The following is a 115343-nucleotide window of genomic DNA, read 5'->3' as shown; positions in this document are numbered from 1 at the left end:
ATAATAAATCAGATGTATTCTTTTTTTATTAGAGCCACACGAAAGGATTCGTGCGGCAGCGTGGGGCTAGCTAAATCGAAAATTTGGTTGTTTTTATCTGAAAATTAAATAACTAAAAAAAGAAATATTAAATTTATACTTTTAATTATGTAAATATTTTTTGTCATGAATATAAAATACTTATTGATTATTGGACTATATATTTTTTTTCTCCTGTGAGTTACAGTCAAAATTCCATTGCCCCCGAAGGAAATCTGTTATCTTTTTTGTATGATTTCAAACCCTTTGTTGTTCCGGAAATGAAAAAATTAGACACCTATAATGTTTCTAAACAAGCTGCCAATATTTCAAAAATAGAAGGAGCATTAAAAGAAAATAAGCCTATCAAAGTGATCTATAATGACGGAACGGTGTTTGAAGGGACCTTGTATAAAAATTATAAAGATTATATACTTAATGAAGGTAATTTGGTGTTTGCTAATGGCGATTCTTATAAAGGAAGTTTTGGTAGTGTTTATTCTGAGCCTTATACTCAGGGAGTATATAGATTTAAAGATGCTACTTTAGTAACTATTACTACCGAAAAGAAAGAGGCCCCAATTTATTCTTTAACAACTAGAGATTATAAAATGACTGATGGGGCTAGTTTTATGATAGATAATTATTACATGCGTAATATTTATACCAATGCCAAAGGATACAAATTTAGTTATTACTTGAATAAAGAAAAAAAGCTAAATTCTCACGCCTATTTTAATTATCCTAACGGGATTTTACTATATGGAAAATATAATAATGGAGTTCCTGATGGTATTTGGTCAATTTCCAAAAACTCAAATGGAATAAATACATTATGTTTTAAAAATGGACAAGTTACAGGATGTATTAGCAATAAATTTCCTGAAGAAAGTGATCTCTATTATTTTTATTACGAAAACAAATTACTAAATACCAAAGCAACTTATGCAGGTGCATATTATTATTGTGTGAATGGTGATTGTTTAAATGGTACAGGCGAATTGTTTTATTCATCTACAAATGAGAATAAACCTCTTTTTCTGTTTACTAAAGCTACTTTTAATAATAAAAATTCTGTTAGTGAAGCTCATTCGGTTTTTTATAATGGACAATTAGAAGTTATTAAATATTTAAAAGGTCCTCTTGTAGATTATGAATTTCATGGGAAATGTCATGAAGTGTATGCTGATGGTTCACCTTGTTTTGTTGGTGAAATGAATATGGGAAATCGAGCAAAGGGCTATTATTTTTATGAAAATTATGGTACGTTTGAAGGTGATTTCAAAGATCATTATCCTAGTTTTGGTAAAATTACTCTTCCAGGGTTGGGGTATTATGAAGGTAATTGCAATAGTGAAGGTATGAAAGGCACAGGAAAATTTTATTTTGCAGATGGAAGCACAGTGAAAAGTGATAATTTTCAAAAATATTCCGCCGCCGCTGCTACTTATACTCTAAAAAATGGTCAGTCAGAAGTAGGGATATATCATTTTGACAAAAACACCTTTGAGTATGTTGATTATCTTGGTCAAATGAAAGCCTATATCAAATCATTAGAGCAAGCTAATAAACCACAAATAGCCACTACTACAACAACACGATCATCAGGACAATGTGGCACTTGTCATGGGAGTGGAGCTGTTGTAATAACTTGTTCTATGTGTAAAGGGAATGGTAAATCTGAAACTTGGGTAAAGGTTAACGATTATGGTCGCTACAGCGGAAAAGGAACCTGTATTTATTGCAGAGGAATAGGTACAATGAGTTTAAGTAATTCTTGTAGAAGTTGTAACGGTAGCGGGAAAAATTAGATTTGTTTTTTTACGGTGTTTATTTAAAAACTATATTTTTTTATCGTTGTACTTTGCAGTATTTCCAAACATTTCGGATGCTACAAAGTTGCTTATCGTTGCGGACACAGAATGCTCCCGAAATGTCGGGACTGCGCTAACGTTTGTGTGTATGTTCGAGCCATCAGGGACGCGTGTTGTGCTTATTTATTATTCAATTTTGGTGGATTCTTCAATGCTTTTTTTACAACTTCATCAATAGAATCAACCGTTATTTCTTTTTTCTTGCAGTAGTCACTTTCAAGCCAATCCTCAATTAATTTTGATCCTTTACTTGCGTTACACGACATACAACAAAGAGCTATATTATCAGTCCCATTAAGTCTAATATCATTTACAATATGCTCCCAAGATGGTTTGTTTTTCCGTGAGTTATTTTCAGTCGTGAATACTATTCTGCAATAAACACATTTAGTATCTCGTTTTTTTACAAATTCTTCAATATGCTTTGGTATTCCCCAACGATTTGCCATAAAGTTCCAAATTAATTATTGTCTTCGAAGAAATCATTGTCCAATTCTTTAACTTCGTATACTGCTTTTACTTGAATACCTACATTATATTGATGCATAAGGTCTACTAATTTCAAACCATCAATCAGAATTATTGTGTGATGAGCATCATGAGCTTTTTTCGTTGCACCTGTATCAAACGATGATGTCGTGACGAAAACACCTTTTTGGGTGTCTCCACTCATTGCACCAATAAAATTCCGAATATCCTTCTCTCTGACTTTATTTTCTCCATATCGTTTGGCTTGAATGTAAATTTTGTCCAGTCCAAGTTTATCCTCATTGATTATCCCATCAATTCCACCATCTCCTGTTTTTGCTGTTTCAACAAAATCACCGTACCCCATTTTTTTGAGAAGAATAAGAATTACTTTCTCAAAATAGAATGGATCAATGTCCTTTAGTTTTTCTAATAATTCATCTTTTACCTGAATGTCAATTTGGTCAAAACCTTCGTCAATCAGGTCTTGGGGTGAGGCGTTCTCAATATTTGAAGGAGTCGATTCTTTTTTAGAGTTTTCTTGATTATAGAATTCAAGGTAATTATCAGAATTTTCAACTTGTTTTAAAGTCAAGTCTGATTTAGCATGAGTTTTCCCTTTATCTGTTATTTTTACAAATCCCCTCTTTGGAAATTCAATATATCCACCCTTTTTCAAGTAAGATTTCCCCCAAGCAATTCGGTTAATTATTAAAAGGTCTCCACTTTTTGTTTTTTCTTCCAATTGCTCTTTTGAAAGATCAGTGTAGAATTTATCAATTACTTTTTGATATAATTCTCTTGCTTGAAGAGTTTCTCCATTTTCTAACACTTTCAAAATCGGGATGAAAGTCTCATGAAATTTTGGTATTTCCATATTTTATATTGTTTCGTCGGAGTTCGTTTAAATTAAGCAGAACTCACATATATGTATGTTAAAATCATATAAAGCCACCCAATTATAGATAGATATTTATGATTACTGTTATACTTTATATTTATCAAATATATAAACAATTCACTACAAAAATCAATAATACTTAATATTAGTTGCGAAATTTTCGTACTAAGTGAAGTATGAATTAAGAGAGTTTCATTTTTAAAAATGAATTTGTCGGGAGTAGGCTTTGCGTGAGGGATGGAAGTGGCATCCTTTGTGGCTTTTCTTTAAAGCCACAAAGATATAACGGACAGCCCGACCTCGTTGCATAACGAAAGTTGCTTTTTTGTACTAAGGTTGTGCAACGAGGGCACGCCCAAGATGTTTTTATGTTAAGGGTGTTTTGTGTTGTTTTGACAAAAGAGACCAACAAGTGAAACAATCACGTAAACATAGCTGTTAGTGAGATTACTTCGTCCCGAAGTGTCGGGACTCGTAATGACAAAACGGGCTGTATTATCAGGGGTGAACACCCAAAAATTATAAAAAATACGCCAAAACGATTCCCAGTACAATCATGGAAACTTTGGCAACATTGAATTTGTGTCCTTCGCTGCTTTCGAAAATAATAGTCGAAGAAATATGGAATAAAATCCCGATTACGATAGCGGTAATTTGGTTATGGTAATGGCTCAGCGTAGTGAGATAATCGGAGGCAAAAGTGCCCAGCGGTGTCATCAAGGCAAAAGTAAGCATGAAGGCAAAAATAGCCTGCTTGTTCAAATGTGAATTGATGAAAAAAGTGGTCAAAATAATGGCAATAGGTAGGTGGTGAATGGCGATTCCTAGTGCTAGGTTGTCATGGTTGTGCCCCACAGGAAATCCTTCCAAGAAAGCGTGAATACAAAGACTGATGAACAGCAACCATGGAATATGGGACATATTGTGATGGCCGTGAACGTGACCATGTTCGGCACCTTTGGAGAAAAATTCCAGAATAATCTGGAATAAAATTCCCAGCATGATGAAAATCCCAATGTTGTTGTCGTGACTTTCTACCCCGTCATGTAGATGACTTTCGTAGATTTCGGGTAGTAGGTGCATCACGGTAAGCGAAAGCAAAAACGAACCACTAAATGCTAATAGCAGTTTGAGGTTGCTTTTGTTTTTAGGTTTTAAAACCAAAGCAATGATATACCCAAGGAGTACAGAAAGTAAAGGTAAAAGGTAGTTCATCTTTATTTGTGGAATCGATTATTCGTTTATTGGCCTCAAAAATAGTTTAAAACTTTGCTTTTTGTAGCATTTTGCTTTTAGCTTCTAAAAAACATTTACAGCAAATTCGCAAATTATTTAAATTCTATTTTTGTGTTTTAATTTGTGAATTTGCGGTTCAAATTTTTTTTTAAGGTTTTTACTTTGCAGATTTCAGTCTGCTAAACTGAAACAAAGGATTTTCAATCCTTTGTGGTTTATTGGTTGAATTGTAAAACAGTTCAACGGCTAAACAGCTAACTATTTAAATATCATAATTAATCGTTCGCTTTCGGTTTTATGGTATTTTTTTAATTTATAATCGCCAAAGATATCCAAAAGGTAAATTCCGGCTTCGTCCATCAAGGCTTCGAAGTCCTGTAATGTTAGTGCTTTTACTTTTTCGGTAAAATGGTATTTTTTGCCTTGGTCTTCAAAGTCAATTTCTTTGAAAATATGACCGTCGGCAACATAGCGTTTCAGGTGAAAGTCGATTCCATCTACGGTTTTTACCTCTTCAGGAACCAGCATTTCAATAACCTGATGTACGTTCATGAAATCAATTACAGCAAAACCATAGTCGGTCAAGCTGTTTTTGATGGCTTTTAAAGTGGTTAAATTGTCGTCGTCATTTTCAAAATAGCCAAAACTGGTAAACAAATTGAAAATGGCATCGTATTTTTCTTCAAAAGGCTCGCGCATGTCGTGTACCTTGAAGTGCAGGGTTTCGTTGGCACTTTTGCTGGCTTCGGCGATACTGTTTTCAGATAAATCGGCTCCAATGACGTCAAATCCCAATTGGTTCAAATAAATCGAATGACGTCCTTTGCCACAGCATAAATCCAAAACTTTGGCATTTTCAGGAAGATTTAAGTAATGCGTTAAATTGTCCATGAAATGTTGGGCATCACGGTCGTCGCGTTCTTTGTAAAGGATATGGTAATAAGGAGTGTCAAACCACGAACTAAACCAAGCTTCGCCAGCTTGCTCCTGATTGGGTTGTGTTGGATTTTGTACTTCAGACATTTATGCTGTTCAATTAATTCTATCCCGCAAATTTAGTGTATTTTTGCGGAAATATACTATTTCAGCTTGTTTGGAATTTAGAATTTAGAAAATTGGAATTTAAAAAGAATGGAAGAAAATTATAAGATGATAGCCAAAACCTTTTTTGGTTTTGAAGAAATATTAGCTACTGAATTACGAAACTTAGGCGCTCAAAATGTAGAACAGGGAGTACGAATGGTGAGTTTTAAAGGTGACAAAGGTTTTATGTACAAGGCGAATTTGGCATTGCGTACCGCTTTAAAAATCCTAAAACCCATTTATTCTTTTAGAGCGAATAACGAAAAAGCGCTTTACAAAGGTATTTCGGGAGTGAACTGGTCAAAGTTTATTAGTGCCAATCAGACTTTTGTAATAGACACAACTGTACACTCGGAATATTTTAATCACTCGGAGTTTGTTTCTCAAAAATGTAAGGATGCGATTGTGGATCAGTTTAGAGAAAGAACAGGGCAACGTCCTAGTATTGATAAGGTACATCCAGATTTACGCATTAACATTCATATTGATAAAGATCAGGTTTCGGTAGCCTTAGATACTTCGGGCAAACCTTTGAACCAACGTGGTTACAGAACGTCTACGAATATTGCTCCTATTAACGAGGTTTTGGCAGCGGGAATTTTGTTGTTGTCGGGTTGGGATGGACAGTCTGATTTCTTGGATCCAATGTGTGGTTCTGGAACCTTCCTTGCCGAAGCGGCTATGATTGCTTGTAATATTCCGGCAAACATTAACCGTAAAGAATTTGCTTTCGAAAAATGGAAAGACTGGGATAATGAGTTGTTTGACAAAATCACCGATAGTTTGTTGGGCAAAGTTCGTGAGTTTCATTACACCATTAAAGGGTATGACAAAGCGCCTTCGGCAGTGTTGAAAGCGAAGGAAAATGTTCGAAATGCCAATCTGGATGAATATGTAACCATCTCAGAAAATAATTTCTTTGACAGCGAAAAAAACACCGAAGGAAAATTGCATATCGTGTTTAATCCGCCTTATGATGAGCGTTTGGATATCCATATGGAAAAATTCTATAAAAATATTGGGGATACCTTGAAACAAAGCTATCCAGGAACCAATGCTTGGTTTATTACCGGAAATCTCGATGCGTTGAAATTTGTGGGTTTAAGACCTTCTCGTAAAATTAAATTATTCAACGCCGGACTGGAAGCACGTTTGGTGAAATACGAAATGTACGAAGGTAGTAAGCGAACGAAATTTCAGGAGAGAAGTTAGAAGTTAGGAGTTAGAAGTTAGAGGTTAGGAGTTATGAGTCATGAATGTAACTTTAAACTAAAAACAATAAACCATAAACAACAAACAAAAAAGTCATGTCAAAATTACAACTAAGAGCATTTTTATACCAACTTGGTACTTTTGCGAGTTTATTTATATTATCCCGTTATTTAATTCATCAATATGCTGGGCTTACTGGTTTTTGGGAGCCTTTTGCCGCTTTTGTGATTGCAACTTTTGTTGGGCCTAAGTTTCAGGCTGTAAAAACGAAAGACGGGGAGAAATTGTTTATGAAATGGGTTTTTTCTAAAAATGTTAAAGAAATAGGGTAGGTTTTGATTAACCGCAAAGTTTTTTAAGTTTACCGCAAAGTGAAGAAAGTTTTAATAGAACCGCAGAGTCACTGATTGATTTCAGTGGATTTGCGGTTTTGTTTTTTAACCGCAAAGAGGCAAAGTTTTTCGCAAAGAACATAAAGGATTTAAAGATAAATCTGTGTAAATCTGTGAAATCTGTGGTTTTGTTTTTAACCGCAAAGAGCACTAAGTTTTCGCAAAGAACACGAAGTTTAGTGAAATAAAATTTGTGTTAATTTGTGTAATTTGTGGTGGAATAATTTAACCGCCAATTCGCAAATTTATATAGCTTGCGAATTAGCGGTTTTGTTATTGTGGGTTGTTAGTTCGAGCGAAGTCGAGAACAATTATATAGCCTCTCGACTTCGCTCGATGTGACAGTCGGTTTATTTTTTCTTTTCTGCTTTTTTGGTATCAGCAGGTTTTACGACTTTTTTGAACATTGGAACAAAATATGTTACTGTATAGTTGAATCCTACTCCAAAATCACCATTGTACGTACGGTTGAATCCCGGAATGTATAAGTTTTCAAAATTGCTTGGTTGCTTGTTGCTCACCAATCGGTTTAATCGAAGACTGAAGCCTACAAACACATTGTTGAATACTTTGGCTTTCATTCCGGCAACCACTTCAATCCAACTTGCCGTTAAACCGTTGTATTTTTGCCCAGATGTCAATGGCGGAATTTCACCAAAATACTGATTGGTATTGTAGATTTTGTAACTGTTCAATTGTTGGCTAAAAGAACTAAAACCATAACGTAAACCAATAGAAATGATATTTTCCATATCTAGCCAGTTTTCGTAGCCATTATAATCAAAACCTACTTTGATGTAGGAACCCTTAGTGGTGAAGTTTAATCGGGCGTCATCGGTGGTTTTATTTTCGTTACCAACTTCGGCAGCGATGTAATGTTTTTTGTCGTAACGATAATCTCCTACTAGTTCAATTCCTTTATAATCTTTGTCATAAAAACTTTTGCTTAGTTTGAATAAATCGACACCTAAACGAACACCATAACGGTCTTTTTTTATAGGAATTGCAATGGAATCCTTTTTGGGAGTTGTACTCGTTTTAGAGCTAACAGCCGCTTTTTGAGTGATGATTCCTTTACTTAAACTGTCTTTTGGTACTACTTTAGTTTCTTGTGCTTGTGCAAAAAACAAAGATAAAATCAGGAAGCTACTAAAAATATATTTCAAGGTGTGTTTCATTTTCATTAGCTATAATAGGGTTACTTACATAAACCACATTTATCCATTTTTGATCAGGTGTTGCAGCATCCGAATGTACGAAAGGCGTAGTTGAGTCCAAAGTATAATTTGTTTTATAACCACAAGCACGTGATACATAAATATTTTGGGTTCTGTAATTGAATTTGATAATATCTTCGTTGGCAGGCGCTACAATACTGGTACTTCCATAATTTAAAATGAATCGAAAAGTAGTCGATTCGGCATTTACCTTCAGCGGAATAGAAACCGTACTTCCGTTAATTAAAGTATTTCCACTAAAGCTTACTGCTTCATCCATTCCTTCACTAAAAATACTAAGGTTTGTTACATTCTTAGTTACCGAGGCGTTATTAGCATCATAAAATGTAATTACTAATCGGGGAGTCGTAATAGTATTCCCATCACAAATATCGTCTTTCTCGCAACTGGAGAAGGAGAAAGCAAAGCTGAGTACTAATAAGAGCAGTATCGTTTTTTTCATTTTTATAGTTGTTAGTGACTAGTCCTTAGTCCTTAGTCCTTAGTTTTTACTAACTGCTAAGGACTAAGTACTAATGACTACTTTCTTTCCAATAACACCACATTTTCCACGTGATGAGTTTGCGGGAACATATCTACAGGACGCACTTTAGTTACCTTGTATTTCTCATCCATTAAAGCCAAATCACGGGCTTGTGTAGCCGAATTACAACTCACATAAACTACTTTTTCTGGAGCGATTTTCAAGATTTGTTCAATCACATCTTTATGCATTCCGTCACGAGGAGGGTCGGTGATAATCACATCCGGTTGACCGTGTTGGGCAATAAAAGCATCGTTAAACACGACTTTCATGTCACCAACAAAGAACTCGCAATTGTCAATATTATTGCGTTCTGCATTGGCTTTAGCGTCTTTAATAGCATCCGGAACACTTTCTACCCCAATTACTTTTTTTGCTTTTTTTGAAACGAATTGCGCAATAGTTCCCGTTCCGGTATATAAATCGTAAACCGTTTCATTTCCGGTTAATCCGGCAAATTCTCTCGTGATTTTGTACAATTCATACGCCTGATCCGAATTGGTTTGGTAAAAAGACTTAGCGTTGATGCTAAATTTCAAACCTTCCATTTCCTCTAGAATATAATTACGACCTTTGTATAATTGAACATCCTGATCGTAAATAGTATCATTCGCCTTATTATTCACCACAAATTGCAACGAAGTAATTTGCGGGAATGTAGCATACAAATGATCTAATAATAATTCTCTATTGGCTTTATCGTCTTCGAAAAACTGAATCAAAAGCATGATTTCGCCAGTCGAAGCCGTACGCAACATCAAAGTACGCAATAAACCGGAATGTTCTCTTGGATTAAAGAAAGTCAATCCGTTTGCATTAGCAAAATCACGCACTTCATTTCTAATCGCATTCGAAGGATCTTCTTGTAAATGACATTTTTTGATGTCCAGAATTTTGTCCCACATTTTAGGGATGTGGAAACCTAGGGCGTTTCTGTTTCCTAAATCCTCATCGCTTCCTATTTCAGCTTCGGTTAACCAACGGCTGTTGGAGAACGAAAACTCCATTTTATTTCTGTAGAAAAATTGTTTCTCCGAACCTAAAATGGGTTCAAATTCAGGAAGTTCGATTTTACCAATGCGTTGCAAGTGGTTTTTAACCTCATTGTGTTTGTAAAACAACTGTTGGTTGTAGTTCATATTTTGCCATTTGCAACCACCACAAACCCCAAAATGCTCACAAATAGGATCCACACGATGCTCTGAAAACTCGTGGAATTTCACCGCTTTTCCTTCATAATACGCCTTGCGTTTTTTGAAAGTTTGCACATCAACCACATCACCCGGAACCACATTCGGGATAAATATTACTTTACCATCGGGAGCCTTTGCTACCGAAACGCCTTTTGCACCTGCATCAAGGACTTTTATCTGATGAAAGACAACTTTGTCTGTATTTTTTCTACCCATGGCGCAAAAATAAGTTTTTGTCCGCTTTTATAAATTCAATTTGGGAAATATTTTTGAAAAGGGCTGTTTTTTGTAGTGATTTCATTTTTGTGTCATTTGTTCAATCGTCGGTTCGAGTGCTTTTAATTTCAAATGCGACAGCTTTTGGGATTAAAGTGTATCGAGAACTTTCGGAAGTAGTAGAGGTTCTCGATACTTCAAACTAATTTTCTGTCGTAAATTAGTTTTCAACTCGAACTGACGGGTGCAGACTTGTTTTTTATCTGTGCCTAATCCCGCTTTTCGCTACAAATCCTCGCGTTGCCTGCAGGAACGCTAAACCATTAAAGGAGCTCGCTTCGGTCGCTCTTTACTGGCAAGCGTTCTTTTTGCCGGCAACACTGCGGGTTTTTCGCTGCAATCGGGGGCAGGGGAGTTGTGGAAATATTTAGGTTTTTGGGTAAAAGAAACCTCGTTTAGTTGACGCGGTTAGTTAATGCCTTTTAAGTAGCGCGTTTTGATAGCGTTTTGATAGCGCGGAATTGTATTCCGTGCACACTCCAACAGGATAAAATACTATTTAAAATTGAACTGTTTGGTTTTGTAGTTGCTCAACTCAACTTTGCGGGCACGGATTGCAAATCCGCGCTATCGTTGTTTTCGCTATAAACGAAGTTCACTGAACTCCTTTGAAAAATGTAATCCAGTGAAGTAATCGGGGGCAGGGGAGAAAATTTCCCACCCCGCCCGCTGTGGCGGGCACCCCTACGGAGGAGGGGAAGTCGCGTAATTTTCCCTCCTTTGGAGGGGTGCCCAACGGGCGGGGTGGTTTTTTGTTATTATCGTGGGCAGGGGAGATTTAGTATTGAGTCGCGTTGCAAACGCTACGAATTGTTTTCACTTGAAAGTAGGTACTCGATGCGATCGGGCACCAGTTGTGGGAATTTAATTGAAACTTACAATAGTTCAAACCGCTTTTAGCGGGTCGTTGTTTTTTGTTCGTCATTAACATACTCTAAAATGTCACCGGGTTGGCATTCTAATACATTACAAATTGTCTCCAAAGTGCTAAATCTAATTGCCTTTGCTTTTCCTGTCTTTAATATGGAAAGGTTCGATAAAGTCAATCCAACTTTATCAGAAAGTTCATTAAGTGACATTTTTCGTTTAGCCATTACAACGTCTAAATTTACTACAATTGCCATAGCCTAAACAGTTAAATCGTTTTCGTTTTGAATATCCACTCCTTTTTTGAAAATAGTCGCAATAATATAGATTATAGCTCCCATTAAAATAAATGCTTGACTGTCTGCCCAAAATTGGTTTAAGTTGTCGGTAACAAAACCGTGATGCATTAAATTTTTAACTAACTGTCTGGCAATATAACTTAACAGTCCAATTGAAAGAGTGTAATAACTAATTTGTAAAAATTGTCTCGCAACAAAAGTGCTGAACGGTTTTGACAAATCCATTGTGTGCATTAGTCTGATAACTGTGTAAAATAGGCAGGCTTTTAAAATTGAAATGGTTAGAATAAAGCTATAGACACCGAAAAAAGTTAATCTACTGTCTTTATACATTTCAGTTAAGTCCAACTTTTGATAAAGATTTTGGACAAATTCAGGCTTATACAGACTGAAAAAGAAATTTACTATTAAGCCTCCTGCTTCAATGCACAAGCCGACAAAAATAAGCCAGGCCACAATATATAAGCCCCAAAATACGAAGTTGTTTGTTTTCGACATCATTGTTTAAATTAAAGTTGATGTGCCAAAGATAATAAAATATTATTGAAAAACAATAAAAATAGAGTTTTATTCAAAAATTATTTATCGAATTAAAAAGTGCTTTGTAATAGTTTGCTGATTATTTACGTTTTGTCGTCACTTGAGATAAGTCTGAATAGGTGAGTTTTGTTTTGGGGTAATTTGTCAGAGTTGCGATGTCTTTTTACAATGACCGCTAACTCAAAAATAAGCGAAACAAACCTTCGCATATAAACCCAAAATCAGCTAGATTGGCAAAACGTTATTTTGTTTTATGTATTTTCAAATATATAAAATAATCCTACAAAAAGATTGAGGTGCTAATTTTTTATTTGTTTTCAAAATGAAAACTTTACTATTACTTTAAATTTTCCCTCTCCAAATAAAAAAGCAATATAGTTAATGGTGAAGTCTTGTAAATACGAAATTGAATGCAATAAATTTATTTTATTTAGTTCTTTTCATGTTAATAGGATTCTGTCTGCAATCAAAGACATCAATAATTTCAATGCGTTTTTCGGCTTTGTTAATCCAATAAATGATTTTGAAGTTTTTATAGACCAAATATCTGAATTCGTTTGATCTGTCAATAAGCAATTCCTCAATCTGACCTATAGTTGGCTGTTTTTTTAGTTTTAAAGTTTCTTTCGCTATTGCTATAGTGATGTTTTTAGCGACTTTTAAACTCCCATTTTCTTTGTAGTATTTGAAAATTTCCTTGAGTTGTGTTTTTGAGAAATCAGTCCAGTAAATTTTTAGCTCCATTTCTCTATTTCAGAAATTAAGTCATTTACTTCAGTTATTTTTTTGTTTTTAGCATCATCTAATGATTGGTCTATGCGCTGATTCAGTTTTTCTATGCTTATGGTATGAAAAGTATCTTTTTTTTCTTTTCTCAAAATACTTTCTAAATGGGAAATAGTTTCCTCGCTTTGTACTTTAAGGAATTCCTGGATAAATGATAATTTTCTGGCTTCTAAATTCATGGCAAAATAACTTTAACTCAAAAGTACAAAATCTATTTATATGAGGAATTAATTTTTTATGAAATTATATTTTTTAATGTGGTCAAGTTGTTGTTTTTAAGGTTTTCAGAGGTCTAAGTTGATGATTTTTTTCTCAAAAAAAACCTCGTTTCACTAATAAAGTAAAACGAGGTTTTGTATTTCAAAAAGATTGAATCTTTTAATTTTTCAATCTTTAAATCTTTTAATAAAAATTACAAATCCGATCTTAAAATAGCACCGTTACTAGCGTTAGTAACTAATGAACGGTATTGGCCTAACCATCTTGAAGTCAATTCTTTTTTAAGAGGAACAAATTCAGCTCTTCTCTTAGCGATTTCTTCGTCAGTTAAGTTAACTGATAAGATGTATTGGTCAACATCAATGTGGATTTCGTCTCCGTCTTTCAATAAACCAATCATTCCTCCTTCGGCAGCTTCCGGAGATACGTGACCGATAGATGCACCTCTGGTTGCACCACTAAAACGACCATCGGTAATTAATGCTACTTTGCTACCTAATCCCATTCCCATGATTAAGGAAGTTGGTGCTAGCATTTCCTGCATTCCAGGACCTCCTTTTGGACCTTCGTAACGGATAACCACAACGTCACCCGCTTTTACTTTTCCACCTAAAATTCCTTCGATAGCTTCCGGCTGACCGTCAAAACAAACTGCTTTTCCGGTGAAAACACGGTCTCCCGTAATACCTGCTGTTTTGATTACGGCACCTTGCTCGGCTAAATTTCCATATAAAACAGCCAATCCACCTACCGCAGAATACGGATTGTCAATGGTGTGGATAATATTAGTGTCTTTTATATAAGCTGTCTTTGATTTTTTCTAAAATCGTTTCACCAGTAATGGTTAAGTTGTCTAATAGGATATCATCACCTCTTTTAGTCATTTCTTTCATAACTGCATTTACACCACCGGCAGTATTGATGTCTTCCATATGAACGGTTGACAAACTTGGAGAAATTTTAGCAATGTGAGAAACTTTTTTAGAAATAGTGTTGATGTCTTCTAAGTTGAAATTTACGTTCGCTTCTTTGGCGATAGCTAACATGTGTAAAACCGTATTCGAACTTCCACCCATAGCCATATCTACTGCAAATGCATTTCGAACGGCTTTTTCGTTAAGGATGTTTTTCAACTTGAATTTTTCGGTTTGCGCAGCGTCTTTTGCAATTTCGCAAATTCTTCTTGCCGCCTGACGGTACAATTCCTCACGCTCTTTGGTTAAGGCCAAGATAGTTCCGTTTCCTGGAAGCGCAATTCCCATAGCTTCCATCAAAGTGTTCATAGAGTTGGCTGTAAACATTCCCGAACAACTTCCTCCTGAAGGACAAGCATTACACTCGATATCTTTTAATTCCTCATCGGTAATTTCGCCTAATTCGTGTTTTCCAACTGCCTCAAAAGCTGTTGCTAAATCGATAGGCACTCCGTCTTTAGTATGTCCTTTTTTCATTGGTCCACCACTTACAAAAATAGTAGGAACATCAACACGCAAAGCTCCCATAATCATTCCCGGAACAATTTTGTCACAGTTAGGAATCGCAATCATAGCATCCAATTTGTGTGCATTCATTACCGATTCGATAGAGTTAGCAATGATTTCTCTTGAAGGTAAAGAAAAAAGCATTCCGTCGTGACCCATGGCGATACCATCATCTACTCCGATAGTGTTGAATTCAAAAGGCACACATCCATTCGCTTTAATTTCTTCTTTGATAATTCTTGACACACGGTCTAAGAAGAAATGTCCAGGGATAATCTCGATATAAGAGTTGGCAACTCCAATGAATGGTTTGTCAAAATCCTCGTCTACTAATCCTGTTGCTCTGAATAATGATCTGTGTGGTGTTCTTTGATGTCCTTTTTTTACTTCATCACTTCTCATAAATATGCTTTTTTATATACTTTTTTAAAAGTTGTATGTTTATATAATTTTTTTCTGGGGGCAAAGATAAGTAATCTTTTAAGTTAAATCTTTGCCGAAAATAGAAAAGCATTGATAATATTTCTTTAAAATCGCTTATTTGGAAAAGTTTTGACCAATTTAAAAGTGGTATTAATATCTTTGTTTTAAGATTAATAAAAATGAATAGTTCTTTAAAACTCAAAAAAGCAGTAATTCAGTTGGTAATTGTTTTTTGTCTAATATTTTCTAGTTGTGATAACAGCATAAAAAATGGTAAGCAGTATTTTTATCGTGCTATTAATGATAAAGATACTGCACTGCTTCGTTTTACTAAACTAGAGAATAATAGTTTTTTTGGCCAGTATGAAATTCGATACGAAGGAGTCAGAAAAGATTCGGGTGAGGTAAGAGGTATTATTGTTGGCGATACTATTAAAGGCAGTTTTTATTATTCTCCATATGGTGGAGGTGTTTTAAAAAGATATCCCATCGCTTTGTTGAAACGGAAAAATAAATTATTATTAGGTAAAGGAGTGATTTCAGTATATATGGGGATTCCTTCCTTTTTAAAAGGGGATACTATTGATTATTCTAAACCAGAGTTTGTATTTGAGGAAGTTAAGAAATAAAGACTATTCTTGTAAAAAGTTGGAATGCTTTCGTTATTTGTTTAAAGTGAAAGTTGTTTCGATTTAAATTCTAATATAGCATACAAAAATCAGTGTTTTTCATCGATATAAGTGGTTAAAATATGCTGATTTAAAAGCATATAGAGTATATTTGTAGACTTTGATATTTTACCCCAAGAAATATAAAGAAAGCTTTATGAAACAACTCTACACGATTATTTTATTTTGGATTTTATTTAGTTCGATTACCGAAATAAATGCCGGAAATAAAATTCCGTTTTTTAATCCAAATCATAATGTTGAATATAAAAAATCGGCTTTTTTAGCTACGCCTACTGCTACTATTACCGGAACAACTACGGTTTGTCAGGGAAGTACAAGTCCGGTGATTACTTTTACCGGAAGTGGAGGGACGGCACCCTATACTTTTACTTATACATTGAATGGCGGAGCAGCACAAACAATTTCAACATCAGCAGTTAGTAGTTCGGTTACTCTTTCTGTTCCCACCTCGAGTGCTGGAGTTTTTGTTTATAATTTAGAAAGTGTACATGATGCTGCAGATCCTACCTCTGAAATTGTACAAACAGGTTCAGCAACGGTTACTGTTGGGTCGCCTATTACTGCTGATTTTACATTTACCAATAATGGTGCATGCTCAGGAACAACGGTTCAATTTGATCCCTCTGTTTCAGGAACAGGGAATATAACTTATTCCTGGGATTTTGGTGATGGAACGGCAGTGTCTAATTTGCAATTTCCAACGCATCAGTTTACAGCTTTAGGATGTGGAACCCAAACCTTTAACGTAGTTTTGACAGTTTCTTTAAATGGTTGTACTGCAACTAAGTCCAAAACGATTACCGTAAAACAAAAGCCAGATATTAGTTTTAATGATGCAAATAATCCTTTTGCAGTAGATCTTTTTAATAATTGTGCCAATGCAGCTACTAATCCTGTTTTTTCAATAAAGGTGGGAAATACTTCTGCTTCAACTTGTATTAGTTCTTATTCTATAGATTGGGGTGATGGAAGTGCAGTTTTATCAAATGCGACTTTTCCCGCTTCCCATACTTATAATTTAGTCGGAGCTTATAATATGGTTATTACAGCTATGGGGACAAATGGTTGTAGTAATTCCGTAATTTATGTTATTAAAAATGTAACCAATCCTTCGGGGGGAATTGTGAGTCCTGGAAGTACTGTTAATTTATGTGCTCCAACAGCGCCATTAAATTTTACAATTTCAAACTGGGGAGCCAATTCATTAGGAACGGTTTATGATATTGATTATGGTGATGGTTCAGCAATTGTACGTCTTACTCAAACAGATTTACAGAGTTCTATTTATTTTAATGCATCCAATCCTTCGGCATCACTTAATTTTCCTATTCCACATTCCTATACAATAACCAATTGTCCTAAAGCAGAATTTATCGCTGTTTTGACTGTTTCAAACGCTTGTGGAAAAACAAAGAGTTCTGTTTCTAATATAACCGTTTATTCCAAGCCGGTAGCTAATTTCACTGCTCCTCCTAAAGCGTGTTTAAATGCAAATGTCACTTTTACAAATACTTCAACAACAGGTTATGGTCAAAGTTGTACCCAGAACGTAATTTATGCATGGGATTTTGGAGATGGAACAACTTCTTCAGCCATTAATCCAACGCATAGTTATACAGCAGCAGGAAATTATACAGTAACTTTAGTGGCTCAGGGATATTGTGGTACTTCAACTCCTGTAACTAAAACCATTTGTGTTGAAGGAGCATTAACACCATCATTTACTCTTAGTAATTCTTCAGGTTGTACGCCTTTGGCAATTACAACAACGAATACAACGGATGAAACAAATGCTTGTTTGTCTCCAACTTATCTTTGGACAGTTACTTATGCAGCAGCTAATTGTGGTACAACAGCAACAATTGCCAGTCAGAGTACTAAAAATGCTTCGTATAATTTTACTGTTCCGGGTATTTATACCATCAAACTAACAGCTACTAATTCTTGTGGAAGCGTTAATACAACCCAAACAGTTGAAGTTAAAAAGCCACCAACAGCTACTATTGCTGCCATTCCGAACAGTTGTGGGACAGCAACAATCAATCCAACAGCAACAATTACTAGTTGTGCACCAGCTTCAAGTACGCTGACCTATGCATGGAGTTTTCCGGGAGGAACGCCAGCAACAGCCAATACCGCAATCCCTGGTACGATTACTTATAGTACAACGGGGACTTATACGGTTTCATTAGTTGTCACTAACGAATGTGGTGCTTCAGCTACTGCTACCCAAACTTTTTCGGTGAATAAAACCCCAACAATCACTAATACCAATTTAAGTCAGACGATTTGTTCGGGGACTTCTTCTTCGGATATTAATTTGACCGCAGATGATCCTTCAACTACTTTTAGTTGGACAGTAAGTGCAACAGCAGGTATTTCGGGTTATGCACCGGCAGGTTCAGGGACTGTCATTCCTTCAAAAGTGATAAGCACCACTAATGCAGCTACCGGAACGGTAACCTATGTGGTAACTCCTAAAATTGGTAGTTGTTCGGGGACATCGGTTAATTTTGTAATTAATGTTAATCCAGCGCCTGTATTTACGACGCAACCCGTTTCAAGTACCGTTTGTCAAGGGGGAACAGCTAGCCAGTTGGCAGTTGCTGTAAATGCTAGTAGCGGAACGCCATCGTATCAATGGTATTCTAATACTTCTAATTCTACAGTAGGAGGGACATTAATTTCTGGTGAAACCAATAAAACATATAATCCTCCAACCACTACAATTGGAACGGTTTATTATTATAATGTAGTGACCTTATCTTCCGGAGGATGTTCTAATTTGACTTCGAATATAGCGTCGGTAGCGGTGACTGCACAACCGACCATTTCACAGCCGTTAGCAACTCAAACGATATGTACCGGTTCAACAATTGCTTCTGCATTATCGGTGACTCCTTCGGGAGGAACAGGAACAGCTACGTATCAATGGTATTCGAATACAACTAATTCTAATTCAGGCGGTACAATAATTTCAGGGGCGATAAATAATAATTACACTCCTCCTGTTTATACCATTGCAGGTGATTACTATTACTATGTTGTTGTGAATTCTGGTGGTAGTGGTTGTGGTTCGGTAACCAGTAATGTGGCTCAAGTAACTGTTTTAACTCCACCTACAATAACAACACAACCAATGGCCAGTCAGGTTTTGTGTCAGGGTGAAACTGCAACAGCATTAAATGTTGCAGGTTCAGGAGGTAATGGTGCTTTTTCTTATCAATGGTATCAGAATAATGTTAATAATACAACATCGGGTACAGCTATTGGCGGTGCCACAAGTGCCACATATATGCCATTAACAACTACTGCGGGTACGTTATATTATTATTGTGTGTTGACGCAAACAGGAGCAGGATGTTCTGTAAAAAGTGCTGTGGCATCAGTACAGGTAAGTGTTTCACCAACGATTTCTGTTCAACCTACACCTAGTACAGTTTGTTTGGGTGGTACTCCTACAACTTTGTCTTTTACGATAAGTAATGGAGTTGGAATACCTACTTATCAATGGTATTCTAATACTTCTAATTCGAATACCGGAGGAACTCTTTTAACAGGAAGTAATAGTTCAACCTATGCTCCGTCAGCAGCAGCTACAGGAACAACCTATTATTATTGTGTAATTACTTTTCCTTCTTTGGCAGGTGCTTGTGGTGTTGTTACTACCAATGCAACAGCGGTTGTAGTAAATCCTAAACCGAGTATTGCTGCTGAAAGTGCCATTATTTGTAGTTCTAATACATTTGTAGTTACTCCTGCAGCTTCCGGTTCTAATATTATTCCAACAGGTACTACTTATACCTGGACAACCCCTTCGATTAGTCCTGCAGGGACAATCACAGGGGCCAGTGCTCAATCAACTCCACAAACAAATATTAGCCAAACATTAATAAATACCTCTATAAATCCTGCTGTAGTAACCTATACTGTTACTCCAACATCAGGGACTTGTGTTGGAAATACTTTTACCGTTTCGGTTACGGTAAATCCGGCTATTAATGCCAATGTAGTGATTAATGATAATAAATGTTTTGGGACCAATACCGCTTCTATTTCGACTAATATTACAGGAGGAATTCCTTTTTCGTCAGGTGCTCCGTATACAATTTCCTGGACAGGTCCTAATGGTTTTAGTTCGTCAGCAACTTCAATTTCAAACTTGCAACCTGGGAGCTATAATTTAAGCATAACCGATAATGGAAATTGTCCGTTTTCAAAAAGTTATACCATTACAGAACCTAATGATATTGTTATTGCATTAGTTACTAAAAAAGATATCAGTTGTTTAGGCAGTGCGAATGGTAGCGTTGATATTAGTGTAACAGGAGGAACAGGAAATTATACTTATGCTTGGACGAAAAACGGCGCTCCATTTGCCAATACTCAGGATATTTCCAATTTAGGCCCGGGTAATTATGTTGTTTCGGTTAGCGATGCCAATAATTGTGGTCCTAAAACCGCTTCTTATACTATTATTGAACCACCGCTTTTAGTGGTTAGTTTAAATGATAAAAAGGATGTCGTTTGTTATGGTGATGCGACAGGAAGTATTACGGTTGATGTTAGCGGAGGTGTAGCTGCTGGTTCGGGTTATAATTTTGCATGGACAGGACCTAATGGTTTTACGAGTTCAACTCAAAATTTAACCAATATAGTTGCCGGAACTTATGATTTAATAGTGACCGACAGTCAGGCCTGTTCGAAAAATCTATCGGTGACCATCACACAATCTGCTGAAATAAAAGTTACTTATAGTACCACTCCCATTTTATGTTATGGGGCTAATAATGCTTCGATTACAGCTACTATTTCAGGCGGAATTCCGCCTTATCAATATACCTGGAATAATTTGGCTACGACCTTAAATCAAACAAATTTATCTGCGGGTGATTATACCATTTTGGTGACTGATAATGCAGGATGTAAAAAGTCCCAAACTATTACTATTCCTGATGCGCCCATTTTTACGGTTAATCCGGTAAAAAAAGACATCAGCTGTTTTGGCGCTCATGACGGAAGTATAGCTTTGAATTTAGTAGGAGGAAAAGCACCGATTACTTTAGTCTGGAGTGACGGCAGTACTTCGGGATTAACCAGAAATAATTTAGGATCAGGTACTTATACTGCAACCATTTCAGATGGAACGCCTTGCCAAATTGTTCGAACATTTGTCATTCAGGAACCGCAGCCTTTAGTACTTTCGGCCAATGTTAGCCACGCATTGGATTGTGATAACGCGAATAGTGGAGCTATTAATCTTTTAGTTTCAGGAGGGACGGCTCCGTTTACTTATTCATGGTCAAATGGTGTATCAACCGAAGATTTAAACAATGTGCCAGCCGGAAATTATTTGGTAACTGTAACCGATGCAAGAGGTTGTGTAAAAACAGCTCAGTATTCGATAAACCGACCGCCGCCGATTGTTATTGGTGTTACTACAAAAACGGATGTGAATTGTGATACCAAAGAGGTAAAACAAAACTTTACAGCTCAGGTTTCAGGAGGCCTTCCTCCATACCAATTAAGCTGGTCTAGTGGTGCTGTAAGCGGAGCCAATAATGAAATGATGAGTACCAACCAAAACGGAACTATTGTATTAAATGTTACGGATGCTTTAGGCTGTAAAGCTAATTATAGTTTTAATGTAGCTATTCCGAAATTAGGAAGTCCTTCGTTTACGACTAATTCTTATGGTTTTACTACTTATGGTTTTTATTCTATCGAAGACCCAGTCCAATTTACCAATACAGCAACAGATGGTTTTATTGCTATTTCATGGGATTTTGGTGACGGTTCTTTGTCAGATGAAATTAATCCTGTCCATATTTTTAAAAAAGAAGGAAGCTATATTATCAATCAAAGAGTGACGTATCCTTTGGGATGTGCTTATAATTATACGCTAAAACTGGAAATTAAAAAAGGATATAATTTAATGTATCCTAATGCTTTTACGCCTAATAAAGATGGTGTAAACGATTATTTTTTACCAGCTTTTAAAGGTTTATCCAATATAATATTTGATGTGTATGATACCTGGGGAGGATTGATTTATTCTGAAACAGGTGAAACGATTAAAGGCTGGGATGGAATGATAAAAAATCAGGAGGCTGAAAATGGAAATTATTATTTCAAAGTGACAGCCAAAACATTTTACGGAGCAATTATAAAAGACCAGGGTGCATTTGTACTTATAAAATAATGAGAATGAAATTTAAAATACTATTTACAATTTGTACTTGTTTCTTTTTTACCGTAGTAAAAGCACAAGATCCCATTTTTACGCAATATTTCATTGTTCCTCAAACCTTAAATCCAGCTTATTCCGGTTTTTTGGAAACCACTTCAGCGGGTATTATTCATCGCTCCCAATGGCCTGATTTGAATTTAAAAGTTGATACAGACTATGCATTTTTAAATAGATGGAATGATAATCTTAATAGTGGAATTGGAGGAAGTGTGTTGAGTCACAGAGAGAATTTTACGCATTATAATTTTACCCAATTGAATCTGAATTATGCCTATAAAGTTGCTTTAAATGACAGATGGGCCGTTAGACCTGCAATTGAAGTTGGTTTTGGAACTAAATCTTTTGGGTTTAATAATTTAGTCTTAGGAGATCAAATTAATATTGATTCTGGTACCATTAATAATCAGACAAATGATCCGTCCAATTTTCACGATAAATTCAGTTTTTTTGATTTCTCTGCCGGATTGTTATTTAGCAGTGATGAAGCTTGGATTGGTTTGTCATTAAAGCACATTAATAAACCCAATATTTCATTGGTAGATGAAAAAAATCTTCCTCTGAATATGTTCTTTTCGGCAAGTGTGGGTTATGAATTTTTGGTGGCCGATTATTTGGATGTGGTTAGTTTTCCTTATGAAACAAAGTTTATGGTGTCAGCCAATTATATGAATCAGGGTCAATTTAATCGATTGGATTTAGGCTCTTCCATTATGTTCAGAACGCTTTTTTTAGGAGTATCTACTGCTATGAATCCTTTGGCAAAAGCTCAGGATAGTCATTTGGTGACCTCAGTTAATTTTTACGGAGGTTTGCAATATGAAAATTTCAAATTTGGTCTTTCGCATGATTTTACAACTTCCAAAATGGGAAGGACAGGAGGAATTTATGAATTGTCCTTAACCTATCAGTTTGATTTTAGTGTCAAATGTTTTGGATGCCCTAATTATGAAGGCAGGTAATAACAGTAATTTTGAAGGTAAAATTAAACCCAACATGGAATATGTTGGGTTTTGTTTTTTTTACCAAAGATGATGCACCTCTTTTTTGATGTACTGCTCATAAATAGCATTCATTGCTGCAATTTTTTCAGGAGTTAAAGCTGGTAAATCCAAAGTGGAAAGATTGGATAAAACATGACTTTCAGTTGATGCACCCGGAATGATACAACTCACTTCAGGGAAACTTAAAATCCATTGTAAGGCAATCGGAGCCAGGTTTTGTACCTCAGGGAATAATTTTTTAAGTTCGTTCACAGCAATCAAACCTAATTCGTAATTAACTCCTGAGAAGGTTTCTCCTTTGTCAAAAGCCGCGCCTTCACGATTGAAAAAACGATGGTCTTTGCTGTCAAAAATAGATTTTTCAGAAAATTTTCCAGTTAGTAGACCGCTCGCTAAAGGAACACGGACAATGATACCAACATCTTTTTTTTGTGCTTCTTTGAAGAATAATTCAGATGGACGTTGTCTAAACAGGTTGAAAATAATTTGAACTGAAGTTACATTAGGAAATTCGATAGCCTTAAGTCCTTCTTCTACTTTTTCGACACTAACACCTAAATTTAAAATTTTACCTTCTTGTTTTAATTTGTCAAAAAGTTCAAAAATTTCCGGACGATAATATACTTCTGTAGGCGGACAGTGCAATTGGATTAAATCAAGTGTTTCCAATCCTAATCTTTGTAAACTGTCTTCCACATATTTTTGCAAAACTTTTGGCTGGTAGCCTTCATTGACATGCGGATTGATGTGGCGACCACATTTGGTAGCTACATAAATGCGTTCTGAACGAGAACGAACCAATCTTCCAACCGCTTTTTCGCTCAATCCATTTTCGTAAACATCGGCAGTGTCAATAAAATTGATTCCTTTGTCGATGGCAGTGTTTAAGAGTTCATCGGCAGATTGATCATTAAAGAGAGAACCCCATTTTCCACCTACTTGCCAGGTTCCCAAAGCAATTTCAGATATTTCAAAATTTGTTTTTCCTAGTTTACGATAGTTCATTTTATTGTTATTATTGATTGTTTAAAGTTAGTTGTATGGCTTTTTGAATTAGCAGACTCATTATTTCATAACCTCTCGTGTTGGGATGAACGCGGTCTTCGGATAATTCCGATTTCAAGCCTTTTTCATCATCCACCATTGCCGAATAATAATCTACATAAGTAATTTGTTTAGTGGTTGCATAGTGTTCTAAAGCTTCATTTAGTTCGATAATACGTTCGGCTGGTTTTTCTTTTGGATTCCAATAGAAGAAATTGGCAGGTAATACCGAACAAAGAATCACTTGTATTTGGTGAAATTGAGCTAATTCAATCATTGAAAAAATATTGTGAGTAATCATTTCGATGGTTGCGAATCCTGTGTTTCCGGCAATATCATTGCCTCCAGCTAATATCACTACTATTGAAGGTTTTAAGTCAATTACATCGGCTCTGAAACGAAGTAACATTTGTGGTGTGGTTTGTCCGCTGATTCCCCGATTGATGAAATTCTTATTTTCTGAAAAAAGAGCATGTTCTTTACTCCAAAATTCCGTTATAGAATCACCTAAAAATACTACCCGGTTTTCACTGGATTCCGAAGGCGGAAGTTTTGCATTTTCTTGTCGGTATTTTGCTAAATAAGGCCAGTCCAGCATTGATGCGCTCTCACTCATTAAACTATTTTTGATTTTATGAATCATAAAAACAAAGCTAACAAAATTATTTTGAAGTTATTTTAAAGTAATTGTTAGTGATAAAATGTTTTTTATAAGAAAAATGTTATTTTTAATACGTTTGAATTCGCTATTAAATTTAATTGTTTATGCAGTTTTATCAAAAATTATCGTCTATTGGATTCTTTAGAAATAGTTATGTGTTTAAGTTTCTTTTTGTTGCTTTTATCGGAATCCATATTCCATTGATAGGGATTTTGTTTTTTGTACTTTTTGCTAAAACAAATTTTACTACCACAAGCTTACTTGTTTTTTCATTAGTGATGACTCTGATTGCTACAGCAGTTACTTTATTGGTTTTGAAAAAATTAATTCAGCCAATTGAATTAGCCTCCAAAGCGTTGAATGAGTATAAATTAAAAAGAATTATTACAGATTTACCAATTCATTTTTAGGATGAGGCGGGTTTATTGCTGTCAAATATTCATAATTCTATTTTAGAAAGCGAAACTTTTATGAATGAGAAGCAAAACCTGATTTATTTGCTTTCTCATGATTTAAAAACTTTTGCTGGAAATCCCAAATCGTTGGCAACGATGATTTTAGAAACCAATCCATCAAATGAAGTAAAAGAATTAGCTGAAATGATTTGTGAATCAACAACAGAGCAATTTCAATATATTGAAAATTTTATTAAAATGTTGAAAGAACAGGATGAAATGTTGCAAACAGCTTGTGAAGTCAAAACAATTGATTTAGAAAAAATTATTCATGCTGTAGAAAGTCAGACAATACAATGTGCGCTTGCAAAGAAAATTAAATTTGTTGAGCAATTTGATTTAAAATCTGCCGATTTAATAATTAATCCGGAATTATTAACCCGGGTGATTTATAATTTGCTTAGTAATGCTGTAAAGTTTTCTTTTTTAGATTCTGAAATTAAAATTCATACTTATAGCGATGAAAAGTGTGTTTTCATAAAAGTAATTGATCAAGGTATTGGATTTGATAGTGATGATAGTCAAAAAATATTTGACAAATTCACAAAAATGAGCAGATTGGGTACTTTTAAAGAAGCTTCTACAGGAATTGGAATGTATTTGTGTAAGCAAATTATTGAAAGAAATAATGGTTTGCTAATAGCAAGTAGTGAAGGGAAAAATAAAGGAGCAATTTTTACGATTGTTTTCAAAAAACCTTAGATATTTAATTAAAAACACAGTTCTATGTAGTTTGTAGTCTTTTTTGTGCTTTCATCGGAAATGTAGTTTAAATAAAATTGGAGTATATAATTTCGTAATTATATAAGTAAAATCGTGGTAAATAATACCGTTTGTTATTGGTGTTTTTTACCGTTTTTGTTTGTATTACGTTCCTTAATTCCATTTTCATTATAACTAACTTGCGTATGAAAACAATTTTACTCCCAAAACGTACCCTAGTATTTGTTTTTTTTATTGCCTCTTTGCTTTTTAGCAATATTTCTTTTGGTCAAACAGTACTGCTTGACCAGGCTGATTTGGATTATGCACCAGGTGAAACTGTGTATATCACAGGATTTGGTTGGCATCCAGGGGAAACGGTAGCACTGCAAGTAGATAATCTCACTGATCCTAATGTAGATTGTGGTCCTGTCACCCCACAGCCCCACGAATTATGGACTGTTGTTGCTGATGAAAATGGTAATTTTACCGCTTCATGGTATGTAAATGATTGTGAATTAGGTGCTGATTTATTATTAGGTGCCTTAGGTGAAACTTCTGGTTTCACATATGAAGTGTTTTTTACGGATGCTAATCTTTCTTTTAATGCGAATGGTTTACCTAATGGAACTAATGTAACAGTAAATTATAGGGTTTATAGCACTGGTTCGCCTGGGGGTAGTTTTACAGCTATAAATTTTACAACCCCAAATAATTCAACACCAGCTATTGCAGTTAATAATAGTCAGACTGTTGAATATACTTTTAATGATGTTGTAATCTCAGGTACTATATATAAAGCTTTAGGAGGAACTGCTGTTGGTGCTAATAATGGCACTGGAGGTCAGCTAATCACGGCTAATTATACTATAGCATGTACGACTCCTGCAGCTCCTGTTGTCACTAGTCCTGTAACTTACTGTCAGGGAGCAACTGCAACCGCTTTGACAGCAACAGGTAGTAATTTATTATGGTATACGACTGAGACAGGAGGGATAGGGAGTACAACACCACCAACACCTTCTACTACTTCTATAGGAACTACTAGTTATTATGTTAGTCAATCAACAGAATGTGAAAGCACAAGAGCCAAAATTGATGTTGTAATTAATGGAGTAACTGCAGGAATTATTGGAAAAGGAGCGGTGCAACCTGGACCAGGTTGTGGAACATTGGATCCAGGAATAACAAGTAATACATCAGCGGCCAGTGGTTCAGGAACACTAAGTTATCTTTGGCAACAAAGTACAGATGGTGGATCAAATTGGTCAACAATTCCCTCTGCAACTTCAAGTCAATACAATCCTTCTGCTTTGACAATGACAACTTCTTTCAAAAGAATTGTCACTTCAAATCTGAATGGAATTAATTGTACTGCTGAATCTAATATATTAGTGTATGAAGTAAATCCTTTACCAGTTGTAAGTGCTGTTTTACCTGGCGGAACTACTAATGTTTGTATTGGAAATACTTTGCAGTTATCAAATGCTACTCAAGGAGGTGTATGGAATAGTCAAAATACCGCAATTGCAACTGTTGATAGTAGTGGTTTAGTTAGCGGTATAACTTCAGGTGATGTAACTATTAGCTATACTGTTACTGATCCAAATTCGGGTTGTTTTAAAACAGTAAATAAAACAGTTCATGTTCTTGCATTGCCAGTAGCACCAATCGCTATAGATTATTCTGGAGTTTATGATGGAGTAGCTCATACAGGTTCAGCTACAGTAAATTCTGGTGAAGTTATTTATTGGTATACCACAGCCACCGGAACTACAACTTGTTCGGCGCCAAGTGGAACAAATGTAGGGACTTATTCAGCTTATGCTGAATCTCGCAATATGTCAACAGGATGTATTAGTCCGATTAGGACTCTTGTTACAGTCAGTATTACCCCAAAATCAGCTACGATAGTTGCCGATGGAAAAACAAAAATCTATGGAGAGGTTAATCCGTTATTGACAGCCCAAATTTCAGGAACAGTAAACGGCGATGCATTGGATTATAGTTTGGCTACTACTGCAACACAATTTTCGGGAGTAGGTAGTTATCCAATAGCCATTACATTAGGAAGCAATCCAAATTACAGCATTACGCCAACAGACTCAGAATTGACTATTACGCCAAAATCAGCTACAATAGTTGCCGATGGAAAAACAAAAATCTATGGAGAGGTTAATCCGTTATTGACAGCCCAAATTTCAGGAACAGTAAACGGCGATGCATTGGATTATAGTTTGGCTACCACAGCAACACAATTTTCGGGAGTAGGTAGTTATCCAATAGCCATTACATTAGGAAGCAATCCAAATTACAGCATCACACCAACAGATTCAGAATTGACTATTACGCCAAAATCAGCTACAATAGTTGCCGATGGAAAAACAAAAATCTATGGAGAGGTTAATCCGTTATTGACAGCCCAAATTTCAGGAACAGTAAACGGCGATGCATTGGATTATAGTTTGGCTACCACAGCAACACAATTTTCGGGAGTAGGTAGTTATCCAATAGCCATTACATTAGGAAGCAATCCAAATTACAGCATTACGCCAACAGACTCAGAATTGACTATTACGCCAAAATCAGCTACAATAGTTGCCGATGGAAAAACAAAAATCTATGGAGAGGTTAATCCGTTATTGACAGCCCAAATTTCAGGAACAGTAAACGGCGATGCATTGGATTATAGTTTGGCTACCACAGCAACACAATTTTCGGGAGTAGGTAGTTATCCAATAGCCATTACATTAGGAAGCAATCCAAATTACAGCATCACACCAACAGATTCAGAATTGACTATTACGCCAAAATCAGCTACAATAGTTGCCGATGGAAAATCAAAAATCTATGGAGAGGTTAATCCGTTATTGACAGCCCAAATTTCAGGAACAGTAAACGGCGATGCATTGGATTATAGTTTGGCTACTACTGCAACACAATTTTCGGGAGTAGGTAGTTATCCAATAGCCATTACATTAGGAAGCAATCCAAATTACAGCATTACGCCAACAGACTCAGAATTGACTATTACGCCAAAATCAGCTACGATAGTTGCCGATGGAAAAACAAAAATCTATGGAGAGGTTAATCCGTTATTGACAGCCCAAATTTCAGGAACAGTAAACGGCGATGCATTGGATTATAGTTTGGCTACCACAGCAACACAATTTTCGGGAGTAGTTAGTTATCCAATAGCCATTACATTAGGAAGCAATCCAAATTATAGCATCACGCCAACAGACTCAGAATTGACTATTACGCCAAAATCAGCTACCGTAAGTCCAGTTGCTTCAAGTAAATATTGTGGGCAAAGCGACCCAGCTAGTTTTACTGGTACAACATCAGGATTTTTAGTTTCTGATAACATAATAGTAAGTTATAGCAGAATTAGTGGCGAAACAGCAGGAATATATACTATATCGGCCTCGCTTAGTTCATCACCTTCGACAGTAATTAATAATTACAATATCACATACAATACAGCTGATTTTACAATTATTGGAATTAATAGTGTTGATGCATCAGCGAGTAGTACTCCAGTTGCTTTAGGATCAGTTGCTACATTGTCGGCAAAAATTGTTCCTGCTGTTTCTGGTGTTACAGTATATTTTAGTCTTAATTCAGGTTTAGGAAACGATCAAATAGTTACTGCAATAACAGATGCTAATGGTATGGCTTCTACCCAAGTTTCAAATTTGGAAGTGAACTTATATAAAGTTATTGCAACAGCAGGTTCAAGTTGTGCTGTTTCAACTGAAGCGTATATGCCAGTATATGATCCAAATGGTAGTTTTGTAACTGGAGGAGGATGGATTAATTCTCCAGCAGGAGCATATACAGCAAATTTATCTTTAGTTGGTAAAGCTAATTTTGGATTTAATGCAAAATATAAAAAAAGGGAATAATCAGGTTGATGGAAATACAGAGTTTCAATTTAAGGCAGGAGATTTGAATTTAAAATCAACTTTGCATGAATCAGGATCTTTAGTGATTTCAGGTAAAAAAGCGACATATAGAGGAGATGGTACTATTAATGGAGTACCAGGGTATAAATTTACATTGGTAGCAATTGATGGAAACTATAATAGTGGCACTGCACCAGATCAATTTAGAATTAAAATTTGGGGACCTAATGGGGTTGTGTATGACAATGGCCTAGGAGCAGATGAAAATTCAGAGGTTTCAACTGTTTTAGCAGGCGGTTCCATTGTAATTCATGAAGTGAAGAAAAAAGGTAGCGCGAAAGATGTAACTACTGAAAAAACGCATTCTACAATGTTTTCAGATGCGGCACAAGACCCAATCCTATTCAATGTAGTAGCTTATCCTAATCCATCGATTAATTATTTTACGCTTTCAGTTGAAACAGGAAGTACTGAAAATGTTCAGGTACTATTATATGATAGTACCGGTAGATTATTGAAAGTAATAGACAAAAAAGTTGGTGAAACAATTCAATTTGGAGAAGATTTACCAAGAGGAACATACATTGCTAAAATTACTCAGGGAGTTGAAAGTAAAACGATTAATGTGATGAAACGATAATAAGATGTTTCTATAAATGGAAAACCAGCACAGTTTTTAATTGAGCTGGTTTTTTTATGCATAAAAAAAAGCACTAAGAATAGTGCTTTCACTTATTTTGAGAGCTTTGAATTAATCAAATAAATCAGAAGATAAATAACGGTCTCCTCTATCACAAATAATAGCTACAATCACACCTGATTCGAGTTCTTCGGCAATTTTTACAGCTACGGCCACAGCACCACCGCTACTCATTCCGGCAAAAATACCTTCTTCTAAAGCCAGACGCTTTGTCATTTCACGAGCTTCTTTTTCACTTACGTCAACAGTACGGTCTACTTTTGAAGGATTGAAAATTTTTGGCAAATATTCTTCCGGCCATTTTCTGATTCCGGGAATCTGAGAGCCTTCGGATGGCTGAGCACCTATAATTTGAATCTTCGGATTTTGTTCTTTTAAGTACGTTGAAGTACCTATAATAGTTCCAGTAGTTCCCATTGCCGAAACAAAATGAGTTACCTTTCCATTAGTGTCTCTCCAAATTTCAGGTCCTGTAGTATTATAATGGGCTTTCCAGTTGTCGTTATTAGCAAATTGATTCAGCATGATGTAACCGCCTTCAGCCACTTTTTTATCTGCGTAATCTCTGGAACCTATGATTCCTTCAGCGGCAGGAGTAAGGATTACTGTAGCACCATAAGCACGCATGGTTTGTGTACGTTCTTTAGTAGAGTCTTCTGGAAGGATTAATTCGATTTCGATTCCCAGTAATTGCGCAATCATCGCTAATGCAATTCCAGTGTTTCCACTGGTAGCTTCGATTAATTTGTCTCCTTTTTTGATTTCACCACGGTCTAATGCGCCTTTAATCATATAATAGGCAGCACGGTCTTTGACACTACCACCGGGATTGTTTCCTTCTAGTTTTAAAAGCAGTTTTACGTTTTTATTTTTTACTAAATTGACTGTTTCTACAAGAGGAGTATTTCCTATTAAGTCAACTAATTTTTGAGGTTTCATATTATTTAATTTCTTTTACTTTTATTTCAGTCGTTGTGGTGTTCATGACAATTGATTTTGCAGGAACCGACTTGGTTACCCAGGCATTTCCTCCTACAATACTGTCTTTGCCTATAACGGTTTCGCCTCCAAGGATAGTTGCATTGGCATAAATACAAACATTTTTTTCAACAGTTGGATGCCTTTTGGCGTTTTTCATTTCTTTACTCACACTTAAAGCACCCAGTGTAACTCCCTGATAAATTTTGACGTGTTTCTCAATTACTGCCGTTTCTCCAATTACAATACCTGTTGCGTGATCAATGAAAAATGGCGAATCAATTTGCGCTCCTGCGTGAATATCAGTTCCTGTAATACGATGGGCATATTCGCTCATTAAACGAGAAAAAAGCAATAAGTCTTGAAGGTATAATTCGTGACTAATACGGTAAATAGCAATTGCATAGAAACCAGGATAGGCTAAATAAACTTCCTCAATACTATTTGAAGCAGGATCGTTTTCTAAAATATATGCAGCATCTTGATTTAAATTTTTTAGTACCGATGGGAGTTTGCTAACAAATTGATTCCAGGTTTCATCACACAAAGAATTTGGTTTTTTGCAAGCCAGAGCAGCAATCTCTTTGAATTGTTTTTCTAATACGTCAATACTTTCGTCCAATGGAGCATTAGCGTCAAATAAGGTGTAGAATATTTTTTCAGTAAATGCTTCTACTTTAGTTTTGATACCGTAATTGATTGAGGTGTGGCTTTTTAGCTCATCTATATTTTTTATAATTAAATCCTTTGTCATGACTTTTGGATTGTGTTGTTAGTAGAGCGAATTCTACTTGAATTTTGTTATTTAATTTAAAACAAATATATTGAACTATTTTGAATAAAAAGGCAAGAACAAGGATGCTTTCACAGGATAGTGTTGTTTTTTACAAAATGAATTCGAACAGTTTTAAAATAGATTTTCTCTATTTGAATTATTCTTTATTTACACTTCAATTTTAAATTTATTACTTTTGAAAACTGATTCAAATAAAAATGAAAAAAATAATTTTCCCTATCATGTTTATTGCCATTGTTGTTGCTTTTTATGAGCAAACTGCTGCAGATAAAAATGTGTATGTGACTGTAATCGCAATGGCCGTTTTTATGTTTGGGATGATGCGATTAAGTGCAAAAACGCCAAGTAAAAATCCAGAAAAAGAAGAAGAAGATGTTGACTAAAGGAGATAAAGTTTCGGTACTAGATGACGCCATAAATGGGGTAGTTTTGTCGGTTCAAGCGCAAGAAATAACTATTGAAACCGAAGAGGGTTTTGTAATGAAATTTACGATGAATGAATTGGTTAAAACCAGTGGTTCAGAAAATTTAATGGACAGTATCAAAGGAGTAAATGCTGAAGCGATAAAAAAAGAAAAAGCCATTCCTAAACCAAGAAGTTTTGTCAAAGAGAAAAAAGACAAACGCGAGGTAGGAGTCCCAGAATTTGATTTACATATCGAGAAATTGGTCAAGAACAAGAACGGAATGTCTAATTATGATATTTTGACCTTACAAGCCGAAACGGCGCAACGACACATTGAATTTGCAATTAAAAATCGTATTCCCAAGATTGTTTTGATTCACGGAGTAGGTGAAGGGGTATTGAAAGCTGAGTTGGATTTCCTATTAGGAAGATATGATAATATTGATTTTCACGAGGCAAACTACCAAAAGTATGGTCAGGGAGCAATGGAGGTTTATATTAGGCAGAGTAAAAAATAATAATACTATTTCTTAGAAAGTTAAAAGGCTCATTTGAATTTCAAACGAGCCTTTTTTTATGATATAAAACTAAATTTTAATTAGAGGTAAAAACATCTCCTAGAATGTAATTTTTACCGAGATTAAAATTCAAAATTCCTTTTTGAAGAGATACATTTTTAAGTACAATTGTATGTTTGTATGTGTTTGGACCATTGGTTGTTGTACTAACTTCAATAATTCCGCTAACACCACTTACCCCAGCAATACCATCCCATTGCTGACTCAATGTTGGCGTATTTGGAGTTGTTGTTTGACAAAAATAATCACTATTCAATACGCCACCCGTAAATAACTTATAAGTCAAGCTGTTTGTACTTGTTCCAATTAATCCTGTTCTAGGACTATTTATTGGAGTAGTTTCGTTTAAGATTAAATTAGGGTCAATGTTTAATACCAATGCTTCACTGTTGTTGTTATTGTAAATTTCATTGGATGAAGTACATTTTTCTAATGTTTGATCAAAATTTAAAGACAAGGCAGTTATATTCGTTTTATAATCACCAAACGGGAAAGTTTCATAGACCTGAGTGCCATTTGCTTTTGAAAAAGTCACATTTTTAAGTGTGATATTATGATTGTATCCATTAATTTTTGTGGCACCAGTAGTTTCATTCGTTGTTTTTGCAGCAGTAGTTACAATTTGAATTTTACCACTTACAGCAGTCCATTGGTCTGTAATAACAGGAGTCGCTGGAGCGATAGATTCACAGATGTTGTCTGTAGCTACTGTTCCATTATAAAAACGATAGATTACTCTATTTGATGTGGTACTTATATCTAGTTCAATGGTATCATTAGCAGCAGTAAGTTCGGTAACAATACTGGTATTAGGAATTTCCATTATTAGAGCTTCCTTATCTTTTAGTTTATAGAGTAATGTATTGGTACTACTTGTATTGGAACAGCTTTGTGTCGCAACTTCATCGAAGCTTATTTCTTCCTGAGTTAGATTACCATCATCACAGGAATTAAAAAGTGTTAGTAAAACGAATAAACTTAGGGCTTTTTTCATTGTAAAAATTTTGACAAAAATAGGCAAAAAATGACAATTCTGAATCGGCTTTTGATAATTGATATTTTATAACTTTGCTGCAATGAAAAAAATATACCTCGATAACGCCTCGACAACTGCAATACGACCTGAAGTCATTCAAGAAATGACTAAAGTGCTAACAGAAGATTATGGTAATCCATCATCTACACATAGTTTTGGTCGAAATGCAAAAAATATTTTGGAACTTTCCCGAAAATCAATTGCCAAGCAACTGAATGTCAATGCGCAGGAAATCGTTTTTACTTCTGGAGGAACGGAGGCAAACAATTGGATTTTGCGTTCAGCAGTAAAAGATTTAGGTGTAAAACGAATCATAAGCAGTAAGATAGAACATCATGCTGTTTTGTTAGCCATCACCGCTTTGCAAAGAGAATTTGGCATTCGGGTAGATTACGTTAATGTATTAACAGATGGAAGCATCGATTTAACGCATTTGTCCACTTTACTAGCCGATGATGTCAAAACGTTGGTAAGCTTAATGCATGTAAATAACGAAATAGGGACGGTTTTAGATCTGGAAAGAGTTGGTTTAATTTGTAAACAATACAATGCTTTATTTCATTCGGATACAGTGCAGTCGATGGGAAAAATGCAATTGGATTTACAGACGATTCCAGTTGATTTTGTTTTGGCGAGTGCGCATAAATTCCACGGACCGAAAGGCGTAGGTTTTGCATATGTTCGAAAAAATTCGGCTTTGCAACCTTTATTTTATGGAGGCGAACAGGAAAAAGGTTTGCGTGCCGGAACCGAAGCCGTACATCAAATTGCTGGAATGGCAAAGGCTTTAGAGCTTTCGTATGCGCATTTAGAAGCAGAAAGTGGACAGATTACAGCCGTAAAGCAATATTTAATTCAACAATTAGAAATTACTTTTCCGGGTGTACTGTTTAATGGAACAGCAGCTAATTTCTATAATATTTTGAATGTGTTGTTGCCTTTTTCAGAAGAAAAAACCGCGATGATTTTATTTCATCTGGATATGCGTGGTATTGCTGTTTCCCGCGGTAGTGCCTGCCAAAGCGGAAGTATCAGACCTTCACACGTATTGGCCGAAATACTTTCGGAAGATTTGGTTCGAAAGCCCAGTTTACGTATTTCTCTGAGTCATTATAATACAAAAGATGATATTGAAGGCTTCATAGAAGCTTTGAAAACGGTATGAAATGTTAATCCGTCTTGATAATTATTGAGACGGTTTTTTTTATTTCATTAGTTAGTTTTTGGTCTGTAAAATAGTTTTTAAAGAAGAAATTTTTATCCGAAAAATAATGTTATTGTTTGCTTAGTTGTTTGTAAATTAGTGTTTTCCAAATTTTATTTTGATTAAAGAAAATAAATTTCTTAATAGTTAGATATTTGGAATAAACAGATAATACAAACTGATGTCAAATTCAAATTTTTAACTAATGGAAAATCATTCAGGTCAACCATCCCCAGGAAGTATCATGCAAATTGGTACCAGATTTTGGGCATCCAAAATTCTTTTGAGCGCCGTTAAATTCGAGTTATTTACTTTGCTCGCAGAACACAATTAAATGTCCGCCAATTAGATTAAAGCGGAATTAAATTTTAAATGTACGGACCGACATGTTTTTGATTTTCTGGATGCCTTAACCACCTTTGGGTTTTTAAATAGAGAAGGTTTTTGGGATACTGCCAAATATTCCAATAGTTTGGATACCAACGTATTTTTAGATAAAAAGAAAGCCACTTACATAGGCGGAATTCTTGAAATGTTAAATAATCGCTTGTATGGATTTTGGGGAAATTTAGAAACAGGATTATTGACAGGACATCCGCAAAACGAAGCCAAACAAGGTGATAATTTATTTGAAAAAATCTATGAAGATCCTAATCGACTAAAAGAATTCATCCATGCCATGAGCGGTGTTCAAATGGGGAATTTCATGACTTTGGCTCAGCAATTTGATTTTTCTAAGGCGAAAAAAGTAGTAGATATTGGAGGTTCAGGTGCGCTTCTATCCTCAATGATTGCAAAACATCATCCACACATAAGCTGTATCAGTTGGGATTTACCGGCTGTAGCTCCCATTGCTGACGAAATTATTCAATAATTTCAATTACAGGACAGGGTACAAACTGCTGGAGGTGATTTTTTCAAAGACAATTTTCCGAAAGCCGATATCATTACGATGGGAAATATTCTGCACGATTGGGATGAAGAAACCAAAATGATGCTGATTCAAAAAGCTTATGACGCTTTACCTGAAGGTGTTGATTTTATTGCGATAGAAGGAATTATTGACCCGGAAAGGAATAAAAATGCATTTGGACTAATGATGAGCCTGAATATGCTGATTGAAACTGGAACTGGCTTCGATTATACTTTTGCTGATTTTAATAAATGGACAAAAGCTGTTGGTTTTAATAATACTGAAATTCTTCCACTTACCGGACCCAGTAGTGCAGTTATCGCTTATAAATGAAACCGAAAGGTTAGCTTTTTTTGAATCCGTTAATGAGGAGCTTTTAAAATTAACCACAATCCTGTCATTGCGAGGAACGAAGCAATCTCATCTAGAATTAAAATCTGCTATCAAGACTCAACTCAACTTGATGAGATTGCTTCGCCAATTCGCTATCGCTTGTGTCCTCCTTCGTCGGATTGACAAACTACACGGATAAAGCTTAAAGTAAAAATTAATTAAGTTATTTTTTTTACAATCAAAGTTCTCAATCTTGTCATTCCTACGAAGGAGGAATCTCATTTAATTATTTGTTTATTTAGAGTTATTAGTACTAACGAACTATTATTCTTTTTCTGATAAATGTTTATTTGAAATATTAGGTTCTGCAAAGCTTATTATCTCCGCTTTTTCGAGTTCTTTAAGCTTTTTAAATATTGGTAAGTAATTTAATTCGTAAAGGACTTCCATAACAAAATAATTACTTCCGGTTCCTTCACTTTCACAGCCAATATTTTTAAATTCATTTCTTAAATTTTCGATATCAGTTTTTTCGTCTAATAAAATAATTTGGATAGTTGAATTTCCGGAATACTCAACAACTCTTCTAAACGTAATTCTTTCTTCATCTTTATCATATTCTGCGAAAACAATATCACCACAAGAAAATTCAGGACCGTAAAATGGAATATTGTCAATTTTGTAAAGTCCTTTTTCCTGTTCAATTATTTCTGCCCAAAGAGTTTCAACAACGATTTCTTCAAGAACATCACTATAATATCGGACTAATAATTTTTCGCTTTTTTCTTCCATTTTGGAACATGTTTTTAGATGAAAATCCAGAAAGGTTTCTTTTAAGTTTATATTAAGATATATAATTATCAGTCAGATAAAAGTATATTCCACTTACAATTGTGACAAATAAACCAGCAAATAAATAGCTAATTTTCTTTTTCTTTTCATCTGAGTTCTTGTATTTGAAAACACCAAAAAGTAACGGTAATAACACTAAAATTGCCAACATAGCATTTAGTGTCATTATTGCCTTATTGGAGCTTGCTCCGGCTCCAGAACCAAAATATAAAAACCAGAAAAGGATAAGGCCAAAAAGTCCACCAACCATTAGTATAGATTGAATTATTATTAGCTTAAAAAATAGTCGAATGTTCATGTTTATTAGTTTATAATTCTCTCATAAATAGAAGGATCGTGTTTTTTGATTTTGATTTTGACATATTTAGAAGCTGGCATATTGCTTTCTTTTACCACATTATTTACAGAAACTAAAACATTGGTTTCTGGGAAATAGGTAACGGTATTTTTTTCAGGGATAGGGTAGGACACAATGATAAATAAAGGCGCAATACGCTCGATTCCATCGTCATAATTAAATAAATCGACTTTGTGGCCGTTTTTGAATCCTGCTTTTTCAATGTCTTTTGGGTTCATGAAAACCACACGGCGTTCGTTTTTAATTCCTCTGTAGCGGTCATCGAGTCCGTAAATAGTAGTGTTAAATTGATCGTGGGTGCGGGTGGTAGCCATCATGTATTCATCGGCTTCCAGTTTGTTTTCGGGAACAGTTGTGAGGGTAAAAGGAGCACGGTCGCCAAATTGCTTTGTAATGAATTTTCCATCTCTGGCAGCATTAGGTAAATAAAATCCTCCTTTTTGACGCACTCTCACATTGTAGTTTTCAAATCCCGGAATGCATTGTTCAATAGCATAGCGCACCGCATCATAACTATTGGCGTATTTTTGCCAGTCCACAACTGATTTATCGCCCAAGGTTGCCATCGCCATACGGCAAACAATCTGTGTTTCATTGATAAGATGTTCCGAAACGGGTTTCAAAATCCCCTTTGAATCCTGAACCACTCCCATAGAATTTTCGGTAGTAACGATTTGGAGTTCGCCATTAACAATATCCATATCACTTCGGGATAAGGTTGGGAGTATCAGTGATTCTTTTCCATGAATTAAATGCGTACGGTTCAGTTTTGTAGAAACATTTACTGTCAACTTCAATTTTTTCATCGCATTAGCTGTAAAAGTCGTATCCGGTGTAGCCGATAGAAAATTACCTCCCATACAAAATAGCACTTTGGCTTTTTCTTCATGCATGGCTTTGATGGCGTGAACTACATCGTAACCTTTTTCTCTTGGTGGATTAAAACCAAAATAATTTTGCAAACGATCCAGTTGTTCCTTAGTGGGTTTTTCGTCAATTAGCATGGTACGGTTTCCCTGTACGTTACTGTGACCACGTACCGGACAAACACCAGCACCGGGTTTTCCAATACTTCCTTTTAGAAGTAAAATATTGAGAATTTCCCGAATCATATCTACGCCATTGGGTTGTTGAGTCAATCCCATTCCCCAGCAAACAATGATACGGTTTTTAAAGGCCATCATCTCTGCGGCTTGTTGAATAGCTTCTTTCGCAACCCCTGATTGTGCGGCTAGTTCGTCAAAATTATAGTTGGCAAATTGTTTTATGTAGGTTTCGTAACCCGTAGTTTTTTCTTTAATGAAATCATGGTTGAATACCTTACCCGGGTTTTTTTTTCGGTTTCCAATAGCAAAATTTCTATTGCTTTAAGCAAAGCCATATCACCATTGATTTTTACAGGAAGGTATAAATCGGCAAGTTTTATAGGACTGCCAATAACGCCTTTTACTTCTTGCGGATTTTTGAATCCCATCAAACCAGCTTCAGGCAACGGATTGATTGCAATGATTTTGGCACCGTTTTTTTTACCTTTTTCTAATGCACTCAGCATTCGGGGCGCATTCGTACCAGGATTTTGTCCGATAATGATAATCAAATCGGTGTCATAAAAATCATCCAGTTTTACGGTTCCTTTTCCGATTCCGATTGTTGGACGTAAAGCGGCTCCTGAAGTTTCGTGACACATATTAGAGCAATCGGGCATGTTGTTGGTTCCAAATTCCTTTGCAAAAAGTTGGTATAAAAATGAAGCTTCGTTACTGGTTCTTCCCGAAGTATAAAAAACAGCTTCGTTAGGTGAATCCAATTCGTTTAGTGTTTTTCCAATTTTTTCAAAAGCAGCATCCCAAGAAATCGGCTCGTAATGCGTTCCGTTTTTGGGTAAATACATCGGTTCGGTCAATCGGCCTTTTTTGCCAATTTCATAATCGCTGAGTTGTGAAAGAGCATAAACCGAATTTTCTTTGAAAAAATCAGCGGTAATTTTTTTGGTAGTGGCTTCTTCGGCTAAGGCTTTGACGCCGTTTTCGCAATATTCGCCAAGAGGTGAGCGGTCGTCATCTGGATCGGGCCAAGCACAACTCGGACAATCAAAACCTCCTGCCTGATTCATTTTGAACAAAGCTTTAGTACCTCTGACAAGCGTTTTTTCTTCAATCAAATCGCTAAATGCCGCTTTTACACCCGACATACCGGCTGCCCAATCTTTTATTTTAGTTTGCTTTAAATCTAAAGTCTGATAGGGATTTTCAGCATTCGGTTCTTTTGGATTTTTATCTTCTGTCATGATAGTCGCTTTAATTTGGAATCAGAGTCTGCTCTTTTTCTGTTAATAAGGTAATTGTTGTTGCAGAATGGTAGATGTTGAATCGATTTTCGTTGAGAAAACCAATTAAGGTCATGCCAAATTCTTGAGCTAATTCTACTGCTAAACTCGAAGGTGCGCCGATAGCAACCACAATGGAAATGCCTGCCATAGCGGCTTTTTGCACCAGTTCGAAACTAATTCTTCCGCTTAATAATAAAATATGTTGGTGTAAAGGCAGTAGCCCTTTTGCGAAAGCTTGACCAATTAATTTGTCCAAGGCGTTGTGTCGTCCTACATCTTCTTGTAAAAGTAATAATTCACCTTCCTTCGAAAATAATCCCGAAGCGTGAATACCACCCGTGTTAGCAAAATCACTTTGGGCAGCTCTCAGTTTTTGTGGCAACTGGTATAAAACCGAAGCCGAAATATCAAATTTAGGTTTGTTAGAACTCTTAAATGGACTCACCGTTTTTATGGATTCGATGGAACTTTTTCCGCAAACCCCACAACTCGAAGTGGTGTAGAAATTTCGGTCGGATTGTAATAAATGTGGCGTAAAACCATCGTTTAAAACCACTTGGATGCTATTCTTTTTTTGTAAAGCACAGTTTTTTTCTAAATGATTCACTTCCTGAATGGCTTCGTAGGAAGAGATAATGCCTTCAGTAAATAAAAAGCCAAGGGCGAGTTCCACATCATTTCCCGGAGTGCGCATGGTCACCGAAATAGTTTGATTGTAAACTTCGTTGTCCTGAATATATTTCAAACGAATTTCGAGTGGTTCTTCTATCGAAAGGATATCTTCCAAAACAGTTATTTCGGAGCCAAATACCTTTTGAACCATTTTATTGGTGATGGAGATGGTTTCCAAATCTTGTATTTCCATGCCAATTTCGTATTTAAGATTAAAAATAGGAGGGAATGCTCCTTTTGGGAGTTAACTTTTAAAAATATAAAAAATTAATCAGATGGTCTATAAAAAGGAAATTTTTTACTGTTAAAAATGATTTTATTGAGTCATTTTAGCTAATTCTTTTTCTAATCGGTCGAAGTTTTCTTCGTTTTTATCTACAACAAAAGGCTTTAATTTTTGACATTCTTCAACGGTATGGAAAAGCATTTTAAAAACCAATAGGGTTTGTTCAGGAGTGATTTCTTCAAATGTTGCCAAAATTTGAAAAATAGGTTTCGAATGGCGTTTCCAAGCAATTAGGATAGGGACTTCAATTTTTATAAATTCACATTCATTGGCATAATTTCCCTTGTCAGGACCATGCATGATAAAACTCCATTTGCCACCTACTCTAAAATCAAATTCATTGAATGTGTTGGTGAAACCTGCCGGTCCCCACCAATTTCTGAGATGTTCCGATTCTGACCAAGCCCGAAAAAGAAGTGTTCTTGGAAAATTAAAAATTCGGGAATTGACAATTTCAGAATCGGCTGTTGTTGCTATAATTTCATCTGCCATAGCTGTCTTTTTTGATGTGAATGAAAAGAATATAGATAAGAATGCTAAAGTTCTGAAATTAAATTGAGAGAATAGGTTTTCAATCATTTCTTTTTCTCCAGCACTTTTTCGAAAGCTTTTCGGGCGCTACCTCTAAAATAGACTTCGCCACAATAGTGATACCCCAGTTTTTCGAAAATGCGTAGCATAGCAAAATTGTCAAAATTAGTATCGGCTTTGATGCTGTAGATGTGATTGCTCAAGGCAAATGCTTCTATGAAATTCAGGATGATTTTAGACAAACCTTTACCAAGATATTCTTCGGCAATCGCCACACGATGGAACACTACAAAGTCTTCATTGCTTAACCATTGACCAATAATATTAGCGTATTCCGGTTCATCATTAATTAGAACAGCGGTATAACCTATAATTTGCTCCTCATAAGTCAATACAAATCCGGCCTCTTTTTCAATGTCCTTTTGAATTACTTCAGGGTTAGGGTAACCATCCTGCCATTGGTTGCTGCCATCTTCTTTTCGGCGTTGAATGGCCTTTTGTAAAATAGTCCAGATTTGAGGAATTTCAGTAAGTTTAGCTTTTCTAAATTGGTAATTCATTTTTTGTGGTTTTAGCCACGAATTCACGAATGTTTTTTTTATATTGATGAATTCGGAGCTTTATTTTACGAAGAAAAAGGGCTTCTTTTATTTTTATACTTGTATTACCCCTAAATTGAATGGTTTTTCAATAGGAGCATGGTTAGCTGCTTCGATTCCCATTGAAATCCAGTTTCGGGTTTCCAGTGGATCAATAATGGCATCGGTCCATAGTCGGGAAGCGGCGTAATAAGGCGAAACTTGTTCGTCGTATCTTGCTTTTATTTTGGCAAACAATTCGGCTTCTTTGACTTCATCTACTGCTTCACCTTTGGCTTTTAGCGAGGAAGCTTCAATTTGTGCTAATACTTTAGCTGCCTGAGTTCCGCCCATTACTGCTAATTCGGCACTTGGCCAGGCTACAATTAGTCTAGGGTCATAGGCTTTTCCGCACATGGCATAGTTTCCGGCTCCATAGGAATTACCTATTACCACAGTGAATTTAGGTACAACGGAGTTACTTACTGCGTTCACCATTTTGGCACCGTCTTTAATGATTCCACCCTGTTCTGATTTGGAACCCACCATGAATCCAGTAACATCCTGAAGAAACACCAAAGGAATTTTTTTCTGATTGCAATTGGCTATAAAACGGGTAGCTTTATCGGCACTATCAGAGTAAATTACACCACCAAATTGCAATTCGCCTTTTTTGGTTTTAATTACCTTACGTTGGTTGGCTACAATTCCCACCGCCCAACCGTCAATACGGGCATAGGCTGTAATGATAGTTTGTCCGTAGCCTTCTTTGTATTCTTCCATTTCTGAATTGTCTACCAAACGAAGAATGATTTCCTTCATGTCGTATTGTTCGCTACGTGCTTTGGGTAGAATTCCGTAAATTTCTTTAGATTCTAGTGCCGGTTTCACGGCTTTTATTCGGTTGTAGCCTGCTTTTTCGTAATCGCCTATTTTGTCAACAATATTTTTGATTTTGTCTAAGGCGTCTTTATCGTCTTTGGCTTTGTAGTCGGTCACACCGGAGATTTCACAATGTGTAGTTGCGCCACCCAGTGTTTCATTATCAATGTTTTCACCAATGGCGGCTTTAACCAGATAACTTCCTGCCAAAAATATGCTGGCGGTTTTGTCAACAATAATCGCTTCATCGCTCATAATTGGTAAATAAGCGCCACCAGCCACACAGCTCCCCATAATAGCCGAGATTTGAGTGATTCCCATACTACTCATGATAGCATTGTTTCTAAAAATGCGACCAAAATGTTCTTTATCAGGGAAAATTTCATCCTGCATTGGTAAATACACTCCAGCACTGTCTACCAAGTAAATAATTGGAATTTTATTTTCCATAGCAATTTCCTGTGCACGAAGGTTTTTCTTCGCCGTAATAGGAAACCAAGCACCTGCTTTTACTGTGGCATCATTGGCCACAACAATACATTGTTTGCCTTTGATGTACCCCATTTTTACGATAACTCCTCCAGAAGGACATCCGCCATGTGCTGCGTACATTCCGTCTCCAACAAACGCCCCAATTTCAATGCTTTCAGCATTCGCATCTAACAAATAGTCAATACGTTCACGTGCTGTCATTTTACCTTCGGCGTGCAATTTTTGAATTCGTTTTTCACCTCCACCTAATTTAATTTTGGAGAATTTTTGTTTTAAATCAGAAAGTAAAAGTTTATTGTGGTCTTCGTTTTTATTGAAGTTGATATCCATATTGAAATTGTGTTTGGGAAAATTTAAAGCTAAAATACAAAACCATTAATCCATTTTTACAGGAAAAAGAAATATTTTTTATTTGGATCACAGATAAAACAGATTTAGCTGATTTACACCGATGAAAGATATTAAACTTTGAAAACACTTTTTTTTATGTAAGATTTTTTGAGTTAGAAGTAGAAAAAAATAACCGCAAACTCTCAAGGTTTTAATTTGAAAATTTGCGGAAAAAATAAAAAAATTAATATTATTTCTTGGAATCGTTTACAAGTCGTTTTAAAATAGCCCATTGTTTTAAGGCATCGCGAGCTTCAACTGCAGGATAACCTAACATTGTTTTTCCAGCAGGGATATCGCAAGTAACACCGGATCCGGCACCAATTACTGCTCTATCACCAATCGTGGTATGGTCTTTTATCGAAGCACTTCCGCCAATGATAACACCATTTCCTAAAGTTACAGATCCTGCAAGACCACTGTTTCCAGCCATGATGCAAAATTTCCCCAGTTTACTGTTGTGACCTATTTGCACTAAATTATCAATTTTGCAGCCATCACCCACAATTGTAGAGCTGAATTTTCCTCTGTCGATACAGCTATTGGCGCCAATTTCGACATGGTTGCCAATAATTACATTACCTATTTGTGGAATTTTTACCAAACCTCTTTCCGGACAAGGTCTAAAACCAAAACCATCAGCTCCGATAGTAGCATTAGGATGAATAATACAATGGTTGCCTATGTGGCAACGTTCTCGAACTACGGTACCCGACCATATTATGGTATTTTTACCGATGGTGCATTCGTCAAGAATGGTTGTGTTTGGGTATATAATACTATTTTCACCAATAGTTACTTTTGGTCCTATGTAACATCCTGCGCCAATTTTAGTTCCATTTCCAATAACGGCAGAACCATCGATTACTGCTGTTGGGTGGATGTCTACGTGAAATTCTGGCATTGGTGGTGCAAAAAGTTCTAATACTTGAGACATTGCTAGGTCGGCATTTTTTACTTTGATAAAAGCTCTGTTTTCACCTGGCTCAATTGCGATGTCCTCATTAACAACCGCTACACAAGCCTTAGATGTATCCCAAAGTTTTTCATATTTTTTGTTGCCTATAAAAGAAATTTGCGAATCATTGGCTATTTCGAGCTGTTCAGCTGCGATAATTTTTTGCGAAGTGCTGCCAATAATTACGCCTTGTAAGACTTCGTTTATTTCTTCAATAGAGTAGGATTTCATACTGTTTATGGTTCTTTAGTTGTAATAGATGCACCAAATAAAGGGATTCTAATTTAAGAAACCTAATCATTTGATTGTTCATGAGAATAATTTATCTTTTTTTTATGATTTTTATTAAGAAATTATCAAATGTCTCCTCATTTTGATAGGTGTTAATTTAAAAAGCCACCTTAATTTTTATCTTAAGATGGCTTGTTGTTTTATTATTTAATACATTATCTGTTTCTGTGTCCGTAGTGGTTTCCTCTGCGATCGTCGTCTCTGTCATCGTCTCTGTCGCGATATCCTCTGAAATTATCGGCATATCTATCATTGTATCTTCTATCATTGTAGTAACGTCCTTCTACATATTTTTTTTTGTAGTAACGATTATCATATCTTTCATTATGGTAGTTATAGTAGGTATAAGGTCTGCTACCATGGTAACCATTTAATGCAATTCGACGTGCATGAACTAAATCGTAGTTTCTGTAATGTGCTGGTAAATATCTTGAACGGCACCAATTACCATTATTTAGGTAAACATATAAAGAGGCGTTTACATCAAAATAGGCTTGAACATCAGGTAAATAATAAAAATCTACATTTACATGGTTCTGTGGTACCCATGCTGGTCTTACAACAACTGCAGGTGCTCCTACATTTACATTAATTGAAACTTGCGCTTGAGAAGTAGAAGCTGCTGCGAATAAAATGATTCCTGTTGCGATTAATTTAAAAGTTCTCATGATTTCTATATTTTAAGTTATTTTGGGGTTTTAATTGTTTTAAATTTTATTTCTATTTAAGTGTTTACAAGTAGTATGCCAATTATTTTTTATTAACATTATTTTAACTTTTAAGAAAAATGGTTTTTAAATATTAAAGAAATGCCCTTAGCTTTTTTTGTTTTTTTTAAAATATGTAAAAAGGGATTAAATACTTGTTTAGTCTATATTTGCTATAGATTAATAATTTACCATTACTTTTTTTGAGACACTTCCTTACCGTTTTATACAGTTCTTTATTTTTACATTAATCTTGTTTAAATGTTTCTCAATTTATGTGCCAGTTTTATTTTTTTAACATTATATTAACTTTTTAAAAATGGTAAAAAAAGAAACGCTCAAGGCGTTTCTTTTATTATAATCAGATTTAAAATTAGCGATTTTTATGTCCGTGATCGGAATTATGTTTATCCCAATTTCCTTTGTGGTGTTTGTGATTACCATTGTGATGGTGATATCCGATATTTTTTTGTGGTTTCCCTTTATACCCTTTGTAATATTTAGCTTTGTGATTCTTAAAATATACATAAGGGGTTCTACCATGATAGTCGTTTAAAACTACTTTGTATCCGCGATATAAATCATAATTACGGTATCTTACAGGTAAGTTTCTTGAGTGTATCCATCTTCCGTTTCCAAAATAAATAAATTGTGAAAGACGAATATCATAATAGCACTCAATATCTGGTAAATAATAATAATCAATATTTGAATATCCAACTGGTCCCCATGCTGGTGGTGCACCAATATTTACATTAACAGAAACTTGTGCTTGAGAAGTTGTAGCAAATAATATAAAGGCTGCGATAAATAATTTTATAGTTTTCATAATTTCTATTTTTTAATATTAGACTTTTAAACTTACTGAATGATAGCCAATAACTGTGCCAAAAAAGCTTATTCTAGTTGGGGTATATTACAAAAAAAGCTGTTTTACCTGAGTAAAACAGCTGATGTTTAATATGTTATGTTTTTCTTTTTTAAAGTAATAAAATTAGTAACAGAACAATAATAATAATGGCTCCTACCGAAAGATATACGCCTTGACCAGATTTTGTTAAATTCTTTTTAATCGTTTTTACTTCGGTACGTAATTCTTTTTTTCAGCAGACGACAAATTAGATTTGTCCATTTCTTTAATTTCGTTTAATCTATTGAGCATGTTTTGTACTTCTGCAGGAATCTCTTTTGGATTTGCTGTTGCATTTTTTTCTGCTGAATAGGAATTCATAGGTAGTATACTTAATGATACAATCAAGGCAACCAAGTAAAAATTTAGCTTTTTCATAATAGGTGTTATTAAATTAAAAATTCAGTTATTTATATAAATGTACTGATTTATAATGTATTGCGTGCTGATTGTATCTATTATTATGCGGAATTTACTTAATCAGTAAATTCTTTTTCTTCAAAATTGTTTTGAATTATTGATATCCCTTTTTGGAATAAAAGGTTATTGGGGTAAATTACTTGTTCTCCGTCAGTAGTCTTAAGTATAATATAAAATGCTGAAATGTCATCTATTTCACCAATAACAGGGAAATCTTTATCGTGAATTTTTATAGTATCACCTATTTTGAAAGGGAAATTAAAAAACAAGATTACCCCCGATGTAATATTACTTAAAATTGACCATTGTGCAACCATAGCCACGCCCACAACTGTAGCGATTGACGATACAGCTAGTACAATGTCTTTTGCTCTTACTCCCCAAATGATAATAAAAGCGATGCAGGCTAAAATATTAATAAGGAGATGAATGTATTTAATGACCAAATTTGTTCGATGTTCGATTCTATCTGAAGTTTTAGCAAATCGACGAACTATTTTGGTCGAAATAATTCTTAAAATGGCTACTACAACTATAACAACTCCACTGATTATGATTTCATTAGAATGTTCTTCAAAAAACTTCATATCTTTTATTTTAGATTATTCAAATATTGATACACTTTATCTACAGGTAATCCTATTACATTGGCATAAGAACCCTCTATTTTTGCCACACCAATAAATCCAATCCATTCTTGGATACCATAGGCTCCTGCTTTATCAAAGGGTTGGTAATTTTCAATGTAATATTCAATGGCATCATCACTTAATTCATTAAAAGTAACTTTGGTAATTTCGTAAATCACATCCGTTTTGGTATTGGTTTTAAAACAAACAGAGGTAATTACTTCATGTGTTGCATTTGACAATGATTTTAAAATAGCAAAGGCATCTTGCTTGTCTTTTGGCTTTCCTAATGCTTTTTCATTATGCCAAACCAAAGTGTCACTAGTTACCAATACTTCATTATCTTTTAAATCGCCTTCAAATGCAGCTGCTTTTAATGCTGCCAAATAATTGGTAATCGCTTCTCTTTTGAGTTCAGCAGGATATATTTCTTCGATTTCTTTTAATCGAATTTCAAAATCCAAATCTAAATCCTTGAAAAATTGTTGTCTTCGAGGAGAACCCGAAGCTAAGATGATTTGGTATTTTTTGAGTTTATTACGAAGCATTGTATTGTATGTTTAAAGAAATAATTAGAATAGATAAAATTCCAAAAAATAAAATCCATTTTAAAATCGTACTTAAAAGGGTAAAATCGGATTTAGATGTGGAGCTCCATATTTTGATGCTAAAATAAATAAGCGGACCTAAAACAAAAAGTAGACTATAAATCGCGGCAACAACTAAATGATTTGGAATGAGATAATTATTAGCATAAAATAGTAAAGCAATAATTGGGGCAAAGTTCAGTACAAAAAGAAATTTTGTAGTTTTTTGAACACCTAAAACGACAGCTAATGTTTGCATTCCTTGTTTGTAATCGCCTTCAAAATCTTCTAAATCTTTTACTATTTCTCTAATTAAATTAATCATAAAGGCAAATATAGCGTAGTCTAAAAGAATAGAAAATAAGCTACCCATTGCTTTTTGATTAGAATAATCTGTTGCAGGGAAAATGTCAAAGATTCCAATTATTACTACACTTGAGGCTAATAATAAGGCTACAACAATGTTCCCAATTAGTAGCATCTGTTTTAAACTGCTAGCATAAATGTACAATGTAGCCGCTATAAATACAAAGATGGCAGCAAAATTGGGACGCATAATTACATTTGCCAAATAAAACCCTATAACAACGCCAGTAACGTTCAAAAAAGCATATATGTTGTATGCTGTAGTTTCAGAAATACTTTTGCCTACGATAACTTTATTAGGTTTGTTTTCTAGGTCGGTTTCTTGATCAAAAATATCATTAATCACATAACCTGCTCCTGCAATTAAAACTGTGCTTAGCACTAATAAAGCATACTGCCAATGGGCTAATGCCAAATCTGTCTTTTGTAATTTTAAAAATCCATACCTGAAAACCAATTGCATTAAAGCAAGCATCAAAAGGTTTTTGTAACGGATGAGGTTGAGGAAGTTCATTTTGAAGTTAGAAGTTAGAAGTTAGAAGTTAGGAGTTAGGAGTTAGGAGTTAGAAGATTATTGTTTAGTAATTCTGAAATCTAAATTCTGCTCTCTGCCTTCTGACATCTAATCATGTTTTCCATTAAAATTGGTCATCCATTTTCCTTGGACTTTCATTACTTGTTCAATAACATCACGAACAGCTCCTTTTCCGCCATTTTTATGTGAAATGTATTTTGATATCCCTTTGATTTCTGGAGCAGCATCTTGAGGGCAGCTTGCTAAACCTACAATTTGCATCACATGATAATCTGGGATATCATCTCCCATGTAAAGTACTTGCTCTGGTTGAATTTGATTAATATCAATATATTGATCAAAGGTTTCTACCTTGTCTGGTGTTCCTAAGTAAATATCTTTAATTCCTAGATTGCGTAAACGCACTCGAACTCCTTCGTTGCTGCCTCCTGAAATGATGCAAACATTGTATCCACTTTCTACAGCTGCTTTAAGCGCATAGCCATCACGTATATTCATTGTTCGTAGCATTTCGCCATCGTTGTTTACAAATACAGATCCGTCAGTTAGTACTCCATCGACATCAAAAATAAATGTTGTAATGTCGTTCATTAATTCTTTATAACTTTTTGCCATTATCTTGTATGGATTGTGTTAGGATTTTATAAATATTTAATTGATTTTCATTTTCTAAAAAAGCTTCATGCGCTTCGATTGTTTTTTGGTCATTACGTATCGCAGGTCCTGTTTGGGCTTGATTAGGTGTAAGATTTTCTAATTTTGAAATGGTTTCCTTTATTAAAGGTTTTAGAATTTCAAATGGAATTTGATTTTCCTCACAAATTGTTTTACCAATAGCGTATAGATGATTTGTGAAGTTATTTACAAAAACGGCTGCAACATGCAAGGCTTTTCTTTGTTCAGAATTGATAGCAAAGACAGCATTCGAAATCATTTTAGCGACTCTTTCTAATACTTTATAATCAGTACTATTTTCACTTTCAATGCAAATAGGAATTTCTTTAAAGTTGACAGCTTTTCCTTTAGTAAATGTTTGTAATGGATAAAAAACGCCTTTTCGATTATGGTTGCATAATATGTTAAAAGGCATGCTTCCAGAAGTGTGAACAACCAAGCGATTCTTAAACGGAAGTTTTTCGGAAACAGTAGCAATGGCGTCATCAGAAACCGAAATGAAGTATAAGTCAGCTTCTACTAATGTATTAAAATCGTCGGTTATTTTTTCTAATGGAAGTAAATGTACAAGATTTTCTTTTTTTCTTGCAAATACCTGAATCAGCTCAATTTCATTCACTGATTTCTCAAGATTTTGAAATGTAGTTATTAGGTGTTGCGCTACATTTCCAGAGCCAATTATACATATTTTAATCATAAGCGTAAAATTAGCAAAAAAAAAATTGAAAAGTTTTAGAATATTTTTTTGAATTGCTGTCCAAAAGAAAATTAATTGGAAAAATAATTTTGGAATTGTTTGTTTGGTTTTTTCTAATTGTTGTTAAGAAATACGCAAGTCGATTAATAGTTTTGAATGAAGAAATAATGATTTGTCTTGGTAGAATCTAATGGTTTGTAAATTAAATTGTTATTGTTTAAGTAAAGAATTAGTAGCTGATTTTTTGTCAAGCTTTAAGATGATTTATAAAGTTGTATTTTTTTAATAAGTTAGTAGAAAATGAATTAATTAGAGTAATGAATTATTATTTGTTTTTGTTGAAAATTGTAGATATATTTAGTTTTTTATGTTGTTTTTTTGAATATTTTTTAATTCTATCAGGGTTATATAGTTTTATTTTAAATTTTTTTTAACATAAAATGATTATTTTTGCGAATACTTTTGGAAAATGAATCAAAGTGGATTGTAAATTTTCAACAACATTAGACAACTTATTATATGAAAAAACTATTAATTGTATCTTTTTTATTTACTCTTTTACAGCCAATTGAGGCAGTATCACAATCTTTAAATTATTCGGATCCATTGCCGGTAGATCAATCCATTAAAAAAGGAGTGTTGCCTAATGGAATGACTTATTATATCAAGAGTACAGCGGTAGTAAAAGGTGCAGCTAGTTACTATATTATTCAAAATGTAGGTTCTATTTTAGAAAATGAAGATCAGCAAGGTTTGGCTCACTTTTTAGAGCACATGGCATTTAATGGGACTCAACATTTTCCTGGAAAAGGGATTTTAAACACCTTGCAAAAACATGGAGCTGTTTTTGGAAAAGATATAAACGCTTATACTAGTTTTGACGAAACAGTATACAATTTGAATGATATTCTTACTAAAGATGGATTAGTTGATACGTGTTTGCAAGTATTATTTGATTGGTCACATTATTTGTTATTAACAGATGAAGAAATTGATGCAGAGAGAGGTGTTATTAAAGAAGAATGGAGAACTAGACAAAACGGCTATGCACGTTTGTCTAAAATTTCATTCCCAATTTATTTTAATCACTCTAAATATGCAGATCGATTACCAATAGGTTTAATGTCAGTAGTTGAAAATTTTAAATACAAAGCACTTAGAGATTTTTATCATGATTGGTATCGTACTGATTTACAAGCGATAGCTATTATTGGAGATTTTAATGCTGCTGAAATTGAAAAACAAATTATTGATAAATTTTCTAAGATTCCAGCAGTTACAAATCCTATAAAAAGATATATAGTTGACATTCCAGAAAATAAAGATATGTTGTTTAGTTTCGGGATGGATCCTGAAGTAAAATCAACTTCTATTAATTTTGGTATTCGTCATAAAAATTCTTTAGAACCACAAACGGTGGGCGATTTAAAACGTTCTCTTTTAGAGAATATGGCAATGGGGATGCTTTCTTCTAGACTTAGCGAAAAAGCACAAAAACCAGAAGCTTTATTCTTAGGTGCAGATGTAAGTTATAGTAATTTTACTAGAACAACAAAAACCTTTAGTTTAGAAATTAGCCCTAAACCCAATAAGCAAGCAGAGGCATTAAACGAGGTGTTTACCGAAATCTATAGAGCGGTTAAATTTGGTTATACCCAGTCTGAAATAAACAGAATGATTGAGATGTTTAAATCTTCTTACGAAAATCAAATTGCGAAGAATGACGATGCCAGTCATAAAAGTATCGAAAATAGTATACAGGATAATTACTTAGAAAATAGAACAATTACTGATATTGTTAAGGAATATGAGATTGTAAAAGAAATTCTCAAGGATATTAAAGCCGATGAAATTCATAATACATTAAAAAGACTGTACACTAAAAACAATAGATATTTAAGTGTGGTAGGAGTAGAGGGTCAAGACAATTTAACAGAAGAAAAAGCTAACAATATTATTAACAATGTTGAAAATAATTCTTCTTTAGAACCATATACAGAAGCATTTGATGGAAAAACCTTAGTGTCTGATTTGGATATTAAAACAGGAACTATCAGTAAGATTGAAAATGATAAAAAAGTAGGAGCTACCACTTTTGTTTTAAGCAATGGCATAAAAGTACATTACAAATTTGCCGACAAGAAAAAGAATGTCGTATCCCTAAATGCGATGAGTTATGGAGGTACTTCACTTTTAAATAATGAAGATTTACCATCGGCTTCGGTAATGACTAATTTAATTCAGATGTCAGGATTAGGTAATTACAATGCAACTGATTTGTCAAAAGTTTTAGCGGGTAAAATGGCTAACCTAAAATTAAATTTAGGAGAGTTTAGTGAATCGCTTTCAGGAGGTTCAAGCACTAAAGATGTCGAGACTATGTTGCAAATGGTTCATCTTAACTTTGTAAAACCACGTTTTGATGCTGATGCTTATAAAGTACTTGTTAATAACTTAAATGATAATTTGATTAAAAGAAGTGCTGATATTGGTGAAAAAATGAGAGATAGTTTGATTCTTTCTATTTACGGAAAAAACAATCCTAAGAAACGTATTTTTGATAAAGCGTTTGTAGATACTATTTCATTTGACAAAATCCAAAAAGTTTACAATAATAGATTTGCCGATGCATCTGATTTTGAGTTTTTTATTGTAGGAGATGTTAAAGAGTCGGATTTAAAAGTTCTTTTGGAGAAGTATATAGCTAGTATTCCAACAAAAAATACAAAAGAAACGTTCAAGAAAAATTATGCACAATGGGTTTCAGATAACATAAATAGAGATATTTACATTGCAATGGAGGATCCAAAAGCTTCAGTTAATATTTTTTATAAAAATTATCTACCTTACACCATCAAAAATGAAATTTTCACGGATGTTTTAGGGGATATGTTACAACTTAGAGTTACGGAAACAGTTAGAGAAGCAGAAGGTGGAGCTTATAGTCCTAGAGCTTATGCTAGTTTTGTTAGAGAACCAGATGCAATGGGTTATGTAAGTTTTTCATTTGACTGTAATCCTGACATGGCAGATAAATTAGTGCTTATCGTAAAAGAAGAATTGCAAAAAATAGCTAATGGCACAATTAATGCGAGTGATTTAAATAAAACAAGAGTAAACTTTATCAAAGAACGCGAGCAAGAGAAAAATAACAATAGTTATGATATGCAATTGTTGACAAGATATTTTAGATACAATCAAAATATCGACGATCCAAAAAATTTCGTAGACATCGTAAATAGTATGACTGATAAAGATATTCAAGAAATGGCTAAGAAGATTCTTAGCGGAAATAAAACCTATCAAATAGTATTTAAACCTAAAATCAATAATCTAAATTAATTACAAACATGAAAAGAGTTATATTATTTTTCGCTCTTATGATTGCTTTTATTGGGCAATCTCAAGTATTGAAACCAGTTAAATGGACAACATCAGTCAATAAAATATCAGCAACAGAATACGAATTAGTAGCTACTGCGACAATAAAACCAGGATGGCATTTATATTCTCAAACGATTCCAGAGAATGGACCAAAACCTACGAAATTTGTTTTTGCGGGTAATCCAAATTATCTTAAAAAAGGGATTACATCAGAAGATAAAGGACATACAGTACAAGATCCTATTTTTGAAATGCAAATTAAATATTTCGAAAATAAAGCTGCTTTTAAACAACGTATCAAATTAAAAGGTAAAGCACCATTTAAAGTTAAAGCTACTGTAGAATATATGGTTTGTGACGATTCAAGATGTTTGCCTCCTACTGAAGAAGATTTAGAATTCAGTATAAAATAAAATAGTAGATGAAAAAAATCCTTTTTGCATTAGTTGCATTCGTTTATACATTTATTGGAAATTCACAAAATTCAGAACCTGTAAAATGGAAAACCACTGTTGAAAAAGTTTCTGCTACCGAATATGATTTAGTAACTAAGGCTACAATTGAATCAGGTTGGCATATTTATTCTCAGGAAGTTCCTGAAGGAGGACCTACAGCTACCAGTTTTACCTATGATGATAGTGCAGGTAATTTTAAAATTGTAGGGAATACTGTAGAAGAAGGTGGAAATACTAGTAAAGATCCCTTTTTTAAATTATCGCTAAAATCTTTTGAAAAAGAGGCTGTTTTTAAACAGAGAATAGAAACGCAAGGCGATGTAAAATCGATTATCACTTACTTAGAATATGTAGCCAGTAATGGAACGGAAAGTTTAGATCCAAAAGAAGCTGAATTGTCATATGACCTTACTAAAGCAACTTCAGCGGATCAAGCTGTAGCTTCAGAAGTTGCGAAAACAACAGATGTTAATGATGCTAAAACAGCTGATGATTCAACGCCAAAGGGAATTTGGTCTATCTTTTTCATTGCTTTCTTATCTGGTTTTGCTGCTTTGTTAACACCATGTGTGTTCCCAATGATACCTATGACGGTAAGTTTCTTTACGAAACAAAGTAAGAACAAAGCAATAGGTATTAGAAATGCTATTATTTACGGTATCTGTATCATATTTATTTATGTTTTATTAGGTACAGCCGTAACTAGTATTTTTGGTGCAGATGCATTAAATGCTTTAGCTACTAATGTTTGGTTTAATATTATTTTCTTTATCCTATTAGTGGTGTTTGCAGTGTCATTTTTGGGTGCTTTTGAAATTATGTTGCCTAATTCATGGGCTAATAAAGTAGATTCTCAAGCAGATAGAGGAGGTATGATTGGTATCTTTTTTATGGCTTTGGCTTTAGCAATTGTATCTTTTTCATGCACAGGACCTATTGTAGGAACTTTGTTAGTTGAAGCCGCTTCTAAAGGAGGAATTGCCCCGATTATTGGAATGTTTGGTTTTTCATTAGCCATTGCATTGCCTTTTGCACTTTTTGCTGCTTTTCCAGGATGGTTAAATTCGTTACCTAAATCAGGAGGATGGTTAAATACAGTAAAAGTGGTTTTAGGATTTTTAGAATTAGCTTTAGCTTTCAAATTCCTTTCACAAGCTGATTTAGTATTGCAGTCACATTTATTAGAAAGAGAAGTTTTCCTAGCAATTTGGATTGCTGTTTTTGGAGCATTGGCGTTTTATCTTTTTGGGAAAATACAATTGCCACATGATTCTCCATTAACCCATATCTCTGTTGGTAGATTAAGTTTGGGATTAGTTGTTTTATCATTTACAATCTATATGATACCAGGACTTTGGGGAGCACCTTTAAATTTAATTAGTGCTTTTCCACCACCGCAGGAGTATAGCGAATCACCATATGGAGTAGGTTATTCTAAAGCGGGAGGAGGGACAGCAGCAGTTGCCGAAATTCCTGAAGGAGCACATTTATTGGCACCTCACGACATTTTAGCTTTTGATGACTATGATAAAGGTTTGGCTTATGCCAAAAAAGTGGGCAAACCAGTAATGTTAGATTTTACAGGTTGGGCTTGCGTAAATTGTAGAAAAATGGAACAAAATGTTTGGCCTGAACCAGAAATTATAGAAATCCTTAAAAATAAGGTGGTATTGATTTCCTTGTATGTTGATGACAAACGTCCATTAGAAGCAAATGAAATCGCGGAGTCAAAATTACAACCGGGTAAACAATTAAAATACATTGGACAAAAATGGAGTGAATTACAAACTTTAAAATACAAGGCTAATTCGCAACCGTTTTATGTTTTAATGGATCATCAAGAAAATACATTGATTGAACCAGTAGGTTATACTCCAGATGTAGCAACATATCATACTTGGTTGCAAGATGGTATTGCAAAATTTAAAAAATAAATTCCATTAGTTTTTTGTTTTATTTAAAACCACTTTGATTGTATCATCAAAGTGGTTTTTATTAATTCTTTGATTTTAAGAGTAAATTAAATGATATTCAAAAAAATACTTTTAGTTCAAAAACAAAAGCGACGCAATTGGAAGCTTATTTTGAACCCTTCAGGAACAATGTAGTAGGTCTTAATCAGTATTTTGATTCTCCATACGGTAAGAAAAAAATAATCTATGCCGACTGGATCGCAAGTGGAAGATTGTATCGACCTATCGAAGAGAAGTTATTAAATGAAATAGGACCTTATGTAGCCAATACACATACCGAAACTTCTATTACTGGGAGTGTAATGACTCATGCCTATCATGATGCAAGAGAAATTATTAAAAAACATGTTAATGCTTCTAAGGACGATGTTTTAATTACAGAGGGTTCAGGAATGACTGGGGCCATTAATAAATTTTAACGTATACATGGGATTAAGTTGAATGAAAATCTAAAAGAACATACTAAGGTTCCAGAAGAAAAACGCCCTATTGTATTTGTATCCCACATGGAGCATCATTCGAACCAAACTTCCTGGTTAGAAACAATTGCTAAAGTAGTGGTAATTCCATCTAATCCAGAAGGTTTGCCTAGCTTAGAAGCGCTACAAAATTTACTTGAGGAATACCAATAGGTACCTATTAAAATTGCCGCTGTAACGGGTTGTTCAAATGTAACGGGTATTAGAACTAATTACCACCAAATTGCTAAAATCATGCATCAAAACAATGGTTTGTGCTTTGTTGATTTTGCATGTTCTGCTCCGTATGTGAAAATTAATATGCATCCTGAAAATGAAGACGAATATTTAGATGCAATTACCTTTTCCCCTCACAAATTTTTAGGTGGGCCAGGTACTTCAGGAGTATTAATTTTCAACAAAAAGTTATACAAAAACTTAGTTCCTGATAATCCAGTAGGAGGAACTGTGAGTTATACAAATCCTTGGGGCGATCACGATTATATTGATGATATTGAAACTCGTGAGGATGGAGGTACTCCAGGGTTTTTACAAGCAATCAAAATTGCACTTTCTATTGAATTAAAAGAGAAAATGGGTGTGCAAAATATCTTAGATAGAGAGCATGAATTGACGGATATTATTTTTAAGAAATTAGCTACTATTGCTAATTTAAAAATTTTAGCTCCAAATCATACCGATAGATTAGGGGTAATTTCTTTACATATAGAAGACGCACATTATAATTTAGTAGTGAAATTACTGAACGACTGTTTTGGAATTCAAACTAGAGGAGGTTGTTCATGTGCGGGTACCTATGGTCATTATCTTTTAAATGTGGATCAAACTACTTCTAAATCTATTGAATTAAAAATATTAGAAGGATGCCTAATTGAAAGACCAGGATGGATATGTATGTCTATTCACCCAATTATGACTAATGAAGAAATTGAATTTATTTGTGACTCTATAAAAGAAGTGGCTAACAACTTTAAAAAATGGGCAGCCGATTATACCTATAATCCTTCTAAAAACGAATATGTTCACATCAGTAATAAATTAGTAGAAAGCGAAATTGCTCAGAATTGGTTTAAGATTTAATTCTTTCTTTAACGCTACAATTTAGTGCAACAAAAAATCCTTCATATAGAAGGATTTTTTTGTTGTAGTACCAAAACTAAATAGCATTTTAGTTATTTCTTCTTGTAATATTTTTTGTATTTTGGATAAGTAACGGCACCAATTAATGCAATTGTTCCCATGGAATAATAAATCCAGTTTAATGAATGCGCTTCTCCACTAGCATAAGAATGCAAACCTACTAAATGGAAGTTTACTCCGTAATAGGTAAATAAAATAGAAATAAAAGCAAACATACTCATCAAATTGAAAACCCATTTCCCTCTAAGAGAAGGTACAAAACGGGCGTGAATTACAAAAGCATACACCATAATACTGATTAAAGCCCAAGTTTCTTTTGGGTCCCAACCCCAATAACGTCCCCAGCTCTCATTAGCCCATTGTCCACCCAAGAAGTTCCCAATGGTTAACATAATCAATCCAATAGTTAAAGCCATTTCGTTGATATAGGTGATTTCTTGAATGTTCAAATCCATTTTGATTTTATTCTTTTCGTTAGTAAAAAAGATCAATAACAACGAAACAAAACCAAGTATAAATCCTAATGCAAACGGGCCATAACTCGCTACAATCACGGCTACGTGAATCATTAACCAATAGGAGTTCAATACTGGCTGTAGATTAGCAATTTCGGGGTCAATCCAGTTCATATAAGCTGCCATCAAAATCATCGCTGTAACGAAGGCTGATGAAGCCACGGTTAATTTAGATTTTATGTCGAAAGCCAAACCAAAGAACATCGTGGCCCAGGAAACATAAACAATCGACTCATAAGCATTACTCCAAGGAGCGTGACCCGAAATGTACCAGCGCGCAATAAGTCCAGCCGTATGTAAGGCAAATAATAATCCGATGATGATGTGCATTCCGTTTACCAAATAATTCAATACTTTGCCCTCTTTGAATATTTTTAAAATGGTAAACAATAACATTAAGATGGCTGCTGTTAAATACCAATAGGGTAATTTTTGGAAAACATCATATTTATTATATAAAATTTCCATGTCTACCTTTTGGTCTGTTGGCATTACTTTAGAGCCAAATTTCTTTTGGAAACCGTGAATGCTTTCTAATAGTTCATCGGCATTTTTATAATCACCAGAGGTAGCAGCATTCGTCAATGAACCAAAATATAAGGGGAGTACACTTTTAGTATAAGTAGAATCCATGCCTTTTAAACCTGATTTTTCTACTTCGTTCAGTGAAATCCATTTGTTGTTTGGATCGTTCGGAATTGGGAAAATCTTCAAAATAGATCCACTTAATGCCGATTCCATCAAATTCACTTTTTTATCCGTTTCAACGAAATCTTTTTCAAATTGATTTGGATTAGCAGCCTGATATGCGGCTTCTAAATAAGGTGATAATTTATAATTTCCTTCTCCGTCAAAAAAGGCAATAAAAGGCGCATATTTGGCTTTAGAATCAATCCCAATGATTTTACGGATACTGTCATTTCCGCTTTTAATATAAATCAAGGGAACCTCAATCCAAAGTTGGGCATATTGTGACATCGATAAGAATACTTGGTCCGAATTCAAACCTTTGTATTCGTTAGCATGGCTTACTTTTCGTAACAATTCTGACGAGAAAGTATTAATAGGTTTCATTCTTCCACCCGCATCTTGAATAATCAATCTACCAAAACTAGCTGCATGTTTTTCGGAAACTTTGTATTTAGTAATCAAAGAATCTAATTGCTTTTCGGTAGGAGCTACTCTTGCGGGCATTTTTCCCGTTTTTGTAGATTCTGTAGTATGCGTGTGATTATGATTATGCGCTTGTTCTGTAGGTTCATGATTGTGGTCGTGACCTTCATGGTCATGGTCGTGTTTCTGCGTTTGTGCAAAACCATTTAAGCTTAACAATAAAAGTAAAAAGGGAATCAATTTTTCTTTTTTCTCTTTTACTACGTCTAATTTGCGTTTTAAATCAGCAAAACGGGAATGTTTGGTAAACATGATAGCCATTAGCGAAAAGAATAAAATAAAATAACCAGCGTACGTAATGTAAGTTCCCCAAAAATCGTGGTTTACGGAAAGAACGGTTCCTTTTTCATCAGGATCAAAAGAAGATTGGAAAAAACGATAGCCTTTATGGTCTAAAACATGGTTCATATAAATACGGGCGTCAAATGGCTTTTCAGCCGAATCCTGAACCGTTACCTGACTTTCAAAAGAAGAATAACTTTTTTCTGTTCCAGGGTATTTTTGAGCAATGAAATCATTCAATTTGATTTTGAAAGGCAAAATGTACGCTTTACTTCCGAAAAATAGCGAATATTCGATGTTGCCAATTTTCACTGTTTTAGGTTCGCCTGTTTTTCCTTTTGAACCTAGTAGTGTTACTTCTTTTTGCTGTCCTTCGGCATTTACGGTAACTACCAGCGCATCTTCGTGGTTTTTAGCTTTAAAATCATTATTCGATTCATAATCAATTACTCCTCTAGTGGCAGGATCAGGAAAAACAATTCGAATATCGCCAATGCTGTATAACGAACGCATCATCAAAGGTTGTATTTTGTCTTTGCTTACACTTCCTTGTAGCTTATCAGCCATGCGCATAAAGTTTCCTTCAAATGGAGTTTGAATAGTATAGTCTTTTCCATCAAAATTAATATTGATAGCACCATCTGTAGGCTTATTTAAAGCAAAAAGTACATTGTGAATGTTTTGTACTTCGCCTTCTTTTAAGAAATGCTCTTCACGCCCACCAGAACCGGCTTCGACTAATTTCATGTACAAAGTACCATTAGCATCAGGCTTAATATATTCCTTAGCGCCCATGATGAAATTTTTGTAATTCACTTCAAAAGGGGTATCGGCAAATTGTCCAGAAACCGAAAAATTATTATTGGTTACAGGCGAAAGTAGAATTGGTTTTTCATAAACACGACGTTTCATTTTGCCCTTGTATTCACCATCTACAAAAATGGTTAGAAAGGTCTTATCCGAATAAAATTGACTTTCTGTAGCGCCTTCGCGAATAGGCATCACCCCTTCAAAACTGATGTAACGCGTGATGAAAGCTCCTAAAAGAATCAAAATAAAAGCCAAATGGAGTAGAAGAGTAGCCCATTTTTCTTTTTTTAGTAATTGGTAACGCTTAATATTCCCTATGAAGTTAATCATAAAAAACACCATAATTCCCTCGAACCACCAAGTGTTATATACCCAAATACGGGCGGTATCGGTGTTGTATTTACTTTCGATGAAAGTTCCGGTTGCCATTGCGATTGCAAATGCCAGAAATAGAAAAGCCATTAAGCGGGTAGAAAATAAAAAAGCGACTATTTTTTTATCCATTTGTAAAGGGATTACATTTTTAAAAAGTGCCACAAAAGTACTCAAAAATGTTCAGTTCTTAAGAGACTCAGTTGTTAATTTAATCCAAAATTAAGGAATGGAAAAATGTTTTATGAATTGTTTTTTTGTCTTTTTTATTTATGATTTTTCGATAAAAAAATATTTAGAAAAAAAGTAATATAATTTGCTCTGAATTTTAAATTAACAATTTCTTGGATCTGATATGCTCGAAGTATAACGGAGAGAAAAAGGTGAGAGCAGGAGGGAAGTTGTTATGGAAACGAAGAAGTAATGCTCCAGAAAAACAATTTACTCCACAATAATTCCGTGCTTATAAAGCAGACCTTTTAATCCTTCGAGAGCGAATTTTGCTTTTTTCAATTGCGTTTTGGTAGGGTCGATGGTGTAGTTGTAGCTGCTGCTAAAATCGACTTTGTTGGCAATGGCTTTTTCAAATTCGGAGCGGTACAAATCGCAGTTGTAGAATTGGGCTCCAGTTAAGTTGGTAGCCATAAAATCGACCGCAATTAGGCTGGAATTATTAAAAGTAATGCCTTTGAGTTTTAAGGCGTAAAATTTATAAAAATCTAATACGCAGTGATTAAAGTGCATTTCGAAAATGAGTTTGTCACTCATAGCAAAATTGACTTCCTTGATTTGGCAATGGTTAAAATGTACGGTTCTAAAAGCCGTATGATTGATTTTTGCATTGTCAAAAATACAGTTGTTGAACTCGCAATGAATAAAAATAACGCCTATAAAATTGCATTCAGAAAAATTGCAATTTGTAAACGTACAGGATTCAAATTCTTTTAGGTTGAGACTTTCCTGACCGTAGAGGATGTTGTTGTAATGTTGGTCGAAGAAATACTCGGGCATTTTTTTAAGTTAGAGGTTAGAGGTTAGAAGTTATGAATTGTGTGTTGTGAGTTATGGGTGAGACGTTAGAAAAAAAGAGAAGAGAAAATAGAAAACAGAAGGCAGATTTCTGAAATCTTCAATCTGCCTTCTGCTTTCTAAAATCTGCTTTCTGATCACTGATCACTAAAAACTACTCTTCTTCCTTCTGTCCCATCATCATCAGATAGGCTTTTAGGAATTCGTCAATTTCGCCATTCATCACGCTGTCGACATTGCTGGTTTCATAACCGGTGCGAACGTCTTTGACTAATTTATAAGGTTGCATCACGTAATTTCGGATTTGAGAACCCCATTCGATTTTCATTTTTCCGGCTTCGATATCGGCACGTTGCGCTTGTTTCTTTTTCAATTCGATTTCGTACAACTGCGAACGAAGCATTTGCATCGCACGTTGTCTGTTGTCCTGTTGCGAACGGGTTTCCGAACACTGAATCTGGATTCCTGTTGGTTTGTGGTACAATTGTACTTTGGTCTCTACCTTATTTACGTTTTGTCCTCCGGCACCACTGGAACGGGAAGTAGTAATTTCGATATCAGCAGGGTTAATGTCAATTTCGATACTATCATCCACCAAAGGATAAACATAAACGGAAGCAAAAGAAGTGTGTCGTTTGGCATTACTATCAAAAGGAGAAATACGCACCAAACGATGTACCCCATTTTCGCCTTTTAGGTAACCAAAAGAGTAATCGCCTTCAAATTCCAGAGTCACGGTTTTAATTCCTGCCACATCACCTTCCTGATAATTCAGTTCTTTGATTTTGAAACCGTATTTTTCGCCCCACATCATGTACATACGCATTAACATCGAAGCCCAGTCGCAACTTTCGGTTCCTCCAGCTCCGGCTGTAATTTGTAAAACAGCACTTAAACTGTCTCCTTCATCCGAAAGCATGTTTTTGAATTCGATGCTTTCAATATGTTTTTCGGTAAGCGCGTATTGTTCGTCAAGTTCTTCAGCGGAAAGTTCGCCTTCTTTGTAAAATTCGTAAGCTAGCTGTAATTCGTCGTTAAGAGCAACGGCTTTGTCGTAGTCTTCAATCCATTTTTTTTGTTTCGAAGGTTCTTTACAATAAGTTCGGCTTCCTTAGCGTTGTTCCAAAAATCTGGAGCAAAGGTTTTCTCTTCTTCGTTAGCAATTTCGATAAGTTTAGCATCAACGTCAAAGATACCTCCTCAACGCACCAAGGCGTTCTACAATACCTTTAATTTGTTCGGTAGTTGTCATAAATTATGTAATTTTGTGGCACAAAAATAGTAAAAAATAAGTAGGACTGAAGCCAATTAAGTCTTTATAAAAAATATAATAATGCAAATAAATTTAGTAAGTGATACTGTAACAAAACCGTCCTACGAAATGTTACAATATATGTTCAATGCCGATGTGGGTGACGATGTGTACAAGGAAGATCCCACAGTAAATGAACTTGAAGACCGGGTAGCCGCTATTTTTGGAATGGAAGCCGGCTTGTTTTTTCCATCAGGAACGATGGCGAATCAAACGGCTATTAAATTACATACCCAACCTAGTGATCAGTTGATTGCGGATAAATTTGCTCATATTTTTCATTTTGAAGCAGGAGGTGTTTCCTTTAATAGTGGCGTTTCTTGTCGATTGATAGAAGGTAAGAGAGGAATGATTACTGCGGAGCAAGTTTCAGCGGAAATTAATGATCCGGATTTTTTTCATAGCCCAAAAACTTCATTGGTTTGTTTGGAGAATACAACCAATTTAGGAGGAGGAGCTTGTTATGAAATGGAAGAATTGGAAAAGATAAAGGAGGTTTGCGATGAGCATGGCTTAAAATTACATCTAGATGGAGCACGCATTTGGAATGCTTTGGTTGCTAAGAGACAAAATCCAAAAGATTTCGGAAAATTATTTGATACCATTTCGGTTTGTTTTTCAAAAGGATTAGGTGCTCCAGTTGGTTCCGTTTTATTAGGGGATAAAGAAACGATTAAGCGCGCATTGCGAATCAGAAAGGTTTTAGGCGGAGCTATGCGACAATCTGGTTATTTAGCAGCTGGAGCATTGTACGCCTTAGAAAATAACATCAAATTATTAACAGAGGATCACAGACGCGCCAAAGAATTAGCCAATGTATTGAAGAAAAAAGAATGGGTTGCGGCTGTTGAGCCAGTGGAAACGAATATCTTGATTTTTTCCTTGATTCCAGAATATAGTGATTCCGTTTTTATCGAAAAATTGAAACAGAAAAACATCTCTATTAATGCTATCGGAAATCGAAAGTTACGTATGGTAACACACTTGGATTATCGAGAAGTAATGCATACCTACGTATTAGAGACTTTGGCGAAAATGTAGATTGAAGTTAGAGGTTAGAGGTTAGAGGTTAGAGGTTAGAATGAGGAAGTATGCACTTCTAATTTCTAACCTCTAATTTCTTATTTAAACAAATTGTCCATCCCCGGAATCATTGGCATATCCATTTTGGCAACAGCATCTAGTTCGGCTTCATTCACTTTGGTTGCTTTTTCAATGGCTTTGTTCAAGACTAAAATCATATAGTCTTCTAGTTGCTCTTTATCTTCTAATAATTCATCAGCAATTGAGATCGATTTAATTGTTCTGTTAGCTGTGATTGTTACTTTTAATAGTCCGTCAGTACTTTGTTCGTCAACAAGAACGGTATCTAAACGTTTTTTAGTTGCTTCAATTTTGTTTTGGGTTTCTTTTAATTTACCCATCATTCCCATTAAATCCATTTTTGTTTTTTTTAAAATTAGTCTACGAAATTAGTATTTTTACAAAGATAACAATGTTAAAATTGATGAAAAAGAGGTTCGTATTACTTACTGTTTCGCCTACTTTTGCATCAGCTATTATATAAATGTTGAGAATTACTAAATGATAGAAAAATTACAACCGCCTGTTGCTAAAATCATACCTACCGAATTAGAGAAATTTGGAGATCTTAGAATCGATAATTATTTTTGGTTAAATGACCGCGAAAATCCTGAAGTCATTGAATACCTTAACCAAGAAAATGAGTATTATCAAAAAATGACTGCTCATACAAAGGATTTCCAAGCTAAATTATTTGAAGAAATGAAAGCCAGAATCAAGGAACAGGACGAATCAGTTCCTTATTTGTACAATGGCTATTATTATATTACCCGCTATGAAACGGGAAAAAAATTATCCTATTTATTCCCGAAAAAAGGAAGTCTTACAGCAGCCGAAGAAATTCTTTTTGACTGTAATGTTTTGGCCGAAGGACAATCTTACTTCAAGTTAGGAGCTATGAGTATTAGTCCGGATAATAAGTTGGCTCTTTTTAGTACAGATGTTATTGGGAGAAGAATTTATACGATTCAGGTCAAGAATTTAGAAACCAATGAGATTTTAGCAGATAAAATTGAAAAAGTTACCGGTTCGGCTGTTTGGGCTAACGACAATAAAACTATTTTTTACTCGAAACAAGATGAGGTTACTTTGCGTTCCGATTCTATTTTTAAACATAAATTAGGAACGAAACAAGAAGAGGATGTCTTAGTTTATTTTGAAAAAGACGACACTTTTAGCGTAGATATTGCCAAATCAAAATCGCGTAAATATCTGGCTATCGAATCAGGAAGTACATTGACTACTGAATATCGTATTTTGAATGCAGATAATCCGGATGGGAAATTCAAGATTTTTCAAAAACGAAAAAGAGGTGTAGAATATAGCATCAATCATTATAAAGACAGTTTTTATATAGTAACGAATAAAGATAAGGCTGAAAATTTCAAATTAATGAAAACCCCTGAGGAGGCTACTTCTGTAGAAAATTGGGTAGAAATTATTGGACATCGTGAAGATGTTTTGCTAGAAGATATTGAAATTTTTTCCAATTATTTGGTACTTGAAGAAAGAACAGGAGGCTTAAATAAAATCCGAATAATGTCTTGGGATGGTAAGGAAGAGTATTATTTGCCTTTTGGCAGTGAAACCTATACGGCTTATACTTCTACAAACGTTGATTTTGATACGGAAATTTTGCGTTACAGTTACCAGTCAATGGCAACGCCTTCTTCGATTATTGATTTTAATATGCGTACCAAAGAAAAGGAGGTTAAAAAAGAACAAGAAGTTTTAGGTGGTACTTTTGATAAAAATAATTACATAGAAGAACGTGTTTGGGCTACTGCCAAAGACGGTACTAAAGTGCCTATTTCGATGGTTTACCGCAAAGAAATAGAGAAAAACGGAAATAATCCACTGTTGCTATATGCTTATGGATCTTATGGACATTCAATGGATGCTTATTTTTCTTCTACACGCTTGTCATTGTTAGATAGAGGTTTTATTTATGCAATAGCGCATATTCGTGGTGGAGAAGATTTGGGAAGACAATGGTATGAAGATGGAAAATTACTTCATAAAAAAAATACATTTACGGATTTTATTGATTGTTCCAAGTATTTGATTGAATGTAACTATACTTCGCCAGCTCATTTATATGCCGAAGGAGGTTCGGCAGGTGGATTACTGATGGGGGTAATTATCAACGAAGCACCAGAGATGTACAATGGAGTCATCGCTCAAGTGCCATTTGTAGATGTTATGACTACAATGCTTGACGAAAGTATACCATTGACAACTGGAGAATACGACGAATGGGGAAATCCAAATGTTAAAAAATATTATCAGTACATGAGATCGTATTCGCCTTACGATAATATAAAAAAACAAGCTTATCCAAATATGTATGTTTCAACTGGCTTGCATGATTCACAAGTACAGTATTGGGAACCAGCAAAATGGGTTGCTAAGCTAAGAACATTTAAAAATGACGATACTGTTTTGTTCTTGGATACGAACATGGATGCAGGTCATGGAGGGGCTTCAGGAAGGTTTGAAGCACTCAAAGAATTAGCAAAAGAATTTAGTTTTTTACTAGATTTGGAAAAAATTGAAAACTAATTAGTTTTTTTGTTAAATTTGCTGCGTATCCAGGTTAAATAAAACTTAATCTTGATTAACTATTTTTTTATGAAAGAAGAAATAAATGCTTATAATAATGTTTTAGAACTGATAGGTAATACACCTCTTATCAAGATAAACAAAGTCACCGAACATTTAGAAGGTAATTTCTATGCTAAGGTAGAAGCTTTTAATCCGGGACATTCCTCTAAAGATAGGATCGCTTTATACATTATTGAAGAAGCAGAAAAAAAAGGTATTTTATCTCCTGGGGACACCATTATCGAAACAACTTCTGGTAATACTGGATTTAGTTTGGCCATGGTGAGTATTATCAAAGGGTATAATTGCATTTTAGCCGTAAGTTCTAAATCATCTAAAGATAAAATAGACATGCTTCGAAGCATGGGCGCTAAAGTATATGTTTGTCCTGCTCACGTTTCGGCAGATGATGAGCGTTCTTACTACAGTGTTGCTAAAAGATTACACGAAGAAACAAAAGGATCTGTTTATATTAATCAATATTTTAATGAGTTAAATATTGATGCACATTACAACTCTACTGGTCCGGAAATTTGGAAACAAACCAATGGTAAAATTACCCATCTTGTAGCCTGTAGCGGAACAGGAGGAACAATCTCAGGGACTGCTAAATATTTGAAAGAACAAAATCCTAATATTAAAATTTTAGGTGTTGATGCTTTCGGGTCGGTATTGAAAAAATACCATGAAACCAGAGAATTTGATGCAAAAGAAATTTACCCATACCGCATTGAAGGTTTAGGTAAAAATTTAATTCCTTCAGCTACTGATTTTGATGTAATCGACAAGTTTATGAAAGTTACAGATGAAGAAAGTGCACACTCGGCGAGAGAAATTACAAGAAAAGAAGGTTTGTTTGTAGGTTATACTTCAGGAGCCGTTTTACAAGCAATTAAACAATATGCAGAAGAAGGTGAGTTTGATGAAAACAGTAATGTGATTGCCATTTTCCCAGATCATGGTTCACGTTATATGAGTAAAGTATTCAGTGACGACTGGATGAATGAACAAGGATTCTTTGATAGTATCAATGAAGAAGAAGTACAAAAAATTGAAATGATTAAATAGATTTTTTTCTATTTTCGATTATACTAAACTCCAGAGCAATCTGGAGTTTTTTTTATTTAAGAGGTAAATCTCTATAATAGTTTATTTTGAATGTTTGCACTAAATTTAAAAGTAGTATTTTAGTTAACTGTTAACCAACCAAAAACAGTAAATATGTTTAAATGGATATGCAAACAAAAACTGCACATTTAGTTAAGCTACATTTTTGTAATTTATTTGATTGTTAAATTCTTCAATTGTTGCATAATTCAAAGTGGAATGTCTCCTTTTTCTGTTGTACCAAATTTCAATATATTCAAAGATTTCCAGTTTCATCTGTTCTTTAGAAATCAGTTTGTTCCCCTAAATTAATTCCGTTTTCAAAGATTTGAAGAAGCTTTCCGCCACAGCATTATCCCAGCAATTTCCTTTACGACTCATACTGCGGGTTATTTTTTTATAGGAATCAAGAACATTTACAAACTTTTTACTGGCATATTGAACACCTCTGTCAGAATGAAAAATCAAACCTTGATCAATATCTCGGTTTTTAACCGCCATTTTCCAAGCTCCAAGCGTAGTTTCTTCTGTACTCATTCCGTCACTCAAACTCCAACCGATAATTTTTCTGTCGTATAAATCCATAATAGTGGTCAGGTATACAAAACCCTCTTTAATTTGGATATATGTAATATCCGAAACCCAAACTTTTGAAGGCATTTTTACAATAAACTCTCTGTTTAATACATTTTCGACAACTAAATAATTATGATTTGAGTTGGTTGTAACTTTGAACTTCTTGCTTAATTTGCTTCGTAAGCCAAGTTCTTTCATATATTTTGCAACTGTAATTCGTGAAACTTTATAACCTAAATACTGCAGTTCCAATGTTATTCTAGGACTTCCATATCTTTGTTTGGCTCCAAAATAAATCAATGTTATCTGTTCTTTTATGGCAATTTTTAGTTGTTGTCTTGCTGTGACTGCTTGTTTTTTCCATCGGTAATAACTTCCGCTGCTCACTTTTAGAACTTTGCACATTTTTTCGATCGGGAATAGTTGTTCATTGCTTTTTATGAAACTATAAATCATCGACCGCTCTTGGAAAAAATGCCGATTGCTTTTTTTAATATATCACGTTCTAACTCGGCATCTTTGAGTCTTTTCTTTAGTTCGTGAATTTTTTCTTGCTCGGGAGTGAGTTTTAAATTTCCTTTCCCAGGAAAACTTCCTTCTCCAAATTCCTCGAACTCTTTACGCCATTTATACAACTGTGGTGCTGTGATTCCCAACTCTCTGGCGAGTTCTGATACATTTGTTCTCTCATAACTCAATTGAACGGCTTTTTCTTTAAAAGCTTTGTCATAAATTATGCGGACTTGTTTCATAGGTTAAAATTAAGATTATTTCTTAACTTTATGTGATGGCTAAGTTAGCACGTCCAGTGACATATTAGAAGAAATATTGAATGAAGAAGAAAGAGAGTTATATAAATTAACATTAGCATTGCCTATACATCTTGAACTTGGAACACAGGACAAAATAGTGATTAGGTTAATTACAAGTGGTGTTCCTAGAACAATTGCGTTAAAAATAAAAAATGTTTTTAGTAAAACGGAAGAGTTTAAATTAGAGGTTGATGTTTTGGTATGGATGAAAAATAAACAATTTATTGAGGGAATCGAACCTATTTACAATAAATATCTTTCCAGAAACAATTTTTTTAAAACTATAAATTAGAAGTAATATTACAAAGGGGGTAACAATAGGGGTAATAGAAATGGTATTAAATGGCAATATTAGGGAATTTTTAAACATAAAAAAACCTCGGTAATCCCGAGGTTTTCTTGTCTTTGAAGACTCATTCTTTGTCTTATGTTGTGACCTCGACAGGATTCAAACCTGTAACCTTCTGAGCCGTAATCAGATGCGCTATTCAGTTGCGCCACGAGGCCTTTTGCAGTAGCTTTGTAAAGCGTGATTGCGGGTGCAAATATAGGGATAAATGTGTAACTTGCAAGCATAAAATTCAATTAATACTAAAAAAAATGAAGTTAGAAAACTATATTCGTGATATTCAAGGTTTTCCAAAAGAAGGAATTTTGTTTAAAGATATAACACCATTATTAAATAATGCCGAAGCTACCCAAGAATGTGTTAGGATATTGGTGAAATCCTTAAAAGGACAACAAATAAATAAGGTAGTTGGAGCTGAAAGTCGCGGATTTTTATTCGGAATGTTGTTGGCTCATGAATTAAAAGCGGGATTTGTACCAGTACGCAAACCGAATAAATTGCCTTATGAAACCATTTCGGCTTCTTATGACTTAGAATACGGAACAGACACTTTAGAAATTCATAAGGATGCCATTCAAAAAGGGGATAAGGTTTTAATTCATGATGATGTATTAGCAACAGGTGGAACAGCAAAGGCGGTTTGTGAATTAGTAGAAAAGTTGGGTGGCGAAATTGTTCAATTGAATTTCCTGATGGAACTAACGTTTCTAAATGGAAGACAAAAGTTAAACGGCTATGACATTTTTGCTGCTTTGACTTATTGATCTACTGCTCGAATAGTAACATAATAACGATAAGCAATAATAGCCAATTGCCACTTTTTGGCTTTAGCTAAATCAAGTCCTTGTTTGGTGAAACTAGGCAAACACAGTTTGTTGATTTTGGCTAAGATTTTAAACATAAGTGCTTTTTCTCAAAGATATAAAAAAGACGGTCTTGTTGAAGAACCGTCTTTTTCAATTTTTAATTATTTAGTTTTAATTTCTATAACACCATTTTTTCCTTTGTTGCCGTATTTATCTATAGCATTTTTCCCTTTTAATACTTCTATACTCTCAATATTTTTCATATTTAAATCCTTTATCGATTTTTTTGTTTTTTTACCATCTATAAAAATTAGGGCTTTATCGATGTCAGTATCAGGAGTGGTAATAATTTTTTTTACATCTAGAGTATCTGTTGCTTTATTTTTCCACCCGCTAATTTCCTGATCTGGAATTGTTTTATATCCTATGACTTTATTATCATTAGATAATTCAAATTCTTTTTTAGTGTTTTTTTCTTTTGTTGTGATTTCAATAACATCATTTTCTCCTTTTTTGCCATATTTTGTAATTGCATGAATTCCTTTTAATACATCTATTTTTGCAATTTGGTCTGTAGGGATATCTTCAATTTTAAAACCTGGAGGGGTTTTGTAACCATTAAGAATAATGAGAGGTTCGTTTTCTAAATCTTGTTTTAATATCGAACGAATCTTTTTGTTATCATCTAATTGAGCAAGAGTAGTATTTTCAGTAGCTTTTACAATAATTTTGTCAGTGCTGTTTTTGTTGTTTGTGTTTTTTGTAGTTACAAGAATTGTTTTTTTACCTGAAATAGTTGAAACATCTATCTTTTCAATTTCATAGGGTTTTAATTGATCTAGTTCTTCTTGAGTTGATTTTTTTCCGTTGATGATGATTTCTTTGCCTTTAGCTAAGGATTTTAAATCCTTTTCAATTTTAAATGATTTTAAATCAATAGATTCTGATTTTGTTTTATTCTCTTGTTTTGGAGTTTCTTTCTCCTGTGCAACAACTTCAATTTGAAATAAAAGCACAAAGGCTACAAGTGCCGGAAATACTGTAATGTACTTCCAGGAATTCCATTTTTTAGATTGGTTTTTGTTCATCATAATAATTCTTTTTTTGATTAAGGATTGATAGAAATGATTGGTAATGGCCACACAATTTTCCTGTGTGGTAATTTTCAACAGGGTTAACTGGTAGGCTTTTTTATCAAAAGTGTTTTTTGCAGCTTCGTTATCGGCAATGAATTCCAGGTTTTGGATTATTGCTTTTTTGTACAACCAAATCAATGGATTGAACCAAAAAGCAATACAAAACAATCTTGAAAGGAGTACATCAATGCTGTGGTTCTGGCTGCTGTGTACTTTTTCATGTTCCAATATATTTTCTAATTCGGTTGGAGTATACAAAGTTGAATTATACACAATAGATTTAAAAAAGGAGAAAGGAGCAATGTTTTCGGTCACGTCAATCAATTTGAATTTTCCTTGTGGTATGTTGACTTTTCCCTTAAACACTTTGGATAAGCTATAAAAATCAAAAAGTAGTTTTGTAAATAATACTATACTTCCTAAAAAGTAAATAACAATAGCAATTAAAGACCAATTAATTTCGGGTTCTGGATTATTTTCAACTGTTGTTATTGGAATATTGGACCAGTCAAACGAATTTGTTGTTGGTTCGACCCAAATGATTTTGGTAATAAAAAATAAGGGTAAAATGGCAGATGTAAATAACCCTAAAAGTAAAAACCATCGATTTCCAGTAAAGAAAGTTTCTTTTCTAAGCAGTAAAATGTAAGCCAGATAAAATACAGTAATTAAACCACTAGCTTTGATGAGGTAAAGGAATACATTTTCCATAATCATTCTTTTTTTCAATCATTGCTAAAATTTCGCGTAATTCATCAGCTGATATTTTTTCTTCTTTAGCAAAAAAGCTAACCATATTTTTGTAGGAACTATCGAAATAGGTATCAATGGCTGTTTTTATGAATTTCTTTCTGTAATCTTCCATTTTTACAATAGGGAAGTATTGATGGGTTTTCCCAAAGGCATTATACGATACGTATCCTTTTTCTTCCAGATTGCGAATAATAGTAGAAAGCGTGTTGTAGTGAGGCTTTTCATCTGTGATTTCAGCCATTACTTCTTTTACAAAAGCCTTTTCCAACTTCCATAAAATTTGCATGATTTCTTCTTCTTTGTTCGTTAGCTTTTCCATAGTTACTTTATTTGAATACAAATATATAACTATATTTTTAGTTAAACAACTATTTTTATAGTTATTTAACTAAAGTTTTAGTTTTAAAAACGAAAATCTGTTTTAATAATATCTGTTTAGCCTTTGCGGCTTTCTAACTTTTAAGCTATTTTTGCATAAAAAATTGAAGATGAGGTATATTCTATTATTTACTATTTTATTGCAAAGCTTTTTTGGCTTTAGCCAAGAAAAATTTGATTTAGCTGCTGCTAAAAAATACCAGAAAACATTAAATAAAGAATATGCCGACCCCAAAACAAGTCCGTTAGAGCCAAATGATTTGGCAAATTTTAAAGGTTTGGATTTTTATCCTATTAGTGCTAAGTATTTTGTTGTGGCTAAATTTGTAAGGACTCCCAATGAAAAACCATTCAAAATGGCTACTTCTACCGCAAGACAACCTTTTTATGTAAAATATGGAGAAGCTCATTTCGAAATCGACGGACAAAAGTGCCAATTGAATTTGTATCAAAGTTTAGATTTAATTAAAGACCCTAAGTACAAATACGATTTGTTTTTACCTTTTTTTGATAAAACATCAGGAAAAGAAAGTTACATAGGAGGAAAATATATCGATGTAAAAATCCCTAAAGGCAATACGATTGTGATTGACTTTAATACTTCATACAATCCGTATTGTGCTTATAGTCATCATTATTCATGTCCAAAGGTGCCAATGGAAAATGACTTAAAAGTAGCCATTCGTGCCGGTGTTAAAAAATTTAATGATTAATGAAGTACTTTAATTTACATACGCATCAATATACTAATAATGCTGATATTTTAGAATTAGTTAATCAATACCCACAAGAGTTTGATGCTAATTTGACTAACTATTCAATTGGAATCCATCCTTTATTTATTGATGAAAATAGATTAGAAAGTGATTTTCAAATTCTAGAAGAAAAAGCGGCTTCACCAGCTTGTTTAGCAGTTGGAGAATGCGGATTGGACAAACGTAGTGAAACGTCTTTTGATATTCAATTAAACGTCTTAGAAAGACAATTATTGATTGCCGAAAAATACCAAAAACCTGTTGTAATTCATTGTGTTCTGGCTTTTCAGGAATTGATGGAAATGAAAAAACGACTAGGAATATCTACAGCGGTTATTATTCATGGTTTTGCCAAAAAAGAACAATTAGCTAAGCAATTATTGGATAATGGATTTTACCTTTCTTTTGGGAAAAATTTATTGCGAAATCCTGAGTTAGAAGCTGTTTTTCTAAGTGTCCCAGAGGATCGCTTTTTCTTAGAAACAGATATGGTAGAAGAAGGCATTGAGGAGGTGTATGCCTTAGCGGCAAAATATAAAAAAATAACAATAACAGAATTACAACAAATAATTACTAAAAATGTTGATTCTGTTTTTAGAAATACTAAATAACCAAATAAACATTTATACGTTTTAATTATGGCACAGTGGACCGAAAGAGCGGAGCTTTTATTTAAAAAAGAAGGATTAGAGAAATTACAAAATGCAAAAGTCATGGTGGTAGGATTGGGTGGTGTAGGCTCTTTTGCTGCCGAATTTTTAGCCCGTGCAGGTGTGGGAAATATGATTATTGTAGACGGGGATGTAGTGGATATTACAAATATTAACCGTCAATTGCCTGCTTTGCATTCTACAGTGGGTGAACCAAAAGTAACTATTGTAGGAGATCGTTTGATGGATATAAATCCTGAATTGAATTTAACACGTGTAAAAGAATTTCTTTCGCCAGAGCGTGCTTTCGAATTGGTTTCAGAAGATATGGATTATGTTTTGGATTGTATCGATAGTATTACTCCTAAATTGAATTTGATTGTTGGCTGCAAGAAAAAGAAAGTAAAAATTATCACTAACATGGGAGCGGGTGGAAAAATGCAAGCTGGTAAAGTGACTGTAAAAGATATCAGCAAAACGGATGTTTGTCCCTTAGCTAAAGTGGTACGTAAGCGTTTGAGAAAAATGGGCGTAAAAAAAGGAGTAAAAGCGGTTTTCTCTATGGAAAAACCAGATGAAACAAGTGTAAAAATGACTGATGGGACTAATTTCAAAAAATCTTTTTACGGAACCAATAGCTATATGCCAGCCTTGTTTGGTTTACACGCTGCTGAAACGGTTATTCGTGATCTTTTAAAGTAAGTTAGAAGTTAGAAGTCAGGAGTTAGGCGTATAACCTTGAACTTTAAACCTTAAACAAATAAAAACAAAATATAAAAAAATGATACAAACTGTAATTTTCGACATGGATGGTGTAATTGTCGATACCGAACCAGTACACCGTTATGCTTATTACAAACAATTCAAAGAATTAAACATTGAAGTTAGTGAAGAATTGTATACATCTTTTACAGGAAATTCAACTCGAAATATTTTCCAAAAACTAAAAGATATTTTTCAGTTAGAACAGGATGTTGAAGATTTGATTCTAAGAAAACGAAGCATTTTTAATGATGCTTTTGATACGAAAGAAGATTTAGAATTATTGGCTGGAGTTCGCAATTTGATTGAAGATTTGCATCAAAATTCGGTGCAGTTAATTTTAGCATCTTCAGCTTCTAAAGTAACAATAGAACGCATATTTAATCGTTTTAAATTACATGAATATTTTACGCATAAAGTTAGTGGTGAAGATTTTCCAAATTCTAAACCACATCCTGCGATTTTTGAACATGCGGCTAGTTTATCGATAGCTCCAAAAGAAAATTGTATTGTTATTGAGGATAGTACAAATGGAATTATTGCAGCCAAAGCGGCAGGGATTTTGTGTATTGGATACAACAGTGAACATTCTAAAGATCAGGATTTATCCAAAGCAGATATCGTTGTAAATCATTTTGATGAATTAAACTATTCCATCATTAAAGAAATAGATTGTAAATTATGCAAAAATTAACAGCAGTTACTAACTAGAAAATGTAATTTTAAAGATTAATAAAAGCAGAATTATGAAGAGAGTATTGTTTGTTTTAGTACTTGTGGTTTTTCAATTGAGTAGTAAAGCTCAGGTTAGAATTCCAGAAATGAGTCCAAAAGCGGTTATCAAACAAGTTGTAGGATTAACCGATGTAGAAATTGTGTATTCCAGACCATCAGCTAGAGGACGATCTGTATTGGGGAATTTAGTTCCTTTTGGACAATTATGGCGTACAGGTGCTAATGAAAACACCATAATTACTTTTGGCGATGATGTAGTCATTAATGGAAAGACTTTGAAGAAAGGGAAATATGCTTTGTTTTCGGTTCCTAATGTGCAAAGTTGGGATATAATTTTCTATACCGCTATTGATAATTGGGGAACGCCAAAAGAATATGATGAGTCAAAAGTGGCTTTAAAAGCGACAGTTCAAGATCAAACTTTGAGCAAACCCGTTGAAACTTTTACTATTGCAATTAATAATTTAGAGACAAGTTCGGCTACTTTAGATATTGCTTGGGAGAATTCGTATGTGTCTTTAAAATTTGAAGTACCAACAAAAAAAATTGCAATTGCTAGTATCGAAAAAACATTGGCAGGTCCCACTCCTGAAGAATACTACACTGCAGCTCAATATTTCTATCAATCCAATAGTGATATCGTTAAAGGAAGAGAATACATAGACAAAGCAGTTGAGTTGTCTAAATCAGTTCCATTTTATTATTTACGATTGAAATCGTTAATCCAAGCTAAGCAAGGAGATAAAAAAGGGGCTATAGAAACCGCTAAATGGTCTATTTCGGCCGCAGAGGCTGCGGGTAATAAAGAATATGTTGAGATGAACAAAGCGAGTATCGACGAGTGGAGTAGATAAGCTTTTATTCCTTTTTACCATATTGAGAGCAGTAGAAATGGTATAAGATCTTGTTCTAAACTACACTCAATCGGAAATTATTTTAAAGTTAAATCCCATCTTAGTTTTATAAAACGAGATGGGATTTTTTTTACTCTTCAGTATTTTGTTCATTAAATACAGTGGTTTGCAAAATGGATGAAAATACTATTGTCATCATTGCCCCAATAAAATTGAGCCATAAATACCCCAATTTTTCTTCACCACTTGGATAGATAAAAATGGCAAAATAATAGATGATAAAAATGGTTAATTGGGTAATAAAAGCACTGTAGAAAATCGCTTTGGCTTTTACAAATTTAAAATAGAAACCAACCAAAAATATCCCTAGAACCGTTCCGTAAAAGATAGAACCTACGATATTTACTAATTGGATTAGATTTTCAAATAACGTGCCCACACAGGCAAAAAGAATAGCTATAACTCCCCAAAAGAAGGTGAAGAATTTAGTAGCATTCAAATAATGCTTTTCGGTTTTGGTTTCTTTTAAATTTCTTTTGTAAATATCTATTGCCGTTGTCGATGCTAGTGCGTTGAGGCCAGAGGCAGTCGATGACATGGCAGCAGAGATTATTACAGCCAAAAGTAAACCAATTAATCCTTTAGGTAAATAATGCAGAATAAAATGGAAAAAAACATAATCTTTATCATTGGTTTCACTTCCTTTATCTACTTTATGAATAATCTCTTTAGCACGATCTCTCAAATCTTTTTCTTTGCTCGAAATAGCGACTAATTCTTTTCGTAAAATAGGATTGTCATAATCCTGATTTAATTGGTCGATATACAAAAGATTAATTACTTTTTTGTCTTCAGAAAGGGTTTCTAATTGTTTTTCTAAATTGTGATATTCTTCTTTAAATGCCGATTTTTCAATAATCGCTTTGTTATTTGGATTAAAATTTAATGGTACCGGATTGAATTGGAAAAAAACAAATACCATAACTCCAGTCAATAAAATAAAGAACTGCATAGGTACTTTTAGCAAACCATTCATGATTAATCCCATTTGGCTTTCGCGAACTGATTTTCCCGACAAATAACGACCTACCTGAGATTGATCGGTACCAAAATAGGCTAAGGCTAAGAAAAAACCTCCCGTAATTCCACTCCAAAAAGTATATTTTTCTTCGGGATCAGTAGAAAAATCAACAATATTCATTTTGCCATTTGCTCCAGCAATATGAAGTGCATTGCTGAAAGTCATATCATTAGGTAAAAAGCGGAGAATGAGAAAAAAAGTGATAAACATTCCTGACATGATTACAAACATCTGTTGTTTTTGAGTCACGTTTACTGCTTTTGTTCCACCTGAAACGGTGTAAATGATAACTAGAATCCCTATGATGATGTTCATATAGGTTAAATTCCATCCTAATAATGCCGATAAAATAATAGCAGGTGCATAAATAGTAAGTCCTGTTCCAAGACCTCTTTGTAACAAGAAAAGAATAGCTGCTAAGGAACGTGTTTTTATATCAAAACGTTTCTCAAGGTATTCATAAGCGGTAAAAACTTTGTATTTATGATAAATAGGAATAAAGGTGATACAAATAACAATCATTGCTATAGGTAATCCAAAATAAAACTGAACAAATCCCATTCCGTCATGATAGGCTTGACCCGGTGTGGATAAGAATGTAATGGCACTCGCTTGTGTGGCCATTACCGAAAGTCCTACAACATACCAAGGTGTTTCGTTGTTTCCTAAAATAAAGTCTTCGACATTTTTACTGCCTCTAGTTTTTAGGGCTCCATAAATTACGATGAAAAGCAACGTAATAATAAGTACAATCCAATCAAATAATTGCATGAGTTAAGAGTATAATTTCATTATTAAATAAAAAAACAACACATAGGCAATATTAGTAACCAGTACCAAGGTGTAATCTGTTTTCCACTTTTTTTCTTTTTCTGGATTTTCTGAATTCATTACAATATTGTTTTAAGGTTGAGTTTCGGTTGTTTCAACGGATTTTAGGGCTATCATATTCGCAATTAATCGATAAGCGCCAGATACGCCTTCGGGTAATTCTCTAAATAAACTTAGTCCTGTATAAATATAGTTTCCTTTTCCATAATTAGCTACTAATAGGGCTCCTTTTTTGGGAGTTTCTCCTTTGTCGTTTGAGGCAATAATAGGAGTAAAGGCAGCATCAAATTCGTTAGGATAATACAAACCTTGTTCTTGTGTCCAGCCTTTAAAATCCTTAGCAGTTATAGGGTTAGGATAATTTAATACGGGATGATTTGGTGCTAAAAATTCAACTGCCGAATTTTCATCGGTTACTCTATCATTCGAAATTTTTAAAGGGTAAGGTGCGATATTCGCTGGAATATTTTTATCTGGAGTATTGTATTGTACGATTAATGTTTTACCTCTTTTAACAAACTCTAAAAGCAAATGTTGCTTTGTTTTTAATAGTGGCAAGGTATTATAGGCGCGTATTCCGGTAATAATCACATCAAAATTATTTAAATAGCGCGAATTGATTTCCTCTGGAGTAATGATACTTACTTTATACCCCATTTGGCTCAAACACTCGGGTACATTGTCACCTGCTCCCATGATATAACCAATTTTTTCATTGGTAATTTTTAGATCCAGTTTTTTAAATTTGGCCTCAGCGGGAACTAACACATGTTGTTTGCTAATATGTTCATAATTGATAATTACTTGTTCTTTATCATATTTTTTTTCATTTAAGCTAACCACACTTTTTACATTGGTTTCCGAAGCTTCTTTGGGAGGTGTTACTTCAAAAAAAACCGTTTTTTCGCTATCTTTTTTATCCAAGCTAAAAGGGATATGATCAGGAAAAACACTCCAGTCTGGATTGAGTTCTAAACGTACTTCTCCTTTGATGTTGTCTTTACCAGCTTTGACTATAACAGCCATTTTTTTGGTATTTCCATCATTGAAAAATGAAATCTGATCGATAATTCGGGAGCTTACTTCTGGAACTACATCTAGATAATTATACATTTCCCCTTTTACATTATCATTAAATTTGTAAACAATAGGACGCTCAAAAGTCATTGTAATTCCGTTAATTACAAGTTCAAATTCTAGCTTAGCATCTCTAATAATATCGGCTACACCAATGTTTTTTTGCTCTGACACCTGATACATTCCCGTGCTTGGTTTTTCTTTTAACCAATTAGGTTGTGTATAGGGCATATCATTTGGTAATTCAATAGTAACCGACAGATTTTGAGTAGCGTTGTTTGCTAAAATGGTAGTAATAGGAGTGCTGTTATTATTGGAAATATTTTTGATGCTTTGTAACTCCATTGGAATACTACTGCGATTCACTGCTTCAATTTTGATTTTTAGCGCTGTACCTGGAGTTGTTTGATTTTCAGTAGCTACTGCTTCCAGATACAATCCAGCACATGCAGCGATGGTATTTTTTATTTCGTTTAATTTTATAGGTTTCCAATGTTTTTCCTCTAATGCATCAATCATTTGGTAAGCCTTAAGCAATGCGGGTATTGAAGCCGATGGGTTAGAAAAATCAAAGCGTTCTTGAATCGAATTAATTAGTTTTCCAATGGATTTTCCACCTTCGACACGATTCCAGCTTGTGTCAATTCCTTCAAAAATATTGGTTTTGTCTTTTATAGGTTCACCATTTATAAATTCGAGGTATTCCATGTCTTTACCACGACTTCCTGTACTACCAAAACCTTGTGATTTGTGAGCACTTCGACTCAAAGCGGCAATTTCTTGATTTGAAACTCCTAAATTAGGATAGTAAACCCCTGTTTCTAGACTAATAAAATTGGTTTTGTCGGCGGCATCAAATTTTTCCTGACTGCCATAAAACCAAATAGACGGATTAAAGAATACGCGTTTAGGTTGCCAAATACTGTAAAATTGCAATTGTTCAGGAAATCGTTCAGGATTATTAGAAAGTCCAAAAGCTTCCACACTTAATAAGGCCGATGCAGTATGATGTCCGTGTGTAGTTCCTGGCGAACGATGGTCAAAACGATTGATAATTACATCAGGCTGGAATTTGCGTATGGTCCAAATAACGTCGGCTAAGACTTTTTCCTTATCCCAAATTTCAAAAGTTTCATCTGGATTTTTTGAAAAACCAAAATCATTAGCGCGACTAAAAAATTGTTCGCCACCATCAATTTTTCGCGCTTCAAGTAATTCTTGTGTACGAATCATTCCTAATAATTCACGGAGTTCCGGGCCTATTAAGTTTTGACCACCATCGCCACGTGTCAAGGAAAGATAGGCTGTTCGGGCTTTTATTTCATTCGAAAAATAGGAAATCAAACGCGTATTTTCGTCATCGGGATGAGCAGCGATATAAAGAACGCTTCCTAAGAAATTTAATTTCTGAATTTGATTGTAAATTTCAACAGCATTGGGTTTTTGTGGTTTTTGTGCCTGACTAAGTTGAAAAAAACAAAAGAAAGCAATAATAAATACAGTTCTTATATGTAGCATTGTTGTATGATTTTTTGCAATAATTTCAAATGTAATAATTATTTTTTGGAATAAAAGTCTACTCTAAAGCTTCTTAAAACAACAAAAACTACTCCGAAAAGTAGTTTTGCTGTAATTATTTTTATTTTTTTAGATTTTTACCTTAATGATAATTTTTTTAATCTTTCCGTTACTAATCATGGCTGCGTGCACATCAGTTGGGAAAAGGATGGTAAATTGTCCTGGCAACAATTCAAAAAACATATCCGGTTGATCGAAGAAAAAACGAACGTCTTTTTCGTCGCTATAAGCGCCATTGGGGTTTTCACATTTTTCTAAAGGTTTCCAAGCATAGGTTTCTGGACCGGCTACGCAAACTTGGATATCGATGTTTTTTTCGTGACATTCAAAAAAAGCTAAACTTTGTTCTTTTGAATTTCCATTTCCAGAGTTGACTATAATTTTTAAATCATCTGTGTATTGTGTAACGCCATCGGCTAAATTAGCTAAGTCGTTTTCTTTTAAAAATTGAAATGCTTTTTCAAAAGCAGGATGTAAACTATAGTATTTAGCAGCATTGTGTAATGAATCTACAATCATTTTTAAGTTGTTTTTTAGTTTTAATGGAGAATGTTTTTAATGTATTTGGGTAATAAAAAAATAAAAGTACATTTTTAAATTTAATCGTTGAAAGTAAAACCATAGAAAAAGTTTTTTTTAACGAATTCCGAGTTGGATTTTTCATCGAATACTATTTTAAAATGACAGGAGTATAATAATTAGTCTTATTTTAAGTCTGTTTCTTATATTTGTTGGTATCCCATTCCTCTTAAAATTTAAAAAAATGATTTCAACGTATAGAATAATAACCGCATTTTTCTTTTTATTCGTATTCTTTTCTTGTCAATCCCAAATTCCCGTTTTAAAAAGTAATCAGGATAGAAGTGAGGTTAGTGATACTACTTTTGTTAACTTAAAAGTGTATAGTTCTGATTTTGTCTACGATATGAAATATGCTACCGAAGATAATTTCCTTAAAGCCAAAGTATACGATTGTGCCGAATGTTATTTGCGTTACAAAACGGTTAAGGCTTTGATTAAGGCAAACGAAGCTTTTATGAAAGAGGGTTTACGAATTAAATTGTATGATTGCTACCGACCTCTTGATATTCAAAAAAGAATGTGGGCAATAGTTTCTAATCCTGAATATGTTGCCGATCCCGCTAAAGGTTCCATACACAATAGAGGAGGAGCGGTTGATATTACTTTGGTAAAAAAATCCGGAAAAGAGCTAAAAATGGGTACTTCTTTCGATTTTTTTGGCCCCGAGGCAGGACATAACTATGAAGATTTGTCACAAAAAGTAAAAGATAATCGTTACTTATTGAAAAGAGTAATGCTTGAAAATGGATTTAATTCTTTCGATTCCGAATGGTGGCATTACAATTTGAAATCGGGTTTAAAGGATAAATTATCTAATGAAAAATGGGATTGTAAGTAACGAATGTTAGAATAATTCGTTATTGTTTGCTCTGTTTTTGTCCTTAACTTCCGCAGTCGAGTGTCAAATGTTTGAAGAATACGCAAAAAGAAAAGCTGTTTGAGTCCCGACACTTCGGGACGAGTTCTTTTCTTTTAGTATTCGAAAACTAATTTGACCGACGAGGAAGTGCAGACTTGATTTTTTTGTTTCTTTTTTGATCAAGCAAAAAAGAAAATATTTAAACAATCTTCTTAATCACTCTCAATTTATGTGTATGTCTGTTCGTTTCATTATTAAAAATACCTAAATGGTCAATTCGGTCAATACGAACTTTTCCACTGGCATGGATGATATAATTATTTTCCATAATTATTCCCACGTGAATGATATTTCCTTCCTCATTATCAAAGAAAGCCAAATCTCCTGGTTCGCTTTCTTCAATAAAGCTCAAGGCTTCACCTTGAGTAGCTTGTTGGGAAGCATCTCTTAGTAATTTGTATCCGTTTAATTTGTACACCATTTGGGTAAATCCAGAGCAGTCAATCCCAAAAGGTGTTTTTCCGCCCCATAAATAAGGAGCATTTAGGTACATATATGCGGTATTGATGAGGTGTTTCTTGTCTTTTATGCCGTTGACACGATTGCCTTCAAATTCGTAGTTTTGAGTGTTGATTTCGTTATTGTTTAAAAACGATAGTGAAGCTCCTAGCGGAATGGGAATCAATAAATTGTTAGGAGCTGTAATGTATTCGATTAAATCAGCATTTAAGATAATCGTTTCTTTAGTTAATTGTTCGTAATTTGTTTCTGAAATCAATTGATATTGTTTCGAATCTACCCATCCTTCGTAGTCGTCGTATTGTAATTTAATACGAGACCATTGATTGCGTTTTTCTAGTATTTTAAAGTGTTCACCAAATAGCACCTGAGAAACAATTTCGCTTTTGTCACTAGGTTCAAATCGAAGTGGGATTATGGCTAAATTACAGATTCCGAACATTAATTCCTTTTTTAGATTCTTTCAATAACAATCGCTGAAGCGCCTCCACCACCATTACAGATAGCAGCAGCTCCTATTTTGGCATTATTTTGCTCCAAAACATTAAGCAAAGTAACCAGAATTCTGGCACCAGAACAACCCAGAGGATGTCCTAAAGATACAGCACCTCCGTTGATGTTTACTTTATTGCTATCCAAACCTAGGATTTTGATATTGGCTAAACCTACCACCGAAAAGGCTTCGTTGAATTCGAAAAAATCAACAGCATCAAGGCTAATACCTGCTTTGTCTAAGGCTTTTGGTAAGGCTTTAGCAGGACTCGTAGTAAACCACTTTGGTTCTTGAGCCGCATCAGCATAGGATTTTATATAAGCCAAAGGTTTAAGATGTAGTTCGGCTGCTTTTTCTTCACTCATAAGGATTAAGGCTGCTGCTCCATCATTGATTGTAGAAGCATTAGCAGCAGTAACCGTTCCGTCTTTTGTGAAAACAGCATTCAATGAAGGAATTTTATCTAACTTAACATTCGTATATTCTTCGTCTTTTGAAATTACAATTGGTTCGCCACGGCGTTGTGGCACCTCTACAGGAACGACTTCGGTATCAAACTTACCTGATTCCCAAGCCTGAGCCGAACGGCGATAAGATTCAATTGCAAATTGATCTTGTTCTTCACGGCTAATATTGTATTCTTTAGCACAAAGATCGGCGTAGACACCCATAGCTTGATTGTCGTAGGCATCGACTAAACCATCCCTTTGCATTCCGTCAACTAGGGTAGTAGGGCCAAATTTTGTTCCGCTACGCAAATGGGTATAATGTGGAATTAAACTCATATTTTCCATTCCTCCAGCAATTACTACCTGAGCATCGCCCGATTGGATGGCTTGAGCACCCAGCATAACTGCTTTCATTCCAGAAGCACAAACTTTATTAATCGTAGTACAAGGTACTGTGTTTTGTAAACCGGCAAATAGAGCAGCCTGACGTGCTGGTGCTTGACCTACACCTGCCTGAATCACATTGCCCATCAATACTTCGTCTACCAGAGTAGGATCTAGCTTTATTTTATCCATTGCGCCTTTGATGGCAGTGGCACCCAGTTGAGGTGCTGTTACATTGGCTAATCCACCCATGAAACTCCCAATAGGGGTTCTTGCAGCGGCTACTATTACTACTTTTTTGTTCATGCTCTTAATTTGATTTGAATGTATTGTTGAAGCAAATTTAGTCTTTTTTGCCTAAAATTTGTATTTTCAGTTCTTGATTCTGTTTTCGAAAAAAATGTTTTAAAATATTATTTTGTATCTGGTTGATTGTTAGAGTTTTTTAAAAAATTCGAAAAAAATATTGAAAAAAAGCACAAAAATAGTTGTGAGTAATGGGATGATGTGTTACATTTGCAACCGCAAAACGAGACACGTTCTTTGAGCTTGGAGAGGTGCCAGAGTGGTAATGGAGCAGATTGCTAATCTGTCGACGGGTAACCGTCGCCAGGGTTCGAGTCCCTGTCTCTCCGCTTATAATTTGCTACTCGGGGTGTAGCGTAGCCCGGTTATCGCGCCTGCTTTGGGAGCAGGAGGCCGCAGGTTCGAATCCTGCCACCCCGACGAAAACTTCACCATAAGTTTTAAAAAAAATGGTCGCATAGCTCAGCTGGATAGAGCACCTGCCTTCTAAGCAGGCGGTCGAAGGTTCGAATCCTTCTGCGATCACAAGAAGCCTTTTAGGCAGAAAACAAAAGCGCACATACAGACTGTAAAGTCAAGTATAGTGCGCTTTTTAATTTTTTACCTAATTTTTTACTTCTTAATGAATTCTACATTTCAATACAAATTGGACACGCTATTGGCCACGAAAAAAATTATCGTGCCAATGAATGAATCATTCACCTTTAGAGAATATAAAAAAGCTAACGGAAAAACCCCTTTAGTTTTAACTTTACGAAGCAATTCCAAAAAAGAAAGAATTGCTTTGAATTTGGATATCAATATTGATCATTGGGATAAAAGCAAACAACGCCTTAAGCCAATTAATCAGGAAAATATTGATATCAATCTTATCTTAGATAATATCCAGTCCAAAATCACTCAGATAAAAACTTCGTATCGTTTATCGGATAGGGTACTTACTTTGGAAACTCTTAAAAAAGAATTCCTAAGTAATATGCCCCGAATTCGACTTACTGCCTTTTACAAAATGATGTTAGAAGAAGAGAAGGTAATGATGGAAATTGGTTCCTATAAAAGATACCTTTCTGTTTTGAAAAAAATTGAAGCTTTTGACAATGACATTACTTTTATGGAAATCGACCAAAACTGGTTGGACAAATTCCGAAAGCATCTTAGAGGATTAGGTAATGCTAGTACAACTGTAGCAGCAAATGTAGCAGCAGTTAAAAAGTTTCTGGGATTGGCTCAAAAATCAGGAATTAAATTAGCATTAAACATTGACGAAATTCAGGTTGGCAGTACAAAAGGTAACAGAACCAGTCTTTCTACAAATGAACTAAAACGATGTGCAGGATATTATTTCAGTCCTTATATTGCCGACTCACATCGACTGATTTTAGGGTATTTTCTTTTTAGTTGTATGACAGGTTTGAGAATATCAGATGTTCAAAGTTTGACCCGTTCTAATTTTATGGATAACTATGTTACTTTTATTTCCAAAAAACACAAAAGGATCAGTCAGTAGCTATGAATATTAAAGCGCGTGAAATTGTAGAGCATGAACCTTTATTGTTTGAGAAGAAATACGCCGACCAACATATTAATGATGAACTAAAAAAAATAATGCTCATTTTGAAAATACATAAAAAGGTAACATTTCACGTGGCCAGACATACATTTGCAACCTCTTTTCTAAGAGCAGGCGGTCAAGTAGAAAAATTGCAAAAACTACTTGGACATAGTGACATCAGCCAAACGATGATATACGTTCATATAGTTCAGGCTGATGCCAATAAAGAGGTTTTTCTTTTAGACAATTTATTTTAATGTGTGGCCATCTACTTCAACTTCAAATTCATCTTTTGCGATTTGCGTTTTATTAAGTGATTTTAAAATAAAGTACCTGCCATAAGAAAATATTTTACTTTTTGAACTCACTTTATTAAGTGATTCAATGAAGCAAGTAAAATTCCATTTGAAGTTGATAGAAGTTAATCGAAAATTAAACCAATCTTTATAATGGTTTTCCGCTACCTCAGGCAATAGCATTGGTGCTGGATCTGAGGTAGTATTTACACCACTTGAATCTAATCCATCATAAAGAACAGCATAAATCTTATTCGGTTCTGACTCAATAGCATGAGCCGTCCACACTCCATTATAAAATTCATTTAGAAATGGAAATGCTTGAATTGTAATTTCTTGTGTTTGATCATCGGTAACATAGCCTGAAGTACTGTTCCCATCTGTATTAAAAAAATAAGGTTTATGCTTGTTTTTTTCATCGGTTGGGTCTGAAAATTGTAAAAGAAATGATAATCCATCATTAGTTTCTCGTTTAGGTTTTGTTTGGAATTCACTAAAATCGATGGCTTCTTCATAATTTAGTTCCTTAGAAATATAGTTCATCCAAATTTCTTTTCCCTTAGTTGTAATATCTAAGTTATACCAATTTTTAACCGTAGTAACAAAATTTCCAAAAGTAATATCAGGAACTAATTTGTTCAAATCAACTGTGTTGTTTTGGATAACATTGGGAGAAGCGACACCTGCATTATCAAAAAAATATAAAGAGGATGTTTGTAAATCGCAAATCGCTGAATCATCATCTTTATATTGCTCACTTTCAAAAATAACTTCATGAACACCACCATCATTAATAGTATCAAAAGTAACATCAACATCATAGGTATATATATACCCAGAATGGTTTTTCCTTTCGAACTTGTAAGCTTGCCATAATACTTTATCTCTATATTTTATTGTAGCCCATGTCCATGTTTTCCAAAGCCCATAAATATTTACGTTACCTGCTATCTGATATCGTCCAGATTGAGGTAAAGTGATACTCTTATTGAAATTTGCTAATCTTCCTTGCGAGTTTACCAAATCTGTACCTAGAACAATTGTTGAAATATTGGCCTGTTCTAATAATTTGTAATATTCTGTATCTATATACAAAAGTTTCTTTTTTAATGCAGGAATTTCTAGTACATCACCTTTTAATTCATAACCAGCATCAGTAAATCCTTGCTTCATTATATGGAGAAAATAAGGCATTGGCTGCATGATATTTTTATTATGAGGAATATCATCCACAACTGTATTCGTTACAAAATCGCCATCAACGTATTTATTTAATACTTTTTCGAAAAACGTCCACATTTGATTAGTGTTGTCAAACTTGTCAACTTGTATTTGCGGAAAATTATAATTTACCGCAGGCCATGTTTGGCTAATTATTGTTTTTGCGTGAGCATATATATCTGAAGTGTTGAAAATTTGTAAGCCTAATTGATTGAGTTTTTTGTTGAAGTTAGGGAAATTATCAAGACCATATTTAAGTTCAAATTCTATTGAATCATCTACTCCTGTAGCTTTTAGAATTGCAGCTTCTTTAATGTCGTTAAATACATAAGTGACTTGATATTCAACAACTATTTCTTTTGAGCGATAATCTAGTAAATCCTCAAAAATAACTTTAATTTCATCGGATAAATCCATTGTAAATGGAAAAGAGTATTTCGTATTGAATGAATCTGAGAACCAAGAATTGTCATCATTTAATGAAATTGAAGTATTGGATAAATCCAATTCAAATGTTTCGTGAATTATCTTGTGCATGATATTAAGTTATTTTAGTTTTTCCACCAGTTGTACAAGTTCCTACTGATAGAACCTGTCCATTTACACCATAAATAGAAATTGTTTTATTTTCAGGCAATCCAAATTTTAGTAATTCAGAGCTTGTATATGTAAAAACGGTATCAGGATCACTAAATACCGTATCTCCTACCTCAGGATACGTTCCTGCTCCGTCATGGAAACGAAGTGTATTTTTAACAGCATCACAATCTACACCACCTGTGTACACTCCGTAATAGGTCATGTAAAACGGTTTAAGAGTACTCTGTTGAGTAGAGCGACTGATTGTTCCGGTAGTATCTGAAGTATTCCCAGATACATCAGTAGCAGTAATATAGAAATCATAGCTTGTATCCTGGCTTAATCCAGAAACTACAAAACTAGTATTGGTAGTTTCTCCAATTTTTACTCCATCTTTATAAATACTGTATGTGATATCTCCCGCTTTGTCATCTACAGAAGCGTTCCATCCTAATGTAATTGTTGTGTAAGTAATATTAGTACTTGTCAGGTATAAAGGAACACTCGGAGGCGTAGTATCGAATGAAGTATAAGTCGATACCGTTACAATATTACTGGCTAGTGACAAAGCACCTACATTGCTGCGTGCTTTTACAGTAAAGTCGTAATTAGTAGCTAAATCCAATCCGGTAACATCAAAATACAAATTACTGGTTGCCCCAAAATATTCCCCATCTTTAATAATTTCGAAGAAAACAATTTCCTCGGTTTCGTCAGGATCTATTTCCCATTGTAATCGAGTAGTGGATGCAGTAGTTCCCGAAGCTGTTAAATTAATAGGAGGTAAAATAGCATTTACATTAAAAGCAATATCCTCTAAATCCTGATCTAAAAGTAAACGTAAAGGTTTCGTTTTAGTAGGATTTACAAAAAACTCTACATCATAGTAATACAATTCAGTGGTTGGGTCTTGTTTTACAAATTTCTTTGGATTGGTAGTTAATTCGATAGCTTCTTTTTCACCTATAATTAACCACGCTTTTAAAGAGTTCAAAAGACTTTCGATTATGAATTCTTCCTCCTGAAGCATGAAACCTGTATTGATTATAAAGCTTAGTTCTTTAGTAGAACTGACCTTATTGTTAATCTTTCTAAGTCCTTGATGGATTTGGTTAAACTTCGTTGTAAATTCTACTGGAAAACGGTATTCACCTGTAAATTCGACAATAGTTTTTAATTTGTATTCATCCTCAAAAGCAATATAATTGCTGTATGATGTGGAGCTTGGAAAAACAATATAAGTCTTTACCAAACTAGGATTATTTGGCATCTTGATTTTAATAATATCCCCTTGTTTGGTTTCATAATCACTCAATTTTAATGAGCGACTACATATATTATCGCTAACAACTGTAAAAGAAAATTCATCTACTAGAGTATCATTTTTATACACTTCAAACAAATGAGTACCAACGGTTAACAAGGCATTGAAAAACACATAACTATTTTCTCGTGCGCTTCTGTTTATTTGATAAACATCAAGAAAAGCACAATTATTTTCCACATTTTCAGGTTTAAAACCTGCGATGAATTTTACAGGACCTATTTCGTGAACAGAAATTTCAGTATCTGTTTCATTGTCTTTTTCAAAAATTACAATTGTGACCTCAGATGCTTTGTACTGCAACAAACGTTTCATTTCGATTGTTTTGATACGAGGCATGGAACGATCAATAATTTCACCAAGATTGAATGTTGCTTTATTTTGAAATAGAGGAATTTTATAACTCAATGTTTTGGAAGATGGAATTTGCGTATAAAAGGCATAAGAAGTTATGGTTACTTCCATTTCAAAATAGGTATTTGATAAAGGGGAATCAAATACAATTTCATCTTCTTCTTTGGTGAAGAAATAGTCAGTGTTATTGTATGGAGTTGTAAAATTCATAGCTAGGATACTTTATTGTTATTTTTTAAGGCATCGTATTTTTTAAGCCCTTCACGAATGTTTTTCATGGATTTAAAATCTTTGTTTGTCATAAAAGCTTCAATTCCATATTGTTTAATTTCACGCATGACTTCGGTATTATCCTGAACAATAGCAAGAACCATTTTCAGTAATTCGGCATCGGTGCTATTGGATGGAGTAGCCGTAGAACCGGCAGGAACTTCATAGCGTTTTAAGTTTTCATTGTAATAGCCCTGTTCAAATCCTTTTATTCCTCTTAGTTCATTAACCAAAGCATCTTTAACAGCAGGATTCATTTTAGTCCAGGCTTTATTGTCAATTACCATTTCGGGACCATTTTCGGCTACTAGAAAATGAGAAGTATCCTTAACCAAACCTGAACGGGTTTTACCTGCATATTTTGATTTGAAAACTTTTCCATCCTGTTCACGTTTTATGTATTCAGGATACAAACCATCCTCATAACCTGAAGCTGATGGTAAAGGCTGTTTAGCCACCATAGCAATTTGTGCCAATCCTAAAGCACCAACAACTCCTGACATAATTGCTGCAGTAGCACCAAAATCAAATTTTGGGAATTGCGCCCAAATACCCATAATGGCCATTGCGGTATTCATTGCAATTTGAGAAATCGTAATTGCCTTTTGTCTTTTGGCTTGTTTGTTTTCGATTTCGGCTTTTTTCTTTGCTAAATCATTGTCTGCTTTTTCAACAAAACTGTTGTATTGTTCCTGGGTTATTCTACCTGAGTCTAACTGTTGTTTGTAGCGGGCTTTTTTAGTATTGGTGTTTCGTTCAAAAGTGGCTAGTTGTTTCTTTTCATTTACTTCAAGAAACTTACTGTACATTCCATAAGCATTAGTTAAAGCCGAAACAGCAAAAACCATTTCATTTATACCCAATTTTCCTTGCTCTAAATTATCAAACAGCGTAACCCAGTTATCTGGAGTAAACCCGAAAATATCGGCTTGACCACCACCAACTCCTAAAGCTTCGGCATTTGCATTCTGTTTGTTTCCTTTTAATTCATTTATTTTATTGATAAGCTCAGTTAAACTGATACCTACTTGGCCAGCGTAATCTTCAAACTGTTTTACTTGTTCCGGAGTAAGCAGAGAAAGGTCTATTCCCTGAAAGTTTTCTTTACCTACTATTTTTTTATAATCGTTAAGTAAATCTCTTAAGAATTCTTCTTGGCGTTTTAATTCATCTTCTTCATGAGCTTCTGTAAGTTTGGCTTTGGCTCTTTTATTATTGCCCAATGCAGCCAATTCCTCATTGAACTTGATTTCACGTTGTTGTTTTTCACGTTCAAAAGCTTCTTTCTTTTTATTAATTGCTTCGGTAGCTGCCTTTTCTTCAATAGTGGCTAATTTCAAATTATGAATAGCCAATTTACCTTCCTTGATTTGGTTTATTTTATCATCAAGTACGGCGTTTTTTTCATCCCATCCCTTACGGATGGTAAGCAAAGCATTGTATTTTTTTAAATCCTTATCTACTTTGGCTTTAGCAATATCTTCATCCAGTTTTGCCAATTCCTCCGTATGGATTTTTTGACGGTCTAAGTCGTCAATTTCTCTTTGGTAACGTTGGTTTTCAATTAGTAATTCTTTTTGATAACCTTCTTGCATGGCTGCAATCTTATCATCTTCAAGCTGTCGAGTAAGTTTTAGTAGCTTCTCATTGTAATTTGCGGTGCTTTCTAACTTCAAGCGATTGATTTCTTCCTGAGTAGAATTAGGGTCTTTTTTATTTTTAGTACCGTTTTCATCATCCTTTGTTAGAGGTTTATATTTAGAATCATTGGGACTATTGGGTCCAGAAGAAGATGGTAATCCAATTAAAATATTAAGTGCTTTTTCATCTGTTTTTATTTCTTGAGTAAGTTCATTGAATTCTTTAGAATCTTTTTTAGTCCAGTTTAATTTATTTTTTCTATCTGTAATGGCTTTTTGTAGATTTTCTATTTGCTTTGTCTTAGTGTTTTCAAGTGCTGTAAGTTGAAAACCTGTATCTTCTGCTTCTCTTTTAGCTTGTTCAATTTCTGCTTGAATTTCCATTTTATTACGTCCACCCAATCCAAACCATTTACCATCATCACCAGCCCATGAACTTCCTTCATTTTTTGTTGAGTTCTTTTCAAGAGAAAGTGCTAATACTTTATTATCCCTTTTTAATTTTTCTTTTCTTAATTCTGCCTTAACATCTTGAATTGCTTGAGCATTTGCAAGTTCATCTATAGCCGCTATATATCTTCTTATCAATCGTTCCCCTTCTGCTGTTGCAATGTTTTCTTGAGTTAAAGTATCTAAATAACCACCTGCAATTTTTTGAAGTTGAGATAATGCTTGTTTTTTTTGTTCAATAGTCGCATTTTCATCTTTCATTATTGAAACTAAATCTGTAACTTCTTGCTTTTGCTCTCCAATTTGATCAGAGATTTTTTGATTTATTAATATTTGATTATCAAGAGATTTATTGGTTTCAACTGTACTCTCAGAAAAAGCCACGTATGCAGCTGCACATGCTCCTATAATTGCTACTAATGCTCCCCATGGATTTAATGACATTGCAGCCATTAATGCTACATATGCTTTTCTAACTTCAACAATTTTAAATGTTAAAAATGATTGAGTAAATGCTAACGCTTTAGTCGCTACTTCCTGAGCTACTAACCAGAAATATTGAATCTTAAATACGATGTTAGATAAAGCGGTTGCTTCAGCACTTTTAGTTGTCCAAAATGCAACAAGTTTTAACCCTGTTTGATAAGAAAAAATTGTTGTAATACCTATGGCTAACATTTTGATAAGAATCATTATTCTATCAGCCCATTTTCCTACTGTATTATCAGCATCTTCAGTAGCTCCAATAAATTTTCCTAATACATTTACTCCAATGGTAAGCCATTTTATAAATGTTTCAGAAGAAAACCATCCTGAAACCGTTTTGGATATCCTTTCTAAAATCGCTTCAAGGTCATTGTTTTTGATATTGTATTCATTAATTAAGGATGTTCCATCGGCAAAAGATTTATTTGATAAATCAATCAATTCACGGAAACGAGCGGTATTATTACCCATTGCTCCGATAACCTTATTGGCACCATCGGCAGAGATACCTAGATAATCCAATGTTTTGGCAACATCGGTAGCATCCATGCCTTTCATTCCTTCTGAGAATTTAAGCATAAATTCCAAAGGATTAGTATTAACCATATTTTCGACTGCCTTTTGGGAAATACCCATTACTTTGGCAAACTTCCCACTTTCGGTACTGGCTTGCTTCATAAAAATACCATAGGCACGAGCCGAAACCTCAGATTCTAAACCTGATTCCTCAAAAGCGGCACCAAGCGCTAAGGTTTCCTGAATAGTAGGTTTTAACACATCGGTAAGAGAACCTAATCGGGTGGTGAAATCGGCAATGTTAGCCTCCGAAGCTACTCCCTTTGCTCCAAGGTCATTAATTGCAGATCCTATTGAATTGTAAGACTGTTCAACACCTAAATCCTTAGTTTCTTCGAACAGAAATTTTATTTTCCCCAGTTTGTTAGCGACTTCCTCAGCACCTCCGGTGAATGAATCTCCTAATGCAACCGAAGCTTTGTTCATTACATCAACAAACTGACCTATTTCTTCTTTAGCAATACCTATACGGCCACCTTGCTCGGCAATCCCTAATAAATTAATACGGGAAGTACGGGTATGGAGTAAACCAAAGGATTTGGCTAATTCATCCACTTCCTTACGGGTCATTCCGGTAGTTTTCATCACATTGGATTGCGCACCTGCGAGTTTCCCATTGATATCAATGATTTTTTGGATAGAATAGACTACTCCTGTAAGTGTGGCAATTACCGACAGCGCCATTCCCTGGTATCGGTTAAATCCGTCAGCCATAGAACCAAGAGAAAGTTTTGTTTCCTTTGCTTTACCACTAAGTTCATTCATACGGGCTTTCACTTGATTTAAATCGGCTTCGTATTTTTTATAATCAGCAGAACCGGGAACAAGATTACGCAGGGTATTACGAAGCATAGTAGATTTAGCTTGCAATTGCCCCATAGTTAAACCGGTAATTCCGATTTGGTCTTGCAGTGTTTTCATCTTTGCCTTATTCGCTGTGATTTCAGCAGAATTGGCTTTGATGGTTGCAGTTAAGTTTTTGTAAGCTTCGGTTTCTTGTTTTCCTTGTTTTTCAAGCAGCTTTTTTTGAAGTCCTAAAGCCTTATTTTCTTCATTAAGTTTTCGGGTAGCTTTTTCCAGATCAAAAAGCGCTTTTTGACCTTCATTTCCATTGATAACAATGGAAAATTTCATTACTTCATCGGAGATAGTCTTTGCCATTAGTACTGATTTTCAGTAAAGTTGGCAATAGTTTAGAGGAAAAATTGTGACATAAAAAAGCCCCGTAAATACAGGGCTTAAGGCTTGTTTTATGTTTTTTTATTCTTCAAATCCTTGTACCTGGTACATTGATAGTTGATTGTTATTTGCTTTCCATTCTTCGAAAGTTGTTTTTCTGAAAACATTCATTTCGGTTCGGATTTCCTTAAGCAATTTTTCGGCATTTTTAAATTGATTTCTTGCTTCGGTTTCTTTACTTACATATTCATTCAATTTTTTTTCTTTTTCTTCAATGAATGAAGCGTGTTCTGTGAAGTAAGCATAAAGGGCTTTATGACAAATTCTTTTATATTGAATTAATCCTTCGCGAACTTCCTCTTTCACGTTTTTAGAGGAAATAGAAAACAACCAGCCAAAAACAAATTCTAACGGAATACATTTCATCTGATACTGTTTTCCATCAGCTCCAGTTGTCCCCCTCAGGGGGATAACTGAATCTATTAATTCATCATTTTCTAACTTTTCTAATTGAGAAGTATAATTTACTCCCAAAGCTTCGCAAATTGGTTTAATTGGAACAAATTTTTGTCCGTCTTCATCGACTACAATTACAATTCTCTCATTGTTGATTGTTGAAATTAATTGTGTACTCATATAATATTGTTTGTTTATAAGTTTTACGCTACAAATATATAATAACTATTTGATTATCAGATAGTTATGTTAATAAAATATTAAATTTTAACATTTGTAAACAAAAAAAGCCACAATTATGTGGCTTTTTTTTTAATCATTATACGGTTCAACTATTTCAAACCGTGTGACATCGAGTTTTGTTTCTACATGATTGTCATCATCAATAAGAGTGAGGACATTTAATGAAGCTTTCCATAGATGTCCGGCTTCAATTTCATAACCATTGTGTTCTATATCTTCTGTATTTCGATACAGATCATCACATTCGGTTAATTCAATGAGTTCCTGTTGGGAGATATTACCGGATAAATAGGAGTGGAAAGCGTTTTTATCCATAAACAGTACTTTGCCCGTGCTGGTAAATACCATTTTTAAAGGTTCGTAATCAGAAAAGGCAGGGGATTTCCAAACAAATTCCATAGCTTCTCTGAAAGTCTTTTTTTCATTGATAACCTAATGCCCTTGGCGTAGATTATCTTAACTGGAACCAAGCTAGACATGTTTAATGTGTTTGTTGGTTTCCAATACAATAACATCTCTAGAAAAAGGTTTAAGGGCCTTTGAAAAATCAGAGATAAACTTAAGGCAGTTTAAGGCTTTAAGCCTTACATGCTGTTGGTCTGCCTGTTCGGTTTCCATTAATAGATTGGTAATTTCCTGCATTTCGTCCGGTAGTTCGTCCACTTCAAATTCGAAGTAGGCATCCTGGGCGAATTTTGCCAGTGAAGGCATCACATCACGGTGTGATGGTTTTTTGTTCTCTTGGTTTCGCATTTTTTCGAGATATTTTTAAATAGCCCACAACAAAGACTGCGAAACCAAGAATAAACTCGAAGATGTCCGGTCTTCCTCCGAACTTCAATGTTGTGGGTGAATTATTTAAATTGTCAGGTAGAAACATAAGTTTCATAGTTTATTTTGATTTCGCAAAGCAAAGATATATTTTAATTTTAAACAATGTGCATTTGCATACAAAAAAAATATCCTACTCGATAAAGTAGGATATAATGGTAATTACCATAATGACTATTAAGACAAATAGCCACCAGTTAGGGTCTTGTAATCGGCGGGAGTGGTAGTTGTGATACATTATTTATATTCTTCAGACTGCATTGAAATTAAATTCCAATTATTAGAATCTAAAGCATCCCCACCATTAAAAGATAATTTGACTTTATAAACATAAGAAGATTGTACTCCAAAAGCATTTTTAGCACTTATTTTTCTTAAAACAGTATAACTTCCATCTGAATTTGTTTCAGTAGAACAATCAAAAGAAGAAAATTCAGCTTCATCAGGATAATTTAAATCTGTTTTTATAAAATCTTCAGATATTAAACAGGGATTAGGTTCTGGATTTCCACAAGAAATTAAATTAATTAATAAAAAAAGAAATAATATTTTTTTCATTGTTAACTTATGATTTTGTTTGTAAATACTTTAATGATTTTAAAACATTAGGTATGTCTTTTACTTTAGCTTCAGTCCAGAAATATTTGTCTTTATACAATGTATTATTAATTATCACTGAAAAAATTTGAGTACCATTATAAATTTCAAATTTCAACATAACTTCTTTACTATTAAAAATATATTTAACTGTTTTGTTTTTCCCAGCAGCTGCATCCAAATTGGGTATAACATATTTTTCAAACCATACAATTAAATCCGATATTTCATCCATACCCACCCATGCAGTTTCTTTCGCAGAAATAGTAGCCATACCTCGACTACCAATAACGTACGTACTTTCAATCGCTAATCCATTTAATTTATTATTAGATTTTAAATCAATTATTTCACTTGGATAAAATTCAACTGATTCACCTAGACCAGATTTAAAAATAGCTTTTTCATTTTCATCCATATTTATTTGAACATAGGATGATTTTTCAATAAACAATGAAGGTGTGGATAATTTTGATTCTTGAGAAAATCCAATTACAGGAATGATTAATAATAAAAAGAAAAAATTTTTCATAGTCTGATTTTTAAAGTTAGAGTGTAAATATAAGAAAATCCCTCACGATGGAGGGATTTATTTTTATTCTTCTAACTTTCGTAACTCTTCCTTGACGGCAGCAGTAAAACCAAAATGTAGTTCCTTGATCATATTGTTGTAATGCCCCCAAATGATTCGGTTGTGAACTGGGTGGGCTTTCTTACGCTTTATTCCTTTTTTTGAAGTTCGGGTTTTCATATCCACAAAACGGTGTTTTTTAAGATGGGAGTAATCCAAACCGTTTTCGGTGGCTACAAAGCCACGCCCGGAATACCAATCTTCACTCTCAAACCCACGACTTGACATATAGTTGCTTGTGGCCAAATCCAAATCCTGCGCCATTGTCTGGCTCACTTTACGGATAAAGCGACCTTCTAGTATTTGGTCAGAGAGTTGTTCGCGTGAATCAAGCAGGCTCATTGGTTTTTATAATTTCAATTCGTTTTAATTGATACAAGATGTTAAGCTTATCGCCTAAGGTTACTTTGATACGCCCTTTACGGATGTTGTAAATTTTATCTTCACTAATCCCTTCTAATTGGGTGTAAATGGCTTTTTTAGAGATTACTTCTTCAAAAAGTACATCGATTTCTTCTGTTGTCATGGCTTTATATTTTTCCGTAAATATACGGAATAATTAAAGCGTATCCAAATTTATTTCCACAACCCAACCATTGCATCCGTCCATCATCCAAACAGGATTTACCGCTATAGAATTTTCATCCAATAAATTGAGAAAATCACACATTGCTCCGGTATGATTAGCTTTGTCAAATAATAATTTATCGACAAATGCTTTTGCTTTTACTTGAGTTTCAACAAATATGTTCAGAAACGAATCCTGATCGTGTTCTGAATAATCGGTTTTATTGAGGATGAAAAAGGATAGAATGTTGACCCACTTGGTGTTGTCCTCGCTTCCTTTTAATCGGAATTCAGGCAATACCGCAATGAGATAGGTGTTTTCTTCCTCTTCACGTTCCTTTAGTAATTTGGATAAATTAGGCTTATCAATTATCATATTGATATAATTGAACAAGGGTTTATCCTGTTCATCTTTAAGCTGCGCTTTGACTTCGGCCTGATATTCTCTAATTCTATTTATTGGTAGCATTTTGTTCCTGTTTTTGTCGTTCTAAATCATTTCTGCGTGAATCATACATTTTGATAAGTATCTGCCAGAAGTTGGTATTATCTACTTCTTTAATATTTCCAAATGCGCCACTTTCGGCCATAGTAAAAGCAATACTATCCATTCCTATTCCCGGTATGTCATTGTCATTGGAAGCGGAACTACCATCAAAAAGAATAGACAAGTCTATTTCTCTTCCAGACCATAGTAATTTGGCATCTACCAAATACTTTTGGAAACTGGCAAAGAGCAGATAAAATCCATAAACAAAACCAATGGGTGCATACTTGAAATTTTCAGCATGTTTTTCCAAAGTTGCCGAATTATAAGGCACTCTAATGTTACCATCGTAATTGGCAGATTGCTTTTTGATGAATAAGAAAGATTTTTTCTTTCGATAAAAAATAGCTGTGAGCAATACAAGCAACTGCATATCGCCAGTAGCATGGAAATCATGGAAAATACGCAAAGCATCACGATATTCGCCAAAGGTCATATTCATAAAACTATCCGAAGGACCGTAATAAGTGGAAAATGCAGGAGCATATTCCGGTACCGGATTATTGATGTAATATTGTTTAATGGTTTTTACTCCGTCATTTTCTTCAAAAAAGGAATCAATGAGTTCTGAAACCATATAGACATTTGAAAATTTATCTTCATCCTCCAATGAAGCTTTAGCAGCTTTCAATCCCATGAGTTTATAAACTGCATGAGTTCGGAATTCCTGGTAATCAATTTCCTGATTGTGAAACCTAAAAATCAATTCGCACATATCGATATACTGGAACTTGTCACATTCTGACAAGTCAGCAGGAATATATCGTGTGAGATTAGCCTCTGGAAGATAGACGGTGTGCATTATACCAATTCTAGTTTATCATTGATTTTTATATCCAGTTTGTTCATTTGTTCGCCAAATTCAGCTAAAACTCTTTCTCTGATTTCAGTATTATTCCTCATGTGTTTAGGAATGAATTTTGATTTTGCATCTGCACGAAGGAATTTTCGAACCATCTTTACAATTTTCCCTTTTAGAATAATTCTGTCTACCTCTCTATCTTCAAGAGTTTGTTCCAGTTTTCCGTTAATTTTTTGGAATTTTTTAATCGTTCTGAAATTGATTAAATAGGTAAAAAAGGCGCTGATTTTGACAAATAATCTTTTCATATATATTGGTTTTAGTTATGCTGAAAAATGTTTATCCCCGAAATTTATTTCAGGTATAATCGAGCAATCGTTATCCTGTTCCGGTGCCGGTGCTAAAAGTTTTTCTATTTCACCAATAACAAGTTTGAAATCTGATTCGAAAGCCTGACGGGCTTCCTGAGTTTCATTTTTAAGTGTTGGTTTAGCTCCTCGGGTAGTTGCGCTGTTACTTGTTACGTGCTGCAGTACTCCTTCAGGATATAAATGAACCGAAAGTCGGGGCATAGCCCAAGCTAAAGAATACAAAACCGATGCTTTTTGAATTAGGCGAATCAACTCTAAGTCGGTTGCATCGGTTATAGTTGTATTCTCCTTTAGCGCCTGTTTCAATGCGGTGATTTTTTCAGTACCAACTCGGGGTCTGATTTCATATTGCTCGCAATCCGAAAGGGCAGGGGCTAATTTTATTAATAACAATCTGGAATTGATTGTAAAATGTTTGTCAAAGTCGGAAACTGTACGGATGAACAAATTATGAGTTGCTTTGAACGCATCACTATTTGTCCAAATAGTGTAAAGTGTTGTGGTTAATTCATCCTCAACTTTTGAACGGTCAAGAAACTTGATTAAGTCATCCAATGCACGGTAATAGCGTTTTTCTAATGCTGCATTGTCACGATCAAGCAACCATTCAAATGCCTGCTTTTCGTTTTCATCTAATCGCATTTTTCGACCATTGTTGGTGTGAGCCAAATCGTTGGATACACAATACAATCGATAAGCATTTACCGCTATCGGATAACGTATTGCATAGATGAAAGGCTTATCTTCATCTGAAATTGTACCTTCATTATAACTAGCAACCGCTTTATTATAGACTTCAAGACCTACCAAATCAATCACATCATTTGTAGCCGTGATAATATCTGGAATAAGATTCTTGAATTTTAAATCGGCATCAATGAAACCCAATAAATCTTTAAGTTCTGTATTGCCTGCTGTTCCCGTGGTTTGAAAAAGTAATTTCATAATTAATTTGCAGCTTGATTGATTAAACGGTCTTTTGGAGCAATGTTTTGTTCTTTTTCTGGATTTACATGGTAAAACCCAAGTTTGAGTTCTTTATTTGGAAAATTGATACTAAGAGCATAATTAATAGCTTTCATAATTATCATTTCAGGAATATCAATCCCAGTTTGCAAGAATGTTTTAAGTGCATAGATTTGTTCAGAACCTGAATCATTTTTACCTGTTTCAGATACATTTCCTAAAGCGGAATGTAAATTCAATCCTGATGATAATGCATGATCGGCACGCTCTGAAATTTTTATCTGAGCTTCAACAAAATCTTTGATGTTTTGGTCGATTACTTTAATTTCCCAACCATGTTCTAGCAGGTTAGTTCCCTCAACTGTGAATTCTTTTGTGGTGTGTAAATACTTACCTGTATTTTCCTCTCCTGATAACACAACAGAAATCTTTTTTAAGAATTCTGCTTGGTATTCCAAAAGCATTTTCTCCTTATAGACTTGTCCTGATTTAGTGCAATTTTCCTGAATTTCTTTTCGTTTATTATCCCAATATTTTTGAGGGGAAACAATATGATATTTTAAGTTAATCGAGTTTTTTGATAAGGCTTTAAAGATTAAAGGAACTGATGTTGACCTATTCAACCATTCTAAGGAACCGTATAAATCAGGAACAGTATAGTAGTCCGTGCAAAAGCTGTACATATTGGAATACAGTACAGAATTTGCATTAGCAAATGGATTAAGGAAATCAAATAGAGGATATACTTTGTACTCAGATTGATTATGTGATTTAGTGAAAGACCTGTCAGATACAAGAGCATGAGTTGCCTCTCTTGAATTGTAACTCTTAAGAGTTGCTAATCTTGTTCTGTCCGGATACAAATGTTTGATACTGGCTATTGATGCTTTATCTCCAATTCTTGCACCTCTGTTTAATTCATATCGCGAGAATACTCCTTCTATGTTTTGGAAATCTGTACAAGCTCTTAATAAGTATTCCTCGTAATTCCATGAGCGAAGCCAAGCCATTACTTCGGCATCCTTTACCCAAGTACGCTTTAATAAATTATCTTGAATATCTTCAGTATATAATTGCGGACCTAAACCCCAAATCAATTGGGTTTTCTTTTTCATTATACCTGGTGCAATGTAGTTTGTTTGAACAGTGTTCTTAATGATATCAGGCAAATCGTTATTGTTCCCATAAGGATGCACCAAGTAATCACCAATAAAACTTGAATGACTATCCCAATCAAGGTTATTACTATCACCTTTGAATTTATAGAAATCACGAGGGGTTTCGCTAACTTGGTATGTGAACGCAACGTCTGGCGCATCTACAATAGCATCTCTGCCAATATATTCTATGTTCATAGCTATTATGGAATTACTTTATATCCGTTGAAACTTAATAATAGTGGTAGGTAAAACCATCTATTACCCTCCTTTGCATTGACATATCCTATCAGGACACTGGCTTTTAAGCTTTGGTTATCCTTGTACCCAACTCTCAATTGCGCTTTAGTAACCTGCTTAATCCCATCAGATGTACCATTGCTAGCATTATAAGACATGAAAGAGAATGAGAAAGGAATACCTTTTTCTGTCATTTCCCTCATCTTCTTTAATGCTGTGTAAAGCTTGATGGTTTGTGCCATGTAATTACCTATTATTTATGTACTACAATAGTACTATTACCATAGTAATATTGGTGTGACATGAACAATAACAAGGGGTTAGGTATGCTTCGCAGTGATAATTGGTGGGCGGCGGTCGGCTCGCTCGCTCATATCTCTAAAAAAAGAGGTAAGAGGTAAAGAGAAAAACGATTTTGAGCGGGACGGTCTTTCGAGTCATTCAAACAACAAACCACCCTTTTTTATTGGGGTTAGTTTGTTTGTTTTCAGTTACTTGTGTTTTTTTTGTTTTTTTGTAACTATGCTTTTTTCTTCCTTTTTTAAAGGTAAATTTTACTATTTATAATTGTTCTAAATTTCTTTTTTTAGTATAAAAAACTGTTTTTAGCTGTTCTAATTTTTCCGTATTTATACGGAATTTTGTATCTTTAAGTATTGAAAATCACTTAAATATAAGATTATGAACACGCAAAAAGTACAAAAAGAAAAAGAGGTAAAGAGCAACGGAGTAAACCAAAGCCCAAAATTATTACCCTTAGCACAAGCGGTAAAACCTACCGAAGAAAGCAAAGAAACAGCCGAATTTGCAAACATTCAAAAATTTGCTTCTAAGTTACCACCAACAGCCGAAGAACGCATTAAAAGAATTGAGCAATTTAAAGCACTCTCTGAAAGATACAACGTTTTAAAAGAAAAAGACAACGATTTAAAATTATTCATCGCAGGAAACGACAAAATGACCGCAAGAATAAGCCTTGAAAATCAAGCAGGTTTTAAAATGGAAATCAGAAACTCAAACGTAATTGAGAAAGTTTTAAAAACAATGCAGGACGAACTTAATATTTTACTTGCAGATTCTGAAAACGAGGTTTTGAACTTCGAAATATAAGCCCAAATAAATTAAAAAACCCTCTGATAGGTCGAAGTATCGGAGGGTTTAAATCACTTAAATTATATAAGCCATGACGCAAATACAATCTAACAGCCACAAAAGTACATCTTTTAAATTGTCCGAGCAAGTAAAAGCCTTACTACACGAAAAAGGATATTCTTTCCTTTTCAATTATTCAGATTATAAATATTTCAAATCACAGGTAAAGAAAGCATTCAACAAAGCCCAAGCAATAGCCGAGTTGTTTATCCAGGAGAACCAACCGCAACAAAGCGATTATTCAGAATACCTATTTTAATATTTATAGCCATGACTTACAACATACCCGAAATAAAAATTGCAGTTTCTTTCGATAAAAATTTAAAGAAATCCGAATTAGTAAAAATCACAAGTTCGCGCGATGCTTACGAAGTTTTCAAACGTGTATTTAATGCAGATACTTTCGACTGGTGCGAAGAGGTTGTTATGCTTTGCGTTAATAATTCTAATAAAGTAGTAGGATTTTATAAAGTTTCAAGCGGAGGAATGACAGGAACTATAATCGATGTAAGAATGATTTTTACAACTGCTTTAAAATCTTTAGCTACCGGAATTATAATCGCACACAACCACCCAAGCGGAACCCTAACCCCAAGCGAAGCCGATAAATCAATTACCCGAAAAATAAAAGAGGCGGGGCAATTCCTTGACATCAAAGTATTAGACCATTTAATCATAACGGATGAAAGTTATTTTTCATTTGTTGACGAAGGTATTTTTTAAAACAAATCAAAAAAATAAAACCCAGATGTTAAAAAATAGAGACGTTCCAAAGGAGTTAAAAGAATTTAACTCCTTATTTTTTGGCTTTGAGTACCGCCACGACTTAAACCGCGTTTTTGATGATTTACTAACTGTTATTATTTGCGCAATGGGCAGAGGAACACAAGAACCCCTATATTTAGAAACGATAAAAAAATACAACCGCAAAGAGTTAGACAGTTTTTGCCGACTGTTTGCCGAACTTGTAAAAATTTATAGCGTTCACACCTCCAACGGCGATTGGTGCGACCCTCTCGGGGAATATTACGAATGTTTAACAGGAAACTACAAAAAATCCAATTTTGGGCAGTTTTTCACCCCTAAAAGCATTTGTAATATGATGGCTTCACTTGTTATTGATAATGATTTTGGTAAAACCATAAACGAGCCTTGTTCGGGTAGTGGTCGAATGGTATTAGCAGCCAACCACATAACCAAAGGAAACTATTATGTTTGTCAAGACCTTGACCCGATTTGCTGTAAAATGACCGCTATAAATTTATGCTTTCACGAAATCAGAGCAGAAATACACTGTCATAACTCTTTAATGATGGATAAACCCCGCTTTTCCTTAGCCACAAACTACGAATTTTGGAAAAACAAGACTTACACCATTTTATACTACAATAACGATTAAAACGGCTCATTTCAAGCCGTTTTTCTTTTTACAAAAAAATCCGCCCAAGCGGGCGGAGTTGCGTTTCTTTTTATTTTTTCTTTTTGCTAAAAACTAGCGTTTTTCTAATTCAAATTCACTTATAAGTTAATTTTTAGGCAATTTATCCATTCTTCTTCCGAGTTGTTCCATTGCTCTTTCAAAAACAATATTTAAATCTGTTTTTGATTCTTGATCTTCAAAAAAGAAATTTACTTTAATAGCTTTAGCGACACTCAAGAATGTATCTAAATTAGGTTTATACTTTAAAGAAAAGAACCTACTCACATTGGATTGCAATAATCCTGCTTTTTCAGCTATTTCTTCCTGACTTAAATTTTTATCAGCTGCAATTTCTTTTAGCAATAAAACGAGCAACATCCATTGCTCGTTTTGATTATTTTGTTTACTCATTTATTATTTCTAAAATTTTATCAAAATTATTTTCTACTAATTTAAAAACTTCACCCATTTCTATTGGTGAATTAACTACTTTTCCTCTCCAACTTAATCCAGTAGCTATTACCGTACCTGATTTGTTAACTGATGAAATATATCCGTTGTCTCTACCTGAAATAGATATTTTTCTTAACTCACATGAATTGATATCATTGATAGTTTTTTTTACTAAAATTCCATTTCTTTCTGTTGTAGCTTCTAATAAAATTAAAGTTTTCATATTTTTTTTGCCGTATTTTGCTGTTGCCGCCAGCGTCTAATTGTTATTTTGATATGTCAAAGATATATCATTTTTGATATATTGCAAAATATTTATATAAAATTATATCATTTTTGATATAATTTATTTTCATTCTAAACAACTACACCACACTCGGGTCCATTCCCGTATAACTTGAATGATCGTTAACCAAATCCACCAATGCTCTGCGATAAATCAAATACTTAAATGCATCCGAAAAGTTCGTAGAATACATAGGGCGGAGTAGGATAGGCAAACTTTCCGATGATTTATCCTTGTGAATGGAAGCAGAACCGGTTTTGGTATCTTTTTTTACTTTTATTTTAGTCAATTCAAGCGAACTCTTAAGGCACTTGCATTGGAATTTATCAATTTTTAATTTCAAAAGCCCTTTTGTCGTTTCGCCCATCATCGCTTTGGCAAATTGGAATTCCTCCTCCTGGTATATCGTAGCCTGATTCTCGGACATTAAGTTTACTACCCATCCGGTAGATACCCCGTTTTCAAATTCAATCGCTTTTTTCACGGCATTTGCCCAGTCACGTTTGGTTTTCGAATTCTGATTTCCCGAACGATCATAATACAAATCCAAAACCTTTACTTTGTGATGCTTGAAAAATTCACGGAACTTTTGCCCCATCTGGATTTCGTTTTCCGGAGCCAATGTATAGAACTCTTTTAGGCAATATAAGTAGTTTCCTCGTGGCTGCGCTGTGATCAAACTACACATATCACCAAAGTCCATACCGCCTTCCAGTTTCGCATTGTGGTCGATATATCGCAATGCCAAACTGCTTTCCTCAATTTCATCCGTCAAAAGATAGCGGTCATAGTAATCATTCAGAATCCCATCATCATAAAAATGATGCTCACCAAGATTACCGTAGAATTTTTCCCCTTTCTTCAAATTGATTTTTAGCGAAAGGATGGCACTCTTAAATTCTTCTATTCCCAGAGCTTTCAAACTATCCGCAAAATAACCTTCAGTAAGGATATCCACATTTACAAATGAGGAAACCACATAAAAGAACAGTCAAATCCTTGCGAACACGAATCCATCTTTCCGTCCATCGCATCAAGTTTCCTTGCAGTCTTTCGATGGCTTTGTAATCTCCTGCCTGTTTGTACGAAAGAATTTCACGTTTTATTTCATTCAGCACCAATCCCACTTCAAGAGCCAGTTTCACCTGTTCCAAATCCATGTTCTTTTCATCCTGCATAATCCAATCATCATCACCATCAATAATGTTTGGCATATCCGTAGTAAATGTGGTACCACGATAATACACCGAATGGCCAAACATTACATATTCACCACGAATAGCAGGAGTCAGTTTTTTAAGTTTTTGCTGTTTTAATAAGCGAGCTTCATCACCATACATATGCTGATAAGATCCACCTGCTAATCCTCCTGGTTGATCAAGTGACCCCAAGTTGACAAAACAGCCATTGAAAATTGAAATTGTATGCTTGTAAGTTTCTACAGGTTTGTAGGGAAGCATAAAGTGGGAGGGAGGGCGTTCGTCAGTCACATAATGAATTCCGTATTTCCACCCTTTACGGTTCCATCCTTCCAGCAGGGTAGGAACAATGTTTTTCAAACAATTGGTATAAGTATCCGAAACTAGAACCTGATAGCTTTTAGGCATATCGTACATCACGTTTTGAGAACGTTCCGCAATGATATCCGCAGTTTTTGCAGTAGCACGACCAGCAATCAATCGCAAATGCTTGGGAGCAATCAGGAAAATGACCGTTTTAAGCCAAGAAGCAAAACGGCCTTGTACATCGGTATCGTTAAGACTTACGTGGGTCCTCCTGCTCATCTGGGAATACTTTTAATGGAAATCCTGGTATGAGAGATTCCTGTTTAATTCTTATCTTTTTCTTTTTCGGTCAGTTCAGGGAACTTATCAATCATTTCAGCCAATTTCTGACGGTTAACCTTTGGCATATCCAAAGCTTCAGTATCCCATGTATACACCACAAACGGCTGCTGAAATATTTCTTTTGGTAATTCCTCTTTGTCCGGTTCATTGACAGCTCGGAGTGCTCCGGCATCAATCAACATTTTCACCACTTTTTGCGCATCATTGACATCTTTAACTGTCAGCATAGCAAAATTGATCATCTTGTCAATTTTGTCCGCATAGATATTACGCCAGGCATCTTTGGAAATCTTCGAATCACGATAAAAATACTCCTGAGCTTCATCGCATACCTGCGAAGCTTTATATCTCGAAAGTTTGTATTGAGGCGAAACCATCAAATGCTTAATGATAGCCTCTTTACTCCCAAACTTATCAATACGTAAAAACATACCCCTTACCATATCCAGCAGCTCTAAATAAGCCACAATATGTTCAGGGGCATTGTTAGGATTTCCTTTTTCCATGAAATCGTAAATATCTTTGATGTCAACTTGATCAATAGTCATCGCCAAAAAGGATTCGGTTTCTAATGTTGTTTATATTGTTCTTTTCAGCCTCTTTTAGAAATATTTGCGCTGCAGTAATATTTCCTTTTTCAGCCAGTTCTTTTTGTTTATTGTTGATTACGAATTCAGATACCAATTTCCCGCGCTCATAGGCTTTTCTTACTTCCGATTTAGGATCATACCACAACCGCATAAAAGCCTTCTTATCCACGTCCAGATAAAGCGCAATTTTCTCAGGCGAATAATTGCATGCCGCCAAATCATGTATCGAGGTAATTTCCTCCTCCGAAAATCGTAAATCAAAATATTCCATAGTCATTGCGCTTGTTTGGTCATTGCGAGCGATAGCGAAGCAATCTCACTAAAAATTACATTTTACTTTTAATATTAAAAGGAGCCATCGGCTTCTGCAATCTTAAATCTGCCTTCTCTTTACTCGGTCTCAAATGTTCTGGAGGACTAGGAATATTTCTACCACCACCACGCACACCTGAAATAGCCAAGGCAATCGCACAGAGTAACGCCAGAACAGCAATAACAAAAAGCAAGTATAACGAATCCATCACTTAAATTTTTTAGCTACAAACGAACAAAACCGCCCCAATTGATAATATATACCTGTAGGCAACGAAATCCCCATCAATACCAACCCAATGATGAAACCAAAAACCACCGCCAAAATTCCCAGAACGAATTTTACAACCCAATAAATCAATGATGTTATCATAGTCTATTTTTATATTTTATTTTCCAAACTCCAATATCCGAACCTTTATTAATACAGCTTAAATCATCCAATTGATATAAAATAATTTCAGCATTAAATTGGGATACTATAATAAAAAGAGGCCTTTTCGATATAGGAATTGTTCTTATCATAATCTGAATTCTAAAATCTGCAATCTAAAATCTAATATTTCTTCATTTTACTATCCGTAAACAACTTCATTCTAAAATCATACAAACCTTTGCTGTTTGCAAAAGTGTATTGCTCATAGTGGGCATTTTCGCTCCAGTTACCCGAACCTTCCACAATAAAATAATGATCCTGTGTTTGCATCAGGCAAACCTTCGCATGAACCCACGCATACATCACAGTCAAATTTGGCCTGCTTGTGGCCATCGCCATAAGATTGTCAATTACCACAGGATTTCGCTTAATCATACTATCCGAAACCAATAATGTGATACGCTCAATCAAACCTTTGTCATGCAGTTCAATCATGGCTTCAATTACCTTTCTTCCTATGCTGTAAGTAGATGCATGCAACTCCTTGATAGGAAAATGTTTCGCCACAAATGGAATAAAGGTGAAAGCATTAAAAGCAGTATCACTTTGCAAAAAGAAAAACTCCTCTTCAGCCGGAACCCGCATTAAGTCGCTTTCAAGCGAACTCACTTTTTGAAAATGTTTTACCAGGTATTTAGAAACATACAAAGAATCCTTTTTATCACTCCCAGTATTTCCCTCCTCAGGAGGGGGCAGGGGTTGGGTCAAATCCTTGTAATCAAACAATCCCATACTATTTAGCAGGCACGCCTAATTTCTTATTAACCATAGCAAGCTTTTGTTCGCGGTCCGCAACACGAGTAGTAATCTCAGCGATTTTCTCTTCGTCTTTGTTAGCTTCTGCTTTTGCTAAATCTTTCTTATTTGTAGAAAAATATTTTGCACTCGAATTTTTATAAGCAATTAATGCCGCCTGATCCATTTCCTCAACTTCACGTTGCATTTGCAATGTTTTGAAAAGAGGATGAACACCTAAAAGCTTTCCAGTTTCCTTATAAGCGTTCAATTCATTGTAAATCTTTTGGTTTTCCTCAAAAGCTTCTGCAGCTAATCTCGCAATTTCTGTCTGCTCTTCTTTTGATACTTCCAATTCTCCCGCTTCAATTTTCAACAGCTTATCATGGTTTTCAGTGTACACTTTCCAAGCAGTCATTTTATCCGCAACCAAAATTTTCAACTCATTCGGACAATCAGGATTATTCAAGAATAAGAATTCCTCACGCAATGGTAATGAAGCATCAGTCACAACTTCAGCACCATTTACAATGATTTCACCTAGATCAGAATCATCAGGTATTTCACTTTCAATTCCTTCAATTGCTTTCTCATTTTCCAAATCATCATTATCAGTATTAGAACTGCTCTCTGCTTTCTGAATACTGATTACTTTCACTTTCTCCACATCACTAATGCCATGCATTTTTTGCAAGTCATACAAAAGATTTTCAAGCGTGCGCTCCGAATATCCCTGAATATTCATCGAGCGTTCTACGCCCACATTCTTATTTGGGGATTTTCGGTAGAGTTCAAACGCTTTATTAAACTGTTCCGATTTTTCAATAGGTAAGTTCTGGAAGAACTCTACAACATCTTGTCTCATGGTATATCTCTTTATGTTAATTTTGATATGATGGTAAAGTTGGTAATTACCTCCCTAAAACCGTGTGACATAAAAAAAGCCTTGCATTTGCAAGGCTTTTTAATAGCTGTTTTTTCAAATACTATCCTCTTGATTTCTCAATTAAGAAAGTAAGCGATCCGGCTTTAAACACTTCTAATGTTAAAGTAGCCCCTTCAAGAGCAATCCAAACAGAGAAGCCTTTTAAAATTGCATCTTTATTCTCAACGCCTGGAGACAAAGTTGCCGGAGTATCACCACCACCTCCAATAAGAGTAATAACATCACCATGATTCAAAGTAATTTCTGAAAACTCAATAGCAGCAACTTCAGCAGGAAGTTGATAAATATAACCATTTGTTGAATTTACTGCTATAGCTGAAGCAGAAACAACTGCAAAAGGATCAGCAAAAACCAAAGCACCTGTATAGTGTCCAATTACATATCCTGATTTAGCAAATTGTTCAAAAACAAGCATATGTTTTCTGGAATCATTATCGTCAGTTAATGATGGTTTCAATTGTACCGGAGCACACTTGGTACCTATCACTTTTCTGAAATTATCAGAACAAGAACCATAAATTATAATAACATTTACACCAGTCCAGTTTTGTACAAACTCGGCAATTTCCAATTCGTGACCAGGATGCTCTCCTTCAAATCTTTGTTTGAAAGTAATAGAATCCTCATCTCCGTCAGATTCGTATCCGGCTTTTATTTTTGATGGAGTCATATACACAGTGTACATTCTCGCTCCAGCTTTCATCACAAAATTACCTACATAGTTTACTCCTTTTCCATCAGTTACAGGAAAAGTTAAAATATCATCTACAGCTACTATTGTAACATTAGGGTCTTTTGGTGCAGCAGCTCCTGGGGATTTCCCCAGAGGCTTCACTACATTGTGTCTTATATAAGTCATTGTCGTACTTTTTAAGAATTAAAAAATTATTTTATTAGGCAGTAATTGATCTGCTTGTTTCCATCCAAACACCGTCAACTTTTGTTAATTGGATAGTATCTCCTTCTGCATCCAATACCGCAGTAGAAGCAACAGAAATCACTCCAGTAACACTAGCAATTGTTAATGCACCGCTTTCTCTATTGATGGTAATAGTTTTACCTTCTACACCGTTAAGGATATTAGTTAAAGTAGTAGCTCCGGCACCAGTGTAGTTAAACGTATCACCTGCATTAGCATCTATACTAGCTGTTGTAAAATCTACTTCAGCAGCAGCAACAGTTTCAGGGGCAGTAGTTCTGCTTAATTCCTTAACAGTTCCGTCTGATTTGACAAATAATGTCAAAGTACCTCCTGATTTCAGGTCAAATTTATTATTATCAGTCAATGCAATTTTGGCATTATTCACTACGTTTTTAGTCGCTAATAACGAAGTATCCCCTTTAATTTTAATTACGGCACCGGGAGTAGTTCCTTTAAACTCAGTAATGTCAGTAGCCCAACCTTTAGTTACATAAAGATTTTTGTAAGCCACGTTTACAATTCCTGTTTCGTCATCATTTACCGGTACATAGAAATCTTTAGGGAATACAGGAGCCGTATTTGACCATAAAGTTTGTACTGCAAATTCTAATGGATCTCCTTCTTTAACTGTGTTACCAATATGGATGAAACGAACACCCATTTTGTAATCAGCCCAGATATAGATTTTTCTTAACAAGTACTCAAAGTGGTACATTGATTTTTCAGCCGGAACATTTTCAAGGATTTCAATATTATCATCAAAAGTGATAAACATAAAATCAGAACCCGCCATATCAATCAAACGCTCAAATTTCACATTAGGGTAATCTTTTGGAGTTTCAGGATATCCTTTGTAATCTTGATGTAAACCAAACAATGTTTCATATCTGCGTTTGTAAGCTCTTAACCATTGATCAGATAAGTATAAGACTAATCCTTGCTGTTCTCTTACGTCTTGAGGCAATGATTTAATCATGTTATCTACATAGTCAACGATATTCGTTTCTGTTGGCATACCTAGGTCAAACGCACGGTATTTTTTAGTCACATCACGCGCTTGCTGTGCTAAATACAATAAACCATTTTGACGGTTGATTGATTTTCCGCCTACAGTAGCATCATCCGGAGTTTTTACATACACCCCTTTGATTGTAGCCACACGATCTTCAACTCTAGCTTTTTTGTCAATTTCAGAAACAAGGAATTTTACAAATGAATCTTTATAAGGTTTAGAACCTTCTTTATTCATCATATTCAACCATGAAGCTTCAATTTTTTGCAAATAGTAACCTACGTACTCGATATCAATTTGTACCGGGAAAATTTGTCCTTCTTCAGCCTGAATCGTTTGTTTGTTTTTAGGCAACCATGGCAATTTACGACCTTGCGTAATTTCAGCAGTTGCAATGTTTCCGTCAGAAACCTTATCATCTACTTTAGTACGTTTAGGCCAGAAAGTAGGTAAACCAAAAGTATCACGCTGCAATGATTTGATTACTTCCGGATTCTCACGGAGAATACAAATCCATATCGTTATTCAGTTTATCAATATTTGGCTGACTGGTAAAGTCAGTAGCCGATGTCGCTAAACCTGCCGCTCTTCTGTTCCAGTTACGTCCGTCAAAGGCATCAATAGCACTTGCAGAACCAAATAAGTGTGTAGCCGAATGTGTTACTTTTTGCATAGATCCTCCTTTAATTATTGCCAAAGGATTATCTCCTTCAGGTTGTTGAATTAATTTGGCAATCATTTCCGATTGCTCTTTTTGTTTTGCAACAAGATTCTGAACAGTAGCTAAAATGGATTTATCTCCTTTTTTATCTTTTGCAATTTTCTCAATTTCTTCCGGAGAAAGGTTCGTTTCGGCAACTAAGGCGTCAATCTCATCCTGAATAGCTTTCAGTTCAAGATTGTTAGTTGCCATGTTTTTGATTTCTTGGTCAATACCATTTATGGCTTCATCAGCCATTTTTTTACCGAGAGCAGCTTCAATTTTTTGATACTGCTCGGCACTCAGATTAAGGGCTTTTTTTTCGCCATCAATCGGAAGTTCTTTTTCGCCTAACAATGCTGTAATAAAAGCAACTGTTCTAGCCATAAATTTCCATTTCATAGATGTCAGATTTAAAAGGTTTATTAATTAATTTACTTATAGTGGTTTAATTCACTCATTACATGAAGCCTTTGCATGGCTTGGTCAAGGCTACCAATGGAATCTATCATCCCATATTCCACGGCTTTATCAGCAGGAAATGTTTTCCCTGTTAATACTCCGGTAGCTTCTTGCAGGTTGGGTCTGGCTGCTTTTACAGCTCCTTGAAACTTGATAGCAATAGGTGATAGATGCTCTTCTTTTATCAAATCATATTCTCCCTTCAAAGCCATTGCAAAAGCTTCGTTTTTGTGTTGGCTTTCCTTTGGATAGATTTCATGGAAGACATAGCCTAAGTTTTCTAAATATTTTCTGTTATCGGCAAATGATGTCATTACACCTACAGAACCTATCGAAGCCGAAACATTATTATCAGCCATAATATAATCAGCTACCGCACACACAGACCAATAATGCAAAGAGCAACATTGATCTATCAATGCCACTACAGGCTTTGTTTTTGTTTTTCCAAATTCGATAAAAGGACCTATTGCCGAAACCGCTCCTCCTGGTCCATCTACATTTAACACAATCCCAATGATATTAGGATTAGCATCAGCCATTCGCAAAGCATTTACAATTTCATCCGCGCCATAAGTACACCAGTCTCCATATTTCATAATAGGACCTACCATATCAATAATTGCCACCGAACCTTTTGGAATTTCAATCATTCCATCCTGATTAGGTTTTATTGCTTTATTATTTAAATCTAGAATCGTAACTAAACTTTTCGTATTCTGTGAAAAGTCTAATTCCTGTCCAGTAATTATTTTATGTGCAATAGGAGCATAAGCGGTTAAGCCCTCAAATGACATCAGCCATTCTCCGCGAACCAAGTCCATTAATAAAGGATTTACTTTCATTGCTTATATTTTTTACGAAGATGTTACTTAATAACGAAAAAGCTTGTGACATAAGAAACCCACTTAAAGCGATTGTTTAAGTAGTTTAGAATTATCACAATAATTATAAGGGCTAATACCCATAACCAAGACCAAAAATTAAAACCTGATCTGTTCATTGTGTTATTGCTTTGCGAATGGATATCTTCCAATTTGATAAAGGATGAATCCTTTCCCCAATAGTTAGCCGAACTGGATGAAGTATCCACTGTATTTTCAGAGGAACTTTCATTTTTTGTATGAGTCGTTTCCTTCTCATTGATTTCGGCATTATCCAAAACATATTTTTTCCCATCCGGAGTGGTCACGCTCGATGGCTTGGTAGGATCAACAGGTTTATAATTTCTTTCAATTGTAGAACCACTGGAACTGACACTTTTTTTAATCTCAGTTACTACATTGGTATTGGTACCAATTGTAGCACCACCTTCACTTGTTTGAAGCTCCGTATTGGTATGTAGTTCTATTTCACTAGAACTATTCTTTTTTTTGAAGCACATCCAAAACAAGAAAGCAATAGCCAAACCAAAAACAGTTTGAACACATAATCAAAGAATACTCTTTTCATCTTATCTGT

Annotated in this window: 110 protein-coding genes, 4 tRNA genes and 5 pseudogenes (1 of these 119 cut by a window edge); 38 read left to right on the top strand and 81 right to left on the bottom strand. The window is 34.6% G+C overall.

Annotated features, from left to right (window positions below; all coding sequences use genetic code 11):
- Positions 1–299 precede the first annotated feature (299 nt).
- Positions 300–1829, top strand: coding sequence for a molecular chaperone DnaJ (locus P5P90_RS04380; RefSeq protein ID WP_278035993.1), 1530 nt, complete (start codon positions 300–302; stop codon positions 1827–1829).
- A 182-nt stretch (positions 1830–2011) separates the two neighbouring features.
- Here P5P90_RS04380 and P5P90_RS04375 read toward each other — a convergent pair whose 3' ends face one another.
- The 4 genes from P5P90_RS04375 to P5P90_RS04360 all read right to left on the bottom strand — a co-directional run bounded on the left by P5P90_RS04375 (position 2012) and on the right by P5P90_RS04360 (position 5520).
- Entirely contained in the window at positions 2012–2341 is a 330-nt protein-coding gene (locus P5P90_RS04375; protein ID WP_278035992.1) for an HNH endonuclease, read from the bottom strand.
- Between the two features lie 11 nt (positions 2342–2352).
- Positions 2353–3237 carry a restriction endonuclease gene (locus tag P5P90_RS04370; protein ID WP_278035991.1) on the bottom strand — a complete coding sequence of 295 codons (885 nt, stop codon included), beginning with the start codon at positions 3235–3237 and terminating at the stop codon, positions 2353–2355.
- A 543-nt stretch (positions 3238–3780) separates the two neighbouring features.
- Positions 3781–4476, bottom strand: a complete 696-nt coding sequence (locus P5P90_RS04365) for a ZIP family metal transporter (RefSeq protein ID WP_278035990.1) — start codon at positions 4474–4476, stop codon at positions 3781–3783.
- Positions 4477–4755: 279 nt separating this feature from the next.
- On the bottom strand, positions 4756–5520 hold the full coding sequence (locus P5P90_RS04360; RefSeq protein WP_278035989.1) for an SAM-dependent methyltransferase: 765 nt from the start codon (positions 5518–5520) through the stop codon (positions 4756–4758).
- Between the two features lie 108 nt (positions 5521–5628).
- Here P5P90_RS04360 and P5P90_RS04355 point away from each other — a divergent pair, with 108 nt between their 5' ends.
- Together P5P90_RS04355 and P5P90_RS04350 are read left to right on the top strand one after the other, a co-directional pair.
- Positions 5629–6792, top strand: a complete 1164-nt coding sequence (locus tag P5P90_RS04355; RefSeq protein ID WP_278035988.1) for a THUMP domain-containing class I SAM-dependent RNA methyltransferase — start codon at positions 5629–5631, stop codon at positions 6790–6792.
- A gap of 95 nt (positions 6793–6887) precedes the next feature.
- Positions 6888–7124 carry a hypothetical protein gene (locus tag P5P90_RS04350; RefSeq protein WP_278035987.1) on the top strand — a complete coding sequence of 79 codons (237 nt, stop codon included), beginning with the start codon at positions 6888–6890 and terminating at the stop codon, positions 7122–7124.
- A gap of 410 nt (positions 7125–7534) precedes the next feature.
- Here P5P90_RS04350 and P5P90_RS04345 read toward each other — a convergent pair whose 3' ends face one another.
- The 9 genes from P5P90_RS04345 to P5P90_RS04305 form a co-directional block, all read right to left on the bottom strand.
- A complete protein-coding gene (locus tag P5P90_RS04345; RefSeq protein ID WP_278035986.1) occupies positions 7535–8362 on the bottom strand; it encodes a DUF6048 family protein in 828 nt (275 codons plus the stop codon).
- Positions 8334–8864, bottom strand: a complete 531-nt coding sequence (locus tag P5P90_RS04340; protein WP_278035985.1) for a DUF6452 family protein — start codon at positions 8862–8864, stop codon at positions 8334–8336. The genes P5P90_RS04345 and P5P90_RS04340 overlap by 29 nt, the downstream gene beginning before the upstream one ends.
- 77 nt (positions 8865–8941) lie before the next feature.
- A complete protein-coding gene (gene rlmD, locus P5P90_RS04335; protein ID WP_278035984.1) occupies positions 8942–10354 on the bottom strand; it encodes a 23S rRNA (uracil(1939)-C(5))-methyltransferase RlmD in 1413 nt (470 codons plus the stop codon).
- Positions 10355–11310: 956 nt separating this feature from the next.
- Positions 11311–11538: a helix-turn-helix domain-containing protein gene (locus tag P5P90_RS04330; RefSeq protein ID WP_278035983.1), complete on the bottom strand. Its 228-nt coding sequence runs from the start codon at positions 11536–11538 to the stop codon at positions 11311–11313.
- Between the two features lie 3 nt (positions 11539–11541).
- The gene (locus P5P90_RS04325; protein ID WP_278035982.1) at positions 11542–12081 is read right to left on the bottom strand and encodes a DUF2975 domain-containing protein; all 540 of its coding nucleotides are present in this window, start codon (positions 12079–12081) and stop codon (positions 11542–11544) included.
- Between the two features lie 465 nt (positions 12082–12546).
- Positions 12547–12864: a type II toxin-antitoxin system RelE/ParE family toxin gene (locus tag P5P90_RS04320; RefSeq protein ID WP_278035981.1), complete on the bottom strand. Its 318-nt coding sequence runs from the start codon at positions 12862–12864 to the stop codon at positions 12547–12549.
- Positions 12855–13085 (bottom strand): hypothetical protein, encoded by a 231-nt coding sequence (locus tag P5P90_RS04315; RefSeq protein ID WP_278035980.1) that lies wholly within the window; start codon positions 13083–13085, stop codon positions 12855–12857. Before P5P90_RS04315 ends, P5P90_RS04320 begins: the two co-directional genes overlap by 10 nt.
- Positions 13086–13318: 233 nt before the next feature.
- Positions 13319–13867, bottom strand: a complete 549-nt coding sequence (locus tag P5P90_RS04310) for an IlvD/Edd family dehydratase (RefSeq protein WP_278035979.1) — start codon at positions 13865–13867, stop codon at positions 13319–13321.
- 43 nt (positions 13868–13910) lie between these two features.
- Positions 13911–15008: a dihydroxy-acid dehydratase domain-containing protein gene (locus tag P5P90_RS04305; RefSeq protein ID WP_278035978.1), complete on the bottom strand. Its 1098-nt coding sequence runs from the start codon at positions 15006–15008 to the stop codon at positions 13911–13913.
- Between the two features lie 200 nt (positions 15009–15208).
- Between P5P90_RS04305 and P5P90_RS04300 the strand changes: the two genes are divergently transcribed.
- The 3 genes from P5P90_RS04300 (at position 15209) to P5P90_RS04290 (ending at position 22930) form a co-directional block, all read left to right on the top strand.
- A complete protein-coding gene (locus P5P90_RS04300; RefSeq protein ID WP_278035977.1) occupies positions 15209–15658 on the top strand; it encodes a hypothetical protein in 450 nt (149 codons plus the stop codon).
- A gap of 196 nt (positions 15659–15854) precedes the next feature.
- Complete coding sequence (locus tag P5P90_RS04295; RefSeq protein WP_278035976.1) at positions 15855–21923, top strand: PKD domain-containing protein; 6069 nt, start codon at positions 15855–15857, stop codon at positions 21921–21923.
- 5 nt (positions 21924–21928) lie between these two features.
- Positions 21929–22930: a PorP/SprF family type IX secretion system membrane protein gene (locus P5P90_RS04290; protein WP_278035975.1), complete on the top strand. Its 1002-nt coding sequence runs from the start codon at positions 21929–21931 to the stop codon at positions 22928–22930.
- A gap of 60 nt (positions 22931–22990) precedes the next feature.
- Here the strand turns inward: P5P90_RS04290 and P5P90_RS04285 are convergent, their stop codons facing one another.
- Both P5P90_RS04285 and P5P90_RS04280 read right to left on the bottom strand, forming a co-directional pair.
- Positions 22991–23977 carry an aldo/keto reductase gene (locus P5P90_RS04285; RefSeq protein WP_278035974.1) on the bottom strand — a complete coding sequence of 329 codons (987 nt, stop codon included), beginning with the start codon at positions 23975–23977 and terminating at the stop codon, positions 22991–22993.
- Between the two features lie 10 nt (positions 23978–23987).
- Positions 23988–24632, bottom strand: a complete 645-nt coding sequence (locus P5P90_RS04280) for an SGNH/GDSL hydrolase family protein (protein ID WP_278035973.1) — start codon at positions 24630–24632, stop codon at positions 23988–23990.
- A 149-nt stretch (positions 24633–24781) separates the two neighbouring features.
- Here P5P90_RS04280 and P5P90_RS04275 point away from each other — a divergent pair, with 149 nt between their 5' ends.
- The 4 genes from P5P90_RS04275 to P5P90_RS04260 all read left to right on the top strand — a co-directional run bounded on the left by P5P90_RS04275 (position 24782) and on the right by P5P90_RS04260 (position 30382).
- Positions 24782–25087, top strand: coding sequence for a hypothetical protein (locus tag P5P90_RS04275; RefSeq protein ID WP_278035972.1), 306 nt, complete (start codon positions 24782–24784; stop codon positions 25085–25087).
- Between the two features lie 60 nt (positions 25088–25147).
- Positions 25148–25834 (top strand): sensor histidine kinase, encoded by a 687-nt coding sequence (locus tag P5P90_RS04270; protein WP_278035971.1) that lies wholly within the window; start codon positions 25148–25150, stop codon positions 25832–25834.
- A gap of 206 nt (positions 25835–26040) precedes the next feature.
- Positions 26041–29742 (top strand): MBG domain-containing protein, encoded by a 3702-nt coding sequence (locus P5P90_RS04265; RefSeq protein ID WP_278035970.1) that lies wholly within the window; start codon positions 26041–26043, stop codon positions 29740–29742.
- Complete coding sequence (locus P5P90_RS04260; protein WP_278035969.1) at positions 29717–30382, top strand: T9SS type A sorting domain-containing protein; 666 nt, start codon at positions 29717–29719, stop codon at positions 30380–30382. Before P5P90_RS04265 ends, P5P90_RS04260 begins: the two co-directional genes overlap by 26 nt.
- Before the next feature lie 111 nt (positions 30383–30493).
- Here the strand turns inward: P5P90_RS04260 and cysM are convergent, their stop codons facing one another.
- Together cysM and epsC are read right to left on the bottom strand one after the other, a co-directional pair.
- Complete coding sequence (gene cysM / locus P5P90_RS04255) at positions 30494–31381, bottom strand: cysteine synthase CysM (protein ID WP_278035968.1); 888 nt, start codon at positions 31379–31381, stop codon at positions 30494–30496.
- A 1-nt stretch (position 31382) separates the two neighbouring features.
- Positions 31383–32174, bottom strand: coding sequence for a serine O-acetyltransferase EpsC (epsC, locus tag P5P90_RS04250; protein WP_278035967.1), 792 nt, complete (start codon positions 32172–32174; stop codon positions 31383–31385).
- Between the two features lie 239 nt (positions 32175–32413).
- Here epsC and P5P90_RS04245 point away from each other — a divergent pair, with 239 nt between their 5' ends.
- On the top strand, positions 32414–32599 hold the full coding sequence (locus P5P90_RS04245; RefSeq protein ID WP_278035966.1) for a hypothetical protein: 186 nt from the start codon (positions 32414–32416) through the stop codon (positions 32597–32599).
- Positions 32589–33140 (top strand): Smr/MutS family protein, encoded by a 552-nt coding sequence (locus P5P90_RS04240; RefSeq protein WP_278035965.1) that lies wholly within the window; start codon positions 32589–32591, stop codon positions 33138–33140. The genes P5P90_RS04245 and P5P90_RS04240 overlap by 11 nt, the downstream gene beginning before the upstream one ends.
- A gap of 76 nt (positions 33141–33216) precedes the next feature.
- Here the strand turns inward: P5P90_RS04240 and P5P90_RS04235 are convergent, their stop codons facing one another.
- Positions 33217–34194 (bottom strand): hypothetical protein, encoded by a 978-nt coding sequence (locus tag P5P90_RS04235; RefSeq protein WP_278035964.1) that lies wholly within the window; start codon positions 34192–34194, stop codon positions 33217–33219.
- Positions 34195–34276: 82 nt separating this feature from the next.
- Between P5P90_RS04235 and P5P90_RS04230 the strand changes: the two genes are divergently transcribed.
- Both P5P90_RS04230 and P5P90_RS04225 read left to right on the top strand, forming a co-directional pair.
- Positions 34277–35401 (top strand): cysteine desulfurase family protein, encoded by a 1125-nt coding sequence (locus P5P90_RS04230; RefSeq protein ID WP_278035963.1) that lies wholly within the window; start codon positions 34277–34279, stop codon positions 35399–35401.
- Between the two features lie 571 nt (positions 35402–35972).
- Positions 35973–36686, top strand: a pseudogene (locus tag P5P90_RS04225) (methyltransferase).
- Between the two features lie 324 nt (positions 36687–37010).
- Here the strand turns inward: P5P90_RS04225 and P5P90_RS04220 are convergent.
- The 17 genes from P5P90_RS04220 to P5P90_RS04140 form a co-directional block, all read right to left on the bottom strand.
- Positions 37011–37478 (bottom strand): DUF4265 domain-containing protein, encoded by a 468-nt coding sequence (locus P5P90_RS04220; RefSeq protein WP_278035962.1) that lies wholly within the window; start codon positions 37476–37478, stop codon positions 37011–37013.
- Between the two features lie 52 nt (positions 37479–37530).
- Positions 37531–37788 (bottom strand): hypothetical protein, encoded by a 258-nt coding sequence (locus P5P90_RS04215; protein ID WP_278035961.1) that lies wholly within the window; start codon positions 37786–37788, stop codon positions 37531–37533.
- A gap of 53 nt (positions 37789–37841) precedes the next feature.
- The gene (locus P5P90_RS04210) at positions 37842–39080 is read right to left on the bottom strand and encodes a molybdopterin dinucleotide binding domain-containing protein (RefSeq protein WP_340696441.1); all 1239 of its coding nucleotides are present in this window, start codon (positions 39078–39080) and stop codon (positions 37842–37844) included.
- A gap of 80 nt (positions 39081–39160) precedes the next feature.
- Positions 39161–40183, bottom strand: coding sequence for a molybdopterin-dependent oxidoreductase (locus tag P5P90_RS04205; RefSeq protein ID WP_278035960.1), 1023 nt, complete (start codon positions 40181–40183; stop codon positions 39161–39163).
- A gap of 10 nt (positions 40184–40193) precedes the next feature.
- Positions 40194–41090 (bottom strand): formate dehydrogenase accessory sulfurtransferase FdhD, encoded by an 897-nt coding sequence (gene fdhD, locus P5P90_RS04200; protein ID WP_278035959.1) that lies wholly within the window; start codon positions 41088–41090, stop codon positions 40194–40196.
- A 123-nt stretch (positions 41091–41213) separates the two neighbouring features.
- On the bottom strand, positions 41214–41675 hold the full coding sequence (locus P5P90_RS04195) for an SRPBCC domain-containing protein (RefSeq protein WP_278035958.1): 462 nt from the start codon (positions 41673–41675) through the stop codon (positions 41214–41216).
- 83 nt (positions 41676–41758) lie between these two features.
- On the bottom strand, positions 41759–42274 hold the full coding sequence (locus P5P90_RS04190) for a GNAT family N-acetyltransferase (protein ID WP_278035957.1): 516 nt from the start codon (positions 42272–42274) through the stop codon (positions 41759–41761).
- A gap of 93 nt (positions 42275–42367) precedes the next feature.
- Positions 42368–43996, bottom strand: a complete 1629-nt coding sequence (locus tag P5P90_RS04185; RefSeq protein ID WP_278035956.1) for an acyl-CoA carboxylase subunit beta — start codon at positions 43994–43996, stop codon at positions 42368–42370.
- Positions 43997–44246: 250 nt separating this feature from the next.
- Positions 44247–45245: a UDP-3-O-(3-hydroxymyristoyl)glucosamine N-acyltransferase gene (gene lpxD / locus P5P90_RS04180; RefSeq protein ID WP_278035955.1), complete on the bottom strand. Its 999-nt coding sequence runs from the start codon at positions 45243–45245 to the stop codon at positions 44247–44249.
- A 215-nt stretch (positions 45246–45460) separates the two neighbouring features.
- The gene (locus tag P5P90_RS04175) at positions 45461–45973 is read right to left on the bottom strand and encodes a hypothetical protein (protein WP_278035954.1); all 513 of its coding nucleotides are present in this window, start codon (positions 45971–45973) and stop codon (positions 45461–45463) included.
- 412 nt (positions 45974–46385) lie between these two features.
- Positions 46386–46841, bottom strand: coding sequence for a hypothetical protein (locus P5P90_RS04170; protein WP_278035953.1), 456 nt, complete (start codon positions 46839–46841; stop codon positions 46386–46388).
- A 249-nt stretch (positions 46842–47090) separates the two neighbouring features.
- Positions 47091–47300: a hypothetical protein gene (locus P5P90_RS04165; protein ID WP_278035952.1), complete on the bottom strand. Its 210-nt coding sequence runs from the start codon at positions 47298–47300 to the stop codon at positions 47091–47093.
- Positions 47301–47398: 98 nt separating this feature from the next.
- Positions 47399–47929 (bottom strand): mechanosensitive ion channel domain-containing protein, encoded by a 531-nt coding sequence (locus P5P90_RS04160; RefSeq protein ID WP_278035951.1) that lies wholly within the window; start codon positions 47927–47929, stop codon positions 47399–47401.
- 5 nt (positions 47930–47934) lie between these two features.
- Positions 47935–48519, bottom strand: a complete 585-nt coding sequence (locus P5P90_RS04155) for a Maf-like protein (protein ID WP_278035950.1) — start codon at positions 48517–48519, stop codon at positions 47935–47937.
- Positions 48509–49438 carry a geranylgeranylglycerol-phosphate geranylgeranyltransferase gene (locus tag P5P90_RS04150; RefSeq protein ID WP_278035949.1) on the bottom strand — a complete coding sequence of 310 codons (930 nt, stop codon included), beginning with the start codon at positions 49436–49438 and terminating at the stop codon, positions 48509–48511. The genes P5P90_RS04155 and P5P90_RS04150 overlap by 11 nt, the downstream gene beginning before the upstream one ends.
- Before the next feature lie 108 nt (positions 49439–49546).
- The gene (locus P5P90_RS04145) at positions 49547–50074 is read right to left on the bottom strand and encodes a KdsC family phosphatase (protein WP_278035948.1); all 528 of its coding nucleotides are present in this window, start codon (positions 50072–50074) and stop codon (positions 49547–49549) included.
- Positions 50058–50831 (bottom strand): Rossmann-like and DUF2520 domain-containing protein, encoded by a 774-nt coding sequence (locus tag P5P90_RS04140; RefSeq protein ID WP_278035947.1) that lies wholly within the window; start codon positions 50829–50831, stop codon positions 50058–50060. Before P5P90_RS04140 ends, P5P90_RS04145 begins: the two co-directional genes overlap by 17 nt.
- Before the next feature lie 519 nt (positions 50832–51350).
- Between P5P90_RS04140 and P5P90_RS04135 the strand changes: the two genes are divergently transcribed.
- From P5P90_RS04135 to P5P90_RS04120, 4 genes and pseudogenes are all read left to right on the top strand, one after another.
- On the top strand, positions 51351–54173 hold the full coding sequence (locus P5P90_RS04135) for a M16 family metallopeptidase (RefSeq protein ID WP_278035946.1): 2823 nt from the start codon (positions 51351–51353) through the stop codon (positions 54171–54173).
- Between the two features lie 8 nt (positions 54174–54181).
- Positions 54182–54628, top strand: coding sequence for a protein-disulfide reductase DsbD domain-containing protein (locus P5P90_RS04130; RefSeq protein WP_278035945.1), 447 nt, complete (start codon positions 54182–54184; stop codon positions 54626–54628).
- A gap of 8 nt (positions 54629–54636) precedes the next feature.
- Positions 54637–56604: a protein-disulfide reductase DsbD family protein gene (locus P5P90_RS04125; RefSeq protein ID WP_278035944.1), complete on the top strand. Its 1968-nt coding sequence runs from the start codon at positions 54637–54639 to the stop codon at positions 56602–56604.
- Positions 56605–56699: 95 nt separating this feature from the next.
- Positions 56700–58202 (top strand): annotated as a pseudogene (locus P5P90_RS04120) (aminotransferase class V-fold PLP-dependent enzyme).
- 92 nt (positions 58203–58294) lie between these two features.
- Here P5P90_RS04120 and P5P90_RS04115 read toward each other — a convergent pair.
- From P5P90_RS04115 to prfB (P5P90_RS14300), 4 genes and pseudogenes are all read right to left on the bottom strand, one after another.
- Positions 58295–61546 (bottom strand): cytochrome c biogenesis protein CcsA, encoded by a 3252-nt coding sequence (locus tag P5P90_RS04115; protein ID WP_278036473.1) that lies wholly within the window; start codon positions 61544–61546, stop codon positions 58295–58297.
- Positions 61547–61855: 309 nt separating this feature from the next.
- Positions 61856–62425, bottom strand: a complete 570-nt coding sequence (locus P5P90_RS04110; RefSeq protein WP_278035943.1) for a pentapeptide repeat-containing protein — start codon at positions 62423–62425, stop codon at positions 61856–61858.
- Positions 62426–62597: 172 nt separating this feature from the next.
- A pseudogene (gene prfB / locus P5P90_RS04105) lies at positions 62598–63533 on the bottom strand (peptide chain release factor 2); the annotation flags it as partial.
- 13 nt (positions 63534–63546) lie between these two features.
- Positions 63547–63695 (bottom strand): annotated as a pseudogene (prfB, locus tag P5P90_RS14300) (peptide chain release factor 2); the annotation flags it as partial.
- A gap of 81 nt (positions 63696–63776) precedes the next feature.
- On the opposite strand from prfB (P5P90_RS14300), the gene P5P90_RS04100 reads away from it, so the two are divergent.
- Positions 63777–64796 (top strand): threonine aldolase family protein, encoded by a 1020-nt coding sequence (locus P5P90_RS04100; RefSeq protein WP_278035942.1) that lies wholly within the window; start codon positions 63777–63779, stop codon positions 64794–64796.
- An 80-nt stretch (positions 64797–64876) separates the two neighbouring features.
- Here P5P90_RS04100 and P5P90_RS04095 read toward each other — a convergent pair whose 3' ends face one another.
- Complete coding sequence (locus tag P5P90_RS04095) at positions 64877–65197, bottom strand: YbaB/EbfC family nucleoid-associated protein (RefSeq protein WP_278035941.1); 321 nt, start codon at positions 65195–65197, stop codon at positions 64877–64879.
- Positions 65198–65339: 142 nt separating this feature from the next.
- Between P5P90_RS04095 and P5P90_RS04090 the strand changes: the two genes are divergently transcribed.
- Both P5P90_RS04090 and capA read left to right on the top strand, forming a co-directional pair.
- Positions 65340–67400 carry a S9 family peptidase gene (locus P5P90_RS04090; protein WP_278035940.1) on the top strand — a complete coding sequence of 687 codons (2061 nt, stop codon included), beginning with the start codon at positions 65340–65342 and terminating at the stop codon, positions 67398–67400.
- Positions 67401–67469: 69 nt separating this feature from the next.
- Positions 67470–68510, top strand: a complete 1041-nt coding sequence (gene capA / locus P5P90_RS04085; protein ID WP_278035939.1) for a cysteate synthase — start codon at positions 67470–67472, stop codon at positions 68508–68510.
- Between the two features lie 192 nt (positions 68511–68702).
- Here capA and P5P90_RS04080 read toward each other — a convergent pair.
- Positions 68703–69877, bottom strand: a pseudogene (locus tag P5P90_RS04080) (IS3 family transposase).
- 76 nt (positions 69878–69953) lie between these two features.
- On the opposite strand from P5P90_RS04080, the gene P5P90_RS04075 reads away from it, so the two are divergent.
- Positions 69954–70229, top strand: a complete 276-nt coding sequence (locus P5P90_RS04075) for a hypothetical protein (protein WP_278035938.1) — start codon at positions 69954–69956, stop codon at positions 70227–70229.
- Positions 70230–70370: 141 nt separating this feature from the next.
- Here P5P90_RS04075 and P5P90_RS04070 read toward each other — a convergent pair.
- Positions 70371–70444: transfer RNA gene (locus P5P90_RS04070), tRNA-Arg, on the bottom strand.
- Between the two features lie 93 nt (positions 70445–70537).
- Here P5P90_RS04070 and P5P90_RS04065 point away from each other — a divergent pair.
- Positions 70538–71050: an adenine phosphoribosyltransferase gene (locus P5P90_RS04065; RefSeq protein WP_278035937.1), complete on the top strand. Its 513-nt coding sequence runs from the start codon at positions 70538–70540 to the stop codon at positions 71048–71050.
- Here P5P90_RS04065 and P5P90_RS04060 read toward each other — a convergent pair.
- The 3 genes from P5P90_RS04060 to P5P90_RS04050 form a co-directional block, all read right to left on the bottom strand.
- The gene (locus P5P90_RS04060; protein ID WP_278035936.1) at positions 71044–71187 is read right to left on the bottom strand and encodes an SsrA-binding protein; all 144 of its coding nucleotides are present in this window, start codon (positions 71185–71187) and stop codon (positions 71044–71046) included. The genes P5P90_RS04065 and P5P90_RS04060 overlap by 7 nt on opposite strands.
- Before the next feature lie 66 nt (positions 71188–71253).
- Positions 71254–72939 carry a M56 family metallopeptidase gene (locus tag P5P90_RS04055; protein WP_278035935.1) on the bottom strand — a complete coding sequence of 562 codons (1686 nt, stop codon included), beginning with the start codon at positions 72937–72939 and terminating at the stop codon, positions 71254–71256.
- Positions 72905–73300, bottom strand: coding sequence for a BlaI/MecI/CopY family transcriptional regulator (locus P5P90_RS04050; RefSeq protein WP_278035934.1), 396 nt, complete (start codon positions 73298–73300; stop codon positions 72905–72907). Before P5P90_RS04050 ends, P5P90_RS04055 begins: the two co-directional genes overlap by 35 nt.
- 169 nt (positions 73301–73469) lie before the next feature.
- Here P5P90_RS04050 and P5P90_RS04045 point away from each other — a divergent pair, with 169 nt between their 5' ends.
- The 5 genes from P5P90_RS04045 (at position 73470) to P5P90_RS04025 (ending at position 77115) form a co-directional block, all read left to right on the top strand.
- A complete protein-coding gene (locus tag P5P90_RS04045) occupies positions 73470–74072 on the top strand; it encodes a DUF1684 domain-containing protein (RefSeq protein ID WP_278035933.1) in 603 nt (200 codons plus the stop codon).
- Positions 74072–74725, top strand: a complete 654-nt coding sequence (locus P5P90_RS04040; protein WP_278035932.1) for a TatD family hydrolase — start codon at positions 74072–74074, stop codon at positions 74723–74725. The genes P5P90_RS04045 and P5P90_RS04040 overlap by 1 nt, the downstream gene beginning before the upstream one ends.
- Positions 74726–74752: 27 nt before the next feature.
- Positions 74753–75466, top strand: coding sequence for a tRNA threonylcarbamoyladenosine dehydratase (locus tag P5P90_RS04035; RefSeq protein WP_278035931.1), 714 nt, complete (start codon positions 74753–74755; stop codon positions 75464–75466).
- Between the two features lie 79 nt (positions 75467–75545).
- The gene (locus tag P5P90_RS04030; RefSeq protein WP_278035930.1) at positions 75546–76220 is read left to right on the top strand and encodes an HAD family hydrolase; all 675 of its coding nucleotides are present in this window, start codon (positions 75546–75548) and stop codon (positions 76218–76220) included.
- A gap of 52 nt (positions 76221–76272) precedes the next feature.
- Entirely contained in the window at positions 76273–77115 is an 843-nt protein-coding gene (locus tag P5P90_RS04025; RefSeq protein ID WP_278035929.1) for a DUF2911 domain-containing protein, read from the top strand.
- A 130-nt stretch (positions 77116–77245) separates the two neighbouring features.
- Here the strand turns inward: P5P90_RS04025 and P5P90_RS04020 are convergent, their stop codons facing one another.
- The 3 genes from P5P90_RS04020 to P5P90_RS04010 all read right to left on the bottom strand — a co-directional run bounded on the left by P5P90_RS04020 (position 77246) and on the right by P5P90_RS04010 (position 82201).
- The gene (locus tag P5P90_RS04020; protein ID WP_278035928.1) at positions 77246–78967 is read right to left on the bottom strand and encodes a sodium:solute symporter family protein; all 1722 of its coding nucleotides are present in this window, start codon (positions 78965–78967) and stop codon (positions 77246–77248) included.
- A 132-nt stretch (positions 78968–79099) separates the two neighbouring features.
- Entirely contained in the window at positions 79100–81622 is a 2523-nt protein-coding gene (locus tag P5P90_RS04015) for a PIG-L family deacetylase (RefSeq protein ID WP_278035927.1), read from the bottom strand.
- A 129-nt stretch (positions 81623–81751) separates the two neighbouring features.
- Positions 81752–82201 (bottom strand): NanQ anomerase/TabA/YiaL family protein, encoded by a 450-nt coding sequence (locus P5P90_RS04010; protein WP_278035926.1) that lies wholly within the window; start codon positions 82199–82201, stop codon positions 81752–81754.
- A gap of 244 nt (positions 82202–82445) precedes the next feature.
- On the opposite strand from P5P90_RS04010, the gene P5P90_RS04005 reads away from it, so the two are divergent.
- Positions 82446–83102 (top strand): M15 family metallopeptidase, encoded by a 657-nt coding sequence (locus tag P5P90_RS04005; RefSeq protein WP_278035925.1) that lies wholly within the window; start codon positions 82446–82448, stop codon positions 83100–83102.
- A gap of 220 nt (positions 83103–83322) precedes the next feature.
- Here the strand turns inward: P5P90_RS04005 and P5P90_RS04000 are convergent, their stop codons facing one another.
- Together P5P90_RS04000 and P5P90_RS03995 are read right to left on the bottom strand one after the other, a co-directional pair.
- Positions 83323–84084, bottom strand: coding sequence for a C40 family peptidase (locus P5P90_RS04000; RefSeq protein WP_278035924.1), 762 nt, complete (start codon positions 84082–84084; stop codon positions 83323–83325).
- An 11-nt stretch (positions 84085–84095) separates the two neighbouring features.
- Positions 84096–85274, bottom strand: coding sequence for an acetyl-CoA C-acyltransferase (locus P5P90_RS03995; protein ID WP_278035923.1), 1179 nt, complete (start codon positions 85272–85274; stop codon positions 84096–84098).
- Positions 85275–85519: 245 nt separating this feature from the next.
- Here P5P90_RS03995 and P5P90_RS03990 point away from each other — a divergent pair.
- The 5 genes from P5P90_RS03990 to P5P90_RS03970 all read left to right on the top strand — a co-directional run bounded on the left by P5P90_RS03990 (position 85520) and on the right by P5P90_RS03970 (position 87083).
- Positions 85520–85603: transfer RNA gene (locus P5P90_RS03990), tRNA-Ser, on the top strand.
- A gap of 16 nt (positions 85604–85619) precedes the next feature.
- Positions 85620–85694: transfer RNA gene (locus tag P5P90_RS03985), tRNA-Pro, on the top strand.
- Between the two features lie 31 nt (positions 85695–85725).
- Positions 85726–85799, top strand: a tRNA-Arg gene (locus P5P90_RS03980).
- A gap of 160 nt (positions 85800–85959) precedes the next feature.
- Positions 85960–86781, top strand: coding sequence for a phage integrase SAM-like domain-containing protein (locus tag P5P90_RS03975; protein WP_278035922.1), 822 nt, complete (start codon positions 85960–85962; stop codon positions 86779–86781).
- Between the two features lie 2 nt (positions 86782–86783).
- Complete coding sequence (locus P5P90_RS03970) at positions 86784–87083, top strand: tyrosine-type recombinase/integrase (protein ID WP_278035921.1); 300 nt, start codon at positions 86784–86786, stop codon at positions 87081–87083.
- Here the strand turns inward: P5P90_RS03970 and P5P90_RS03965 are convergent.
- The 16 genes from P5P90_RS03965 to P5P90_RS03890 all read right to left on the bottom strand — a co-directional run bounded on the left by P5P90_RS03965 (position 87075) and on the right by P5P90_RS03890 (position 102803).
- Entirely contained in the window at positions 87075–88880 is a 1806-nt protein-coding gene (locus tag P5P90_RS03965) for a hypothetical protein (protein WP_278035920.1), read from the bottom strand. The two genes, P5P90_RS03970 and P5P90_RS03965, sit on opposite strands and share 9 nt — an antisense overlap.
- Before the next feature lie 4 nt (positions 88881–88884).
- Positions 88885–90810: a fibronectin type III domain-containing protein gene (locus tag P5P90_RS03960; RefSeq protein ID WP_278035919.1), complete on the bottom strand. Its 1926-nt coding sequence runs from the start codon at positions 90808–90810 to the stop codon at positions 88885–88887.
- A gap of 2 nt (positions 90811–90812) precedes the next feature.
- On the bottom strand, positions 90813–95183 hold the full coding sequence (locus P5P90_RS03955; protein ID WP_278035918.1) for a phage tail tape measure protein: 4371 nt from the start codon (positions 95181–95183) through the stop codon (positions 90813–90815).
- A 99-nt stretch (positions 95184–95282) separates the two neighbouring features.
- On the bottom strand, positions 95283–95837 hold the full coding sequence (locus P5P90_RS03950) for a phage antirepressor N-terminal domain-containing protein (RefSeq protein ID WP_278035917.1): 555 nt from the start codon (positions 95835–95837) through the stop codon (positions 95283–95285).
- Positions 95838–95969: 132 nt separating this feature from the next.
- Positions 95970–96299, bottom strand: a complete 330-nt coding sequence (locus P5P90_RS03945) for a hypothetical protein (protein WP_278035916.1) — start codon at positions 96297–96299, stop codon at positions 95970–95972.
- 72 nt (positions 96300–96371) lie between these two features.
- A complete protein-coding gene (locus P5P90_RS03940) occupies positions 96372–96653 on the bottom strand; it encodes a hypothetical protein (protein WP_278035915.1) in 282 nt (93 codons plus the stop codon).
- Positions 96654–96968: 315 nt separating this feature from the next.
- A complete protein-coding gene (locus P5P90_RS03935) occupies positions 96969–97289 on the bottom strand; it encodes a hypothetical protein (protein WP_278035914.1) in 321 nt (106 codons plus the stop codon).
- Between the two features lie 7 nt (positions 97290–97296).
- Positions 97297–97860: a hypothetical protein gene (locus P5P90_RS03930; RefSeq protein ID WP_278035913.1), complete on the bottom strand. Its 564-nt coding sequence runs from the start codon at positions 97858–97860 to the stop codon at positions 97297–97299.
- 63 nt (positions 97861–97923) lie between these two features.
- Entirely contained in the window at positions 97924–98235 is a 312-nt protein-coding gene (locus P5P90_RS03925) for a hypothetical protein (RefSeq protein WP_278035912.1), read from the bottom strand.
- Between the two features lie 52 nt (positions 98236–98287).
- The gene (locus P5P90_RS03920) at positions 98288–98485 is read right to left on the bottom strand and encodes a hypothetical protein (RefSeq protein WP_278035911.1); all 198 of its coding nucleotides are present in this window, start codon (positions 98483–98485) and stop codon (positions 98288–98290) included.
- Positions 98486–98518: 33 nt separating this feature from the next.
- On the bottom strand, positions 98519–98995 hold the full coding sequence (locus P5P90_RS03915; RefSeq protein ID WP_278035910.1) for a hypothetical protein: 477 nt from the start codon (positions 98993–98995) through the stop codon (positions 98519–98521).
- Complete coding sequence (locus P5P90_RS03910) at positions 98979–99875, bottom strand: hypothetical protein (RefSeq protein ID WP_278035909.1); 897 nt, start codon at positions 99873–99875, stop codon at positions 98979–98981. The genes P5P90_RS03915 and P5P90_RS03910 overlap by 17 nt, the downstream gene beginning before the upstream one ends.
- The gene (locus P5P90_RS03905; protein WP_278035908.1) at positions 99875–100183 is read right to left on the bottom strand and encodes a hypothetical protein; all 309 of its coding nucleotides are present in this window, start codon (positions 100181–100183) and stop codon (positions 99875–99877) included. The genes P5P90_RS03910 and P5P90_RS03905 overlap by 1 nt, the downstream gene beginning before the upstream one ends.
- A gap of 15 nt (positions 100184–100198) precedes the next feature.
- Positions 100199–101191, bottom strand: a complete 993-nt coding sequence (locus P5P90_RS03900; RefSeq protein ID WP_278035907.1) for a DUF6712 family protein — start codon at positions 101189–101191, stop codon at positions 100199–100201.
- A gap of 2 nt (positions 101192–101193) precedes the next feature.
- Positions 101194–102567 (bottom strand): hypothetical protein, encoded by a 1374-nt coding sequence (locus P5P90_RS03895; protein ID WP_278035906.1) that lies wholly within the window; start codon positions 102565–102567, stop codon positions 101194–101196.
- A gap of 5 nt (positions 102568–102572) precedes the next feature.
- Positions 102573–102803, bottom strand: a complete 231-nt coding sequence (locus tag P5P90_RS03890; protein ID WP_278035905.1) for a hypothetical protein — start codon at positions 102801–102803, stop codon at positions 102573–102575.
- A 487-nt stretch (positions 102804–103290) separates the two neighbouring features.
- On the opposite strand from P5P90_RS03890, the gene P5P90_RS03885 reads away from it, so the two are divergent.
- The 4 genes from P5P90_RS03885 to P5P90_RS03870 all read left to right on the top strand — a co-directional run bounded on the left by P5P90_RS03885 (position 103291) and on the right by P5P90_RS03870 (position 105160).
- Positions 103291–103719, top strand: a complete 429-nt coding sequence (locus P5P90_RS03885) for a hypothetical protein (protein WP_278035904.1) — start codon at positions 103291–103293, stop codon at positions 103717–103719.
- Between the two features lie 73 nt (positions 103720–103792).
- Positions 103793–104020 (top strand): hypothetical protein, encoded by a 228-nt coding sequence (locus tag P5P90_RS03880; protein ID WP_278035903.1) that lies wholly within the window; start codon positions 103793–103795, stop codon positions 104018–104020.
- A gap of 11 nt (positions 104021–104031) precedes the next feature.
- Positions 104032–104484, top strand: a complete 453-nt coding sequence (locus tag P5P90_RS03875) for a JAB domain-containing protein (protein WP_278035902.1) — start codon at positions 104032–104034, stop codon at positions 104482–104484.
- Positions 104485–104509: 25 nt separating this feature from the next.
- Positions 104510–105160: an N-6 DNA methylase gene (locus P5P90_RS03870; protein ID WP_278035901.1), complete on the top strand. Its 651-nt coding sequence runs from the start codon at positions 104510–104512 to the stop codon at positions 105158–105160.
- 126 nt (positions 105161–105286) lie between these two features.
- On the opposite strand, the gene P5P90_RS03865 is transcribed toward P5P90_RS03870, so the two are convergent.
- The 15 genes from P5P90_RS03865 to P5P90_RS03795 form a co-directional block, all read right to left on the bottom strand.
- Entirely contained in the window at positions 105287–105592 is a 306-nt protein-coding gene (locus P5P90_RS03865; protein WP_278035900.1) for a helix-turn-helix domain-containing protein, read from the bottom strand.
- On the bottom strand, positions 105585–105857 hold the full coding sequence (locus tag P5P90_RS03860; RefSeq protein ID WP_278035899.1) for a hypothetical protein: 273 nt from the start codon (positions 105855–105857) through the stop codon (positions 105585–105587). Before P5P90_RS03860 ends, P5P90_RS03865 begins: the two co-directional genes overlap by 8 nt.
- A gap of 142 nt (positions 105858–105999) precedes the next feature.
- The gene (locus tag P5P90_RS03855) at positions 106000–106899 is read right to left on the bottom strand and encodes a hypothetical protein (RefSeq protein WP_278035898.1); all 900 of its coding nucleotides are present in this window, start codon (positions 106897–106899) and stop codon (positions 106000–106002) included.
- Positions 106862–107704, bottom strand: a complete 843-nt coding sequence (locus tag P5P90_RS03850; protein WP_278035897.1) for a hypothetical protein — start codon at positions 107702–107704, stop codon at positions 106862–106864. Before P5P90_RS03850 ends, P5P90_RS03855 begins: the two co-directional genes overlap by 38 nt.
- Before the next feature lie 44 nt (positions 107705–107748).
- Entirely contained in the window at positions 107749–108315 is a 567-nt protein-coding gene (locus P5P90_RS03845; protein ID WP_278035896.1) for a hypothetical protein, read from the bottom strand.
- A complete protein-coding gene (locus P5P90_RS03840; protein WP_278035895.1) occupies positions 108305–108634 on the bottom strand; it encodes a hypothetical protein in 330 nt (109 codons plus the stop codon). Before P5P90_RS03840 ends, P5P90_RS03845 begins: the two co-directional genes overlap by 11 nt.
- A gap of 49 nt (positions 108635–108683) precedes the next feature.
- Positions 108684–108878, bottom strand: a complete 195-nt coding sequence (locus P5P90_RS03835; RefSeq protein WP_278035894.1) for a hypothetical protein — start codon at positions 108876–108878, stop codon at positions 108684–108686.
- A 347-nt stretch (positions 108879–109225) separates the two neighbouring features.
- Complete coding sequence (locus P5P90_RS03830) at positions 109226–109831, bottom strand: hypothetical protein (RefSeq protein ID WP_278035893.1); 606 nt, start codon at positions 109829–109831, stop codon at positions 109226–109228.
- Positions 109832–109838: 7 nt separating this feature from the next.
- Positions 109839–110705, bottom strand: coding sequence for a hypothetical protein (locus P5P90_RS03825; RefSeq protein ID WP_278035892.1), 867 nt, complete (start codon positions 110703–110705; stop codon positions 109839–109841).
- 121 nt (positions 110706–110826) lie between these two features.
- Complete coding sequence (locus P5P90_RS03820; protein WP_278035891.1) at positions 110827–111645, bottom strand: hypothetical protein; 819 nt, start codon at positions 111643–111645, stop codon at positions 110827–110829.
- Between the two features lie 34 nt (positions 111646–111679).
- Positions 111680–113194 (bottom strand): hypothetical protein, encoded by a 1515-nt coding sequence (locus P5P90_RS03815; RefSeq protein WP_278035890.1) that lies wholly within the window; start codon positions 113192–113194, stop codon positions 111680–111682.
- Positions 113195–113216: 22 nt separating this feature from the next.
- Positions 113217–113822 carry a hypothetical protein gene (locus P5P90_RS03810; RefSeq protein WP_278035889.1) on the bottom strand — a complete coding sequence of 202 codons (606 nt, stop codon included), beginning with the start codon at positions 113820–113822 and terminating at the stop codon, positions 113217–113219.
- A gap of 32 nt (positions 113823–113854) precedes the next feature.
- Complete coding sequence (locus P5P90_RS03805; protein ID WP_278035888.1) at positions 113855–114727, bottom strand: S49 family peptidase; 873 nt, start codon at positions 114725–114727, stop codon at positions 113855–113857.
- Between the two features lie 23 nt (positions 114728–114750).
- Positions 114751–115290 carry a hypothetical protein gene (locus P5P90_RS03800; protein WP_278035887.1) on the bottom strand — a complete coding sequence of 180 codons (540 nt, stop codon included), beginning with the start codon at positions 115288–115290 and terminating at the stop codon, positions 114751–114753.
- Positions 115291–115335: 45 nt separating this feature from the next.
- Positions 115336–115343 carry the 3' portion of a peptidoglycan recognition protein family protein gene (locus P5P90_RS03795; RefSeq protein ID WP_278035886.1) on the bottom strand. Its footprint extends 523 nt past the window's final position, so only the last 8 of its 531 coding nucleotides appear in the window; its start codon lies off the right edge, out of view; the stop codon is at positions 115336–115338.

Source organism: Flavobacterium nitratireducens, from assembly GCF_029625335.1.
Lineage (GTDB): Bacteria > Bacteroidota > Bacteroidia > Flavobacteriales > Flavobacteriaceae > Flavobacterium > Flavobacterium nitratireducens.
This window is presented reverse-complemented; position numbering and strand designations above follow the sequence as displayed.

What these genes read in the sequence shown, in the direction of transcription:
- P5P90_RS04380 (WP_278035993.1), top strand. Translation starts at nt 300, where the DNA reads ATGAAAAAATTAGACACCTATAATGTTTCTAAACAAGCTGCCAATATT.
- P5P90_RS04375 (WP_278035992.1), bottom strand. Translation starts at nt 2,341, where the DNA reads ATGGCAAATCGTTGGGGAATACCAAAGCATATTGAAGAATTTGTAAAA.
- P5P90_RS04370 (WP_278035991.1), bottom strand. Translation starts at nt 3,237, where the DNA reads ATGGAAATACCAAAATTTCATGAGACTTTCATCCCGATTTTGAAAGTG.
- P5P90_RS04365 (WP_278035990.1), bottom strand. Translation starts at nt 4,476, where the DNA reads ATGAACTACCTTTTACCTTTACTTTCTGTACTCCTTGGGTATATCATT.
- P5P90_RS04360 (WP_278035989.1), bottom strand. Translation starts at nt 5,520, where the DNA reads ATGTCTGAAGTACAAAATCCAACACAACCCAATCAGGAGCAAGCTGGC.
- P5P90_RS04355 (WP_278035988.1), top strand. Translation starts at nt 5,629, where the DNA reads ATGGAAGAAAATTATAAGATGATAGCCAAAACCTTTTTTGGTTTTGAA.
- P5P90_RS04350 (WP_278035987.1), top strand. Translation starts at nt 6,888, where the DNA reads ATGTCAAAATTACAACTAAGAGCATTTTTATACCAACTTGGTACTTTT.
- P5P90_RS04345 (WP_278035986.1), bottom strand. Translation starts at nt 8,362, where the DNA reads ATGAAACACACCTTGAAATATATTTTTAGTAGCTTCCTGATTTTATCT.
- P5P90_RS04340 (WP_278035985.1), bottom strand. Translation starts at nt 8,864, where the DNA reads ATGAAAAAAACGATACTGCTCTTATTAGTACTCAGCTTTGCTTTCTCC.
- rlmD (WP_278035984.1), bottom strand. Translation starts at nt 10,354, where the DNA reads ATGGGTAGAAAAAATACAGACAAAGTTGTCTTTCATCAGATAAAAGTC.
- P5P90_RS04330 (WP_278035983.1), bottom strand. Translation starts at nt 11,538, where the DNA reads ATGGCAATTGTAGTAAATTTAGACGTTGTAATGGCTAAACGAAAAATG.
- P5P90_RS04325 (WP_278035982.1), bottom strand. Translation starts at nt 12,081, where the DNA reads ATGATGTCGAAAACAAACAACTTCGTATTTTGGGGCTTATATATTGTG.
- P5P90_RS04320 (WP_278035981.1), bottom strand. Translation starts at nt 12,864, where the DNA reads ATGGAGCTAAAAATTTACTGGACTGATTTCTCAAAAACACAACTCAAG.
- P5P90_RS04315 (WP_278035980.1), bottom strand. Translation starts at nt 13,085, where the DNA reads ATGAATTTAGAAGCCAGAAAATTATCATTTATCCAGGAATTCCTTAAA.
- P5P90_RS04305 (WP_278035978.1), bottom strand. Translation starts at nt 15,008, where the DNA reads ATGAGAAGTGATGAAGTAAAAAAAGGACATCAAAGAACACCACACAGA.
- P5P90_RS04300 (WP_278035977.1), top strand. Translation starts at nt 15,209, where the DNA reads ATGAATAGTTCTTTAAAACTCAAAAAAGCAGTAATTCAGTTGGTAATT.
- P5P90_RS04295 (WP_278035976.1), top strand. Translation starts at nt 15,855, where the DNA reads ATGAAACAACTCTACACGATTATTTTATTTTGGATTTTATTTAGTTCG.
- P5P90_RS04290 (WP_278035975.1), top strand. Translation starts at nt 21,929, where the DNA reads ATGAAATTTAAAATACTATTTACAATTTGTACTTGTTTCTTTTTTACC.
- P5P90_RS04285 (WP_278035974.1), bottom strand. Translation starts at nt 23,977, where the DNA reads ATGAACTATCGTAAACTAGGAAAAACAAATTTTGAAATATCTGAAATT.
- P5P90_RS04280 (WP_278035973.1), bottom strand. Translation starts at nt 24,632, where the DNA reads ATGAGTGAGAGCGCATCAATGCTGGACTGGCCTTATTTAGCAAAATAC.
- P5P90_RS04275 (WP_278035972.1), top strand. Translation starts at nt 24,782, where the DNA reads ATGCAGTTTTATCAAAAATTATCGTCTATTGGATTCTTTAGAAATAGT.
- P5P90_RS04270 (WP_278035971.1), top strand. Translation starts at nt 25,148, where the DNA reads ATGAATGAGAAGCAAAACCTGATTTATTTGCTTTCTCATGATTTAAAA.
- P5P90_RS04265 (WP_278035970.1), top strand. Translation starts at nt 26,041, where the DNA reads ATGAAAACAATTTTACTCCCAAAACGTACCCTAGTATTTGTTTTTTTT.
- P5P90_RS04260 (WP_278035969.1), top strand. Translation starts at nt 29,717, where the DNA reads ATGCAAAATATAAAAAAAGGGAATAATCAGGTTGATGGAAATACAGAG.
- cysM (WP_278035968.1), bottom strand. Translation starts at nt 31,381, where the DNA reads ATGAAACCTCAAAAATTAGTTGACTTAATAGGAAATACTCCTCTTGTA.
- epsC (WP_278035967.1), bottom strand. Translation starts at nt 32,174, where the DNA reads ATGACAAAGGATTTAATTATAAAAAATATAGATGAGCTAAAAAGCCAC.
- P5P90_RS04245 (WP_278035966.1), top strand. Translation starts at nt 32,414, where the DNA reads ATGAAAAAAATAATTTTCCCTATCATGTTTATTGCCATTGTTGTTGCT.
- P5P90_RS04240 (WP_278035965.1), top strand. Translation starts at nt 32,589, where the DNA reads ATGTTGACTAAAGGAGATAAAGTTTCGGTACTAGATGACGCCATAAAT.
- P5P90_RS04235 (WP_278035964.1), bottom strand. Translation starts at nt 34,194, where the DNA reads ATGAAAAAAGCCCTAAGTTTATTCGTTTTACTAACACTTTTTAATTCC.
- P5P90_RS04230 (WP_278035963.1), top strand. Translation starts at nt 34,277, where the DNA reads ATGAAAAAAATATACCTCGATAACGCCTCGACAACTGCAATACGACCT.
- P5P90_RS04220 (WP_278035962.1), bottom strand. Translation starts at nt 37,478, where the DNA reads ATGGAAGAAAAAAGCGAAAAATTATTAGTCCGATATTATAGTGATGTT.
- P5P90_RS04215 (WP_278035961.1), bottom strand. Translation starts at nt 37,788, where the DNA reads ATGGTTGGTGGACTTTTTGGCCTTATCCTTTTCTGGTTTTTATATTTT.
- P5P90_RS04210 (WP_340696441.1), bottom strand. Translation starts at nt 39,080, where the DNA reads ATGATGGCCTTTAAAAACCGTATCATTGTTTGCTGGGGAATGGGATTG.
- P5P90_RS04205 (WP_278035960.1), bottom strand. Translation starts at nt 40,183, where the DNA reads ATGACAGAAGATAAAAATCCAAAAGAACCGAATGCTGAAAATCCCTAT.
- fdhD (WP_278035959.1), bottom strand. Translation starts at nt 41,090, where the DNA reads ATGGAAATACAAGATTTGGAAACCATCTCCATCACCAATAAAATGGTT.
- P5P90_RS04195 (WP_278035958.1), bottom strand. Translation starts at nt 41,675, where the DNA reads ATGGCAGATGAAATTATAGCAACAACAGCCGATTCTGAAATTGTCAAT.
- P5P90_RS04190 (WP_278035957.1), bottom strand. Translation starts at nt 42,274, where the DNA reads ATGAATTACCAATTTAGAAAAGCTAAACTTACTGAAATTCCTCAAATC.
- P5P90_RS04185 (WP_278035956.1), bottom strand. Translation starts at nt 43,996, where the DNA reads ATGGATATCAACTTCAATAAAAACGAAGACCACAATAAACTTTTACTT.
- lpxD (WP_278035955.1), bottom strand. Translation starts at nt 45,245, where the DNA reads ATGAAATCCTACTCTATTGAAGAAATAAACGAAGTCTTACAAGGCGTA.
- P5P90_RS04175 (WP_278035954.1), bottom strand. Translation starts at nt 45,973, where the DNA reads ATGAGAACTTTTAAATTAATCGCAACAGGAATCATTTTATTCGCAGCA.
- P5P90_RS04170 (WP_278035953.1), bottom strand. Translation starts at nt 46,841, where the DNA reads ATGAAAACTATAAAATTATTTATCGCAGCCTTTATATTATTTGCTACA.
- P5P90_RS04165 (WP_278035952.1), bottom strand. Translation starts at nt 47,300, where the DNA reads ATGAAAAAGCTAAATTTTTACTTGGTTGCCTTGATTGTATCATTAAGT.
- P5P90_RS04160 (WP_278035951.1), bottom strand. Translation starts at nt 47,929, where the DNA reads ATGAAGTTTTTTGAAGAACATTCTAATGAAATCATAATCAGTGGAGTT.
- P5P90_RS04155 (WP_278035950.1), bottom strand. Translation starts at nt 48,519, where the DNA reads ATGCTTCGTAATAAACTCAAAAAATACCAAATCATCTTAGCTTCGGGT.
- P5P90_RS04150 (WP_278035949.1), bottom strand. Translation starts at nt 49,438, where the DNA reads ATGAACTTCCTCAACCTCATCCGTTACAAAAACCTTTTGATGCTTGCT.
- P5P90_RS04145 (WP_278035948.1), bottom strand. Translation starts at nt 50,074, where the DNA reads ATGGCAAAAAGTTATAAAGAATTAATGAACGACATTACAACATTTATT.
- P5P90_RS04140 (WP_278035947.1), bottom strand. Translation starts at nt 50,831, where the DNA reads ATGATTAAAATATGTATAATTGGCTCTGGAAATGTAGCGCAACACCTA.
- P5P90_RS04135 (WP_278035946.1), top strand. Translation starts at nt 51,351, where the DNA reads ATGAAAAAACTATTAATTGTATCTTTTTTATTTACTCTTTTACAGCCA.
- P5P90_RS04130 (WP_278035945.1), top strand. Translation starts at nt 54,182, where the DNA reads ATGAAAAGAGTTATATTATTTTTCGCTCTTATGATTGCTTTTATTGGG.
- P5P90_RS04125 (WP_278035944.1), top strand. Translation starts at nt 54,637, where the DNA reads ATGAAAAAAATCCTTTTTGCATTAGTTGCATTCGTTTATACATTTATT.
- P5P90_RS04115 (WP_278036473.1), bottom strand. Translation starts at nt 61,546, where the DNA reads ATGGATAAAAAAATAGTCGCTTTTTTATTTTCTACCCGCTTAATGGCT.
- P5P90_RS04110 (WP_278035943.1), bottom strand. Translation starts at nt 62,425, where the DNA reads ATGCCCGAGTATTTCTTCGACCAACATTACAACAACATCCTCTACGGT.
- P5P90_RS04100 (WP_278035942.1), top strand. Translation starts at nt 63,777, where the DNA reads ATGCAAATAAATTTAGTAAGTGATACTGTAACAAAACCGTCCTACGAA.
- P5P90_RS04095 (WP_278035941.1), bottom strand. Translation starts at nt 65,197, where the DNA reads ATGGATTTAATGGGAATGATGGGTAAATTAAAAGAAACCCAAAACAAA.
- P5P90_RS04090 (WP_278035940.1), top strand. Translation starts at nt 65,340, where the DNA reads ATGATAGAAAAATTACAACCGCCTGTTGCTAAAATCATACCTACCGAA.
- capA (WP_278035939.1), top strand. Translation starts at nt 67,470, where the DNA reads ATGAAAGAAGAAATAAATGCTTATAATAATGTTTTAGAACTGATAGGT.
- P5P90_RS04065 (WP_278035937.1), top strand. Translation starts at nt 70,538, where the DNA reads ATGAAGTTAGAAAACTATATTCGTGATATTCAAGGTTTTCCAAAAGAA.
- P5P90_RS04060 (WP_278035936.1), bottom strand. Translation starts at nt 71,187, where the DNA reads ATGTTTAAAATCTTAGCCAAAATCAACAAACTGTGTTTGCCTAGTTTC.
- P5P90_RS04055 (WP_278035935.1), bottom strand. Translation starts at nt 72,939, where the DNA reads ATGGAAAATGTATTCCTTTACCTCATCAAAGCTAGTGGTTTAATTACT.
- P5P90_RS04050 (WP_278035934.1), bottom strand. Translation starts at nt 73,300, where the DNA reads ATGGAAAAGCTAACGAACAAAGAAGAAGAAATCATGCAAATTTTATGG.
- P5P90_RS04045 (WP_278035933.1), top strand. Translation starts at nt 73,470, where the DNA reads ATGAGGTATATTCTATTATTTACTATTTTATTGCAAAGCTTTTTTGGC.
- P5P90_RS04040 (WP_278035932.1), top strand. Translation starts at nt 74,072, where the DNA reads ATGAAGTACTTTAATTTACATACGCATCAATATACTAATAATGCTGAT.
- P5P90_RS04035 (WP_278035931.1), top strand. Translation starts at nt 74,753, where the DNA reads ATGGCACAGTGGACCGAAAGAGCGGAGCTTTTATTTAAAAAAGAAGGA.
- P5P90_RS04030 (WP_278035930.1), top strand. Translation starts at nt 75,546, where the DNA reads ATGATACAAACTGTAATTTTCGACATGGATGGTGTAATTGTCGATACC.
- P5P90_RS04025 (WP_278035929.1), top strand. Translation starts at nt 76,273, where the DNA reads ATGAAGAGAGTATTGTTTGTTTTAGTACTTGTGGTTTTTCAATTGAGT.
- P5P90_RS04020 (WP_278035928.1), bottom strand. Translation starts at nt 78,967, where the DNA reads ATGCAATTATTTGATTGGATTGTACTTATTATTACGTTGCTTTTCATC.
- P5P90_RS04015 (WP_278035927.1), bottom strand. Translation starts at nt 81,622, where the DNA reads ATGCTACATATAAGAACTGTATTTATTATTGCTTTCTTTTGTTTTTTT.
- P5P90_RS04010 (WP_278035926.1), bottom strand. Translation starts at nt 82,201, where the DNA reads ATGATTGTAGATTCATTACACAATGCTGCTAAATACTATAGTTTACAT.
- P5P90_RS04005 (WP_278035925.1), top strand. Translation starts at nt 82,446, where the DNA reads ATGATTTCAACGTATAGAATAATAACCGCATTTTTCTTTTTATTCGTA.
- P5P90_RS04000 (WP_278035924.1), bottom strand. Translation starts at nt 84,084, where the DNA reads ATGTTCGGAATCTGTAATTTAGCCATAATCCCACTTCGATTTGAACCT.
- P5P90_RS03995 (WP_278035923.1), bottom strand. Translation starts at nt 85,274, where the DNA reads ATGAACAAAAAAGTAGTAATAGTAGCCGCTGCAAGAACCCCTATTGGG.
- P5P90_RS03975 (WP_278035922.1), top strand. Translation starts at nt 85,960, where the DNA reads ATGAATGAATCATTCACCTTTAGAGAATATAAAAAAGCTAACGGAAAA.
- P5P90_RS03970 (WP_278035921.1), top strand. Translation starts at nt 86,784, where the DNA reads ATGAATATTAAAGCGCGTGAAATTGTAGAGCATGAACCTTTATTGTTT.
- P5P90_RS03965 (WP_278035920.1), bottom strand. Translation starts at nt 88,880, where the DNA reads ATGCACAAGATAATTCACGAAACATTTGAATTGGATTTATCCAATACT.
- P5P90_RS03960 (WP_278035919.1), bottom strand. Translation starts at nt 90,810, where the DNA reads ATGAATTTTACAACTCCATACAATAACACTGACTATTTCTTCACCAAA.
- P5P90_RS03955 (WP_278035918.1), bottom strand. Translation starts at nt 95,183, where the DNA reads ATGGCAAAGACTATCTCCGATGAAGTAATGAAATTTTCCATTGTTATC.
- P5P90_RS03950 (WP_278035917.1), bottom strand. Translation starts at nt 95,837, where the DNA reads ATGAGTACACAATTAATTTCAACAATCAACAATGAGAGAATTGTAATT.
- P5P90_RS03945 (WP_278035916.1), bottom strand. Translation starts at nt 96,299, where the DNA reads ATGGAATTTGTTTGGAAATCCCCTGCCTTTTCTGATTACGAACCTTTA.
- P5P90_RS03940 (WP_278035915.1), bottom strand. Translation starts at nt 96,653, where the DNA reads ATGCGAAACCAAGAGAACAAAAAACCATCACACCGTGATGTGATGCCT.
- P5P90_RS03935 (WP_278035914.1), bottom strand. Translation starts at nt 97,289, where the DNA reads ATGAAAAAAATATTATTTCTTTTTTTATTAATTAATTTAATTTCTTGT.
- P5P90_RS03930 (WP_278035913.1), bottom strand. Translation starts at nt 97,860, where the DNA reads ATGAAAAATTTTTTCTTTTTATTATTAATCATTCCTGTAATTGGATTT.
- P5P90_RS03920 (WP_278035911.1), bottom strand. Translation starts at nt 98,485, where the DNA reads ATGACAACAGAAGAAATCGATGTACTTTTTGAAGAAGTAATCTCTAAA.
- P5P90_RS03915 (WP_278035910.1), bottom strand. Translation starts at nt 98,995, where the DNA reads ATGCTACCAATAAATAGAATTAGAGAATATCAGGCCGAAGTCAAAGCG.
- P5P90_RS03910 (WP_278035909.1), bottom strand. Translation starts at nt 99,875, where the DNA reads ATGCACACCGTCTATCTTCCAGAGGCTAATCTCACACGATATATTCCT.
- P5P90_RS03905 (WP_278035908.1), bottom strand. Translation starts at nt 100,183, where the DNA reads ATGAAAAGATTATTTGTCAAAATCAGCGCCTTTTTTACCTATTTAATC.
- P5P90_RS03900 (WP_278035907.1), bottom strand. Translation starts at nt 101,191, where the DNA reads ATGAAATTACTTTTTCAAACCACGGGAACAGCAGGCAATACAGAACTT.
- P5P90_RS03895 (WP_278035906.1), bottom strand. Translation starts at nt 102,567, where the DNA reads ATGAACATAGAATATATTGGCAGAGATGCTATTGTAGATGCGCCAGAC.
- P5P90_RS03890 (WP_278035905.1), bottom strand. Translation starts at nt 102,803, where the DNA reads ATGACAGAAAAAGGTATTCCTTTCTCATTCTCTTTCATGTCTTATAAT.
- P5P90_RS03885 (WP_278035904.1), top strand. Translation starts at nt 103,291, where the DNA reads ATGAACACGCAAAAAGTACAAAAAGAAAAAGAGGTAAAGAGCAACGGA.
- P5P90_RS03880 (WP_278035903.1), top strand. Translation starts at nt 103,793, where the DNA reads ATGACGCAAATACAATCTAACAGCCACAAAAGTACATCTTTTAAATTG.
- P5P90_RS03875 (WP_278035902.1), top strand. Translation starts at nt 104,032, where the DNA reads ATGACTTACAACATACCCGAAATAAAAATTGCAGTTTCTTTCGATAAA.
- P5P90_RS03870 (WP_278035901.1), top strand. Translation starts at nt 104,510, where the DNA reads ATGTTAAAAAATAGAGACGTTCCAAAGGAGTTAAAAGAATTTAACTCC.
- P5P90_RS03865 (WP_278035900.1), bottom strand. Translation starts at nt 105,592, where the DNA reads ATGAGTAAACAAAATAATCAAAACGAGCAATGGATGTTGCTCGTTTTA.
- P5P90_RS03860 (WP_278035899.1), bottom strand. Translation starts at nt 105,857, where the DNA reads ATGAAAACTTTAATTTTATTAGAAGCTACAACAGAAAGAAATGGAATT.
- P5P90_RS03850 (WP_278035897.1), bottom strand. Translation starts at nt 107,704, where the DNA reads ATGAGCAGGAGGACCCACGTAAGTCTTAACGATACCGATGTACAAGGC.
- P5P90_RS03845 (WP_278035896.1), bottom strand. Translation starts at nt 108,315, where the DNA reads ATGACTATTGATCAAGTTGACATCAAAGATATTTACGATTTCATGGAA.
- P5P90_RS03840 (WP_278035895.1), bottom strand. Translation starts at nt 108,634, where the DNA reads ATGACTATGGAATATTTTGATTTACGATTTTCGGAGGAGGAAATTACC.
- P5P90_RS03835 (WP_278035894.1), bottom strand. Translation starts at nt 108,878, where the DNA reads ATGGATTCGTTATACTTGCTTTTTGTTATTGCTGTTCTGGCGTTACTC.
- P5P90_RS03825 (WP_278035892.1), bottom strand. Translation starts at nt 110,705, where the DNA reads ATGAGACAAGATGTTGTAGAGTTCTTCCAGAACTTACCTATTGAAAAA.
- P5P90_RS03820 (WP_278035891.1), bottom strand. Translation starts at nt 111,645, where the DNA reads ATGACTTATATAAGACACAATGTAGTGAAGCCTCTGGGGAAATCCCCA.
- P5P90_RS03810 (WP_278035889.1), bottom strand. Translation starts at nt 113,822, where the DNA reads ATGAAATGGAAATTTATGGCTAGAACAGTTGCTTTTATTACAGCATTG.
- P5P90_RS03805 (WP_278035888.1), bottom strand. Translation starts at nt 114,727, where the DNA reads ATGAAAGTAAATCCTTTATTAATGGACTTGGTTCGCGGAGAATGGCTG.